Origin of the sequence: Robbsia andropogonis, from assembly GCF_034047095.1 — a bacterium.
GTDB classification, from domain to species: Bacteria; Pseudomonadota; Gammaproteobacteria; order Burkholderiales; family Burkholderiaceae; genus Robbsia; species Robbsia andropogonis.
In genome coordinates, this window is record NZ_CP139170.1 from 2,823,763 (window position 1) to 2,939,105 (window position 115,343).

Below are 115,343 nucleotides of genomic sequence, written 5' to 3' on the forward strand. Positions count from 1 at the left end.
CGCGGCTCTCGGTCGAGCATCGTACCGTAAGCGCCGATTCCGCGGCATCGGCCGATATCCTCGCTTCCGCGCTGGAACAGCATACGGTCAAGGCCATTCACCAGATCGATCAGATCACACGTTTCATTAAGTTCGAATACGAAAAAGACCCGGCGCATTTCAATCTGGATCTAGCATTCTCACAGGGTCTCGTACCGGCGGACGTACTGCTGCAGGTTTCCCTGGTTGGTGCCGACGGCAAGATGGTCGAAGCGGTGAGCACACGGCCTGGACAACGCGGTATCACCGTAACGTCTGGCGCGACGACCCCGGTGGATGTCTCTGACCGCCAACACTTCCGTTATCACACCGCGCATGACAGCGACGAGTTGTTTATCAGCAAGCCGGTGCTAGGGCGTGCATCAGGTCAATGGACGCTGCAATTCACACGGCGCCTGAACAGCCCCGGCGGCCAATTCGGCGGTATCGTCGTCGTGTCGGTCGCCCCCCGCTATTTCACTTCGGATTTCTATAACACCGCGGCACTCGGCGACAACGGCGTTATCGCGGTGATAAGCGACGACGGCACTGTGCTGTCGCGGCAGACCGGCAGCCACGACCCCGAGCATCGATTCACCGCAGGCGTACGCTATCCGGAACCGCAGCATCTTGCGGGGGAGATCGACGATCCGATCGATAACGTGACACGGCAGGTTGCGTATCGGCATATCGCCGATTATCCGCTGGGAGTCATGGCAGGGCTCGCCGTCAGCGACGAATTGGCCGCGTTCAATCACACGCGCAACGTCTACCTGATGATGACGACTTTCATGTCGGTCGCCATCATCCTCTTTCTGTTCTATGTCTGGCTGCTGATGCGCAAGCTCATGCAACGCGAACGGGAGATGCGTCTGCTCGCCGAGACGGACATCCTAACCGGTCTGCCCAACCGTTATCAAAGCTTGCGCATCCTGCGACGGGAAGTACTGCCATTGGAGAACGTGGGCCGCATCGCACTGCTGATGGTCGGGCTGGACAACTTCAAGACCATCAACGACTCCCTGGGTCACGCCGCCGGTGATCAGGTCCTCATCAAGACCGCGGCGCGGCTGGGTGAACTGGCGGCACGCTTGAGCAGCGAGGCGCTAATCCTGGCGCGCAGCGGCGGCGATGCGTTCCTGATTGCCATAAAGGGACCATCGGTACGCGAGGAATCGGCACTGCTCGCCGAGGCGATCGCGGAGGCACTGCAACCGCCGTTCACGGTCCGCGGCATTCCGCTGGTCTTGAACGCCAGCGTGGGTATCGCGCTCTACATGGAAAATGGCGAGAACGAGGCCGATCTGCTGAAAAAAGCGGATCTCGCGATGTACAGTGCGAAGGAGGCTGGCAAGGCCTGCTATCAGTTTTACTCGCCTCACCTGGCACGTCGCGCGGACCGTTTGATGAAGTGGGAGCAACAACTGCGCGTGGCGTTGTCCCAGAAGCAGTTCTTTGTCGAATACCAACCGATCTACAACTTGCAGGATCGCCGCATCCGCGGTTTCGAGACGTTGCTGCGCTGGCACCATCCGGATCAGGGGCTGATTCTCGCCGGTGACTTCATTCCGATCGCGGAATCCACCGGCTTGATCTTGCCACTTGGCGACTTCGCCCTGGATGCGGCCTGCGGTCAGTTGGCGCTTTGGCGCGCAGAAGGATTCAATGCATTGACCTTGGCGGTCAATGTCTCGTCAGTGCAATTCTGGCGTGGCGACCTTGTTGACACGGTACGGCGCGCGCTCGACAAACACCTTGTTCCGCCGGAACAACTGGAACTGGAAATCACCGAAACGGCGATGATCGAGTATCCGGAGCTGGTGTCCGACAAGATCACCGCATTGAAGGCGCTCGGCGTACGAATCGCATTGGATGATTTCGGGACAGGCTATTCGTCCCTATCGTATTTGCATCGCTTCCCGGTGGATACGCTGAAAATCGATCGCTCATTCGTTCACGCCATTCCGAACGATCGCAGCGTCTGCTCGATGATCTCCGCCATCGTTGGTCTGGCGATGTCCCTCGGTCTGACGGTTGTCGTCGAAGGCATCGAGAACGACGAACAGGCGGAATGGTTGTCGCGTCTTGGGAACCTGGATGCGCAGGGCTTCCTGTTCTCGCGCCCGCTGCGTGCCGAAGCGGCGCTCGAAGCGCTGCGGAACGTGGGCGTGTCTGGCGCCGAGGCGACACTGCCGCCGAAGGACGCCCTCAACCCATAGGGCGCGCCCTTCTGTCGATCGCGACAGGACGCGTACGCTCCGGAGACATTACATACGGTGAGTGCCCGTTACACCAGCCCCATCACACCGAGGGCGATGGTGATAACGCCAAGCACCAGGTTGATACTGACCATGGTTCGAATCGTGACCAATGCTTTTGCGCCATCCTGCCATTTCTCCGCCTGCACCGCGCGCTGCAGACGCGGGAACATCGCAAACCGGATATGGCCGAAAATCAGCATCATGACCACGCCGGTGCCAGTCATGGCGTGTACCGGCCAAGGCGCCTGACCACCGCCGAAGCGTCCCATCAAATAGCCACCGGAAATCAGCAACAGGCCGATGCTGATACTGACCCAGGTAAAGAAACGCCGCAGCACCCCTTCCCATAGCGGCAACCGCATTTGCGGCGCGATTTCGCTGACCGCCGGACGCAGGCAGATGTGCGCGAAAAACATCCCCCCTACCCAGATGACAACCGCGATCAAATGCAGAAACAGCGCCACTTCCACGACATGATTCATCTCGACAACATCCTTTCCAGATAGCGTCCGCCCGATACGCGCGGCGAACGCCGGGAGATCGACTTCAGCGGATTGCCGGGCGCAAGCCCGTCGGCTTCAACCGATTTGCCGGCACCTTGCCGCGTTTCGCACGCTTGCCGCGGTGTGGATCGAGCGCATCGTTGTTCAATACCGCTTCCACCGGCTTGCCGCCGCGCTCCCCCTGCAGCACCAGGCCAACCGGCGTGAAGGCAACGCTTTGCAACAGTGACTGGCCGTCTTCCAGCGACATCAGCGTAACGCCACGGCCACCGGCCATGGTCTTCATTTCATCGATACCGAAAACCAGTAACCGACCGTCGCTGGCAAGACAGGCGACTTCCGTCGCGCCATCAAGCACCGGCGTAGGCATCAGCGGTACGGGTTGCGTATCGCCCTCGCCTTCGATCGTCATGAACGACTTCCCGCTACGATTCCGGCTGACAAGGTCACCCAGCTTCGACAGGAAACCATATCCGGCACTGGTTGCCAGCAACAGCAGACGCTCCGGCGCGGCGGCGTAGTAGTGCAGCAATCGCGTACCCGACTCCAGGTCGACCAGCGACGTCACCGGTACGCCATCACCCCGGCCACCCGGTAGACCCGCGACGGCGGTTGAATACACCCGGCCGTTATTGCCCCAGGCAATCAGGTTGTCGGTTGTACGGCATTCGAAGGCACCGTAGAGGGAGTCACCCGCCTTGAACGTGAACATCGCACTATCAAGGCCGTGGCCCTTCTGCGTCCGTACCCAACCACGTGCCGAGACGATGACCGTCACCGGTTCGTCAACCACGCGCGCTTCCGCGCTCGCACGCTTTTCCTGCTGGATCAGCGTACGGCGATCGTCGCCATATTGCTTTGCATCGGCCTCGATCTCCCGGATCATCAGACGACGCATGGCCGAGTCACTGCCGAGCAACTCCTCGAGCTTCTTCTTCTCGTCGGACAGCTCGGACAACTCGCGTTCGATCTTCAGGCGTTCCAGTCGCGCCAATTGGCGCAGCCGGATTTCCAGAATGTCGTCGGCCTGCCGATCGGTCAGCTTGAAACGGTCGATCAGGGCCGGCTTCGGCTCATCCGATTCGCGGATGGTCTGGATCACTTCATCGATATTCAGGAAGACGATCAAGCGTCCTTCCAGGATATGAATGCGATCATTGACCTTGCCCAGGCGATGCCGCGTACGACGGGTCATCGTCGCCTGGCGGAACGCCACCCATTCACCCAGGATCTCCGGCAACGCTTTTTGCCGCGGCCGGCCGTCTCCGCCGATCATCACCAGGTTGATCGCCGCATTCGACTCCATGCTGGTATGCGCCAGCAAGGTGTTGATGAACTCGGTTTGATCGATACGGCTCGACTTCGGCTCGAATACGAGCCGCACCGCCGCGTCCTTGCCGGATTCGTCGCGCACCGCGTCGAGCAGTCCGAGAATCGTCTGCTTGCCTGCAAGCTGCTCCGGTGTCAGCGCCTTCTTGCCCAGCTTGATCTTCGGATTGGTCAGGTCCTCGATTTCCTCGAGCACTTTCTGACCCGATGTGTTCGGCGGCAGCTCGGTCACCACCAGATTCCATTGCCCACGCGCCAGTTCTTCGATCTTCCAGCGTGCACGCACTTTCAGGGAGCCGCGACCGGTCTCGTAGGCCGCGGCGATTTCCGCAGGGCTCGAGATAATCTGACCACCGCCCGGGAAGTCCGGTCCGGGCATCAACGCCAGCAACTCGTCGAGCGCCATCTTCGGGTTACGAATCAAGGCCACCGCTGCGGCGGCCGTCTCGCGCAAATTATGCGACGGAATTTCAGTGGCCATGCCTACCGCGATACCGGACGCCCCGTTCAGCAATACGAACGGCAACCTCGCCGGCAATAGCCTCGGCTCCTGAAAGGATCCATCATAGTTCGGCATGAAATCGACGGTCCCCATATCGATTTCATCGAGCAACAGCTTCGCAATGGGTGTCAGGCGCGCCTCGGTGTATCGCATCGCCGCGGCGCCATCCCCATCCCGCGAGCCGAAATTACCCTGGCCGTCGATCAGCGGATAGCGCATCGAGAAACCCTGCGCCAAGCGCACCAATGCGTCATACGCGGATTGGTCGCCGTGCGGGTGGTATTTACCCAATACGTCGCCGACCACACGTGCCGATTTCACCGGCTTCGCGTCGGACGCCAGGCCCATTTCGCTCATTGCGTAAAGGATGCGGCGTTGTACCGGCTTCTGCCCATCGCAGACGTCGGGCAACGCGCGCCCTTTCACAACCGAGACCGCGTAATCCAGATACGCCCGTTCCGCGTAGACGCCCAGCGTCAACGCATCGCCATCCGGCGGGGGCGTCTCGATAGTGTCGTATTCCATGACCATGTCCTGCTTGCCTTAAATGTCCGCTTCGACTTCGTTGCCCTTCTCTTCCAACCAACTGCGGCGCGCGGCGGCTTCGCCCTTGCCCATCAGCATCGTCATCATCGTGACCGTGGTGTCGAAGTCGAATTCACCCAACGTAACCGGTGACAGGCGTCGGGTATCGGGATTCATCGTCGTATCCCACAATTGTTCGGGGCTCATTTCGCCCAGGCCCTTGAAGCGGCTGATGCTCCACTGGGTCTCACGCACGCCGTCCTTGCGCAGCTTGTCGAGGATCGACTCCAACTCGGCCTCGTCCAGCGCATAGAGCTTCTGCGCGGGACGCTTGCCGCGCGCCGGTGCATCCACGCGGAACAGCGGCGGCCGTGCCACGTAGATATGCTGCCGCGCGACCAGTTGCGGGAAATGCTTGAAGAACAATGTCAGCAGCAGTACCTGGATGTGCGAGCCGTCGACATCCGCATCAGACAGAATGCAGATCTTGCCGTAGCGGAGGTTCGACAGGTCGACCGGGTCGTTTGGCCCGTGCGGATCGACGCCAATCGCGACCGAGATATCGTGTACTTCGTTATTGCCGAACAGCCGGTCGCGCTCGGTTTCCCAGGTGTTCAGGACCTTGCCGCGCAACGGCAGAATCGCCTGGAATTCCTTCTCCCGCCCCATCTTGGCCGACCCGCCCGCGGAGTCACCCTCGACCAGGAACAGCTCGTTGCGGCTCAGATCGGTGGATTCGCAATCGGTCAGCTTGCCGGGCAACACCGCCACGCCGGAACTCTTGCGTTTTTCGATTTTCTGGCCGGCGCGGGTCCGCGCCTGCGCCTGCTTGATCACCAGGTCCGCCAGCTTCTTGCCATGCTCGACGTGCTGGTTCAACCACAACTCCAGCGCCGGCCGGGTGAAGGACGACACGAGTTTGACCGCGTCGCGACTGTTCAGGCGCTCCTTGATCTGGCCCTGGAACTGCGGGTCCAGCACTTTCGCCGAAAGTACATACGAAACACGAGAAAACACATCGTCAGCGAGTAGCTTGACGCCCTTCGGCAACAGGCCTCGCAGTTCGATGAAACTCCGCACCGCCTGGAACAGGCCGTCGCGCAGTCCGGATTCATGCGTACCGTGCGCCGGAGTGGGGATCAGGTTCACATACGATTCACGCAGTAGCGCGCCCTCTTCGGTCCATGCCACCACCCACGCCGCGCCTTCGCCCGGCGCGAAATTTTCTTCGCCGTTGCGGGCCGGATCGGCAAAACGCTCGCCCTCGAACAGCGGCACAAGCGGCTCCGCGCCGTTCAGGCCCTCGCTCAGGTATCCGCGCAGGCCGTCCTGATACTGCCAAACCTGGCGCTCTCCGGTCTTCTCGATCGTCAATTCGACTTCGACACCGGCGAGCAGCACCGCTTTCGAGCGCAGCAGGCGTTGCAATTCGGCTAGCGGCAGGGCGGGCGAATCAAAGTACTTCCCATCGGGGATGACGGTGACACGGGTACCACTGCGCTTTTCGCCACGGTTGGCCGGACGGACGGTGAGCGCACGCGTGACCACTCCGTGCTCGAAACCGATATCGGCCACTTTGCCGTCCCGCCAGACGGTGACGTCGAGATGCGTGGACAGCGCATTGGTGACCGATACGCCCACGCCGTGCAGGCCTCCGGAAAACGAGTACGCGCCACCGGACGCCTTGTCGAACTTGCCGCCCGCGTGCAAGCGCGTGAAAACGATCTCGATGACGCTGACGCCTTCCTCGGGATGGATGCCATGCGGGATGCCACGGCCCTCATCCTCGACGCTGATGGCGCCATTGGCATGCAGCGTCACGGAAATGCGCTTGCCGTTGCCACCGAGCGCTTCATCAGACGCGTTATCGATGACTTCCTGGATGATGTGCAGCGGATTTTCCGTCCGCGTGTACATGCCCGGCCGCTGCTTGACGGGCTCGAGGCCCTTCAGCACCTTGATCGAGGCTTCGCTATAGGCAGGATTCGTCGGTTTCTTGGACATGTGGTTCGAAATTCAGCATCGGGCCGGGCGCGTCTGACGACAGCCGTCCGGCCACAAAAAATACAAATGACGATGTCGCGCCAGGTAGTCGGCACGGGCATTTCCCCGTCCGTCCGCCCGTCACGGCCGACACATCGGATACGGACGCCGGTCCACGGGCAACCCGCAACCGGTGTTCAGACGCGAAAACAGGGCAGAAACCGCGATGGCCGCGCGTATTTTACTGTGTAGGACGATCGAGTGTACCTTGCGCGCGTGTAATTGGCCGCTTGGGAGGTCCCGGTCGGTGATACGGTACCGCACACCCGGCTCTCATCCCGAGGCACCGCCGCAAGAACGGCGCCCACCGCGCGACAAGTCGGATGGCGGTTCGGCACACGCCGTTCCCTTCCGGTCAGCCTTCGCCGCGGGACTTCGCCTCCAGCGTTTCCCAGCGCTCCAGCGCGATCATCAGTTCGTCGTCGATTTCGGCGAATCGATCGGTCACCTTGGTGCCTTCGGCCGGATTGTCGACGAAAATCTTGCCGTCCTCGATCAGTGCCGACAGGTGTTTCTGCTCTGTTTCGAGATCGGAGATTGTCGCCGGAAGCGTCTCCAGTTCGCGTTGTTCCTTGAAAGACAACTTGACCGGCTTGCCCTTCGGCACCGTGGGGGTGGCCGTGGTGGAGCCGGCAGGCGCAGGCATGGAAGCAGCGGCGGGAGCATGGGCGCCGGACACGCTACTCGCGGACGCGTCCTGGCGCTTTGCGGCTTTGCCACCGGCGGACCAGGGGGTGGCCGGCAAGGCATCGCCACTGGTATGTTGCGCGCGCGCCGACTGCGTCCGCCAATCGGAGAATCCCCCCACATACTCGCGCCAGACGCCATTGCCTTCGAACGCAATGACCGACGTCACGACGTTATCCAGGAAGGTGCGGTCGTGGCTCACCAGCAGGACGGTGCCCGGGTAGTCCGCCAGCAGTTCCTCGAGCAGTTCCAGCGTGGGAATATCGAGGTCGTTGGTGGGTTCGTCGAGCACCAGCACATTCGATGGCCGCGCGAAAAGACGCGCCAGCAGCAGGCGATTGCGCTCACCGCCGGACAGCGACTTCACCGGGGAGCGGGCCCGCTCCGGGGAAAACAGGAAGTCCGCCAGATAGCTCATGACGTGCTTGCGGGCACCATTGATCTCGACCCAGTCCGAACCTGGGGCGATCGTGTCCGCGAGGCTCCGCTCCGGGTCCAGTTGCGCGCGCATCTGGTCAAAATAGGCCACCTGGATATTCGATCCGGTCCGCAGCGAGCCGCTATCCGGCGCAATCTCACCGAGCATCAGCTTGATCAACGTGGTCTTGCCCGCGCCATTCGGACCGATCAGGCCGATCTTGTCGCCCCGCATCACGGTGGCGGTGAGCTTGTTGATCAAGGTCCAGCCTTCATAGCCCTTGGAGACATCGATCATTTCGGTAACGATCTTGCCCGAACGATCGGCTTGGCTGACGTCCAGTTTGACATTGCCCTGGACGTTTCGCCGCTCCGAGCGCTCGCCACGCATGGCTTCCAAGCGGGCGATACGGCCGACGCTTCGAGTCCGCCGCGCTTCCACGCCCTTACGAATCCAGACTTCCTCTTGTGCCAGCAATTTATCGAATTTGGCGTTTTCAATGCGCTCGGTCTCGAGTTGCTGTTCCTTGCGAATCTGATACGCCGCGAAATTGCCGGGATAGGACAGCAAGCGCCCGCGGTCGAGCTCGACGATACGGGTGGCAACAGTATCCAGGAACCGGCGATCGTGGGTGATGAACAGCAGGCTGGTGCGCAACGAGATCACCAGCGATTCGAGCCACCGGATGGCATCGAAATCGAGGTGGTTGGTCGGTTCATCAAGGAGCAGCAGGTCGGGGGCGCTGACCAGCGCCCGCGCGATGGCGACCCGCTTGCGCATGCCGCCGGACAAGTCATCCACGCGCATCGTCTCATCGAGACCCAGTTGTTCGAGCGTCGTTTCCACGCGATTGCGCCAAGACCACGCATCGGTCGCGTCGAGCGCGCCTTGCAGTTCGGTGAGGCGCGCCATCAGCGCATCGGAATCGCTGCCTTCCGCGCCCAGTTGGGACGAGACCTCGTCGTATTCAGCGAGAAGGCGCATGGCATCGGCGAGACCGGAGGCGACGGCCTCGAAGATCGTCTCACCTTCGGTGAACTCGGGCTCCTGGGCGACGAAAATCGTTTTCAGATTGGATTGACGCGAGACGAGCCCATCGTCCGGACGGCTCAGGCCCGCGACAATTTTGAGCAGCGAGGACTTGCCGGCGCCGTTCCGGCCAATCAGGCCAACGCGTTCACCCTGCTCGATAGAGAAATCGGCGTGGTCCAACAAAGCCACGTGACCGAACGCCAGTTGAGCGCCGGTAATGGAATACATCGACATGAGAAGGCTGTCCAGCAGCGGTTAGGCAGGATCAAGCGATCCCGGCACCATGACCGCCGCAAAAGGGGAAATCGGTTGGGCGCTATTGTACCGGCTGTGCGTAACACGGCTCGCGAAGTGCGGAAATGAGGCTGATCGGGCGGTGAATACGACTGAAAAGTCAGGCCTTAGTCGTTTTTTGGGGAATGGGCGGGTGCAGTCAGGAACGTGCCACACGCGGGGAAGGAGCGGGACGGAGGCGGCGGAGCGGCGAGTGGGGGGATTGGGTGATGGGTTCGAGGACGGCCCACAGCGAAGCGATGTTGCCGTAGTGGCAAACCGTTTTTCGCGCGCTTAACAAGCTGGGCGTCCGGCAGGTATCACTGGCGCCAAGCGTGCTCTTCGGTCGCGAATCAACCAAGCCATGTCGGACAAATCAGGTGGATCAAACCTCGTTTTTGCGGGACATGACCGTAGATAATGTCCGTTTCAAACGCACGTTGCGCCACGTCTCATGAAACAGGGTGACCACCGCCAGGCCGAATACCGCCGCCCCACCCGCCAACCATTCAACGCCCATTTTCTTCCCCCGACCTTTGTCACGGAAAACATAGAACCCTATGACTACGTTAGCGCGAAAAAATTGAGGTTTGTATACAGCGGATATCAATTTTTCTCCACTACGGCCCCGGCGATGCGGCTGAACAACAGAGACCATGCTCACAGGATAGGGCAGAGGTGATTCTATGGGGGAAAAGAGGTTCGGCCGTTCGGCCGGTTCGCTCACATTCGCCTGCCAATACCCCCACCCGCCTGGAATGCCCCCTTCCCCTCTGCTATACTCTGCCTCCGCGTCTCCCCGTAGTTCAATGGATAGAACAAGTGCCTCCTAAGCGCTAGATACAGGTTCGATTCCTGTCGGGGGGACCATAGAACACTCTAGCGATTGCAAGCAACGCCAAGTTAGCCTCCTCCAGCCCCGTACTGCGGGGCTTTTTATTGCCCACCTTCATAAGGTTTGCCCATTGGCAGCCACGCAATTTGGGGGACTTTTTGGGGGTATAGGAAAATCAATGGCATTCGGTTAAGCGCTATGCTAGTTTTCTCAAAAAATCGAGCAAGGTTCCTCTTCCCGATGCCTCATGAAGAAATATCAGTGTTTTGGACAAAAGCCGGCGAACTGTTTGAGCAAACCTGTCAAGCCATGGATCCAATCTGGCGAAAACGTAAGCGCGTGATCGATACCCGGCTGCTGGTCGTATTCATCCTGAAGCTGGTTTTGAGTAGAAACCGGCAGGGCTATGGCAGCAGTCTGTGCGCACTCTGGGAGTCCTGTTCGGACAAAGGGATCACTCTGCCCCGTACCGATGCTGTTGCGGCTTCGTCGCTGTGTGAGGCCCGGCAAAAGCTTCCAGAAGCCATTTTTAAAACGCTCAACAACGAACTGATTTCACTGTGGCATGCTCACCGGGATACCCCGAACTGGAAAGGGCATCGCGTTTTCGCCATAGACGGCTCGAAAATCAATGCGCCCCGCGGCCTGCTGGAATACGGCTATAAAACTCCGCGGGAGACGACCCGGCATTACCCTTGCGGCATGGTGAGCGGCTTGTACAACCTGCAGGAACAACTGATCTACGATTTCGTACTGGTACCCCACAACGATGAACGCCGCTGTGTGCCTGACCATCTGGCAAAACTGGAGGAGGGAGATCTGGTCATTTTCGACCGGGGCTACTTCAGCTACCTGATGCTGCATCAGGTTCTGGCCAGCGGACAATACGCGGTGTTCCGCCTGCAGCAGGGGACCACCAATTCGCAAGTGGCCGCGTTCTGGGGGAGTGAGCGCAGGGACGCCATTATCGAGTACGTCCCGTCGCCCGCAGTGAAACATGGGCTCAAAAAACGCGGACACACCGTGGGTCCTCAGCCGCTTTCAGTCAGGCTGGTGAAGTGCCGTATCGAGGATGAAACCCACGTGTATGCCACGACCCTGATGGATCAGGCCGGTTATCCTGCAGACTGTTTTCCGGATCTGTATCACGGGCGCTGGGGCATCGAAGAGCTGTACAAGATTTCGAAAGAGATCATCGGCATGGAGGACTTTCATTCGCAAACGGAGCGCGGTGTAAAGCATGAGATCTATGGGCATTTCCTGCTGATCAACCTTGCCCGACTGTTTGAAATAGATACCCGCAACCGGCTACCTTCCAATGGCCGGCCAGAGGAATCCTGCCGCACGATCTCATGGCCTCAATCCGGCAAGACGTTGAAGATCAATTTCAAGCATTGCCTGTCTGTTGTCGGACGCCACCTGGAAAATCTTGTTCTGATGGCAGGGCGTACTGTTGCGGACTGGCTGGATAAGGCGATGGCGGCAGTGGCCCGAATCAGGCAACGCAATCGCCCGGGGCGGCGCTACCCGCGACGCTCCTTCAAGCCCCGCACGCGATGGAATTCGTTTGGTGCCGCGCCGAAGCCTTAACCGAATGCCATTGATAGGAAAATACCCCCAAATTTGTACCCCCAGGGCAGCGGGAACAGCACGTCAAACGGCGCTTTCCAGAGTTCGCCGGGGATTTCGTGTAGATACCCTAATCGCGGGGGTACAAAGCTATGGCGCTCACCGACACCGCAATCAAAAACACCAAGCCAGGCGATAAGCCAATCAAGCCATTCGACAGCGGCGGCCTATTCCTATTGATCGCGCCGACCGGCTATAGATACTGGCGAATGAAGTACCGCTTCGCTGGGAAAGAGAAGTTGCTGGCGATCGGAGTCTACCCAGAGCTTTGACTTGCGGCTGCGCGGAAGCGGCACGACCTACCGCGCGCGATCCTCGCTGCTGGCGGCGATCCAGGCGCGGATAAAAAGGAGCAAAAGCGATTGCGCGCCCTGGCTGCGGCAACGTCTTTCGAGGCATTATCCCGCGAGTGGTTTGAGCAGCAGGCCGGTGGATGGCCCAAGGTGTATGGGGAGAAGGTGATTGCCTCCCTGGAGATCGACGCCTTCCCAAAGATCGGGGATCGTCCAATTGCCGAGGTCGAGGCGCATCACCTTGTGGCCATGCTTCGCGAGATCGAGGCCCGCGGCGTGCGTGAAACTGCCAAGCGCGTCTTGCAGCGTGTTCGCGCGGTATTCCAGTCTTCACAACGTTCGCCCAGACATCGCAAGCAATGACACAAGCTAAAAGACTGCGCATAGGCCGGCCAGCCGAAAACGGGGTTCCCTTGCCCCGCTGGCGCATTCCCTCATTGAATAATGGGTGCTCTAATGGGGCGTTGATGGACAGCAATTTATTTGACCCCAAAAGCACGTCGATAAACGATTTCAGGATTTTTGATTTACCAGAGATCGCGCAGGGGCTCGCAAGAATATTGCGTTATCGAAGCGTTTAGTGCTCGAATGCTAAAGTCGTACCTAAAGATGTTACGGAATCTGTCGTAATGGCGTCTGCATACCTGCCATAGCTATCAATCCGCTGGACGGCAAACCGCGCGCCATCAAGCGCGGGGCTTCGAGTCAGACCATGAAAAAAATAATTACGCTTCTCGTTATTGCGCTGTTCGCCACCACCGCTGCTTACGCACGCGGCGGCCATTACGCTGGCGGCCACGGATCGTCGCATAAGGGCGGCACCTACAAGAACGCGCGTACCGGCGATCACTACGAGAAGCGGCACTGATGATCGCCCGCATCGCACCCAACAGGATTAGCCGCAATGTCAGATGAAATCGTGGTTCACCAGGCATCCGACCGCGAGCCACGTATTACCAAGGCCGTCGCGCACATCCGATCGATGATGGTTCCTGGTGAAACGCTTCAAGAGTTCGCCGTCCAACGCAGAATCTTTGCCATATTTCACCGTCGCTCGATTGTCAGCGCTACCTCCGGGCGTTTTATCGCGGTCTCGCGCAACCTAATCGCCGGATATAACCCCGTCGACATTCGGTGGCAGGACATTAAGCAAGCCAGGATCAAGGTCGGCATTTTCGGATCGACGCTGACCATTAGCGCCTTACGCAGCCCCGATCTCGCCATTATGGGATCTCGTGAAGACTTTCAATTCACGGGCCTGCGAAAGGTCCAAGCGCAAGCGGTATATCGCATTTGTCAGGCGCAGGAACAGGCATGGCGAGAAAAGCGACGGCTGCGTGAGATTGAGGAGCTTCGGGCAAAGGCTGGCGGGTTCCAAATGTCCAGCACGGCCACTGGCACGGACATAGACACCGCGTCTGGCTTGACCGCACGCTTGGCACAAGCAAAGGAAATGCTTGAACAAGGACTAATCAGCGATTCCGAATACGAGACCATCAAGGCTCGAATAATAAGCAGCATCTGAGCAACGGGGAGCATATGGGTTATCAGTAGAAGATGCTGCAGGTTCCGCCAAATATCGAAATGTCGAAAAAACAAAAGGGCGCGCAGCAGCTGCCTATCTGGAAACCATTGTGAATGAGCAGGCCCAAGCGGGGTGGGAGTTTTATCGGACGGATAGTTTCGGCGTTGACGTTCCTACCAGTTGCCTCGCGGCTCTGTTCGGCGCAAAGTCAACCACGACCCACTACTATGTCGTCACCTTCCGGTATCCTGATTGATCTAAGCGAGTGGTTCATTGGGCTTTATCGCAACGTCGCGCCCAACCGTCTTCGCAATAGCTGCCGCTTTGAGCCCTCTTGCTCCAAGTACGCGCTGATCGCTATTCGTCAGCATGGGGCAATCAAAGGATGGCGGCTGGCGCTCCGCCGAATTGGCCGTTGCCGGCATCCGCACGGCGGGATAGATTTCCCGCCATGAGGTAGGCTTCCCTGGTTTCCGGGTCGGCGGCATTCACTCCGGTATCCACTCTAAAGCACGCCCCGACGTGCAGTCGGACGGTCGGACATCTGGTGCGTACATCGCATTACGAAGTCGCGTTTGAAACGCGACCCTTTACCGCGTCTGAGTACCTTATAAAACCTAACGTCGACGGTGGCGCAACGCTAGACAAACAGGGGCGGCATCCACGATCCCGGCCCTTGCCAAGCCGATGGTTGTCACCCAGGTTCGCACGGAAAGCGCGCCCTTCGAGCGTCGCGGGACATCGGCAATTTCTTTACCGCATAAAACGCGCGGGCGGGCGTATAGGGAAAAGGGGGGGCGGCAAATCCTTTGTCAGCAGTACGCGCGTGCGCGCGCGTAACGGGCGCTGGAGCAGCGATCCTGTTGACGACGATGCGGCGGCGGGTAGTATACGAATCGGTACAACCCTTCCAGCACATATGGTGACCCGATACGTCATCCACGTTGGCGACAAGACCACCACGGATGGAACGGTGCTGACCACCGAGCAACAATTGCACGGGGCCTTCGGTAAAGGGACCGCTTTAATCGGAGATCCGGTCTACTGCCCAGCCTGCAAGACAACCGGCCAGATCATCGCGAACGGCCCTCGCTTGCCGATGACCATATCGGGACGACAGATCGCGCTAAGTGGTGACCTGTGCCTGTGCAAATGCGCCAAGCTTCCCAAACTGGTGGCGGTTCACCAGAAATTGGCCGTCAAGGTTGGCGACAGCGCCGAGACCACGCCAGCCCCCGCCCAGCAGCTTGCGGCCCGTGGAGTGAGCGAGCAACAAGAGGCCGAGTGCCATGCACAGTATGAGCGGTCAATGGAGGAGTGCGGCGTACTTAGCGCGATGCGCGGCCGCAACCCCGCCGTTTATCAAGCGTGTGCACGACGAGCCTTCGAACTTTATCAACAATGCCGAGGATACTGAAATGTCCGATGCTTCCAAGCCCCCCCGCTGCGTCGTAACCGCCTGGGATGATGAAAAGCGCGCCATAGTTCACTACACAATCGAGACGGAAAGGATGGAGAACATTCTTGCGAAAGCGTTTCCGCTTGAGGTGCCAACCGAAACCCATAATGACGTGATTGATGACGAAATCGCCCGTCAAATCGGGGGGACGGTGGTCAAACTGCTTGCTCTCAGCAACACTGCATTGAAGCCAATGGATCAAATAACCCCCCATCCGGACGCTGGGTAGGCAAAGCTCATGCGAAGATCGCCGTCGCCACATTGCGTCGTCATCACCTGGGACGCCGACAAAGCCGCGTTTGTCGTTAATACGCTTGAGGCGAGCAAGATCAGTGAACTGTCCGGACGAGCTATGAAAGTGCCGCTCGCCGTCAGCGAACTGGATAATGGTGTGGATGACGAATTCGCACGTCAGCTTGGAGCTTTGGCGGTTGGGTTATTGCAGCTTACCAATCCGGAAATCAAGCCAATCAATCGCATCACGCCGCATCCAGAAGCCTAGTTGGCACAACGAGGATGCACCATGCAAGTGAACCTAAACGACCTGGTGGCCGCCTACGCAGGCTTGGCGCGACCGACTGGCTATTACGCTACGGCGCTACGGCACTTGATCGGTGAACGGGAAGCGACGCTACGCACCGAGATAGCGCGGCTGGCGGTGGAAGCGGCTACCCGTCAGCATTGGACGCCAGAGCACCGGGACCGGATGCTGCACTTTGCGGAGCATGGCGCGGCGGGGGATCTTGAGGCGACGTGGCGGTATCTGGCGGGGTTAGCGCACTAACTGCGGCACGACACATTATCGTTTCGCTACAAAAGCTTTGGAGGTCAGGTGATAAATCAAACCCGTAGTGCTGAGGCGATGGCTACGATTGACGAAATGCTATTCGTCGCAAGACGATGCATCAATCGCAGGCGCACCTTTGGCTACCCCGCAACTCTGTTGTTGTTGAGCGTAATCGATGCAATCGCGAACGCCGTACTGCCACCTTTGTTGAACGAAAAAGGCAAGACGATAAATAAAAGCGTAAGGCTCGACGTGCTATTACAGCCGCAGTTCGAGTGCATCATCGAAAGCAAACAGGTTCTGTCGCTAGAAAAGACCGTTCGCAACGGCTTGTCACATTGCGGCTGTCTGCCTGCGCATGTGGCACTGGTGCCGCAGGCAGCGGGCGATCCGTTTCTTTTCGATGCAGATGATCACCTTCGGGAAGTACGAGTGCCGCAGCTTCTTGCGATGACGCAGAAAGCATGGGAAAAGTACCGGCTAGAATTTGAGCCGGCGCATATACGGTACACGCACCCGCCAATTAATCCTGACGATCCATACGCACCCATGTTCGACGAGATCTTCAATGGCGCGGGGCCACAGCCCGATGGATGGATTACCCCGGATGCCAGCGGCGTACAGCTGATGCAGCCATTGGTTTTTCCGGTGGACGGCATGATTGTGGGCGATGGTAGCGGCTCACTTACTTAGCCAAGCGACCGCGCCTGCGTCTCACCTCCGCAACACCGCTTGTGGCGGCGTCGAGATCTACGTGCAGTTTGTTCATCGTGCCGGTTTAAAAACGGCAAGCAAGTATCACCTGGGGGTACTTTTGGGGGTACATTTGAAATTACAACACCACACCATCCTTAATAATCAATGCCCTGCATCATTAATGTGATAGCTGTCGGGGACCATAGATCATTCCAGCGTGTTCCCAAGAAATACGCGAAACCCCCGACAGGCCTAGCTTCCGAGGGGTTTTCATTCCCGTACGTTCCGGGGGTACCTGGGGGGTATTTTCAGGGGTGGGTTAGAGGTCTTCAAAATACCAAACTCACTTATTGCGACAGAACCCAATCAACGCAGTCCCGCCCGAGGGAGCCGTTTTGATTTGAGAAACGGCGCGCGGTGAACGCCGCGCCGATACGCCGATACGCCGGTAAATCAGACGTTTTCTGTTTCGGTCGATGTCGAGGCGTGTGACGCGGCGGGGGTCTACACTGCAGGCCACACGTTCGGCGTCCGACTGTTCTGGACGATCTCCGCCTGCATCGAGCGCATATCCTCCGGCATGACCTCCGCTTCGTAGCGACGGCCATCTGCTTCCGCCTTGTCCAGAACCGTCTCGAAATTCCCGCTCAACACCTTCGTCAGGATCTTCGGCGGCAGGTAGTCGAACAACCCGAGCTTGCCAGCGGGATCCATGCCGCCGCCCGGCCGATTCGCATACAAGTTGTATGTCGCCGAGATGGATTCCGGGTTGCGCGTCACCAGGGCATCGCTACCCATGATGAAGCGGTCCGGGTGTTTGCGAATGACCGTGGCCAGTCGTTCGATACGCGCCTTGCGCGCTGCTTCGTCGGCCGGTTTGCCCGGGTGATTGTCGGGCAACCGCGAGTGGGGTGAATAGTTTTCCGCGACGACGTCCCACGAAATATCCACCTTGTAATGGGGATGCTTGGTCATCATTGCGTCGATCCATTCTTCGTGATCGTCGCCCGGCGGCCCGTATTTCCCGAGGCCACCCACGTGCGCGTGGATAAAGGAGGTATCGCCGTGGCGTTCGACCATCGCCTCGATTCCCGCGCGATGCTCGCCCTGACCCGGAATTCCTTCCTTGATACATCGCTCGGCGTCGCTGGAGTCGCAGTGCCATTCAAACGGCATGCCTGCCCGACCTAGGAAACGCAGTAAATCGTTCAACGGCGCTTCGGGACTGAAATCGATATGCTTGTAATTGACGTTCTGCTTGTCGACAAACTCCTTGTACGACGTGGCTTCCCCGACGATAAAAAAACGGTTGGGGAATTCTTTTTTGAGGCGCAACACATAGTGCACGGAGTTCGCGTCCGCGAGATTGACGCCGGTGATGGACGGATAAATCCGCTTCGCCGCTTCGGGATGCTCGCGGGCGAGTTCCTCGTGCGCCTTCCCTACCTGCCAATCCACGCTTGTGTTGTAGGCTTGTACGCCCGTCGACGTGATTCGGTCGAAGGCTTCGCCGGTCATCTCTTTCCCGCCGCGGTATTCCTCATTCATATAGTACGTGCTGGTGGCGATCTTTGGCTTGCCATCGGCGTGCGTCGCACCGTGAGGCTGCGGTGCCGTGCTGTCCGAACCGACGGCCGCCGTTGACGATGACCCTTCGCCTCCCGCGCCGTGGGCATGGTCATGCTCGTGATCATGGTTGCCACAAGGGTCGAGCAGCATGACCTTCCCGTGCACGATGACAGTGGGGATGGGGGCCCAGACGAATCGCTTGACGCCGGCCTTGTCGAAGTATTGCAGCTGCGAATAGGCGTTCTGCGCAAGCGTTTTCGTGAAATCCTCGATCTGTGTATGCGAATAGCCAGGGCCGATCGAATGATTGTGGATATCGTGGTGGGGGATGATGCCGGTCTGGACCTCGGCGCTGACGTAGCGCGGTTTCGGTGTCGCATCCGAGCCGCGCGCCTCGCCGCCGGCCTCGCTTTCTTCCCTGGCCTCGCGCGCTTCGGCTGCCGCGATCGAATGCTGTCGCTGGTGACGCACTCGAATCTGCTGCAATTGTTGCGCGCTGCGGTTCTGGCTGGATTGTGTCGCGCGCGCATAGCCGGGCAGGGCACTGGCGTCTCCGGTGCTGGCGCGGACGGATTGCCTGCGTTGCGTGCTCGTGCGATCCACGGACTGGCGTGCTGCGCTGTTGGTCGATGGCAGGCCTTGCAATGCTGCGGGCGGCGAGGGGCGTGCGTCGCGCGGCGCGGATTGGGTAACGCTGCCCGGTTCGGATGCGTTACCGCCCGGCAGCGGGTCGTGCCAGTCGGTCTGTACGCCTGTGTCTCTCACTTGCATGTCGTTTGATGGCATTTCGTTCGCCGACGTCGACAAGGGAACCACGGCGGTAGCGTACGCTTTGCGCGCTACCGCCAACCATGCCCGCGGCACGCGGTCAGCGTGCTCGGCGTGGAAGCGGTTCGTGATGCCGCGTCGTTCCTCCTTGAGATGTAGTCAATGTCCCCGCAGCGTAAGATGAACTTTGTGTTCGCTCTGTGACGAAACGAAGCCACTGCGTTTTTCGCGAAGCGGATTTGGCGGACGAGGTCCAGGTTCACGTCGTATTTAGGCGACTTTCGGATTAGACCAATCGTAAGCGCGAATTTCTCCCCACCTCGTATCTGATGTGATCGATTACGCGTCTCCCTGCCCCGCTGCAACTTTGCACGCTTTTTCCAGGACGGCTAACATGTTGTTCTCGCCCCTGAAAAATAAAAATCGAATGCCAAGCCTGATGCGTCTGACCTCTCGCACCGCCACCCTGCTGCTGTCCTGCGCCGCCCTGCTGCTCCCGATCGCTTCAGCACACGCCTTCGACCAACCGGCGCCGGTCGAAGGCGACTGGATCGCCGCCAGCTTCACCTTCCATGACGGTCAGACGCAAGACAAGCTGCGCCTGCACTACATCACCCTTGGCGAACCCAACAACCCGGCAGTGCTGGTCCTGCACGGCACCTATCAAACCGCGCAAGCCATGCTGTCCAAAGATTTCGGCGGCCAGCTGTTCGGACCCGGCCAGCCGCTGGACGCCAACAAATATTTCATCATCATTCCGGATGGCATCGGCGTAGGCAAATCCAGCAAGCCCTCGGATGGCCTGCGCGCCGCCTTCCCGCAATATGACTATGACGACATGGTAGTCGCGCAATACCGCATGCTCACCGAAGGCTTGGGCGTCAAACACCTGCGTCTGATCATCGGCAACTCGATGGGCGGCATGCAGACGTGGCTGTGGGGCGGCCACTATCCAGGCTTCGCCGACGGCCTGGTGCCGATGGCCTCGCAACCCACTGAAATGGCCAGCCGAAACTGGCTCATGCGCCGCATGCTGGTGGAATCGATCAAGCAGGACCCGGCCTGGAACAACGGCAACTACACCACGCAACCCCCATCGCTGCGCTTGGCCAACAACATGTTCATCTTCGCCACCACGGGCGGCACGCTGGGCTATCAGAAAATCGCGGGCACGCACGCCCAGGCCGACAAATTGGTGGACGAACGCTTGGCAGCGCCAGTGACGGCGGACGCCAACGACTTCATCTATCAATGGGGATCATCGGCAGACTACAACGCCATGCCGACGCTGACCAACATCAAGGTGCCGTTACTGGCGATCAACTCGGCCGACGACGAACGCAACCCGCCGCAAACGGGCGTACTGCAAGCCGCCATAAAGCATCTACCCAACGCGCGCGTGCTGCTGATCCCGGCCAGCGACAAGACGCGCGGCCACGGCACCACCGGCATGGCGAAGTTCTATGCACAGCAGTTGCAGCAATTCATCCAATCGCTGCCACGGCACTGACATGAAACCGCTTGCGATCTCCGGCAGCGCGCGACGACGCATTGGCGCCATGCCGACTAACCACAGCGTCGGTATCCACCGATAGCCGACCTGGCCAAAGTGGCAGCGATGAGCGAGAAAACGCTCCTGCGCAGGCTTCAGACAACGACAGGTAGGGTCACGAAATTTTCCGTTGAAGGTATCGATATACGCTTTCTCAACGGACTTGCCTGGTCGGATGAACGACAGCATAACGCCTGATTCGTAAGCGCAGGCGTCAAGCACTTGCCCGCACGTTCCGGCCCGGTGTTTACGTTTATAGACAAGGTCAATCAGCGGATCTCGCACAACTGCGATTCGTTTGCGCTTACGTCGGCGAGTGCCCAAGCCAGCAAGGCTGTACTGCCGCCATATCTTCTTATGATTTGCAACCCAGCGTTCGTGCAGCCATCGCATTTTCCTTACGTTTTGCCATTTTTTTCCAAACGCATGCTGTTGCCGACATCGATAATCGAAAGTACTACGTAATGTGACGTAGTAAAAAAGAAATCCGCATCCACCGAAATCTGCTTTCGATAAAATTTGATGTCGGTGGATGGCATTTCCGCATCCACGACATACGGCACGCCACGCATGCCATCAAACACGCCATCCGTAGCGATTTAGCATACCAATCACTTTATTAGGATCGGAAATCAAAACCGCGATCGCCCCCTTACCGAATGAAAGGTTGCTTCCGGCAAACGTCTTTTGCATCGCACTGCATGACGAGATCAGGCATTCCCACGTTTGCCAATCAACTTGTCCACGCGACAAAGTTTTTTTAGACGAACTCATTATCCTCACATTTTGTAGCAAATTCGTATGAAAGGTTGCACCGCCACTGTCATCCGCAGGCTTATTCTTCGCGTTAGTACGCTCAGCAGCGAACAAAAGGCGCGATTCCGGCCTTCCAAAAACGACAATATCGAGACTCTCGGAGCAGCCCGTCATGACGACATCCCTTCACCGCGTCCGTGCAATTGCCATCGCGGCGTCCGCTTTCCTTGCTTTAGCGCCTCTTTCCAGCGAGGCACAACAGGTACCGTCGCCGGGATCGCCTGCGGCATCGGCGGGTGATCCGCCCTCCCGTGTCGCGCGTCTGAACTACTTCGCCGGGACGGTGACGCTGGAACCAGCAGGCTTAACCGAATGGTCCTATGCCGTGTTGAATCGCCCACTCACCACGGGCGATCAGTTGTGGGCCGATGCCAACGCCCGCGCAGAATTGCATACAGGTTCGACGGCATTACGACTGGATCATCAGACGGCGCTCGACATTGTGAATCTGAATGACACTATTACCCAATTGAAAGTGACACAAGGCACGCTGTCTGCACACGTTCGCGCGCTGCCCGCGGGTCAGAGCTTCGAGATCGATACGCCGAACGTCGCACTCGTCGCGACAACACCGGGTCTGTTCCGCATCGATGTCGCCGCCGACGGCAGTTCGACCACGGTGACGCTGCGCGCAGGCAATGCCACGTTGTATGGCGACGGTGGTTCATTCCAGATGCGCGCCGGTCAGCAAATCCAATTTGTCGGCACGGGCCTACAGCAACAAGCAGGCGGTGCGGCGCCAGGACTCGATGCGTTCGACCAATGGGTCGCCAGTCGCGATCGCGCGGAAGACGACTCGATCTCCGCGCGCTATGTATCGCGTGAGATACCGGGGTACGAAGACCTCGACGCCAATGGTACGTGGCGCAGTGATCCAACCTATGGCGAAGTGTGGGTACCCACCGTGGCAGTGACGGCCGGTTGGGCACCCTATCACGAAGGACACTGGGCGTGGATTGCGCCCTGGGGATGGACGTGGGTGGACGATGCGCCCTGGGGCTTCGCACCCTTCCATTACGGTCGTTGGGCCTATGTCAGCCATGCGTGGGCCTGGGTACCGGGACCGATCGTCGCTCAGCCGCCTGTCTATGCCCCGGCCTTGGTGGCCTTCGTGGGCGGCGGTAACGGCGGACCACGTTGGGGTGTCGATCTTGCAATTGGCGCAACCGTCGGCGCGGGCGTCGCTTGGTTCGCACTCGGACCCGGGGAGGCATGGCATCCGGCCTACCACTACAGTCCCGCCTATTACAATCGCATCAACAACGTGAACATTACCAATGTTCACAATACGACGATCGTCAATAACGTCACCAACATCCATAACACCTACATCAACCAGAGCGCGCCTGGTGCCATCACGGCGGTGCCCGCCAATGCCTTCTTGCGAGGTCAACCCGTGGCACAGGCCGCGCGTCCTTTCAATGCGCAAATGCTGGCCCATGCACAGATTGGCGCCGGCGCCCCGGCCATCGCACCGGTTCAGCAGAGCTTTGCCGGCGCGCTGCGACCGGCAAACATCGGCGCACCAGCAGCGCTAGCACAGCGTCAGGTGGTAGCAACGCGCGCGCCGGTCGTCCCCGCAGCATTCCACGATACATTGGCGCAACGATTCGCGGCAAGCGGCGGCAAGGTGCCCGGAGCCGGTAATCCAGTAGTGCGTACGACTGCGCCAGCAGCGTTCGCCGCTCGCACGCCAGGCGCGGTGGCCACGCCTGCGGGATTTCGCGTCATCAATCGCGCACAAGTACACCCGGTGAGCGCACAGGGGGTGCCGGGCCACCATGTTGAAGCACCAGCAGCGCATTCCGCCGCGCCGGCTCAACCGCAGGTGCGCGCACCGGAACCACGAACCGTGCCGAATCCCGCAGCGCCTCGGCCGCAAAACGCCGAACCGCCGCACGCGATCCAGGCTCATGAAAACGGTGTACCCCATCCACGAGAAGCCGTCGAGCACGCGCAACCGGAGCAGCATGTAGTGGAGGCCCCGCACGCAGTGGAACAACACAGGCAAGTTGAACCGCACGCGCCAACACGCGTCGAAGCGCCGAATAATGAAAGAGCCGTTGAGAAGCCGCATCCGGAAAGAGCAGCCGAACCACGCGAGGAGCCGCGCCCCGCACAGCAGCCGGCACACCCGCATGCAGAGGCGCAACACGCTCGGCCGCAGCCTCATGAGGCAGAGCACAAGCCAGGGAACGAACATCGAGAGGAGCATCGGAACTAAGCACGCTGCGGCCATGCCGAGCATGGCCGCAATGCAGCCTCAACTTCTTGCCCTGCCACAGCGCATCATTTCCCTGTTCGCCATGATGCTGGAATCAAGCCTACGCCTGGTATTGTACGGGCGGAGGCTCGGCAAACGCGTTCACGCGTGCGTGTCAGCTTAAAAAATCGCGACAGTCGAGCACCCTTCCACGAAACGAAAATCCAAGTCGGGCCGCTCCCTCGCAGTCGCTCAACCGGCGTATCCTATTTTCCTGCAACGGTGGCAACTAGTCCGCCGTAAATCTTGGTCGTGCCTCGCGTTCGAGATACCCCAGACAGAGCGACTCAAGTTGCCCGCGAAACGCGCGAATCATTGAGGGCTGTGGCTTCCCTTCAAGCAGCAACCGTATGGGACCAACCAAGGCTCCCATGAACATGAAAATGGTCATGGAAAGGTCGTCGAAATGCACATCGGAAGCCGTATTCAGCATAGCCTCTAGCGCCGCGCGGTTGCGTGCCTCGATTTCGCGAACGTATTCGCGCGAGTCGATTTCAAAGGCAACCGCGTATAAGGCACGCGATTCCTCCAGGCTCTCCGTCTTCGCTTTCACGAATGCGGCAATAACCTCCTTCACCATCATCGACAAACAAGCGTTATGCGCTGACGCCGCGGCGTCCTCGATAGCTCGCACCACCCTTTCCAGGTGTCGCTGCAGCACGGCAAAAAGAAGGGCCTGTTTTTGAGGAAAGTACTGGTAAAGCGTTCCGATTGATACGCCAGCTCGCTCTGCCACCCGAATCGTGGTAAGTCGCTGCAACCCGTCAACCAGCAAAACCTGAATAGTTGCATCGAAAATCGCGTCCACTGTCGCCTGAGAACGCGCCTGTTGCGGCTGTTTGCGGGCGTTCAGTCCCCGGCCGTTCTCTGTGGGCATATGCGAATTCACAATATGAATAATTATTCGTATTCTATCCGAACATCTTGTGTCTATAGAAATAAACAGCCGAAAGAAGGAGTGGATAAATGACTGACGTTACGCGGGCGGGTACTTTTCAACTTGGCGACCTTTCTGTTACACGCATGGGCTATGGCGCGATGCAGCTAGCCGGTCCTCACGTTTTCGGACCACCCAAAGACAGGGCAGCAGCGATTTCCGTGCTACGTGCCGTGGTTGAAAGCGGAATCACGCATATCGACACGAGTGATTTTTATGGTCCTCACGTTACAAATCAGCTTATCCGCGAGGCGCTCCACCCCTATCCCGACGCGCTCACCATTGTCACGAAAGTAGGTGCTAGCAGGGGTAGCGATGCCTCGTGGAACGTCGCATCATCCGCGGCCGAATTGGAATCAGCCGTGTATGAGAACCTGCGCAATCTTGGTGTCGATGCACTTGATGTAGTGAATTTTCGCGTGATGTTCGACGTCGCGGCACCCACCGAGGGCGATATCGAAGCGCCTTTGACCGCACTTGCGGAGTTGCAGATGAAAGGCTTGATTCGTCATATCGGGCTAAGTAATGTGACTGCAAAACAGGTTGCCCAGGGACGCGCGATTACGCCCATTGTGTGCGTGCAGAACATGTACAACGTCGCCCATCGGAACGATGACGCGCTGATTGACAGCCTTGCAGAAGATGGCATCGCCTATGTCCCGTTTTTCCCGCTTGGCGGCTTCTCTCCTTTGCAATCCGATGCGCTGATCCACGCCGCAGAGCAATGCGGCGCAGCACCGATGCAAGTAGCGCTTGCATGGTTGTTACAACGCTCGCCAAACATTCTCCTGATACCGGGAACTTCCTCCACCGAGCATCTGAAGCAGAACATCAACAGCGTGAATCTTCATCTGCCAGAAAATGTCTTGTCATCACTCGACAAAATCGCTTCCAGAAAAACGAAAGACTAGATTGGTGATGTTCGCGACAGACCTATCACCGACGATGCGCACTCAAACGCCCCCACCTACACGCGACGCGCCCACCTTCAGCGCCTTCTCGACGACCTTTTCGTCGCGGGACAACTGCACGCGCATGCTCCGTAAAAACTGTTTAGCGTTTTCAGACAGCGGACTTCCCGCACGAAAAACGAGGACGCTTGTAAAAACCGTTTCGACCTCGATTGGCTTGATCGCCAGACCACGCGCCAGATAGTCGATCGCCACGATCGGATGCGCTATGCCTACGCCGACCCCGGCCAACGCCAGTTCGCAAACCGTATGTGAATAAGGCGTCTCCACGACCGGGCGCATCTTGATGTGCATCTCGTCGAGCCGCGCCTCGAGCCGGCGACGCATACTATCCTCCGGGTTCAGCGCGATAAACGACAAGCCATTCAAATCACTGGTTCTAACACCCGGCGACTTCGCCAACGGGTGCTGGGCATTCATCACCGCCACACCGGGCATGTTAATGAAAGGAGAGTGCTCCAGGCCCGAGAATGACATTTCATCGGACATCAGGCCAAAGTCAGCTTGCCCGGCGCTGACCCGCTCATGTACTTCGCGTGAACTCATGATTTGCAGGGATATCTGCACCTGCCGCGCTTCGGCACCGAAATGCGAAATCACTCGGGGGATGAATCCCGTTCCCAGCGCGGGCAAAGAGGCAATAGCCAATCTCCCCAGGCCATATGTCCCCAAGCTACGGATACGGTGTTCGATGACCTCGAAGCCAACGAAATAGCGATCGACGTCATTCATCAACGCCAGTGCTTCCTGGGTTGGCAAGAGACGACCACGAACGCGCTCGAACAACCGCAGCTTCGCGCTTTCCTCCAATTTGCGAATCGATTGGCTAACGGCCGGCTGGGAAATATTTAGCAGACCCGCCGCCTTGCTGGTGCTGCCCGACGTCATGACGGCCCGAAAAACCTCGATTTCCCGTATTCCCATGTCTCACGCCCCATAACTTCTGCTTATAGACCTAATTATTTCCGGTGTTTCAGAAATCATACCAGCCGATAGACTGCATCTCAGAAAAAGTGCTCTCAACGTCGTTTTCGTAGATTCGATCATGAAACCCATTCAATCCACGCCTCAACCTTTTCGCAGCCTGTCGCCAGCGGTGGTGCGCGCCTCGACGGTCGTCTTCGATTCCCTGGATGATTTTGCGCGCCGCAAGGACAGACAGCCTGACGGCTTCAGTTATGGCATCACGGGAACCCCCACCGCGCGGGAACTGGAACACCGTATCGCGGAGCTTGAAGGCGGCGGGTATTGCATCGTCGTGCCCTCGGGCGCCTCGGCATTGATAACGACGGTGATGGGCTTCATACGCGGCGGTGATCATCTCTTGATTTCAGCATCTTGCTACGGCTCCCTGAAGACGTTCGCCGCGAAGTGGCTGGCACACTTCGGCGTGGAGGTGGAGCAATTCGATCCAACAATCGGTGCCGAGATCGACGCCTTGATCAAGCCGAATACCAAAATGATCTGCCTTGAGGCGCCCGGCACCGTAACGATGGAAGTCGCCGATATACCCGCCATCGCCGCCGTTGCGCGCCAGAAACAGGTGTTGACGATGATCGACAATACCTGGGCCAGTCCCCTAGCCTTCAGGCCACTCGATCTCGGCATCGATTTTTGCATACAGGCCGCCACGAAATATTTCGGCGGCCATTCGGATCTGCTCGTTGGCGCAATCACGGTGCGCGATTTTGCGCATTATGAGACGCTCCGCGAAACGCAAAGCATTACCGGCCAACAGACCAGTCCAGACGACTGCTTCCTGGTGATGCGTGGGCTCGAAACGCTCAAAGTTCGTTTCGAAGCGCAGGCGAATTCCGCACTACGCGTAGCCGAATGGCTCAGCAAACACGATGCGGTCCAGGAAGTTCTGTTTCCCGCACTTCCGAGCAGCCGGGGGCACGCGCGGTGGAAACGTGACTTCTCTGGTCACGGCTGCTTGATGTCCGTCATCCTCCGTCCCGCGACAGACGCAGCTTATACCGCCTTCTTCGACACATTACGTTTGTTCGTGATAGGCGCAAGCTGGGGCGGCGTGCATAGCCTGGCCGCATTCTATCCGGCAGCGTTGCAACGTGACCGGGCATTCCCGCTAACTGATCAGCCCGTGGTCCGCATTTCCATCGGACTCGAAGACGCCGATGAACTGATCGCCGACCTGGATGCCGCATTGTCCGCATTCAACGCCGCGGTTTAACCGCATCCCGCATTTCCGCACACTGCCTCAGATGATGGAGTAGGAAGATGAATCGATCGTTTTTGTCGCCGGTTGCACCGACGTTTGCCCGTGCGGTGACTATTGGGGTCATGGCCGTCTCGGCGTGTCTCGCAAGCGCCGCGGCACACGCCGAGGACAGCCTCACGAAAATGCGTAACGCCGGCGTGATCCGCATTGCCAATACGCCGAGCACGCCCCCCTGGAGCATGCTCGGCGTGGACAACCGCCCCGAAGGATATGACGTCGCGGTGGCCCAAGAACTGGCAAAACGCCTCAAAATTGCCAAGGTAGTATTCGTGGCGGATTCTTTTAAAAACTTTGTCGAGGGTTTGAAGACGGGCAAATACGATCTCGTCATGAATGACCTGACGCCAACCGCTGAGCGTGAAAAGCAAATCGACTTCGCGGCACCATACGGCGTCGAACAATTCCGTATTTTCGTACGCAATGAGAGCCGCATCGCCTCTCGCGCCGACCTTGCAGGGAAAAGCGTTGGTGTTACGACCGGTTCCAGTAACGAAGCATGGGCGAAAGCGAACTTGAAAGACTCGACCATCAAGAGTTACGAGAATGGCGCACTCGTATTCAGCGACCTGGCAATTGGGCGAGTCGACTCGGTCATCATCTCCCATTTCGGCGGATTGAAGTATGCAAACGTCAACCATCTCCCTGTAAAGGAAGTGGGAGAGCCCTTGACGTATCAGCTATCCGCACCGGCACTGGCGAAAGGACAGCCTGAGCTGAAACAAGCGGTCACCTACGCAATCCAAAGCATGATCAACGATGGCACGCTCGCGAATATCTCGAAGCGCTGGGTCGGTGCAGACTACGACATGGTCAGCAGTATTGAGATCGCGAAGAAGGAACAGTAAATGTGGGCGTTACTCTCACGTGCTTGGCCGCTTCTTGAAACGGCTATTCCAACAACGTTGATGCTTGGGGCGAGTTCGTTCGTACTTGGCTCAATACTCGGCATCTTGATCGCACTCGCCCGAATTTCGTCCATTGCGGCGCTTCGCTGGTTGGGTTTTGCTTATGTCTCGATATTCCGTGGCACGCCGTTACTCGTGCAACTGTTATTGATCTACTTTGGCTTACCGAGTTTCGGTATCAACATGGACCCCATCCCGGCATCGATTACCGCACTGACGTTGTTCTCTGCCTCCTATCTCAGTGAAAACTTCAGAGCTGGTATCAACGCAGTCGATCCTGGGCAATGGGAAGCGGCACGATCGATGGGCATGGGGTACTGGCGCGCGATGTCGCGGATTATTTTGCCGCAGGGATTGCGGATCGCGGTACCGCCCGTCGGTAGTCGCCTGATCGCCTTGATGAAAGACACGTCCCTGGCGTCGACGATCACCGTGGTCGAAATAACCCGCGTCGCCGATCAGGTGGGAGCCGCCACATTTCGGTACATGGAGATGTTCCTGATCGTCGGGATCATTTACTGGATTATCAACCAAGTCCTGACGATCATCCAAGGTTTGGTAGAAATGCGTTTCTCGAGACACATGAAATGACGCCTATCCCATCGCAAGTCTCCGTCCGGGCAACCGGAATCGTAAAATCATTCGGTGCAAACCGGGTATTGCGTGGTATCGACTTCTTGGTGAACAAGGGCGAAGTGGTTGTCATCATGGGGCCGTCCGGCTCCGGAAAGACAACCTTGCTGCGGTCGTTGAACTTCCTCGATATGCCCGATAGCGGAACGGTCGAGATCTGCGGCATCCCTTTGACGATCAGGCCGGATGCGCGCCTTTCACGTCGCGATCACAAACAGATTCAGGCAATGCGTCAAAAAAGCGCGATGGTTTTTCAATCGTTCAATCTGTTTCCCCATATGACCGCATTGGCCAATGTGATGGAAGGGCCGCGGTTCGTCAAAGGCATATCCCATTCGCGCGCGCAGGCGCTGGCACGGCAACAGTTGTCACGGGTGCGCATGCTCGATAAATCAGACGCCTATCCAGCGAAATTGTCCGGAGGACAAAAGCAACGGGTCGCCATTGCGCGTGCACTGGCCATGGAGCCGGAAGTGATCCTTTTCGACGAGCCGACGTCCGCGCTGGACCCGGCCCTTCGAGATGATGTCTTGCAGACCATGCGAGAGCTCGCCTCCGACGGGATGACCATGCTGGTGGTGACCCACGAAGTGAAATTTGCCCGTGATGTCGCCGATCGCATCGTTTTCATGCGTGACGGCGTTGTCCTATCCGACACGCCGCCCGAAACCTTTTTCCGTGACGATGCACCCGAAGAGGTTCGGCGCTTTTTGAGTCGCATTGGCGGCTAGGATAATGCCGGAGGAGACGGGCGGTGTGATTTCATTCCATAGCGGCTAACCGCCCCCGGACACAACGCCAGGGTTTGCTTCCACGACTGCCTGTGCGACACCATCGCGCAGTGCACGGCACGAACGGAACCACCGCCGATAACTTTATACGAAAACCATATAAAACCGCATCGACTCCGACTCTATACTCGTCAGATCCTGTCGGAGATCGCTGGATGAGCGCAAACCCCATTACCCTGCCTGAGCGTCAACCTATTGGCCATCGGGACCCGGTTGGCACAGCCGTGCAGCTGGCCAAATCGTTTGCCTTGCGCGCGGAAGCCCACGACCGTTCGGGTGTTGTCAATTCAGAAAGTCTCGATGTACTACGCTCGCACGGGCTAACGTCGCTCACGGTCCCCACTCGCCTGGGTGGTCCAGATATTCCCTTGCCGCAAGTCGTCGATGTCATCGGTACGATCGCTCAGGCCGATCCTGCAACGGCGTTGATTCTATCGATGCAGCTGTATCACAGTCGCGCGGTGGCACACTCAAGCACCTGGCCGCAAGCTGTCAAGGATGAGGTATTGCGCAGCGTCTTGCACGATGGCGCATTGATCAACGCATTACGGGTCGAACCAGAGTTAGGTAGTCCATCTCGTGGCGGCGTGCCGGCAACCACCGCTCACCGCACGCGCGACGGGTGGCGTCTGAGTGGCCGGAAACGCTATTCCACTGGATCGAGCCAATTGCGTTGGGGCATCGTCTGGGCGGCAACGGCCGACAACGAAACACAACGGGTTGGAGAATTTCTCGTGCCGCTCAATGCGGACGGCGTAAGCGTGGAAGAAACGTGGGACCATCTGGGATTGCGCGCCAGCGATAGTCACGACGTTATTTTCAAAGACGTCGCGCTCCCCACGCAATACGCGGTAGATATCCGTCCAAACGATGCGTGGAAAGGCAAGGACGTACCACTCAATGCTTGGCTGCCGATTCTTCTGGCCGCGCTTTACGATGGCGTTGCACGCTCGGCAAATGCCTGGCTGCTGCGCTGGATCGCATCACGTACGCCTTCGAGCCTCGGCACCTCGCTATCCGCGGCACCACGTATCCGACAGGCCGTAGGCGAAATTGCGGGCCTTCTCGAAACCAACGCCTTGCTGCTCTGGCAGGCAAGGCATCAATACGACGTTCATTTATACGAAGACCGTGTCCGGCACGCCAATGACAATACATTTGGCCCGCCATCGGTGTCTTTCGGTCTGGTGAAATACACAGTGACACAAAATGTCATTGCCGCCATCAACAAGGCTGTGGAAATAAGCGGGAACCACGCGTTGTCACGGCATAACCCTCTCGAACGGCACTTTCGCGACGTGTTGTGCAGCCGCATACATCATCCCCAAAATGATCTCATTCTGGATGGTGCCGGTACGCACGCACTCGACGCGCAGAAAACGCAATCGTCGTGAGATAAAGATCTGGCTCGTTGTCAATGAACGTGTCGACGTCATGCCTGCCATGGAGAAAACATTCATGATTCGTCGCGCTGCCTTCCCTGTTCTGTTGTCGTGGTTCCTCGCGACAGCGCCGTTACAAGCGGCGGAAACAGGGCCTTCGTCAAGCGCCTCGGTCACGCCGCAACGCGGCGGCACCGTGACGTTCGCCACGGCGTCACAACCGACCGCACTCGTATCTTTCCTTGATACCAAGACCGACGATCGCGATATCAGCACAAAGATCACGGAAGGGCTGCTGCGCTATGACCCCCATTTTGTTGCGCAACCGCTGCTGGCGCAATCCTGGGAAATCAGTGCGGACGGCTTGCGCTACACCTTTCATCTGCGACCCAACGTCCGGTTCAGTGATGGTGAAGCGCTCACCTCGGAAGACGTCAAATTCTCCATCCTGCAGCAAAAGCAGCGCGGTCCGCGTGGCCGGATCACGTTCGCGAATGTGACGACGGTAGAAACACCGGATCCCTTGACGGCTGTTCTCGTATTAACAAAGCCGGCACCGTACCTGATCAAGGCGCTATCGTCGGCTGAAACACCCATCGTGCCGCGGCATCGCTATCCTAACCCCGATGATCCATTGTCGAGCCCGAATACAAACGCACCTATCGGCACCGGCCCATATATCCTCGTCAATTGGAAGCGTGGGGATTACATCGAGTTGCGCCGCAACCCGCATTACTGGCGTACAGGTCACCCGTACCTTGATCGGATCATCATCAAGATCATTCCCGATGCGAGTGCGATCGCGACGACGCTGGAATCGGGGGGCGCCGATATCGCTGAAAACGTGGCGCTGCCCGACCTGGATCGCCTCGGGAAAAATCCGGCATTGCGGGTGGATAGTACGACCGATGCATATCTCAATAATGCATCGTTTCTCGAGTTCAACGTTGAAAACCCCATTCTGGCGAAACCTGAAGTCCGCCACGCCATTGCTCAAGCCGTCAATCGCGACTTGATTGTGAAGGTCGTACTTTTTGGTCGTGCGCAGCGTATCGACTCGCCGGTACCGAAGGTACTGCAATCGTATTACGATGACAGCACTTTCCACTATCCGTTCGATATCGACGCCGCCAACCGTCTGCTGGATCAGGCCGGCTATCCGCGCAAGGCCAATGGCGAACGCTTCTCGCTACGGATCACCTATATCCCCGGTATCAACTTTGCCCATACCGCTGATTTTCTCCGATCGTCGTTGAAACGAATCGGCATTGCCGCGACGATCATTGGCGGCGATCTGCCCACTTATTTAAAGCACGTGTACACAACACGCGATTTCGATTTGAACATCAATGGTCTGGGACGACTGTACGACCCCAGCGTCGGCGTGCAACGCATCTACTGGTCTGATGGCGTCCCCCATCCCTTGATCTGGGTCAATGCCTCGCATTACCAGAATGACGAGGTCGATCGTCTGTTCAGCGAAGCCGCCGAGGCCGTCGATGACAACAAGCGTGCCGCCAATTTCCGCGAGATTCAACGAATTGTCGGCAGCGATTTGCCCGTACTACCACTGGCAAGTGTACCCACCTTGACCGTGAGCAGAACGTACTTGCACGACTGGGTCAATAGTGTGGATGTTTTGTCCGGCGATGCATCCGATGCATGGATCGACGCAAAGAAATAACGTCTTGTCCGCCCACGTGACTCGCTACCCAAAGGAGCGCCAGCAATGAACGACCGTCTTGAAATTGCGATCCCGCGTGACACTGGCAATGTGTCGGCGTTGGACGCAAGCACCAAAACACTACCGGTTTTTGCCGATGGCACGACCCGACCGCACGCACGTGATCCGCGCTTGATTTATGCCGGCGCGCACGAGCAAGCGCGCGCGTTGGCCGGTGGCGAAGTCAGCGCTGAAGCACTGCTAGAACAAATATTGGCGCGGATCGATCGACTCGATCCGACGCTGAATGCCGTGGTCTTTATCGATGAGGCCGGTGCTCGCGCGGCCGCCAAGGCGGCCGACACAGCATTGCAGCAAGGCGTGCGCTTACCCCTGCTGGGCGTCCCGGTCACGGTGAAGGAATCCTTCGATGTCGAGGGCTGGCCGACGACCGTCGGTGATGTGCGCTATCAGGATAATCTCGCTGTACAAGACGCGCCCGCTGTCGCTGCCCTGCGTGCGGCCGGTGCCATCTTGATCGGCAAGACCAATGTGCCGTTGGGGCTGGCCGACCTGCAAAGTTTCAATGAGATTTACGGCTTGACGCGCAATCCGTGGGACTTGTCTCGCACGCCTGGTGGCTCGTCGGGTGGCTCCGCCACCGCCCTCGCCGCGGGATTTTCCTCACTTGAACTCGGTACCGATATCGGTGGTTCAATTCGCATCCCGGCGCACTTCACCGGCGTGTTTGGCCACAAGCCGAGTCAGGGCCTGATCTCGCTACGCGGCACCGGCGTACCGCAAGGTCGTCACGCGACCCGTGATCTGGTTGTGGCGGGTCCGCTGGCACGCACCGCCGCCGATCTCGAATTGGCGCTCGATCTGCTAGTGAACCAGGACCCTGTCGAGAAGAAAGCATGGCGCGTGTCGTTACCGCCGGCACGTCATGCAAAGCTCGCCGATTTTCGCGGACTGCTATTGGCACAGTGGCCGGGCACGGACGCGAGTATCAGCGAACAGGAGGTGATAAAGCGTACGGCTCGAAATCTGCGGGCGCATCATGTTACGGTCTTCACGCCCGAGACTTTGGCGCGCGCCGCGCCAGATGCCGTGCTGCCTGATCTCGTTGCGGCGCATGCGCTTTATCGCGGGCTCCTGGGCGCATCGCTCGCAAGCCCGCCCCCTCTCGATGCAAGCGCGGCAGCACGCCTTGCGGCGCTGGCTGACAATGACGCCAGCGCCGACGCGACATGGTTACGTTCGTTTTCGATCAGCCACCGCGACTGGCTCTTGCAGCACGAAGCGCGTCTTGCCCTGCGCGCGCAGTGGGAAAAGCTATTTAACCATATCGACGTCGTTCTGACGCCGGTCGCCCCATTGCCCGCTTTCGCGCATAATGCGGCATCGGAAAAGGATGCGCGACGGTTTCCCGTTTCCTACGAAGACGGTGAACGGGAGCTGTATTTCCGCGAGCTATTTCACTGGGCTGGTCTGCCAGTCGTACCGGGGTTGCCTGCCACGAGTTTTCCAGTCGGGCTTGACGCCTCAGGTTTGCCAATTGGCGCGCAAGTCGTAGGTGCCTATCTAGAAGACCGCACGCCTCTCGCATTCGCTCGCCTTTATGAAGCGGCTTTCGGCGGCTTTATACCGCCTTCCGGCTATTAAAAACCCGCGCAAAGCCACCCCTTGGTCCGAGCCGCTTATACCTTGCACGCCGAAGCACGCGTCTTCGTAAAATGGCGCTCGGAGACGCGCGGTAGTGTCGTCCATGACCGACGCCATCAGTATCACGTCGACGCTCAATACACCTGCTTCATCCCCTCCGACGGCATCGCGTAGTTGTCCTTGAGCGCGGTCGCACAGGACACATAGCCGTAATTGGCAACGCGGTTATCCCGCGTTAGCACGACAAAAAATGGCGTTGTCGCCCCTTTGTCTGTCAACAGGGTGTAGTTCAGGCACACGCCTCCATTCTGCGGAACCTTCACTTCGCTATTCGGCTGCCCGCCCGCCGCAACGACCGATGCGCGCGTTGCGCCTGCGGTTAGAACGGCACGCACAACTGGAACCGAATCGTATTTGAAAATCTCGAATCCACTACAGCCCGACAAGGTTAAACATGTCGCTAGCAATATCGCGGTAATGCCTATGTTTTTATTTTCCATTTCTTAATGGTTCCTAAGATGACGAATGCTGGCAACACGGTTAGACACTGACAGCGGATATTTTCCGTATTCGCGACAGCTGAGAAGCTTAACTGTGACACACACGTCAATCTGGACCTACGGGATCAATCCCAGTTTTTCGGAATCTAGCGCGCTGCTTCGTCCACTGGAAAGCAGTACGAACTGTGCCGCCAAAGTCGGCATCGGAGAAGTCTCGCTCAACGCAGCGACCATCAAGTTCCGTAGTCTTAAATCGCGCAAAGTATTACGAATCCGCACACTAATCGAAAAGAACTTGCCTGTCATTGGTAAAAGGCGAGGTGCAGATTTCCGGTCGGGACGCATGCCCCGCCCCGCACCGCGGGTGATGCAAATACTTTGTTACGATATGCATAGTGCAAGCGAAAACAGATCAAACCGCCGCATAGTCACCGAACCCATCCGGCCATTGCGTCAGCACGCGATAGCCGTCATCGGTTACCGCGACCATATGCTCCCATTGCGCGGAGAGGCTGCGGTCGCGCGTGACCACGGTCCAACCATCGGCCAATTGCCGCACGGCCGCCTGTCCCGCGTTGATCATTGGTTCAATCGTGAAAATCATGCCGGGCTTCAGCGTCGCCCCTTCGCCGGGGCGGCCGTAATGCAATACTTGCGGCGCATCGTGGTAGACCTTGCCGATCCCGTGCCCACAATACTCCCGCACTACGCTGAATCCCGCGGCATGCGCCACGGATTGAATCGCGTACCCCACGTCACCTAACGTCGCGCCCGGCCGCACGGCGCGAATGCCGGCACACATGGCATCGTAAGTCGTGCGGACCAAGCGGATTGCCGCGGCGCTCGGTGTGCCGACGCAATACATCCGGCTCGTATCTCCGAACCATCCATCCTTGATCACCGCCACGTCGATGTTGATGATGTCGCCATCCCGCAGCGGCTTTGGTGACGGAATGCCGTGACACACTTCGTGATTAACGGCCACGCAGACCGTTTTTGGATAGCCGTGGTAGCCCACATTGGCAGGCACGACGCCCAACTCGTCAACGATGTATTCGTGGCAGAGCCTGTCCAGCTTGTCCGTGGTCACACCCGGCTGCACATGCGGCGCGATCATCCGCAAGACATCCGCCGCAAGTGCGCCCGCCGTTGCCGCCTGAGCAATCTCCGCCTCGGAGCGTAGCGTGATTTTCTTATTTTCTCTCATGCCGCGCTCTCCGTCGCTCTTTGCTGGCTATCAGTGTTTACGGCATTCAATACAACGCCGCCGCGCTGAGCGTGTTCACCTTCAAACTGCACCAACGCCGGTCCCGTGCCATCAGCATCCGCCTGGATCAATATCCTGCAAATCTCCCCGTAAGCCAGCGACGGATACAACTCCGATAGCATCCCAACCCGCATCCAATGCTCCGCCTGCGCGTTGATCGATCGACTCAATGCACCGCTCGTCGCGCGCAGGTTTGCGTGCATGACATCGGATATCTTGATAATTCCCATGATGTGCCGTGATATACGAAATGTAGTCACTTCATATACTACCAACAATGCACCCCGCCGTCACGTGTGAAGACAGGTTTGCCCTGCGCCACGCCGTTGCCGAACGCCGACAATCCATTTGCTTTTAGACACGCCCCCCCTTCCGGATCATCCATCGGCGCCCCATCCGACTAACAATTGCCCGCGCAGCCTGGGCTCACGCGTCCCGGCACGCACCGTGCTTTAGTGCGTTTCGTCCACCGATCGAAAGCGGCCTTGCGCCGCGCGATCATTGCCAGGATTTCTCCTAGAATGCATGTGATGGCCCGCTGGTCACGCGCCCAGCTTCCCTCTCTCCTTAAAAAGACATAAAAACATGCGGTTTCAGCACGGGTACCAGTGGCAGGCGGCAACGCCTGGATTGAAGAAATTGTCTGATCTGTATGGCCGCTTTTGCCTGTTGCTGGCGGCGGCCACGCTGTTGGCATTAGCGGGGTGTGCCACGACACGGCCCGCTGCGTCGAGCTTCGTGCGTCAGCCATCGCAGGCGTTACCCGCGAGCACGCCCACGCCGCTGTCGGCCTCGTTTGCCGCCGCGCGCGCGGCGCATCCGGGAGAGTCCGGTTTCCATTTGCTGGTGCAAGGCCGGGAAGCACTGGCGGTGCGTATTTCGCTGGCCCGGTCGGCCACCCGGACACTCGACATTCAGTACTACATCGCCAACGAGGACAACACCGGCAAGTTGCTGCTCGAAGCGGCAGTCCGGGCAGCGGAGCGCGGCGTCCGGGTGCGCATGCTCCTGGACGATATGAATTTCAAGGATATCGACTCGATCATGGCGGTGATGAATTCGACACCGAATATCGAGATCCGCGTCTTCAACCCATTCGCGACGGCGAACGAAGGTGCACTGACGCGAATGGGCAACGTCGTGACGCACCTGGATACGCTGACCCGCCGAATGCATAACAAAGCGATGATCGCCGACAATCAGGCAGCCATCACCGGCGGGCGCAATGTTGGCGACGAATACTTTGACGCCAGTCCGTCCATTACGTTCCGCGATATCGACATCCTGTCCGTCGGGCCCATCGTGCCGGACATCTCGCGCAGTTTCGATGTGTTCTGGAATAGCGAGGAAAGCTATCCGCTGAAAGCGTTGAACAGACAGCACTTCCGGGCCGCGAAAATCGTCAAGGTGCGTGCTGAACTCCGCCGGCATTGGGACGAGATGTCGGCCATGACCGACGGCGCCAATCTCGACGAGCCGCCGTTGGCACGGCAGATTCGCACCGGGCAGATACCGTTGGTCTGGGCCAAGGCAACGTTCTACGCGGACACGCCACGCAAGATCACTACCCCGACCGATGACTACGTCAGCCCGCCGATCAGTCGCATCGGACAACTGGCCGATCAGTCGAAAAAAAGTTTCCTCATTATCTCGCCCTATTTTGTCCCGCATAACGGCAGCATCGATAAGTTGGGCGATATGGTGGCGCGCGGTGTCCAAGTATCGGTCCTGACCAATTCCCTGGCGGCAACCGATGCACCGGCCGTACAGGCCGGCTATGCCCCGGCACGTGTGCCGCTGTTGAAGAGAGGCGTCGCCCTGTACGAATTCAAACCGATTGCCGGGGAGCGCAAGCCCGGGCTGATCGGCTCGCATTCGCGTGCCAGTCTGCACGCGAAAGCCTATGTGTTCGATGATCAGATTCTGTTTATCGGCTCACCGAATCTCGATCCCCGATCCGCCGGCTTGAACACGGAAATGGCGCTTGAAGTGGACAGTCCGGTACTGGCGGAACAGGTGACGGCATTGTTCCGCGAAGCAGCGTCGCCCGATGAGAGTTACCATGTCACGCTGGCCGATCGCGACGCCTTGGCGCAGACCGGTGCGTCCGGCTCGCCACCCTCGCCCCTGGTATGGACCACGCGCGAGCACGGTCAGGTAGTGACGTACAACTTCGATCCCGATGCCGGGCTATGGCGTAACGTACTGACCGGCATCTTTTTCATCTTGCCGTTGAAAAACCAGTTGTAAGAAGCGAACGACCGCGCGCGACACGGTTCTCGGGCTGGCAAATCCCCGATGCGCCCCCAGCCAAGAGGGATATGCCGATGACCTGCCCCCGCCGCGCGCCCTGACAAACGTCCCGAGGCGCCGCTCCCCACTGCGGCAGCCCGACGACCGGTCGCACGACGGCGCATTCTGGAGTTCACGATGACAGCAGACGCGCAGCATTCCTCGTCCCGCCCCACCGACCATCACGGTGCGGTCCGCATGGAACGCGACACCTTTGGCGAAATTGCCGTTCCATCCGCCAAACTGTGGGGAGCGCAAACGCAGCGTTCGCTACAGAATTTCAAGATATCGACCGAGAAACAATCGCCCGAGATGATTCATGCGCTGGCGATCGTCAAGCGCGCCGCCGCCGCGGTCAATCAACAGCTCGGTGTTCTGCCCGAGGATCGGGCACAGGCGATCATCGCCGCAGCCGATGAGGTGATCGACGGCAAGCATCCGGACGAATTTCCGCTTGCGGTCTGGCAGACCGGCTCCGGTACGCAGACAAATATGAACCTCAACGAGGTGCTGGCGAACCGGGCCAGCGAGTTGCTGGGCGGCGAGCGCGGTGAAGCGCGCAAAGTCCATCCGAACGATGACGTCAACCGCGGCCAGTCGTCCAATGACGTATTCCCCACCGCGATGCACATCGCTGCCGCCTACGCGATCCACCATACCTTGCTACCGGCGCTGGCCCTGCTCCGCGATACATTGCAAGCGAAATCGAAGGCGTTCGACGATATCGTCAAGATCGGCCGGACCCACTTGCAAGATGCCACACCGTTGACACTGGGCCAGGAATTTTCCGGCTACGTCGCGCAGTTGAACCAGGCAATCAAACACGCGCAAGCCGCGCAGCCGCATCTCTATGAACTCGCACTAGGCGGCACCGCCGTGGGCACCGGTTTGAACGCGCATCCGGAATTCGCGGTCAAGGTGGCGGCGGAAATCGCCCGGTTGACGAAACTGCCCTTCATCACCGCGCCGAACAAATTCGAAGTAATGGCGGCGGCGGATGCGTTGGTGCATGCGCATGGTGCGCTGAAGACCGTGGCGGCAGGCTTGATGAAAATCACCAACGATATCCGTTGGCTCGCCAGTGGTCCGCGCTGCGGACTCGGCGAACTGTCGATACCGGAAAACGAGCCGGGGAGCTCGATCATGCCGGGCAAGGTCAATCCGACACAATCGGAAGCCGTGACCATGCTGTGCTGCCAGGTATTCGGCAACGACGTCGCGGTCAATTTCGGCGGTGCCAGCGGCAACTTCGAATTGAATGTGTTCCGCCCGATGATCGCCCATAACGTGCTGCAATCGGTGCGCCTGCTGGCCGATGGCGCACGCAGCTTCAACGACAACTGTGCCGTTGGTATCGAACCGAACCGCGAACGCATCACCACCTTGATGAACGAATCACTGATGTTGGTGACGGCGCTGAATCCGCATATCGGCTATGACAAAGCGGCACAAATCGCAAAGAAAGCGCATAAGGATGGGTCGACGTTGAAAGCGGCCGCACTGGCACTCGGCCACGTGACTGACGCGCAATTCGACGAATGGGTCAAACCGGAAGAGATGGTGGGCAAGCGCTGAAACAGCGCTGCTTTCCCCGGCGAATGCCCGCTTGAAAAAACGGAACGGCCCTGATGGGCCGTTCTTTTTGCGGGCGTGGCAAAAGCAAACTGTCAGCGGCTACGGAACGAGACGCCCTGGTCGATCGTGCCGTACATCGAAATACCGTTTGCGCTTCCCGCACTCCCTCCGCTGCCTCCGGCGCAACCGCCGAGCACCAGACTCGCCGCACACACCATGGCAATCGGCATCCAGGCCAACAATGGCGCGCCACGCCGGCGCGGCGGTGCCGTCGTGGCCACGCAATCAGATGGCAATGGGCGCGGCGATATGCGGGTGCGGATCATAATCGGCGATCTCAAAATCTTCGAAGCGATAGTCGAACATCGACGCCGGCTTGCGGTGGATCTTCAATGCCGGTAACGCACGTGGTGCACGCGTCAATTGCAGCGCGGCCTGCTCGACATGATTCGAATAAAGATGGGCATCGCCAATTGAGTGGATGATCTCACCCGGCTCCAATCCCACCTGCTGCGCCAGCATATGCGTCAAGAACGCCACCGACGCGCAGTTATATGGCACGCCCAGGAACCAGTCGCCGGAACGCTGTGTCAGCATGCAGCTCAGGCGGCCATTGGTCACATTGAACTGATACATCACATGACACGGCGGCAGCGCCATCCGTCCCGCCGCCGCGTTCTCCACAGGGGAACGCGACTCGTCCGGCAGGAATGACACGTTCCACGCATTCAGGATATGGCGGCGGCTATTCGGTTTCTTGATCAAGGAATCGACAAGCGCTGAAATCTGGTCCGTTGACGTGCCGTCCGGATTGGGCCACTTGCGCCACTGCGCGCCATAGACCGGACCCAGCTCTCCTTCCGGCGTCGCCCATTCGTCCCAGATGGTGACCTTGTTCTCGTGCAAGTAGCGCAGATTGGTGTCGCCGCGCAGAAACCACAGCAATTCATGCAGGATCGACCGTATATGCAGTTTCTTCGTCGTCAGCAAGGGAAAACCGTCGGCAAGGTCATGCCGGTACATCACGCCGAAAATCGAGCGCGTGCCGGTGCCGGTGCGATCGCCCTTGACGTGCCCCTGTTCGAGGAGCTGCCGCAGAACGGCGAGATACTGCTGGTCCATGCGCGAACACTCGTAGAGAATTGACTGACCCGCGTATTTTACTCCGCCTTATCCAGACGAGACAGATTCCGGCAGATCCGGAAGATGCCGCGACAGCGACAGCGATACAATGTCGGGCCAACGACCTGACAGGTCGATGTATCGATCTGTCGACGTGCCCGCTTCCACCCGACGTCACCATGACCCAGCCGACCCCTGCAGCACAGCCGCTGTCCCAACCGCCATTGACGCTCATTGTCGCGCGCGCGCGCAACGGTGTGATCGGACGCGACAACCAGTTGCCGTGGCACCTGCCGGAAGACCTGGCGTATTTCAAGAAAACGACGATGGGCGCGCCGGTCGTCATGGGCCGCAAGACACACGAATCGATCAGACGACCGCTGCCGGGACGTCGAAATGTCGTGGTCACCCGCGACCCCGCACGCGAATTTGCCGGATGCGACGCGGTGAACAGCCTGGAAGCAGCGCTGCAAGCGTGTGCGTCGGACGGCGTGCCGGAGGTGTTCCTGATCGGCGGCGCGCAGTTGTACAGGGAAGGGATGAGTCTGGCGCAGCGGTTGCTGATTACCGAGGTGGATGCCGATGTCGAGGGCGATGCGTTCTTTGCCGCCCCCGATCCGACGATCTGGGTAGAAACTGCCCGGGAAAGCCATCCGCCGATGACACGCGAGAACGGCACGGCGCGCCTGGGTTATGCATTTGTCGAATACCGCCGCCGTTAAGCAGTGGCGGTTTCGACCAGCATGGACAACCGCATCGCCTGACGCCCCACCACGTCGCCAGACGCAATGATGCGAGTCACGCCACCATCATCACACCGCCCGCTCATGCCTTCCCGGCGATCGTCATCCGTTCAATGAGGATCGACCCACAGGTCTTATTGCCGCGAACCAATTCATCGGCACCCACGGCCACGACGTGGCGCAGCATCTCTCCGAGATTACCGGCAATCGTGATTTCCTCTACCGGATACCGGATCTTGCCGTTTTCCACCCAGAACCCCGATGCGCCGCGTGAATAATCGCCCGTGATCAGATTCACGCCTTGTCCCATCAGATCCGTCACGAACAAACCGGTATCGAGCTTGCGCAGCATCGCATCCAGGTCATCGCCCGGATCGGTCAGCTTGCTGACGATCTTCAAGTTGTGCGCGCCGCCAGCGTTACCAGTGGTGGGCATGCCGAGCTTACGCGCCGAGTACGTCGACAGAAAATACCCTCGCAGCACGCCTTCCTCGACGAACGCGCGCTTGCTCACGCGCACCCCCTCGTCGTCGAACGGTGCACTGCCCATCGCGCCAGGCACGAACGGGTCTTCGATAATGCTCATATGATCCGCCAACACCGGGCGATCGAGACTGTCGACCAGAAACGATGCTTTCCGGTACAACGCCCCGCCGCCAACGGCCTGCGTCAGAGACGCGATCAACCCCATCGCGATCGGCGCTTCGAACAGCACCGGCGCCTTGCATGTATCAATCGGCCGGGCGCCCAGGCGGGACAAGGCACGCTCGGCGGCATAGCGACCGATTTTCTCGGCCGAGCTCAACAGCTTGGCGTCGCGCTTGACCGAATGCCAGTCATCGCGCTGCATCTGCCCATTCAAGCCGGCAATTGGTGCGCACGAAACGAAATGCCGCGAGACCGGGTAGCCACCGATGAAACCACGGCTGGTGGCCAGGACGAATTGCGAATGTTGCGCCGCGACCGTCGCGCCGTCGGAATTCTCGATATGCGGATCGGTCTCGAACGCCGCCTGCTCGGCACGTTGGGCGATCTCCACGGCGGTTTCCGCATCGAGGTCCCACGGGTGGAATAGATCGAGGTCACGCGGAGACCGTTCGAGCAGCGCTTCCTCGGCCAAGCCGGCGCAGTCGTCTTCGGCGGTAAATCGCGCGATATTGTATGCCGCCGCCACCGCGTCACGCAGTGCCTTCGGCGTGAAATCCGAGGTACTCGCATTACCGCGTCGATTGCCGATGAACACGGTCACGCCGACGGACTTGTCGCGATTGTGCTCGATGGTCTCTACCTGATCGCGCCGTACGCTGACGGAGAGGCCATCGCTTTCCGAGATCTCGGTGGCGGCATCGGTGCCACCGATTTCCTTCGCGTACTTCAGGATATCGCTGGCGATCTCCTTCAACTGGTCCTGCGAATGGGGAAACAAACGCGAGGTCTTGGACGTATGAGCTGCGGGCATGGGTTGACGTATCTCCTCGGAAGCCTGGATAGAGGCCAGGCGGCCATCGCCCGATCATATCAAACCCTGCCAACACGCACAGCGGCCCGCTGGGTCTGTACAATTCGCGCATGACTCGCAAACGAAACGCCAGCCGCGCAGGGGAAGCCGGCCGGCCCAATGAACTCCCCGAAAGCCCGCTGGGACCTGATGGTGAACCGGTCTACGACCGGCCCAGTAAATCACAGCGCAAACGCGACACCGCAGCGCTCCAGGTGCTGGGCAAGGAACTAGCGGAACTGCCCAAGGAGGCCTTCCGCAAATTGCCGCTGCCTGAAGCCCTGTTTGACGCCCTCACCGAGACGCGCCGGATCACCGACCACGAAGGTCGTCGACGGCAGCTTCAGTTCGTCGGCAAGGTGATGCGCCGCCTGGACGACGCCGACGTGACCGCGTTGCGGCAAACGCTCGACAAGATCCGCGGCATCAGCCGTGCGGAAACGGTGAAACTGCACGCTATCGAGCGGTGGCGCGACGTACTGCTCGAATCCGATGACGCGCTGACTGATTTCCTGCAACGCTACCCGGAAGCGGACGTCCAGCAAGGCCGAACCCTGATTCGCAACGCTCGCCGGGAAAGCCAGCGTGAGGGGTCGCCGCGCTATTACCGCGAATTGTTCCAATGGGTAAAGGCGGCCAGCACCGTGGCCAGCGCCGAATCCGGAGACGAGGACGGTGGCGACGAAGAAGACGAGGACCACGATGACGACATCGATCACCCCGCCTGAAACGCCTGATGCACCCCGTGCGGCACACGCAGGCACCGGTGAATCGCCTACACGCACCGCACGGGGCCATCCCGATGAAGTCGTGATCGGGTTGGTCTCCATCAGCGATCGCGCGAGCGCCGGTACCTATCAGGACGCCGGCATACCGGCATTGGCACAGTGGCTCGAAACGGCACTGACCAGCCCGTTCCGGATCGAGACACGGTTGATCCCCGATGAAGCCGCCAATATTTCAGCAACGCTCGTCGAACTGGTCGACCACGTGGGGTGCGACCTCGTGCTGACCACTGGCGGCACGGGCCCATCACGCCGCGATGTCACACCTGAGGCCACACTTTCGGTGGGGACAAAGACGATGCCTGGATTTGGCGAGCAGATGCGACAAATCAGCCTGGCCTTTGTTCCCACCGCGATCCTGTCACGTCAAGTCGCGGTGATTCGAGAAACGCCGACGCATGCCGCGTTGATCATCAACCTGCCCGGTCAGCCCAAATCGATCAAGGAAACGCTGGAAGGCCTGCGGCAGGAGGATGGGACATTGCGCGTGCCAGGGATTTTTGCGGCCGTGCCCTATTGCGTGGATTTGATCGGCGGCCCCTACATCGAAACCGATCCCGCCATCGTCGATGCTTTCCGGCCCAAATCGGCGCGACGCCCGCAGCCTGGGGCATGAGGGTCGCGCGACGCTGACCGACGCACCGGCGGTACTGGCACGATCGGCCGATGCGGTGCGCGTGGACGCTTACGCTTTATCGGCGTCGGAACGGATGAAATGCTCGCGGTAATATTTCAATTCGTCAATCGATTCGACGATATCGGCGAGTGCCGTATGTTGCGCCCGCTTTTGGAAACCCTTCATCAGGTCAGGACGCCAACGGCGCATCAGCTCCTTCAGCGTACTGACGTCGAGGTTGCGATAATGGAAAAACGCTTCCAGTTCCGGCATCCAACGCGCCATGAAACGGCGATCCTGGCAGATCGAATTGCCGCACATCGGCGATTTGCCGGGGGGAACGTATTGTCCGAGGAAGGTGCGCAATTGCGCGACCGCGTCCGCCTCCGTCACCGTCGAGGCCTTAACCCGATCGATCAGACCCGAACGACCATGCGTATTCTTGTTCCAGTCATCCATGGCGTCCAAGGCAGCATCGGATTGATGGATGGCCAAGACAGGGCCTTCGACCATCACCTGCAGTTGAGGATCGGTGACCACCACGGCGACTTCGATGATGCGGTCGGTATCCGGCTGCAGGCCGGTCATTTCCATGTCCACCCAGACGAGGTTGAATTCACTGCGAGGGAGGACGGCAGGCGCGGACGGCGACGATACGACGGGCGTTTCAGACGAAGGAACGGACATGACGGCGACAGTAGCGAAGAAACGATAATTCCCGCATAGTGCCATACGGTCTCCGATATGCCCACCTCCGCCCTGTAAAACACGCGGCCGGCAGCCGCGATGGGGTGCTTCAGCGCACGATGCTGCGTACTTAGCCGGACGTCTTACCATGTTCTCGATTCTGTTCGCCATTGCACTGGCCGCGATGGTCGCCACCAAGCTGTGGCTCGGCATGCGCCAGATCCGCCATGTCGCCGCGCACCGCGCCAGCGTCCCGACGCGTTTCGCTGATACGATCCCGCTCCACGCACATCAACGTGCCGCCGACTACACCGTTGCCCTCGCGAAACTGAGCGCCGCGGAGGTGGTCACTGGCGCCGTGGTGCTGGCGTTGCTGACCCTGGGCGGCGGCACCGGTGCATTGGATAGGCTGCTGACCGCTTGGCTGGGAGACGGCATGCTGCAGCAGGTCCTGCTGATCGCCGTAGTGGTGGGGATAACCAGCCTAGTCGATCTGCCCTTCGACTACCTCCGACATTTCGTCGTGGAGGAGCGCTTTGGTTTCAACAAGATGACACCGGGCGTGTTTTTCGCCGATCTCGCGAAATCCACCGCTATTGGCGCGGTGCTCGGTCTGCCCCTGCTGCTTGTCGTGTTATGGCTGATGGCGCGCGCCGGCGCGCTGTGGTGGCTATACGCATGGGCCGTGTGGGTCGGATTCAACGTGCTCGTGCTGGTGCTCTATCCCACGTGGATCGCACCGCTCTTCAACAAATTCCAGCCACTCGACGACGACGGGCTCCGGACGCGGATCGAAGCATTGCTGCAACGTTGCGGCTTTGCGGCAAAGGGCCTGTTCGTCATGGACGGCAGTCGCCGATCGGCGCACGGCAATGCCTATTTCACCGGTTTTGGTGCGGCCAAGCGCATTGTCTTCTTCGACACGCTGATCTCGCGCCTGTCCGGCGACGAAATAGAGGCGGTGCTGGCGCACGAACTGGGACATTTCAAGCGTCGCCATGTGATCAAGCGGATGGTGGCAACGTTCGGCATCAGCCTGGCCCTGCTCGCCTTGCTCGGCTGGTTGATGCAACAAAGCTGGTTCTATACGGAAATGCAGGTGCACCCGGACGGTGCCGGCACGAACAACGCCGGCCTGGCGCTGCTGCTGTTCTTCCTGATCGCACCGGTTTTCCTGTTCTTCGCCGGGCCGATCAGTGCGCTGACGTCGCGCAAGCACGAATTCGAGGCCGATGCATTCGCCGCCGATCAGACGCGGGCGCAAGACCTCGTCAATGCGCTGGTGAAGCTGTACCAGGACAACGCGTCGACGTTGACACCTGATCCGGTATATTCGGCATTTTATTATTCTCACCCCCCCGCATCGCAGCGCATCGATCGCCTGCTGCAGTTGGAAGGTATTCGTGGCGCAACCTAAGCAAGCTCCTGCCCGCGCGGCAGACCCGGACATGTTCGAAGGGACGGTAATCGCCGCGCACGGCCGACACTACGTCGTGACACCGGATGACGGCAGCCCGCTGATGCAATGTTTTCCACGCGGCAAGAAAAGCGACGTCGCCGTCAACGATCGTGTCAGCGTGGCGCGGCAGTCCGCGGACCAGGGTGTCATCGATGCAGTGCTGCCGCGCCGCAACCTGCTGTACCGCTCCGACCAATACAAGTCGAAGCTGTTCGCGGCGAATCTCGACCAGATTGCGATCGTCGTCGCCACCGAACCGCATTTCAGCGAGGACCTGCTCGGCCGCGCCCTGGTGGCAGCTGATGCACACGGTCTTAGTGCCTGCATCATCCTCAACAAAGTGGATGTCACCGATGCGCTGGCCCACGCGCGCGGTCGACTGGCGCCGTATGCCGCGTTGGGCTACCCGGTTCATGCGTTGTCGGCCGGGGCCGATCCGCAGGGCGCGCGCGCCACGCTGGCGCCGGCGCTGAGCGGCCGTACGACGTTGCTGCTGGGTCAGTCGGGAATGGGGAAATCGACGCTGATCAATGTACTGGTACCAGGTGCCGAAGCGGCAACGCGCGAAATCTCCGCAGCATTGCATGCAGGCAAGCACACGACGACCTTCACACGTCGCTACGCCTTGCCATCAGTCGATGAAAACAGCGCGCCTGGCGCCATGCTTGACTCGCCCGGTTTTCAGGAGTTTGGCCTGCACCACTTGACGGAAGGCACGCTGGAGCGGGCCTTCCCCGACTTCCGGCCGCTGCTGGGCAAATGCCGATTCTATAATTGCCGTCACCTGCACGAACCGGGTTGCGCGATTCTCGAAGCGCTTGGCGACGGTCGAATCACACCGAACCGGCATGCGCTGTACGCCCAATTGGTACACGAGACCAATCAGGTCGTGCGCTGATTCCTTCCTCGTGCGCGCCGCACGACGACACCATCACGCCAGCCACACCGACAGCGTCACCATCAACAACAGAATCATCCACAGGATGACCGCACGCCAGACCAGCCCGACCGCCGAACGGAGCGTTCTCGGTGTGCAATCATCCCCTACCGGCAGCGGCGCGGGGCGGTTGTAAGGATCAAGCATCGTATCGAACGTGCCGAACGACTCCGTCGCCGTTTGCTCCGCTTGGGGCTCCACCAGGCGCGCGCCCAGCGCGCCGCTCCCCGCCGCCAGCAGCACCCCCTCGTTCGTATCCGCCCACACACCACCGTAATGGCGCCAGGCATAGACCGCGTCCTCGAAATTACCCACGATGGCAAAACCCAGCGCGGTCAGACGTGCCGGAATCCAGTCGATATAGAAGAATGCGCGGCGTGCGAAGTTGGCGAAGGCCGGACTGTGCTCGGCCGAAGGCTCAGTCCACGTTGCCGCCAGATGCGAGGCGATGCGATAGCACACTGCACCCGCCGGACCGATCGGAATCAGAAACCAGAAAAACACGCCGAACACATGCCGATGGGAAGCGATCACCGCATAGACGAGCGTGTTACGCACGATCTCACTGACCGGCATGTCTCGCGTTTCAATGCCGGTCCAGGTCTGCAACAACTCACGTGCGAGCGGCACATCGTCGTTATTGAGCGCAACCTGGATATCGGTGAAGTAATGGCTGAACTGCCTGAATCCAAGCGTCAGATACAGCACGGCCACGTTCCAGGCGAAAGCCAGCACAAAGCTGACATGCCACAGCAAATAATAGATGACGCCAACCCCTACCGTCCAAGGCAGGACGACGCCCAACCACGCCAACACGCCGTGCTTGCCGCGTCCACCATCCATGCCGCGGCCAGTGCGTTCGGCGTGTCGCCGCAGCAATCGCGAGACGACGTTGTTCGAGTCGAGCGCGCGAAGCTGCTCGAGGATCAAGGCGAGAAGTACAGAAAAGAAAGTCATGCGATCGGCTGCACAAAGCAAAAGACGGAACACACGGAACAGCATTGGCATACGGATACGGCAAGCACCGTTTACACCTCGCCATCCGAGGAACACGTTACCAATGTGCTTGTAACAATAACATCAAATGTAACGCTCGAAGACGTCAATTACATTGGGCCGAAAGGAAGTGGTAGAGGTTTCGCAACATGCCTGCCGTGGCGCCCCAGATGAAGTGCTCTCCATGCCCATCGACGCGTGGATAGGGCATGGAAAAGAAACGGCGCGCCGTAGGTGCTGCAACGTAGGCGCCTGCTGCCGCAAGCGGATCTGTCATTGTCCTGGGCAACGCGAAAGACGACGCTATCCCGTCTCGACGAGAAAACAATGGTGATGCTTCTTGCCGGCTCGTCGGTGGGGGGCTCTGCGGCTGGTAAAGGCGAATCTGGTGATGCAGAGGGTTCATCAAGAACGCCAATGGCACCTCGAAGCATTCGGCTACTTCCCGCTCGGCTGGCTTGACGTCGAATGGCGGATGCACTAGAGCAACAACCGGCGTCACGGCGTAGCCGGTGCCAGTTATGTATTCCGGCATGCAACCCAGCAGTTCGACATGGCGGGCCGCGAGCCCGATCTCTTCCCATGCTTCGCGCAACGCCGTGGCGACGACATCGCGGTCCTCAGGATCACACCGTCCGCCTGGAAACGAGATCTGTCCAGCGTGATCGGTCAGGTGCGCCGCGCGCTGTGTCAGTAATACGGTAAGCTCTTCCGGCCGCGTCACCAATGACACCAGCACAGCGGCCGGCCGCAACGATGCATGCAGGCTCGACTCGCGACCCTGCGGCTCCAACTGCTCCGGAACCCATTGCAATGTATCGGCAATGGCAAAACGTCGGCGCAATGCGTCGGCGGTCATCACCTCGGCGGGCAACGGCGCCAGGTCCACCGGGGGTGCCTCTATCGGTAGCACGGCGGGATCGAACAGCGGGCGGTCTGGCATCGGTGCGGATTCCTGTTGTTCTGTACGACCATATTGCGGTGCGAACACCAAAAGCACAAAGGCACCCGAAGGTGCCTTTGTCAACAACCGATACTGCATGCCGGCCCCGTGCAAGCATCGCGATCAAACGCGCCACCGCACGGAGCCCCCCGGGAATCGCATCCCAGGGTACCGTGGCTTACTCTGCCGCGGCTGCCGGCTGTTCCTTGCGGACCAGCTTTTCCTTGATACGCGCCTTCTTGCCGGACAGCGCGCGCAGGTAGTACAGCTTCGCACGACGCACGTCACCGCGACGCTTGACTTCGATGCTGGCCAACTGCGGCGAGTACGTCTGGAAGGTACGCTCGACGCCTTCACCCGACGAGATCTTACGAACGATGAACGACGAATTCAGACCACGGTTACGCTTGGCGATGACCACGCCTTCGTAAGCCTGAACACGCTTACGCGTACCTTCAACCACGTTCACGTTGACGACGACCGTGTCACCCGGCGCAAATTCCGGAATGGTCTTATCGCCCAAAGCGCGTGCGATTTCTTCTTTTTCGAGTTGTTCGATCAGATTCATGATTACTCCTGAAACCATCTTGCCGACGTTGTATACCGCGCTGATGCACGAGGCCTCGGCAGAGGATGGGGAAACCGGCAGGAAATCATTCCTGCCGCCGTAGTCCGGCCCTATCGCGCCCGTCGTGTCATTGGCTTGAAACCAATCGTTCACGCCGGGTCCGATGAAGCCGGATTGGCGAGCCAGGCCTCATCGGCCTTGCTCAACAATCCATCGCGACGGGCCGCATCGATAAGATCCGGGCGGCGTGCCCGGGTTTTCGATAAAGACCGCTGGCGACGCCACGCGACAATCTGCGCGTGGTGACCGCCCAACAACACATCCGGCACCCGCACCCCTTCGTATTCCTCAGGGCGCGTGTAGTGCGGACAATCCAGCAAACCATCGACAAAGCTATCCTGCACCGCCGATTGGGCATCCCCCAGCACACCGGGCAGCAGACGAATCACCGCATCCATCAATGCCATTGCAGGTAGTTCGCCGCCCGACAGCACGAAGTCACCAACACTGATTTCCTCGTCGACACATCGGTCCAACAACCGCTGGTCCACCGCTTCATACCGGCCGCACAGCAACACCAGACCCGACTCCGCCGCCAGCGACGTGACCCGCTTGTGGGTCAACGGCGCGCCTTGTGGCGAGAGCATCACCACGCGCGGCACGGGGCGCCCCTCCGCCTGCTGCGCGGCTTTCGCCGCCGTAATCGCGGCATCAAGCGGCCGGGCCAGCATTACCATGCCGGGGCCGCCGCCATAAGGCCGGTCATCCACGGTGCGATGCGAGTCGACCGTGAAATCGCGCGGATTCCACGTGTGCAACGCATAGCGCCCCTGCTTGACCGCCCGGGATGTCACGCCCCAATCGGTCAAGGCCCGAAACATCTCCGGGAACAGTGTCAGCACGTCGAACCGCATGCTCGTCTCCGCCGGTCGCCCCCGATCCCCTGACGAGGTTCCAGGCGTACCGTGCTGCCGGGTATCAATAATCGACATCCCAGTCGACGACAATCCGCTTGCCTGGCAGGTCGACTTCCCGCAGGTACGCATCGACGAACGGGATCAGCCGTTCGCGCTCGACCGTCTGGCCGTTGGCTTCCTGCGAGTCATACGCCACCCGCAAGACCGAATGCGCACCGTTGTCCATCAGGTCGCAAACCCGGCCCAACGCCGTCCCGGCCGGATTCACCACCGCCAGGCCGAGTAAGTCGACCCAGTAATACTCGCCGTCAGGCAGCGCCGGAAAGTCCGCGCGGCGTACCAGCACCGCGGTTCCCTTCAACGCCAATGCCGCATCGCGATCGTCGCAACCAGCGATCGAAACCGCGACCGCACCGCTGTGCACCTTGGCACCCCGCACCGCCGTACGTCGCGGCGCCGACTCGCGTGGACCGCGCAACCACCAATATTTGGCGTTCAACATCGCGGCGTCGCCATCAGCGGCGCCAGCGTGCGGGAAAACCTTGACCTGACCGCGTACCCCGTACGCCTGGCCAATCACCCCTACCTCGATGAGGTCGTTCGGGAGAACAACCGGCTCAACGGGCACCGCATCGGCCTGTGCGACAACCTCGACATCGGCCTCGCGATGCTCATCGGCGGCCTTTTCCGTCGCCCGCCCCTTTGGGGCGCGCGGGCGGAAAGCGCCGAAGCCCGGCGCATTCGATCCTGACGACGTCAAACCTGCTCGCCTTTAAGCTGCTGCCGGCGCTGCCGCGACGGTCGCCTTGGCGGCTTCCTTCGCCAGACGCGCGACTGCGGGCGACAACTGTGCGCCGGTACCAACCCAGTACGTCAGGCGATCTTGCGCGATACGCAAGGTTTCGCCCTTTTGCGCGACCGGATTGTAGAAACCGATACGCTCGATGAAACGGCCATCGCGGCGATTACGCGAATCGGTCGCAACGATGTTGTAAAACGGGCGCTTCTTCGCGCCACCGCGGGACAGGCGGATGATGACCATACTGAATTCCTAGAAATCTGGTGTGTGTGCAGCGTGAAACACGCGATTATAGCGGGAATTTCGCTAGCTACCAAACACTTAGTGTGATGTCGGCGCTGTCGGGCCAGGTCGCGACCGCCGCCGCCAGCCTGCATGGCACCGTACGATTGGCGTCGTCACAACGAAATGTTGCGGCGGTGACACATGTCTCATGGCGATTCCGGCGATCCGCGGCATCAGTCGCCGATCCCCACTGACCAGGCGGAACGCGCCGGCCGAACGACCGATGCCGTACCGAGGACTTGCGAAAAATACTGTATACCCATACAGTATTCAAAAGGCCGCGACATATTGCTGGCGCATTGTTTCATGCCTTTCAACACGGAAGCGCTGCGACCAGCCTGGGACATGCCGCCGACCACTGGTATCCCAGGGTGGCATCGCGTTATCACGTACCGGCGCCTTACCATCACCGATATATCAGACATGCCTCATCGCCCCGCGCATATGACGCCGCCCCGCTCAAATGCCATCCGGTACGACACCGAGGCGGGCCGGGAGACGGCCGAAGACGATATCGGTCGCGCCGTACCGACTGGGCGCGCGAATGCGGCTCACGCCATTGCGTCGCATCGCGGCACGGGGGGCACGCCTTTCCATCCAGACAGAGGCAACACGATAGCGCGTGGGCGAGGCGCCGTCAGTAACCCGGTGCCGCGATTTCAGGGTTGGTCACGCGAGGCGGATGCGCACTGTCGGCACGATGACGAGGGTCGTCCGTGGGACGCGGCCGAAGGCGGCATCGACGACGACGCTGCCCATGACACCCGGTTGGCGCACGTTTCGTCAACCGACCATCATGACCGCGGTGGTGCACCACAGGACGGTGACAATGACATCAAGCATGTTCGCGACACCGCAAATGCTTCTCGTGAAAAGCCGATGATCCGGTTGCACACGATGGTGACCACGGAAACGGCGCGCACCATCATCGCCCGCAACACCTCTCCCGACGTGCCATTCGATCGCTCACTGAATGCCTATCGTGGTTGCGAGCACGGCTGTGTCTACTGTTTCGCCCGCCCCACGCACGCCTACCTCGATTTGTCACCGGGCATCGACTTCGAAACCAAGCTCTACGTGAAAACGAACGCGGTCGAGAAACTACGCGAAGCCTTCGATAAGCCCGGCTATCGCGCCGATGTGCTGGCGCTCGGGGCCAACACCGACCCCTATCAACCGATCGAGCGCACCTACCGCATCACGCGCGAAGTACTGGCGCTGGCCGAGGCTTATCGGCATCCCATCGCGATCACGACGAAATCCGCATTGGTGGTTCGAGACGCCGACATTCTCGAGCGGATGGCGCGACAGGGACTGGTGCGGGTGTTTATGTCCGTAGGCACGCTTGACGCGGAGATTGCGCGGAAACTCGAACCACGCGCCAGCACGCCGTCACGTCGCATCGAGGCCATTCGCCAGTTGCACGCGCGTGGCATTCCCTGCGGTGTCGTGGTGGCGCCGGTGATTCCCGCGCTGACCGATTTCGATGTCGAACATGTCATCCAGGAGGCGGCGCGTGCCGGTGCGCAGCATGCCGGCTATGTCATGTTGCGGCTGCCACTGGAAGTGCGGGATCTGTTTATCGCCTGGCTTGAAACGCACTACCCGGATCGTCGTCGACACGTATTGAGTCTCATCGAGCAGATGCGCGACGGACGGCATAACGATGCGACCTTCGGTCAGCGAATGCGTGGTACCGGGTTGTTCGCCGAACTACTGGCCCAACGTTTCAATATGGCTTGCCGTCGCCATGGTGTGAATGTGTCGCGGCCACCGTTGCGCTGTGATCTGTTTGCCGGCAGTCCCGCACGACTCGACGCACTGGCACGGCAGGAAAAACACCAGCGCCCTATCCGAAAGCAAACGCAAGCAAACGCGACCGCGATCGCCCCGTTGGTCCATCCTCAGATGAACCTGTTTTGAAGACACCGTGCAGGCGATCCGGCGCTTACTCGGATCGCTCGGCGATGGGAATGACAAGCGTCTCCTTGACCTCTTCCATCACGACATAGCTCTTTGATTGCGTCGCGCCCGGCAGTTGCAGCAATACATTGCCGAGTATCTTCCGGTAATCGGCCATTTCGCCTATGCGCGCTTTGATCAGGTAGTCGAAATCGCCGGACACCAGGTGGCATTCGAGCACTTCCGGCACCTTCATCACCTCGCGCCGGAACTTCTCGAACATATTGCCGTTCTTGTGGTCCAACGTGATCTCGACGAACACCAGTAGCGACGCACCGAGTTGCGCCGGGTCCACGCGCGCGAAGTAACCAATGATCACGCCATCGCGCTCCATCCGCTTGACGCGTTCGATACACGGCGTGATCGACAGTCCGACCTGCTCCGCCAGGTCCTTCATAGCCATGCGCCCGTCTTCCTGCAGCAACGTCAGAATACGTCGATCGATCCGATCGAGTGTACGAACGGCTTTATGTTGGGTACGCATGGGCGGTGTCGGAATGCGAAGAGCGGGAATGCGCGAATAATTGCTGAAAACCGGCAACTATTCAATAACAAAATCCGTGAATCTAGAAATAGTATAGCGACAATTACTAATGAATCGCCATGCCCCTCGACGTCCGCAGGGCATGCGGAAGATCTCCAACGGATGCCGCGATGAAAATCATCGTTCTTGGCGCGGGTGTCATCGGGACAACCAGCGCGTACTACCTGGCCCGCGCCGGCCACGACGTCACGGTCATCGACCGTCAACCCGGCCCGGCGCTGGAAACCAGTTTCGCCAATGCCGGTCAGATTTCCCCAGGCTATGCGTCCCCTTGGGCGGCGCCCGGCGTGCCACTGAAGGCGATTAAATGGATGTTCGCCAAGCATCCGCCACTGACCATCCGCCCGGACGGTACCGCCGCCCAATTGCGCTGGATGTGGCACATGCTGACGCAGTGCACGGCCGATCGTTACGCCGTGAACAAAGGCCGCATGGTCCGCCTGGCGGAGTACAGCCGGGACTGCATCCGCGCATTGCGTGACGAGACGGGAATCCAGTACGAGGGTCGCCAGGGCGGCACGTTGCAGTTGTTCCGCACACAGGCGCAGTTCGACGGTGCGGCGAAAGACATTCAAGTCTTGCGCGACGCGGGTGTCCCTTTCGAATTGCTCGAAGGCACCGCACTGGCGCAAGCCGAACCTGCGTTAGCGGCGGCCATCGGCAAGTTGACGGGCGGCTTGCGTTTGCCAAAAGATGAAACAGGCGATTGCCAGTTATTCACGACCCGCCTTGCCAGCATGTGCGAAGCGCACGGCGTGACGTTTCGCTATGACACACCCATCGAGGCCCTGGCGCTCGCCGGCGATACGGCGATCGGCGTGCAATGCGGGAACGAACTGGTGCGTGCCGACAAGATCGTCGTGGCGCTGGGCGCGTTTTCCACCGGCTTCATGCGTGGTCTCGTCAACGTGCCGGTGTATCCGCTGAAAGGCTATTCGATCACCGTGCCGATCACCAACGCCGCGCACGCGCCGGTATCGACGGTGCTGGACGAAACCTACAAAATCGCCATCACCCGTTTCGACGACCGTATCCGGGTAGGTGGCATGGCGGAGATTGTCGGTTATGACCGCACGTTGCGGCCGGCACGGCGCGCCACGCTGGAGATGTGCGTGAACGACCTGTTCCCCGGCGCCGGCAATACCGCTGAAGCCAGTTTCTGGACAGGTTTGCGGCCCATGACGCCGGACGGTACCCCCATCGTCGGCGCGACACCGGTACGCAACCTCTTCCTGAACACCGGACACGGGACGCTCGGATGGACGATGTCGTGCGGCTCGGCACAATTGCTCGCCGACCTGATCAGCGGGAAAACGCCGGAAATCGCCTCCGACGACCTCTCGATCTTCCGTTACTTGCGCGAACCCGCCCCACCGCGTCCCCGGCCTGCTTTCGCCTGACGTCTTTCGCCGGCGGCCTGGGCAGCCCTTCGCGACGGACCGCGGCAGGACACGGGCTTCGATCCGGTTTTCGCCTGGTCGATCAAAGCCAGTCGTCCGGCAAAGCGTAGATACCTTGATCGCCTCGCGTACTGACGATGGCGATCCGCCACGCGGATGTCCGGGGCATGACCTGTTCGGCAAAGCAACGCGCCAGCGCGCGCTTCGTCTCGGCAAATGCCGGCCCCACGTCGAACGCCAGCGGCGCGTCCCGTCCTGTATCTGACTTCTCGGCACCGTCCATGAAGCCATCGTCGAGGCCCGCGGCAAGCAATGCGGCACGCGCCAATTGCCATCCCGACAATGTCACGCCCGCGAGTTGCAGATAAGCGACGCTTCCCGCATAGGCGGCGGCAGGATCCGTCTGCGCGGCATTGACGATGAATTCGACAACGGCGGCATAGGCGTCGCGTGCCTGCGACAACTGCGCGGCAATCGACGACCACGCCGCGGCGGCCGCACCGGCATCGCGGCCGCCGGCAGCATGCAGCGCCGTAATGCAAGCATCGATGCACGACAGCCAGTGCCCGGCCGCGGCGCCCTCGTCCCGTACGGTCTTCCGGCCAACGAGGTCGTTTGCCTGGATTGCGGTGGTTCCTTCATAAATCGGCAGAATGCGGGCATCTCGCAGATATTGCGCAGCGCCCGTCTCCTCGATAAAACCCATCCCACCGTGTACCTGGATACCAATATTGGCCACCTCCACGGCCATCTCGGTGGACCAGCCCTTGATGATCGGCACCAGATAATCGTATTGCACCTGCGCGGCCTGACGCACGCCCGCATCAGGATTATGCTCGGCGTGGTCGCCTCGGCTGGCGGCAAACACCGCCAATGCACGCGCCGCTTCGGTCATCGCGCGCATGGTCGCCACGCTGCGTCGCACATCCGGGTGCGCGATGATGGTCCGCTGCGTGGCGGCTGCGTGGCGCGTATCGGTCGCCGCGGCGCGCGAATCCGGCGCAGCCGCCTTCGACGCATCATCGGCGGGTGTCTCCACCGGCTGCCCCTGTACGCGCTGCATTGCATACGCGCGCGCCGCCTGTGTCGCGCGGTCAGCCAGGCCGATGCCCTGCACCCCTACGCCAAACCGGGCCGCGTTCATCATGATGAACATCGTCTGCAACCCGTGGTTCGGCTTGCCCAGCATTTCCCCCCATGCACCGCCGTGATCACCAAACTGCAGCACTGCCGTCGGGCTGCCGTGAATGCCGAGCTTATGCTCGATTGACACGCAACGCACATCGTTACGCACACCATCGCCGAGTGCCATGGCACTGGCCGGTTCCGCGTTGATCACCGCTTCGTCCGCGGTAAGCAGGAACTTGGGCACGAGAAAAAGCGATAAGCCTTTCACGCCGGGCGGAGCATCGGGAAGGCGCGCCAACACGAGATGGACGATGTTCTCGGCCATGTCATGGTCACCGTACGTGATAAAGATTTTCGTACCGAACAGTCGATAACTACCATCTTCCCGCGGCTCGGCACGGGTCCGCACTCGCGCCAGGTCGGAGCCGGCCTGCGGCTCGGTCAGGTTCATCGTACCCGCCCAGGTACCCGCCACCAGCGGCGGCAAATAGCGCGCCTGCTGATCTTCGCTGCCGGCCGCCAGCAACGCTTCGATTGCCCCGTCGGTCAACAGCGGACACAAGGCAAATGACAGGTTTGCGGCGTTCCACATCTCAAGGCAAGCGGTGGCAAGCACGCGCGGCATGCCTTGGCCACCAAATTTCTCCGGATGACGCAGGCCCTGCCAGCCGCTTTCCGAAAATTGCGTAAACGCCTCACTGAATCCAGGCGACACCTTGACGCGATCACCCTGAACAACGGGTGGTGTGCGATCACCGACGGTATTCAACGGCGCCAATACGCCATTGGCGAAACGCGCCGCCTCGTCCAACACCGCGGCGGCGGTATCCGGCGTAGCTTCCCCGAATCCCGGCAAGCGGGCAATGCGTTCCAGGCCGCCCACACGCGTCATCAGGAACAACATTTCTTCTACCGGCGCCTGATACTCCATGCTTCGTCTCCTTCAAAAATAAAAAAAGGGACCCATACGGGCCCCTTCGTCTTTTTATTGTTGTTGTCCGTGGTGACGGCCCAGCCACACCCGAACCACCATCGTCGACGTTACAGCGCCTTGACCAAGGCCGGTACCGCTTCGAACAAATCGGCGGTCAGACCGTAGTCGGCCACGCCAAAAATCGGCGCTTCCGGGTCTTTGTTGATCGCGACGATCACCTTCGAATCCTTCATCCCGGCCAAATGCTGGATCGCACCGGAGATGCCCACGGCAACATACAACTGCGGCGCGACGATCTTCCCGGTCTGGCCCACCTGCGAGTCGTTCGGTGCAAAACCCGAGTCCACCGCCGCACGCGATGCGCCCAGTGCCGCGCCCAACTTGTCGGCCAATGGTTCCAGCACGCTATGGTAGTTCTCGGCGCTGCCCATCCCCCGGCCACCCGACACGACGATCTGCGCCGATGTCAGTTCCGGGCGCTCAAGCTTCGTCAACTCACGGCCAACGAATTGCGACACGCCGGCATCACCGCCGGCGGCGATGTTTTCCACCGTGGCGGTACCACCGTCCGCTGCGGCCGCGTCGAAGCCAGTACCACGGACCGTAATGACCTTGACCGCATCAGCAACCTGCACCGTCGCGATAGCCGCGCCGGCGTAAATCGGGCGCTCGAACGTATCGGCGCTGACAACCGCCGTGATGTCAGACACCTGTGCCACGTCCAGCTTCGCGGCGATACGCGGCCCGATGTTCTTGCCATACGCCGTGGCCGGCAGCACGATATGCGAATACGCCCCGGCAATGCCCAGCACCGTCTTCTCGACGTTTTCGGCAAGGCCGTCCTTTAGCGAGGTATCGTCGGCCAACAGCACCTTCGCCACCCCGGCAATCTTCGCCGCCGCATCGGCCGCAGCGCGCGCATCGGCACCCGCCACCAGCAGATGGATATCGCCACCGCCGGCCTGTGCGATCTGCTGTGCCGCCGTCATGGCGTTCAGCGTCGCGCTTTTAATGTCACGATTGTCGTGTTCCGCGATCAACAGAATCGTCATGATTACAACACCTTCGCTTCGTTCTTCAGTTTATCGACCAACGCGGCGACGTCGGGTACCGTGACCCCGGCCTTGCGTTGCGGCGGCTCGGATACCTTCAGCGTCTTCAGGCGCGGCGCGACATCCACGCCCAGCGCATCCGGTGTCACCGTCTCGAGCGGCTTCTTCTTCGCCTTCATGATGTTGGGCAAGGTGACGTAGCGCGGCTCGTTCAAGCGCAGGTCCGTCGTCACCACCGCCGGCAGTGACAGCGACAGCGTTTCCGCGCCACCGTCCACTTCCCGCGCGACCGTCACGCGACCATCGGCCACGGTGACCTTCGACGCGAACGTCGCCTGCGGCAGGTTCGCCAGCGCCGCCAGCATCTGGCCGGTCTGGTTCGAATCGTCATCGATCGCCTGCTTGCCCAGAATCACCAACTGCGGCTGTTCCTTGTCGACCAGCGCCTTCAGGATCTTGGCGACAGCCAGCGGCTGCAATTCCTCGGTCGATTCCACCAGGATCGCGCGGTCCGCGCCGATCGCCAACGCGGTGCGCAGCGTTTCTTGCGACTGGGTCACACCACACGACACGGCGACGATCTCGGTAACCACGCCGGCTTCCTTCAATCGAACCGCTTCCTCGATGGCAATTTCGTCGAATGGATTCATCGACATCTTCACATTGGCAATGTCGACACCCGTGCCATCGGACTTCACACGCACCTTGACGTTGTAGTCGACCACGCGCTTGACGGGCACCAAGATTTTCATGCAGACGCTCCTCGGCTCAGAACAATCACGAACGATCGTTCTATTCTATATGGGAAAACTTCGAAAATTCTACCGCCGTCACTGATACTGCACTCTAGTGAGGGGATTTACTACGGAATAAGACTGCCGCACCCATCGGGCGATCACCGGTCACGGTCACACATCCCACGGCGGAAACCCACACCAGGCGGGCTTTCCAGTGCTATTCGCGACATTACCACGCGGTGATGACCGAGCCCTTGAACGTGGTTGTCACGAATTGTTTCACTTCCGGCGACCGGTAAGCCTTTACCAACTTCGCGACCCACGGCTTATCCTTGTCCTGCGCGCGCACGACTAGCACGTTCGCATACGGGCCGGTTGGCGGGTCCAGCTCGATCGCATCCCTTGCCGGCGACAAGCCTGCTTCCAGCGCGAAGTTTGTGTTGATCGCGGCAATATCCACGTCATCCAGCGAATGCGGGATCTGCGCGGCGTCCAATTCAACGAATTTCAGCTTTTTCGGATTCTCGGCGACATCGATCGATGTCGCGGACAGGCCCGCCCCCGCACGCAGCTTGATCAGTCCCGCCTTTTGCAGCAGCAGGTAGGCCCGACCACCGTTGGTCGGATCATTCGGCAAGGCGACGCGCGCGCCCGACTTCAACTCGGAGAGCGACTTGATCTTGCGCGAATAAATGCCCATCGGAAAATTAATCGTCTGCGCCACGCTGACCAGCTTGTAACCGCGGTCGCGTACTTGCGCGTCCAGGTACGGCTGGTGCTGATAGCTGTTTGCATCGATATCACCGGCCGCCAGCGCCGCGTTCGGCTGTACGTAATCGCTGAATTCGATGATCTTCAGATTCAAGCCTTCATGGGCGGCTACTTTCTTGACCTGCTCCATGATCTGCGCGTGTGGTCCCGCCGTGACACCAATTTTAATGGTCTCATCAGCTGCCATGGCGTGCAGTGCGGCGGTGGACAATGCCATCGCTGAAACAGTGGTCGCGATCAACTTGCAGAGAGAACGGCGTTGCATGGGCGGTTTGCCTCGTATGGGTAATGGATTACTTATGGCTCAAGCGGCGCACCAGCCAGTCACCGGCGGACTGCACCAGTTGCACGAAGACGATCAGAATCAGCACCACCGCCACCATCACGTCCGGCTGGAAGCGTTGATAGCCATAGCGGATACCCAGGTCACCGAGCCCTCCCCCCCCAATCGCGCCGGCCATCGCGGAATAGCCCACCAGGCTGACGAAGGTGATCGTCAGACCCGCGATCACGCCAGGCCAGGCCTCAGGTAACAGCACCTTTGTCACGATCTGCCAGTTGGATGCCCCCATCGACTGTGCCGCCTCGATCAGGCCCCGGTCGACTTCACGCAATGCCGTCTCCACCAGACGCGCGACAAAAGGCGCCGCCGCGATCGTCAACGGCACGATGGCCGCCGCGGTCCCGATCGATGTCCCGACGATCAGGCGCGTGAACGGGATCACCGCCACCAGCAGGATGATGAATGGCGTACTGCGAACGGCATTGACGATGACACCGAGCACGCCATTGACAGCGGCATTCGACAACACACCCTGGCGGTCGGTCAGATACAGCACAATGCCGATGGGCACGCCCACCGCGGCACCGATCACGCCGGAAATACCGACCATGAACAACGTTTCCCAGAACGACGAGAGGAACAGGTCATACATTTGGCTAAGCATGCGACAACTCCTCGACGATCACGCCGCGTGTCCGCAGCGACGCCATCGCTTCGGCCACGGTTCCCGGTGCACCGCTGGCCAGCACCGCCAGCGAACCGAATGCCTGGCCCTGGATCTCGGCGACCTGACCGTGCAGGATCGTGATATCGATCGCGAAGCGACGAATGTTTTCCGAAATCACAGGCTCACCCACGCCGTCGCCGGAAAAAGCCAGGCGGAACAGGTGATCGCGACCCGCCACCAGTTTTTCGCCGATACGTGCCTTCAGTCCCGGCGGCAGTTCTTGCGCAATCACGTCTCCGATCATCGCGCGTGTGACTTCGTGGTGCGGCTGCAGGAACACGTCGATGACCCGGCCGCTCTCCACGACGCGGCCCGCGTCGAGTACGGCGACGCGGTCGCAGATATGCCGGATCACTTCCATCTGGTGCGTGATCAGGACAATGGTCAGTCCCAGTTCCTTGTTGATCTTGCGCAGCAGGTCGAGAATCGAGCGCGTCGTCTCGGGATCGAGCGCAGACGTCGCCTCATCACAAAGCAGCACCTTCGGTTGACTCGCCAACGCGCGCGCAATGCCCACGCGCTGCTTCTGACCACCACTGATCCGTGAGGGATAGCGGTCGCGATGACCGTTCAGCCCGACCAGTTCGAGCAACGGCGTGACCGTCTTTTCGATTTGCGCTTTCGAGATGCCGGCCAATTCCAGCGGCAGTGCCACATTCCCGTAGACGGTTCGCGAGGACAGCAGGTTGAAATGCTGGAAGATCATGCCGATGTCGCGACGCGCGGCACGTAACGCATCCGGCGACAACGCAGTCAAGTCACGCCCGGCAACGACGACCCGTCCTTCGGTGGGCCGTGTCAGCAGGTTCATCGTCCGCACCAACGTGCTCTTGCCGGCACCGCTGCGGCCGATGATGCCGAACACTTCGCCGGCTGCAATCTTCAGGTTGATGGCGCGCAACGCCTCCACCGGGCCTTTTGAGCCGGGAAAGCGTTGCGTCAAGTCCGATATGTCGATCATGAAACGGTCTGTTGGCGACACCGGCAAGGCTTCACGCACCGCGTGCCACCCGGCGTGGCACCGGAGCGTATTGGTGCATGGGGTTGGTGTCATGCAGGATTGGCACAGGCGGCGGCAGGGACCGACGAAGTCCATGCCAGCCTGTAAAAGACCCGCATTCTACCTTGCGCAAACCTGACCGATCAGAAACGTTCGCCATCAGCATATAAGCAAAAACTATGAACCGAGACAATTTGACGCTGCAATCCGGACCTTATCGGCGGGCCATACCCCGGGAACCCGTCTATAGATTGGCCATTGCCCTGAGATGAGCGACCACGCTACGCCCCAACGCCGAAAAAGCATAGCCACCCTCGAGCACGCTCACGATGCGGCCGGCAGCATATTGCATGGCGATGTCGCGGACTTTTTCGGTCACCCAGGCGTAGTCGGCCTCCACCAGCGCCAGCCCGCCCATCTCATCCTCCCGATGGGCATCGAAACCGGCGGAGACAAACACCATTTCCGGTGCAAAAGCCTGCAGTCTGGGCAGCCAGTGCGTCTGCACGGCGTCACGGAACGCCGCCCCATCGGCGCCGGCGGACAACGGCGCGTTGACGATGTTCGAGGCCGGTCCGGGCACGCCGCAGTGAGGATAGAAAGGATGCCGGAAGGTACTGCACATCAACACGCGGTCGTCGCCGGCAAAGATCGACTCGGTGCCGTTGCCGTGGTGCACATCGAAATCGATGATGGCGACCCGTTGCAAACCTCGTTCCGCCAATGCGTGGAGTACGGCAACGGCCACGTTATTGATCAGACAAAACCCCATCGCCTGATTGCGGGTGGCGTGGTGTCCTGGTGGGCGGACGCTGCAAAAGGCGTTGTCGAACCGGCCATCGAGGACCGCATCGGTCGCGGCCACCGCCGCGCCCGCCGCCCGAAGCGCGGCCTGCCAGGAACCCGGACTGACGACGGTATCGCCATCCAGGTAGGCGAACGTCCCATCCATGGCGGACCGAGGTGACGTTTTCCGTGCGCCGTCCCCTGCTGCCGCCGATGATGGCCCCTGCGGCGTGGCCGACAGCGATGCCACGCACGCGGCAATCCGATCGAGATAGTCGGCGTCGTGGGCGCGCAGCAAGCTGGCGCGATCCGCAAGCGGTGCGCTTTGCGGCAGCCACCACGCGTCGAGCCGTGCCGCGATGACCTGGTCATCGATTGCATGCAGCCGTTCCGGACATTCGGGGTGTCCGGCATCCGTCTGGTGCCGGAGGCAGTCGCGATGCGAAAAGAAAGCGCTGGGCATTGCGGTCTCCAGGGGGCGCGGCCGGTCCATGGCCGGGCACACTCGATGTCGTACGTTATACTCCCAAACAACACCGCAACGATACATGACCATGATCTTGACGTTTCACCGCGGGTTGAGGACCTTCGCGCGCACAACTGCGCCCTGTTCCTCTGGCCGATTTTCCTTGACCGCGATGCGCCTGATGCTGACATGCGGCGTAGCGGCGCTGAGCTTTGCCGGCGCAGCCGCGCATGCGCAAGGCGCACCGGAGGCCACACCGGCGAATGGCCAGATGTTCGAAGAGGAAATCGTCCCGCAACGGTTTGAAAACGACCCGCAAGTCAACGCGTTCATCGACGACCTGGTCGCCCGCTACGATTTCGATCCGGCTGTGTTGCACCAGATCTTCAACCAGGTCAGCTATTCCGCCAGCGCCGTCAAGCTCGTCACGCCCTCGCCAAACCCATCGGCGAAGAACTGGAGCGTCTACCAGCGCCGATTCATCGAACCGATTCGCATCAACGGCGGTGTGAAGTTCTGGCAGGCAAACCGCCAGTGGCTCGACAAAGCGAGTGCACAGTACGGTGTGCCACCGGAAGTAATCGTCGCGATCATCGGCGTGGAAACGCTGTATGGCAAATACATGGGCAACTTTCGCGTACTCGATGCGCTGACGACCTTGGCATTCGACTATCCGAACACGCCGAATCGCAACGACCGGATGCAGATGTTCCGTAAGAATCTGGCGGACCTGCTGATCTGGACACGCGATCAAAATATCGATCCCGCGTCGGTCCAGGGATCGTACGCGGGCGCCATCGGTATTCCGCAATTCATGCCTTCCAGCATTTCGCAATATGCGGTGGACTTTGACAACTCGAACTCGATCGATCTGCGCAGCAGCGCCGCGGACGCGATCGGCAGCGTTGCGAATTACCTGAAGCAAAATGGGTGGGAAAGTGGTCAGCCGGTCATGTGGCGCATCGGCGCGGATGCAGGCAGTCAGGGCATCGCGCAAGCTGCTGCCGACGGGAAGCCGGAACCGCATTGGGCGCTGGGACAACTGACGAAAGCGGGCATGCTGCTCGATGAACCGGACGTTGACATCAACGCGATGCAAGGCACGCCGGTGACGGTCGTCGACCTTCCGACGCCAGGTCAGGCCACGCAATACGCGCTGGGCCTGAACAACTTCTATGTCATCACACGCTACAACCGCAGTTTCTTCTACGCGACGTCGGTCTACCAATTGGCGCAAGCGATCAAGGCGAAGATGCTGGCGAGCGGCGGTTGATCCTTGTGCCATCGCGCCGCCCGCGTATTGGCGGCAAGCGGTGGCGCGTGGATCAGGCAGGAAATACGCCGGTGGACAAGTAACGATCACCGCGGTCGCAGACGATGAACACGATGGTCGCATTGTCAAGCTCGCGCGCCAGCTTCAGCGCGATATGCGCGGTCCCGCCGCTCGAGATACCCGCGAATATGCCCTCGACCGATGCCATCTTGCGCGTCATCGTCTCGGCCTCCACCTGCGATACCGACTCAACCCGATCGACCCGCGCGCGGTCGAAAATCGTCGGCATATACGCTTCGGGCCATTTCCGGATGCCCGGAATACGCGATCCTTCCGCCGGCTGCGCGCCAACAATCTGGATACCATCGTTCTTTTCCTTCAAGAATCGTGATGTCCCCATGATGGTGCCGGTGGTACCCATCGACGACACGAAATGGGTGATGCGCCCTTCGGTGTCGCGCCAGATCTCGGGACCCGTGCCCTCGTAATGGGCGACCGGATTATCCGGATTACCGAATTGGTCCAGGATCACGCCCTTCCCTTCGCGCTGCATCTTCTCCGCTAGATCACGAGCGTATTCCATGCCCCCGCTGACAGGCGTCAACTGGATCTCCGCACCATACGCGGCCATGCTCTGGCGCCGTTCGATCGAAAGATCTTCCGGCATGATCAGGATCATCTTGTAGCCACGCAATGCCGCGGCCATCGCCAACGCGATACCGGTGTTGCCACTCGTCGCTTCGATCAACGTGTCGCCCGGCTTGATGGTGCCGCGCGCCTCCGCCTTCTTGATCATCGACAATGCCGGTCGGTCCTTCACCGATCCCGCCGGATTATTGCCTTCCAGCTTTGCCAACACGACATTGCCGCGCGCGCGTATCTCGTCGTCGACCAGCCGCACCAATTGCACCAGCGGCGTATTGCCGATCGTATCTTCAATCGTTTTGTAGGCCATCATCACGCTCAAATTAGTCCTTGCCACCGTGCGACGATTGTAGCCGATTGAGTCTCGGTCGACCGGCGGCGCGACGCGCCCATAAAAAAAGCGCGATCGGTTGGCTAGACCAATCACGCTTTTTTCCTATTCCTGACAGGCAATCCCCTGCCAGGAATAGGGAGATAGGGTGCTAAGACCCAAGTGGCGTCAACACGCCACCTGATTGTTTAGCCGTTCGGGATATCAATCGAATGTCGCGCCGGACTCCGCAATGCGGTTGACCATCTTATCGCCGATTCCACGTACACGCGTCATATCCTGGGCGTCGGCGAAGCGTTGCTTCTCCCGCTCTGAAATGATGGCCTGCGCCAATTTCGGGCCAATGCCGGTAACGTGCTTGGCAATATCCTCCGGACTGGCCGTATTCATATTCACGGCCCAGGCCATGGACGCGGTGGATGCAAACACTACGGCGGCGGCCAGCAGTTTTTTCAACATGGACTTTTCCTCGTGTAAAGAACGCAGATTTCAGCGCTGGATTAGCGATTAGTCTGCATTTCTAACTTTACAGAGCGTGGAGTGAGGCCTAAAGCTAACTAAAAAGCATAGGAATTGACAACACATGCATCGCAAAAAAGCATCGTCACCGCATGATGATCATGCGACAAGGAACCGTCGAAGAAACGCTGAAGGACCGCGCGTCTTTGGGGCTGCGCCGCGAAGGCGATACGCGAGGGGGGAGAATGAAGACATGTGTGACAATGCACACTAGACGATGTGCTGCTGAAAAAAGGCAGCGCATGGCATAACCGCGAGCATCGCGCGCGGGAGAAGCGCGCTTGTGCTGACAAGACAACGAAGTGCCTTACTTGACCGTGGCCGACAACCATTCTACATACCGGGAGACACCCTGCTCCACGGTCAGGAATGGCTGATCGTACCCCGAACCCCGCAATGCACCGATGTCAGCCTGCGTGAAGCATTGATATTTACCACGCAATGCGTCCGGGAAGGCGACATACTCAAGCAAGCCAGCGCTGACCAGCTCTTCGAGGCTCATCGGAGCATGGCCGTCCTTGGCGCGAAGCGTGTTCACGACCGTTCGCGCGATATCGTTGAACGGCTGAGCCGCGCCGGTGCCAAGGTTGAAAATCCCCGACTTCGACGGATTGTCGAAGAAGAACAGATTGACCTTGGCCACATCTTCCACCGACACGAAGTCGCGTGTCTGTTCGCCGGCTGCATAGCCGTTGTACTCACCGAACAGGCGAACCGAGCCATTTGCACGGAACTCGTTGTAATTGTGGAAGGCCACCGACGCCATGCGCCCCTTGTGCGACTCACGCGGCCCGTAGACATTGAAATAGCGGAAACCGGCAATCTGGCTTTGTGCCTGCGGCAGTTTCTGGCGCACGATCTGGTCGAACAGGAATTTCGAATAGCCATACACATTCAGCGGCTTCTCAAACTCGCGCGATTCGACGAAAGTCGTCGAGGCGCCATAGGTCGCGGCCGACGATGCATACAGAAAGGACACGCGCTGCGTCAGGCATGCGTCGAGCAGTGCACGCGAATAACGGAAATTGTTTTCCATCATGTAGCGACCGTCGGTTTCCATCGTATCCGAACAGGCACCTTCGTGGAAAATCGCGCGAACCTTGCCGAACTCGCCTTTCGCGAAGCGCGCCACGAAATCCTGCTTGTCAAGATAGTCGCTTATTTCGCAATCGACGAGATTATGAAATTTATCGCCACGGGTCAGGTTGTCCACCGCGATGATGTCGCGTTCACCGCGCGCATTCAGCGCCTTGACGATATTGGCGCCAACAAAACCGGCCGCACCGGTGACGATCAAAGTCATGGGAATTCGCGCTCAGAAAAGACAAAAATATCAGACTGGAAACAATTCGTCGTACTCGACGGTCGCCGTACCCAGCTTGCCGACGACGATGCCGCCCGCACGGTTCGCCATCCGTACCGCCTCGACCAATGGCAAGCCGGCACCCAGCATCACCGCGAGCGTGGCGATCACCGTGTCGCCGGCACCGGAAACATCATACACTTCGCGCGCTTGCGCCGGCACGGAGACCGGCGGCTGCGCGGTGAACAGCGTCATGCCATCTTCCGAGCGGGTGAGCAACAACGCGTCCAGCGCGAGGTCGGCACGCAACGCGTCGACCTTTGCGAGCAATTCCGCTTCGGACGACCAACCGCCCACCACCTGTTGCAGCTCGGCGCGATTTGGCGTCAGCAGCGTGGCACCGCGATAGCGCGCCCAGTCGCTTCCCTTCGGGTCGACCAGCACGGCCTTCCCCGCCCCGCGCGCGCGGCGGATCATTTCGCCGACGTGCGTGAGACCGCCCTTCGCATAATCGGACAGCACTACGACACCGGTATTCCCCAGCAATGCGTCGAAACGATCAAGGCACGCCAGCAGCACCTCATGCCCCGGACTGCTCTCGAAATCGACACGCAGCAACTGCTGCTGCCGGGCGAGAACACGCAGCTTAATGGTCGTCGGCAAGGCGGCATCACGTTCGATATGCGCGGTGACCTTGCTCTCGGCCAGTAATTCGATGATGCGCTGACCGGGCTCGTCATTGCCGATCACGCATAGCAGCCCGCCTTGGGCGCCGAGGGCCGCAACATTGCGCGCCACGTTTGCCGCGCCGCCGAGCCGTTCCTCGATGCGCTGCGCCAACACCACCGGAACCGGGGCTTCCGGGGAAATACGGTTGACGTCGCCAAACCAATAACGATCCAGCATGACATCGCCAACCACCAATACCGACGCGCGCGCCAGGGTCTCGCGGGTTGCCGAGACCGTGTCCGATGGCGCGGGCGCGTCGGACGACGTGACGGCGCTTTCGGTCAGGACCGCCGCCGCATTGGGCGAATCAAGGCGCACCGGGCGGTCGCCAGGCACGGACAACGAAGAAGACGTAGTAGAGGACATCGACAAACAATCCGATCAGGGATGGTCAGCGGCCAGCGCTTCAAGCGCTACCGGCAAGCGACTCGGAACGCCGCGGCACATAACTTTCCCAGTGACTGCACCCGGGGCATTGCCAATAAAACAGGCGCGCGCGGAAACCGCAATTGCCGCAAGTGTAACGCGGGAGATTGCGCGTACGTTGCTTGATCAGGTTTCGCATCAACGTCAGCTCTTTCGCGCGAGCCGGATCGCTGGTGACAATCTGCGCATCAAGCAGCAACAGCGTGGCGGCGGCGCTCGGTGACTGCTCCATCTGGCGCAGAGCCAGCGCATGCGCCTCTTCCACCCCACCGGTCGCCATGACATGTTTGTATGCGGTATCGAGCAAATCCACACTTGGATGCGCGTCCAGATACCCCACCAGACGACGCGCGCCTTCGGCGGCACGGTCAGCCGCGCCATAGGCCTTCATCATCGGCTCCGCGACCAGCGGCAGGTATACCGGGTCTTGTGCCTCCACGCGGCTGTAGCAGTCGATGGCGTCGTCGGTACGGCCCTCGGCGGCCGCCAGATCCCCTAGAAGAATGGTTGCCCGGACGTTCGCGGGATTCACATCGAGCGCCTGCCCCAAAGCCTCGCGCGCCGCGTCGCGCTGGCCACGTTGCAACGCCTCGAACGCAATCTCGCAATGGAACTGGGAAATTTCTCTTTTCAGTGACGGCACGCCCGACGCCTCGAGCGCGTGCGCGGCCGTGATCGACCGGCGCCAGTCCTTTTCGATCTGGAAAATCGTCAGCAGCGCCTTTTCCGCCTCCGTGCGGTAGAGACCGGCGTCGATCTGGCCGAAGGTCTGTTCCGCACGGTCCAGCAACCCTGCCTTCAGGAAGTCCTGCCCCAATTCATACAGCGCGTGGTCGCGCTCATTGACCGGGAGATCTTGGCGATTCAGCAGATTCTGATGCACGCGAATCGCGCGCTCCGTTTCGCCGCGCCGACGAAACAAGCTGCCCAACGCAAAGTGCAGTTCGGTGGTTTCCGGGTCCAGCTTGACGACCTCGATAAATGCATCGATCGCCTTGTCCGGTTGTTCGTTCAACAGGAAATTCAGGCCGCGGAAGTAAGATCGCGGCAAATTAGCTGCATCAGACAACAAATGCTTCAAATCGAAGCGGGCAGCGCCCCATCCCAGAAAGAACATCGCGGGGATGACCAGCAGCCACCAGAAATCAAGATCCATATCTCAGACTGTCATCAAATGATCGGCGGCATGGGCGGCACGTCGTGCGGTACCTGAACCGTACTGGTCTGCTGCTCGCGGAGCGTCTTTACCTCGCGACGTAGCCGCGACAGCTCGCGTCCTCGCCGCATCAGTCCCGGCAACGCGGCGAGCACACCAGCCAATGCCCCCACGACGAAGAACAGCAGGCCCACCACGATCATCGGCGCGTTCCAGACATAGCCCGCCAGCAGATTCAGTTGGACATCCTGCAGATTCCCGAGCGCTAGGACCAGGAACACCACGAAAATGATGAGTCGAATCAGCCAGACGATGAACTTCATATACCCGCGCCCTCGAAGGTGAGTCAGTGTGACGTCGTTATTGTAAAGGAAGCGGCCCGCGGAGGGCCTGGAATGATGGCCAGCCCTGCGCGCAAACGCATCGCTCCAAAACAAAGAGGCGCCCGAAGGCGCCTCTTTGGCTCGCTCCCACCAGCGTCAAGTGTTACCGGCGGAGACTCAGGAACAGCTATCGGCGGGTTCGCGTCAGATGCCGCACCGCAGTCCGGCCGTGTCGCGTATTACATCGCACCTGCTCAAGCAACATGCGGTAAAAACACAATCGAAGCAGTTAACTCAAACCTCGTCGTCGTCTTTCGACGCCTTCAAAGGCTGATCGGCACCCCTATCCACGCGCTCGCGCAACTCTTTACCAGGCTTGAAGTGGGGGACGAATTTCTCCGGCACCAGCACTTTCTCACCCGACTTCGGATTGCGACCTTCACGCGAGGGCCGGCGATTCAACGCAAAGCTGCCAAATCCGCGAATTTCGATACGATGTCCGCTCGCCAACGCGTCGGACATCGCATCAAGCATCGTCTTCACCGCGAAGTCCGCATCCTTGACGACAAGTTGCGGAAAACGCGACGCCAACTGGATCACCAACTCCGATCTCGTCATTCCCTACTTTACCCCGTTCGCTGAGTCGCTTGATGGCTATGGTGCTGCTTTACTGACCCTGGCCGTCCAGCTTGGCCTTGAGCAACGCACCCAGATTCGTCGTACCAGCAACCGAGCTGTCCGCTTGGAACTTCTGGACCGCTTCCTGTTGCTCGGCCGAATCCTTCGCCTTCACGGACAGGCTGATACCACGCGACTTGCGATCGACGTTGATGATGACCGCCGTCACTTCCTCGCCTTCCTTCAACACGTTGCGCGCATCTTCCACACGGTCTTGCGAGATTTCCGAAGCACGCAGGTAACCTTCAACTTCCGCCGACAACAGCACGACAGCACCCTTCGGGTCCACTGCCTTCACGGTGCCCTTGACCAGGGAACCCTTGTCGTTCATTGCCACGAAGTTGCTGAACGGGTCGCCTTCCATCTGCTTGATGCCCAGCGAGATCCGCTCCTTGTCCACGTCGATACCCAGCACGATCGCGTCCACTTCGTCGCCCTTCTTGTACTTGCGAACCGCTTCCTCGCCGCTCTCGTTCCAGGACAGGTCGGACAGGTGGACCAAGCCATCGATGCCGCCCGGCAGACCGATGAACACGCCGAAGTCGGTGATCGACTTGATCGCGCCATGCAGACGGTCGCCCTTCTTGTAGTTGCGGCTGAAGTCGTCCCACGGGTTCGGCTTGCATTGCTTCATGCCGAGGCTGATACGACGACGGTCTTCGTCGATCTCCAGCACCATGACTTCGACTTCGTCGCCCAACTGCACAACCTTGTTCGGCGCGACGTTCTTGTTGGTCCAGTCCATTTCGGACACGTGAACCAAGCCTTCGATACCCGTTTCGATCTCAACGAATGCACCGTATTCGGTGATGTTCGTAACCTTGCCGAACAGACGCGTGTTCGACGGGTAGCGACGGGAAATACCTTCCCACGGATCATCGCCCAGTTGCTTCATGCCCAGCGAAACACGGTTCTTCTCTTGGTCGAACTTCAGGACCTTGGCCGTGACGTCTTGACCGACCGACAGCACTTCGCTCGGGTGACGCACACGGCGCCACGCGATGTCGGTGATGTGCAGCAGGCCGTCGATACCGCCCAGATCCACGAATGCGCCGTAGTCGGTGATGTTCTTGACCACGCCGTTGACGATCGCGCCTTCCTTCAGCGTTTGCAGCAGCTTCGCGCGCTCTTCGCCTTGCGTCGCTTCCACGACGGCACGGCGCGACACCACGACGTTGTTACGCTTGCGATCCAGCTTGATGACGCGGAATTCCAGCGTCTTGCCTTCATAGGCCGTCGTGTCCTTGACCGGACGCGTGTCGACCAACGAACCCGGCAGGAACGCGCGGATGCCGTTGATCATCACCGTCATACCGCCCTTCACCTTGCCGGTGACCGTGCCGGCAACGATCTCGTCGTTGTCCAGCGCCTTTTCCAGGCCCAGCCACGATGCCAGGCGCTTCGCCTTGTCGCGCGACAGGATCGTGTCGCCATAGCCGTTTTCCAGCGCATCGATCGCTACCGAGACGAAATCGCCCAGCATCACTTCGACTTCGCCTGCGTCGTTATGGAACTCTTCGATCGGGATGTACGCTTCGGACTTCAGGCCGGCGTTCACCACAACAAAGTTGTGGTCAATACGGACGACTTCGGCCGAGATCACTTCGCCGGCGCGCATGTCCTGCTTGGTCAAGGACTCTTCGAACAGGGCGGCGAAGGATTCGGTGTTGGGGGTTGCGGTTTGGAGGTCGGACATAAAATGGTTTGACACCCCGGTTTTTGCCGCTACGTGCGGATCATGACGACCGGGATAAGGGCCATCCAATCCTGACACGGGCTTACAGCGACATCGTGACGCGGGGGGGTTAAAGGTTAAAAACAAGTGACCGGCCTATGCCGGTGTTTCCAGGTACGACTGACTGCACTTTTACCTCGGGTTCAGCCGGCGCAAGCCGCCTTGAACCAATTCAGCACCCGCTGGACCGCTTCATCGATACCCATTGACGAGGTATCCAGCAAATGCGCATCAGGCGCGGGCCTCAACGGCGCGACCATACGGTGCATGTCGCGCGCGTCGCGCTCCCGCAAATCCTTTAGCAGGTCATCTATGTTAACAGAAAAGCCTTTGTTGTTCAATTGTTTATATCGACGTTCGGCACGGGCCTCGACGCTGGCGGTCAAGAAGATCTTCACACCCGCCTCTGGAAAGATCACCGTGCCCATGTCGCGACCGTCGGCAACCAATCCCGGTGCGGTGCAAAACGCGCGTTGACGCGTTACCAACGCCTCGCGAACCGGGCCGTGAACGGCAATACTGGACGCCCGCACACCAATCGCTTCCGCGCGAAGCGCGTCGGCAACGTCGCTTCCATCCAACAGAATCTCACTATCGGTAAAACGGATAGGCAGATTTTCCGCGATCCGCACCAATGCGGCGACGTCGTCCACCGCCACGTTGCCGCGCACGCTTTGCAAGGCAACCAGCCGGTATAGCGCGCCGCTGTCGAGCAGATGGAAACCGAGCGCCGCGGCAACCCTGGCCGCCACGGTGCCCTTGCCGGACGCGGTAGGCCCGTCGATCGTGATCACCGGCACGCCCGCCGCATCGTCCGGTCCGCGTTGTGTTCCGTTCATGCGACCACCACCTTGGCAAATCGGTCAAAGTAGTCCGGGAAGGTCTTCGCGACGCAGTCCGGGTCGTTGATGGTAACGCTGACACCCAGCAGGCTTACGAGCGAGAAACACATGGCCATCCGGTGGTCGTCGTACGTATCGATGGCCGCCCCATCCAGCAAGCGTTCAGGCGGGATCACACGCAGCCAGTCCTGGCCTTCCTCCACCGCCGCGCCCACCTTGCGCAGTTCGCACGCCATCGCGGCGATGCGATCGGTTTCCTTCACGCGCCAACTGCCGATGTTGCGCAGCGTCGATGGCCCGCGCGCATGCAACGCCGCAACCGCCAACGTCATTGCGGCATCGGGAATCAAGTTGCAGTCCATGTCGATCGGTTCCAGCAGACCGTCATCGGACGATACACCGCGAACCTCGATCCAGGTGTCGCCCATCATGACGTTCGCGCCCATTTGCGTCAGCGCATCGGCAAAGCGGACATCGCCCTGAATGCTCTCGCGGCCCACGCCTTCCACTCGCACCGGCCCGCCACCGAGCGCACCGGCCGCCAGAAAATACGACGCCGACGACGCGTCCCCTTCCACGTCATAGATGCCGGGGGAGTGAAAACGGCTGGCCGCGCGCACGCCAAACCCGGACCAGCCGTCGCGCGTCACCGTCACACCGAATCGCGCCATCATCCCCGTGGTGATTTCCACGTACGGTTTCGAGATCAACTCACCGTCGACAAATACCCGGACGGTCTCGTCCGATGCCGCCTGTTCGGACAACCGCGGCAGCGACAACAGTAAGGCCGTCAGGAATTGGCTCGATACGTCACCTCGAACGCGAATCTCACGGGTCGTGCCGGCACCCGCAAGATCGCCCGGGCGGATATGCAGCGGCGGAAAGCCCGGAGTGCCGAGATAATCGATTGCCGCACCGACGCCGACCAGACCCTCGACAAGATCGCCGATGGGGCGTTCGTGCATCCGCTTGATGCCGCTGACGCGATAGTCGCCGCCGTTCAACGCCAACGCCGCGGTGAGCGGACGGACGGCAGTTCCGGCATTGCCGACGAAGATATCGGCGTCGCGAACAGGGAATCCGGCCGGATTGCCCTGAACGACAATCGCATCACCCTCGTGGCGCCAGACGATGCCAAGCACACGCAAGGCTTGGAGCATCACGCGGGTATCGTCCGAATCCAGCAGATTACGCAGGCGCGTCTCACCATCCGCCAACGCCGCCATCAGTAATGCGCGGTTAGAGATGCTCTTCGAGCCGGGCAAGACCACGCTGCCCCGCGCTGCCGATGCGGGGCCCAGTACTAGCTGCTTCATGTTCTCTCTACGATACTTGACGGGCAGGCAAGCCTGCCACGTGAGGGTTATGGGTTCTTGGCGGGCGTCTGATCCCCGCGCATCGTCCATGCCGCGCGGGCGTCCCGCGCCCGTTCGAACAACGCTTGGGTCTGCGCCGTCGCACCGGAATCGATCGCGGCGCGCAAGCGAGCCAATACGGACGAATAGGCATCGATCTCCGCGAGGATCGCGTCGCGATTTGCCACACAGATATCGCGCCACATATCGGGGCTTGATGCGGCAATCCGCGAAAAATCGCGAAAACCGGTGCCGGCGAGCGCGAAACGCTGCGCCGGGTCCGTGGTTTCCAGCATATGCGTGATGTAGGCAAAAGCAAGAAGATGCGGCAAATGACTGACACTGGCGAACACCGCGTCGTGGGTGGCCGCGGGCATCGTATGCACCCGTGCGCCAATTGCCCGCCACAAAGCGGTGACGACATCGGTTGGTCCGGCGTGCTGTCCGTCGATTGGACAGAGGATCACGTCACGCCCGACAAAAAGATCCGCCCTGCTTGCCTCGACACCACTGCTGGCCGCTCCGGCAATCGGATGTCCGGCGACGAACCGTCCGACCAGCGGACCGAGTGTCGCCGCCGCCGCCGCGCAGATATCCTGCTTGGTGCTCCCGACATCGGTCAGCACCGCGTCCGCACGCATCATGGCGGCGATGCATCGGAGTAATCCCACACTGGCCGCCACCGGCATGCACAAGACGATCACGTCCGCCTGCCCGACTTGCTTCGACAGCGACGTGCCCTCGGCCGCGGTGATCGCGGGCGGCGCGTTGTCAGCGGCCGCGCGGCCGCCTGTCGACGACGTGACGCCCGGCGCGGCCGCTGACGATGCGCCATCGAAGACAACGCCTTCATCGATGACGCCTAATGCACACGCACGGGCCAGCGCCGCCGGGTCGCGATCGACACCGACGATCCGTCCCGCGCCGCGAATCTGTCCCTGCCGGTGCGCGTCGCGCGCGGCGCGCGCCAAGGAACCGCCGATCAAACCGACGCCACACACAAGCAGCGTGTCGAAACGGGCGATATCGGTATCGTGCTGGTTACTCACTCCTGGCGCCTATTTCGACCGCGGATAGGAACCCACGATCCGCACGAATGCGGCCTGGTCCGTCAGCGCGTGCAACGCATCGGCAACCTTCGCGTCGTCGCGGTGTCCTTCGACATCGATATAGAAGTAATAGGCCCAACTGCCGCTTCGTGCCGGACGCGACTCGAATCGCGTCATCGACACGCCATAACGTGCAAATGGCTCCAGCATCCGATATACCGCACCTGCTTCGTTTTTCACCGATAGGATCAAGGACGTCTGGTCAGCGCCGGTCGGTGCCGGAGGCGTGCCGCCCAACACATAGAAGCGGGTGCGGTTGTGCGCATCATCCTGGATCATCGGCGCCGCGGTCTGCAGTTTGTAATGCGCGGCGGCACGCTCTCCGGCGATGGCGGCGATACGCGGGTCCTCGGCGGCCAGGCGCGCGCCCTCCGCGTTGCTGGACACCGGACGACGCTCCGCTTTCGGCAGATGCGTCGACAACCATTGCTGGCATTGCGCCAGCGCCTGAGGATGCGCACAGACCACGTCCACATCCGCCAGGGCACCGGAGCGCGATAGCAGTGAATGGTGAATCGGCAAGGCGATCTCACCGATGATGGGCAGTGTGGTGTGCAACAGGAGATCGAGCGTGCGCGACACTGCGCCCTCGGTCGAATTCTCGACCGGCACGACACCGAATTCCGACGCGCCCGTCTCCACCGACCGGAACACTTCGTCAATTGACGAACAGGGCAAGCCACTGGCCGAATTTCCGAAGTAATCGAGCGCCGCTGTCTCGCTATACGTGCCTGCCGGACCAAGGAAGGCGACCGTCGTCGGTTTTTCCAAGGCACGGCTCGCCGACATGATCTCAAGCCAGATGTGCGCGATATGCTCGTCGCGCAGCGGACCTTGGCTTATCCGCTGCAACCGGCTGATCACCTGTTGCTCGCGCTCAGGACGGTACACCGGCGCGTCAAACTGCTTCTTCACCTCACCCACGGCGTGCGCGACCGCGGCGCGCTCGTTCAGCAGGCCGATCAATTGCGCGTCGAGTTGGTCGATGCGCTCACGCAACGGCTGTAGTTGCGCCTCCAGTGAATCTGTCGCCGTGCTGGCGTCGTGTGCCGTCTGTCCTTCCATCTCCCGCTCCACCCTATGCATTCCGTTGAGACCTTTCACGGTATCCGCCGCTCTCCAAACGCCGGATACCGTGATCGTTTCGTTTCACCCCGCACCGCACCCCTGGGGCACGACATCGCTCCCATCCACCCCGTCAGGCGCGTTGCTCGAATTCACGCATATAGTCGACCAAGGCGCGCACACCTTCGATTGGCATCGCGTTGTAAATCGAGGCGCGCATACCGCCTACGCTCTTATGGCCCTTCAACTGAATCAGTCCCCGCGCCTTGGCACCCTCCAGGAAGGCGGTGTTCAGCGATTCGTCCGCCAGCGTAAACGGTACGTTCATTCGCGAACGCGCATCGGATTGAATCGTATTCCGATAGAAATCACTGTTGTCGATCGTCTCGTACAACAGGCGAGCTTTCTCAATATTCCGCGCTTCGATGGCCGCAAGGCCACCTTGTGCTTTCATCCATTGGAATACCAGACCCGCGATATAAATGGCATACGTCGGCGGCGTATTGAACATCGAATCGTTCGCGTCAACCGTCTTCCATTCGAACGCCGACGGGCAGATCGGCATCGCGCGATCCAGCAAATCCTCGCGCACGATGACCACCGTCAGCCCGGCAATGCCCACGTTCTTCTGCGCCCCGCCAAACAGCACGCCGTATTGCGCCACATTCATCGGTCGGGAAAGCATATGCGACGAGATGTCGGCGACCAGCGGCACGTGGGCGCCCAACCGTGCGCTAGCCGCACCGATATGGTCCGGATTGCACTCGATGCCGTTGATCGTTTCATTGGTGCAGATGTGGAGATAGGCCGGATTCGCCGACAGACGCCATTGCGCCGGCGCCGGGATACCGATAAAACCTTCGCCCTTGCCCGATGCGGCGATATGGGCAACGCCATACCGTTCAGCTTCCTTTTGTGATTTCGTCGACCATGATCCGGTCACGACGAAATTGGCTTCACGTCCCGCTGCGACCCCGCCAAGCAGATTCATCGGCACGATCGCGTTTTCACCGAGGCCGCCGCCTTGTAGAAACAACGTCCGATAGTTCTCTGGTATCCCGAGCAGTTCACGCAGATCGGCCAGCGCTCTTGCGTGAATCTCCATGTATTCCTTGCCGCGATGACTCATTTCCATCACGCTCATGCCGCTGCCACGCCAGTCCAGCATCTCATCGGCAGCTTGTCGCAACACGGATTCCGGCAGCGTGGCCGGGCCTGCGGAGAAATTGAATACGCGCATGGTGAACCTGCAAGCAAGGAAGGACAACGGGACTTGTGCGCGATCGACCACATTACGTCCCGGACCTAGCCCTTATGGAACATATGGGCGAAAACCGGTGCGAAACGCGGTAGCCGCAAAAACAAAATGGCCGTTTGCGCGATCGCGCAAACGGCCATTATCTCACCAACCTTTCTCCCGAAGGCGAAAATTGCCTTCGGTGATCACGTAGTGATCAACCCTCCGGGGTCACGGGCGCCGTCAGGCCGCGCCAAGGCATTACTTCGACTTCGTCGCCGAGCCGGTTGCTGGCTTCGTTGCGGCGACATCCGCATCAGCGGTCTGACGTGTTGCCTGGATCGACTGCGGCATGTACTTTTGCATCAGACCGTTGACGACATCACGACCGACTTGATCCTGCACTTCGATAAATTTCTTGCCGGTCGGGCTCGTATAGAACTTCGTCAAATCCTTGATTTCGGACGTCGTGTAGTAACGGTTATAGGCATCCTTCTGAGCCTGCACCGCTTCATTACGGAACTGCGACGTTGCGAAAACTTGGCCGGCGCTGTTCACCAGCTTCGGCACTTCGTTTTGTTGCAACTCGGGCACGGCGGCTTGCTTCTGTGCGTCCGTCAGCGTCTTGTTTTCCGATAGTGCATCGGACAGGATCGCCGGAACCAACTGCTTTGCTTGCATCTGAGCGCTGTTGCCAATTGCACCGGCCAGCTTGTCGGCATCGATCGCCTTCAACAGATCGGCTATCGCCGCGGCCTTTGCTGCGTCCGGCGGCGCAACAGGCGCCTGCTGCACAGGCGCTTGTTGCTGGCTTTGCAAAGCCTGCGACATTGCCAGCGGGGACACGAACAGGGCAGCCAACACCAGATGTGTAAAACGTTTTTGCATCATCGCTCCATTGTTATAACTGCTGAGACGCACGCCTTGCGGGCGGCGCACACCGGGCTCGTGAACGTAAAATGCCACGACGCTAGAATCATGCCCGCCCGGCGAATAGCTTTCACAAACCCGACAGCCCATATCGCACGGGATTTTACTCCTCGCCGCCAGACGTGCCACTACTTTCGCCAGAATCCTCGTTACTAGATGTGTCACCCGTCGCGCCGTCGGACTGCTCGTCGCCCAAGTCACCTTCATCCAAATCCACGTCGCCCAACGCCGCCGCGACCTCCGCCTCAACGACCTTCTGCAGACCCGACAAATAGGTCCCCTCGTCCAGGCTGATCAATGTCACGCCTTGCGTTGCGCGACCCATCTCGCGAATTTCCGAAACCCGCGTGCGGATTAGCACGCCGCTTGTCGTGATGAGCATCAACTCACTGCTCGGTTCAACCAGCGTCGCGGCCACGACCTTACCGTTCCGCTCCGACGTCTGGATCGCGATCATGCCCTTCGTACCCCGGCCATGACGGGTATATTCCTCGATCGGCGTCCGTTTGCCGAAGCCATTCGCAGTGGCGGTCAACACTGACTGCTGATCGTTTTCCGCCACCAGCATCGCGATCACGGATTGCCCATCCTCCAGCTGCATGCCGCGCACGCCACGCGCATCACGGCCCATCGCGCGTACATCGCCTTCGTCGAAACGCACCGCCTTTCCGGCATCCGAGAACAGCATCACATCATGCTTGCCATCGGTGATCGCCGCGCCGATCAGATAGTCCCCTTCGTCCAGGCTCACCGCGATGATGCCCTTGCGCAACGGCCGGCTGAATTGCTCCAGCGGCGTCTTCTTCACAGTACCCAACGCGGTCGCCATGAAGACATACCGGTCGTCCGAGAACTCCCGGACCGGCAGCACAACGTTGATCTTCTCGCCCGGTTGCAGCGGGAACATGTTGACGATCGGCCGCCCTCGCGAGTTACGCGAGCCTTGCGGTACCTCGTAGACCTTGACCCAATAGACACGGCCACGATTCGAGAAGCAGAGAATGTAATCGTGCGTGTTCGCGATGAACAGCGTCTCGATCCAGTCGTCTTCCTTCATTTGCGTGGCTTGCTTGCCGCGTCCGCCACGGCGCTGGGCAGCATATTCGGAAAGCGGTTGCGACTTCACATACCCGCCATGCGACATGGTCACGACCATATCCTGAGGCGTTATCAGGTCTTCGGTATTCAGTTCGGTCGCGTTCAACTCGACATGCGACCGGCGTGCATCACCGAATTCCTGCTTCACCGCGATCAGTTCGTCGGAAATAATCGCGGTAATGCGCTCCGGCTTCGCCAGAATATCCAGAAGATCGGCGATCTGCGCCATGATGTCCCGATATTCATTGGTGATCTTGTCCTGCTCGAGACCCGTCAACCGTTGCAAACGCATCTGCAGGATTTCCTGCGCTTGCGTATCGGACAGGCGATATAAACCGTCCTGACCCATGCCATACATCGGCAACAAATTGTCTGGGCGATAGGCTTCGCGCCCGCCCGGTGTCTCGGATTCAGCGCGCGACAACATATCGCGCACCAGACCCGCATCCCAGGCACGCGCCATCAACTCCTGCTTTGCAACCGGAGGCGTGGGTGCGGCCTTGATCAGCTCGATGAATTCATCGATGTTCGCCAACGCGACGGCCAGGCCTTCCAGCACATGGCCGCGCTCACGCGCACGGCGCAATTCGAAGACCGTCCGGCGCGTGACCACCTCACGCCGATGCGACAGGAAGCATTCCAGCAATTCACGCAGGTTCAGCAGCTTCGGCTGGCCATCTACCAGGGCCACCATGTTCATGCCAAACGTATCCTGCAACTGCGTCTGCTTGTACAGGTTGTTCAGCACGACTTCCGGTACTTCACCGCGCTTCAACTCGATCACTACGCGCATGCCGCTCTTGTCGGACTCGTCGCGCAGATCGGAAATGCCCTCGATCTTCTTTTCCTTGACCAGTTCGGCAATCCGTTCGAGCAGCGTGCGCTTGTTGACCTGGTAGGGCAACTCGTCGACGATGATCGCTTCCCGCTGGCCGCGATCGATATCCTCGAAATGCGTCTTTGCCCGCATCACCACGCGGCCGCGACCGGTGCGATAGCCTTCGCGCACGCCGGTTACGCCATAAATGATCCCGGCCGTGGGAAAGTCCGGCGCGGGAATAAACGTGATCAGGTCGTCGACCGTCGCATCCGGATGGGCCAGCAGATGCTGACACGCGTCCACCACCTCGTTGAGATTATGCGGCGGGATATTCGTCGCCATCCCAACCGCGATCCCGGACGAACCGTTGATCAGCAAATTCGGCACGCGCGCCGGCATCACCGCGGGCTCGCGCTCCGAACCGTCGTAGTTCGGCACAAAATCGACGGTTTCCTTGTCGAGATCGGCTAGCAGCTCATGACCGATCTTCGCCATGCGAATTTCGGTGTAACGCATTGCCGCCGCGCTATCGCCGTCGACCGAGCCGAAATTCCCCTGCCCATCCACCAGCATGTACCGCAGCGAGAACGTTTGCGCCATCCGGACGATCGTGTCGTACGCAGCGGTGTCCCCGTGCGGGTGGTACTTACCGATGACATCCCCGACAATACGCGCGGACTTCTTATAAGCACGGTTCCAATCGTTGTTCAGTTCGTGCATGGCATACAGCACGCGGCGGTGAACCGGCTTGAGTCCGTCGCGCACGTCTGGAAGGGCACGTCCCACAATCACGCTCATCGCGTAATCGAGGTAGGAACGACGCATTTCCTCCTCTAGGGAGATTGGAATAGTCTCTTTCGCGAATTGATCCATTATCCATGTCGTTGGCGAACGGCGGCCGTTTCGGCTATCGCGCAGGCCCGGCGCCGCATGCTCGCCTATTATTATGGATAGACCAACATTCGGACCCGCACCCCGCGTCCCCGGAACCACCGCACGCCCAGAAAGGCGTCCGGCAACCGCCCGTCGGTTGCGAATCACGCGATTTTACCATGCCGCGCACTGGTTTCTCGACCCGATTGCCGCGGTGCCACCTTATGGCCCGCAGACGCCGCCGTCTCAGACGGCCCTTACCCTCCCCTCCGGCGCGAACAAGAACCACAACTTCTTTCGCGCCGCAATTATTTGACTCGGATTCCGCGTAGAAAGCGAGTGGATGTTGTGGCAGGACAACAACATCCGCGACAGCAAAGTTTCCGGAAGGTTCAAAAAATTTATCGAATGGTTTTCCGCTCTGTGGCAGAATGGTTTTCAGAGGTCCGATCTGCATGGCGAGATTGCCGCTCTCCTCCGTTATGACTCACGTCTGGAACGGGCCGGGGCAGTGATATACTCCGCGCGGTCAAAGGACTTGTCTTCGTGATCAGGCTCGCAGGAAAGCTGCGGTAATCTCACAATCGAGAGGAGAAATATGAATAAGTTTTCGAAGATCGCCCTCGTCGCGGCGACCGCGCTGACCACAGCGTCGGCATTTGCACAATCGGTTCCGGCATCGCGTCAAGCAACGAACGATAACTGGGTCAACGGCTCGGGCGACTACGTGTGGATGAACGGCACGAACGAACTGTGCTGGCGCGACGCGTTCTGGACGCCGGCAACGGCTAACGCGAAGTGCGATGGCGCACTGGTTGCACAACAACCGGCTCCGGTCGCACCGCCCGCTCCGCCGGCACCGGTGATCTCCAGCCAGAAGGTCACGTACCAGGCTGACGCACTGTTCGACTTCGACAAGGCAGTACTGAAGCCGGCCGGTAAGCAACAACTGGACGACCTGGCATCGAAGCTGCAAGCGCTGAACCTGGAAGTCGTCGTGGCAACGGGCTACACGGACCGTATCGGTTCGGACAAGTACAACGACCGCCTGTCGATGCGCCGTGCGCAAGCAGTGAAGTCGTACCTGGTGACGAAGGGCGTGCCGGCTAACCGTATCTATACGGAAGGCAAGGGCAAGCGTAACCCGGTCGTGACGAATTGCAACCAGAAGAACCGCAAGGCGCTGATCAGCTGCCTGGCTCCGAACCGCCGCGTGGAAGTGGAAGTGGTTGGTACGCAGCAAGTCCAAACGCCGGCGCAGTAATGTCGCCGATGCGATCGGCCGGGAGACATTCCCCCGGTCGGTCGCATGATGGACGTGGACCCAAAGCCCCGCCTAGGCGGGGCTTTGCCGTTTCTGCACGCTGCGCCGGCCCCGCTGGCATCAATGGGCGACGGATGCGGTGGCGGCTTTCGAACGATATACTTGGCGACATTCAGTACGCTTCGCACACCATGAACGCAGATCCGCAGGAATTGCAGAAATTCAGTGACCTCGCCTCTCGCTGGTGGGACCCCAATGCCGAGTTCCGGCCGCTGCACGAGCTCAATCCCGTTCGTTTGGGGTGGATCGATTCTCTGGCCCAGTTGGCCGGCAAGCGCGTACTCGACATCGGCTGCGGTGGCGGGATTCTGTCGGAATCAATGGCCAAGCTGGGCGCATCGGTGAAGGGCATCGACTTGTCGCATGAAGCGCTGGGCGTGGCCGACCTGCATACGCTCGAAAGCGGTGTACCTGTCGAATACGAGGAAATCGCCGCCGAAGATCTCGCGGCGCGGGAACCCGGCACATACGACGTCGTGACGTGCATGGAAATGCTGGAGCATGTTCCCGACCCCGCGGCCATCGTCCGCGCCTGCGCGACGCTGGTCAAACCGGGGGGCTGGGTTTTCTTCTCCACGCTCAACCGAAACGTGAAGGCCTATCTGTTCGCGGTGATCGGTGCCGAGTACATTGCTCGTCTGTTGCCGCGCGGCACGCATGACTACGAGCGCTTTATCAAACCGTCGGAACTGGCCGCGTTCGCACGCACCGCCGGACTGCACGCGCACGGTTTCAAAGGCCTGACCTATAGGCCATTCAGCCAGCGTTTCGGGCTGTCCGATGACACCAGCATCAACTATATGCTTGCCTGCCGTCGGCCAACGTGATTCCGAACGCCGTGCGTCTTGCGTGGACTGCACGGCTGCGGTATGTCCTCGTGACGCCTCGCGTCGCGGACACCTTCCCCCTTGTGCGCTCGCCCCACGATGAATGACGCCCCCTCAGACGATATCGGCCTCCCTTTGCCCACGAACACGCCAATCGATACCCACGCGCTGACAGCGATCGATGCGGTTCTATTTGATCTGGACGGTACATTGGCGGATACGGCGCCGGATCTCGCCGCCGCCGCCAATGCGATGCGCCGCGATCGTGGCCTACCGTTGCTGCCGCTGGACCCGTTACGCCGTGTCGCATCGTCCGGTGCACGGGGCCTGTTGGGTGTCGCATTCGGCATCGGACCGGACCACGACGACTTCCCGGCCATGCGCGATGAGTTTCTCGCCAACTACGCACGCGACCTGTGCGTGGAGACCACGCTGTTTCCCGGTATTGCTGAACTGCTGGCAACGCTCGACACGCGTGGCATCCGCTGGGGCATTGTCACAAACAAGGTCGAACGGTTGACCATTCCTCTGGTGGCGCAACTGCCGTTGCATCCGACAAACGATTGCCTTGTGTGCGGAGACACCACCGCGCATCCGAAACCCCATCCCGCGCCGTTGTTGCACGCCGCAACCTTGCTCGACGTGTCGCCTGCGCGCATTGTCTATGTGGGCGACGATCTTCGTGACATCCAGGCCGGACGGGCGGCGGGCATGGCGACGGTTGCCGCAGCGTATGGCTATTGCGGCGATGCGTTGCCGGCCGCCGAATGGGGTGCGGACCGGTTGATCAACACCCCCGATGCGTTGTTGCCGTTGCTGGAACGCGCACGAGGCTGACACTTGCCCGTGCGCACGGCGAGGGGATGTGCATTGGGGCAGCCGACCATGCTACACTGCGCGCATAGTCGTACAAAGACCGCCACGTTGGGGCGCTCCGGACGGGGGTTCGATTCCCCCCGGCTCCACCAGATGCCGATGCCGAAAGACGAGGCGTCGTTATCTGATGGGGTCGACCTGGTTTCGACGGGGTGAGGATACCGAAGCGGACGGCTCGAAAGGTGACGCACGTTAAGCGCACAATCTTGTAAATGCAAACGATCGCAATTACGCTGTAGCGGCCTAATATCCGCTTACGGAGCCTTCCCGGCTTGGCAACAGAAGAGGGACGCGGCCCCTTCGGGGGCCGTTGTTGTTTGTACGTGCGATTTCGTATGATCAACCTTACGCACCATCAGACCGTCTTGAGCGTGATCCCGGAGCGTGAGAACAAAACGGCCGCCATCACGCTTCTGAGCTCCCGATCCTCTATCCCGATTTCCGATGTCCGACGCTCTCCTGGCTGCCGCTCTCGACGCACATCGGCGCGGGCAGTGTGATCTCGCCGCCGAGCATTATGACGCGCTGAGCACGAATTCGACCTTGCCCACACGGTTACGTGCCGACGCCTTTTACTGCCGTGGCGTACTGGCCTTGCAGCAAGCCGCCCCCGCGACGATGCACCGCGAACGGGATCGCGCGCCGTCCACCAAGCCGATCGATCTGCTCAATATCGCCTTGCGTGCATTCGATGCCGCGCTTGCATTGCACCCGGCCCATCCTGCCGCACACCTGAATCGTGGCCATGTGTATCGGCAACAGGCCAACCGCGATGCGGCATGCTCCGCCTACACCACGGCGATTGCCTTGTGCGGTATTCCCCTGAGCGGATTGAAAATAGCCAACCCGGCATGGAACAACGACGCGGCAAGGCATCACAAGACACGCGAGTCGGATGCGCCGAGTGCGAGCACGGCGCCAGATGCGACGACATCGGCGATCAATGCGGCCCCGCCCTTGCCTTCGGATGCCGACACACCCAGGAGTGCCGCACCGGATCGCAACGTTGCCGCTGCGGCCTTATCGGCACTGGGTTCATTGCAGATGGAGGACGCCGGCGAGGGTGTCGCCGACCGTTTCGGTACATTGCTCCATGCCTTATCGTGTTTCGATATGGCCTTGCAATGCACTACCGCCGCTGCGGCCACGCATGACCAGCGCGGTCTCGTGCTGGCTGCGCTGGGTCGATATGCGGATGCCGAAACCGCGCATCGCAATGCGCTGGCAAGACAGCCCGGACATCCCGGTTTCATCAATAACATCGGCGTCGCGTTGAAAGCGCAGGGACAACTCGATGCGGCCGCGGCGGCATTCCGCGATGCGCTGCGCATCACGCCGGCCTTCGTCCCCGCCCTGATCAACCTCGGCCAGACGGTTGCGCTGCAAGGTGAATATGATCAGGCGACGGCACCGCTGCTGCGGGCCGCGCAACTTGCGCCGGACCTGGACCTGGTGCACTGCGAGCTAGCCCAGGCCTTCCTGGCCCAGGGTGTGCATGACGCGGCGCTGCATCACGCGGAACGGGCTGTCGCCGTCGCGCCCCATGGTCCCATCGGATGGCAGAACCTCGGCGCGGCACGCTTTGAAAACGGCGATTCCACCGGCGCGGCGAAAGCATTCGATCGTGTCATTGCCTTGACGCCCCTTCCCGCACGCGTCGCGGCGGCGGTATCGCTACAGGGCCAGGCATCGGCCGATCTGCAACGCGCCGTGGCATACCACGATGGCACGGATCCGGCGGTCGCCCTTGCGCCCGTCTATGCACTTGCCCGATTCAGCCGCGCCTGTCTGTTGCTCAGCGACGGCGGCAGTCCGGCAGGGTGGCGGCACTTCGAGGCGCGATTGGCATTGCGTGCCGGCGATCGTCGCGTCGCCGCGCCGATGGGGGCGGATGGTCGGCCGCTACCGCGCTGGCTGGGTGAGCCCGTCAGCCAGCATCGAATGCCGGTACCGGCCCGTCGCGGGGCAAAGGGCACCGGACAAGTAAGCGACGCCCACTCGGCCACGCAGCCTCAGCCATCCGATCCGGACACGGAAGCGTGCTACATGCGTTTGCCCGGCAGGACGTTATTGGTGCTCGCCGAGCAGGGTTATGGCGACACCATGCAGTTCCTGCGCTTCATTGGTTGCCTGACCGCGCGCGGGGCGAATGTCGTACTGGCCTTGCAGCCGGCGCTGCGCCCCTTGCTCGCCCACAACGGGGCGGCCATCGATTCGATGCGTACCCGACGCCTGACCGTCATCACCCGAGATGTCGACACGCCGCCACCAAACGTGGACGCGTATTGCCATATCGGCAGCATCCCGGCATGCCTCCGGCTCGGCCGCTTGCCCCGCCCGGGCGATGCGGGCACGTGGACCACGCCCTATCTGTTCGCCGAGCGTGCCGCCCCCCAGGTCGACACCGCTACGCACGCCGCGTTGCCCGGTCGCGAGGCGGACACCGGGCCGTCGCGGGGGGCGCTGGCAAAGACCGTCCTGCTACGCGGGACAAAAGCAGGAGCGATGCAAACGGCACTCGTCCCCGCCCAACCGCGAAAAATCGGGTTCGCCTGGTCGGGACGTCGACCGAACAGCGCCGCTTCGCCGTCACGCGATGACGAGGACAATGCCCCGGTACGCTTCGACAAGCGCGCCATTCCGCTCGATGAGCTGGCACCGCTGTTATACCAGGCCAATACGGAATGGCATCCGCTGCAAACCGATATTCGTGATGATGAGTACGCCTTGCTCGACGCGTTATCCGCGCATGCACGGATTATCGTGCCGGAGCGGCCGGCCGAGGATTTCGCGATCACCGCGCAACGCATTGCCGCGCTGGACCACGTCGTCACGATCGATACCTCGATCGCGCATCTGGCCGGTGCGATGGGCAAGCCCACGACCTTATTGCTGTCATGTGTCGCGGATTGGCGGTGGTGCGGGAGCCGCACCCAGGAAAACAGGAGCGGTAGCGACGCCGGCACGACCGGCATCCCGGACACCAGCCTGTGGTATCCCTCGATCCGTATCGTCCGTCAGCCACGCAATGGCGATTGGCACACCGTTATCGAGCATGTCGCGGCACTGTTGGAACAGGACCGCCCTGAGGTATTGCGGGCATCATGAAAGCGAAATGGGCGGTGCGTCCGTCGAAGAATCGCACCGCCCGGGTGATCAAGCCAGCATCAGGCCAGCTTGTAACGTTCGCGTGCCTGCCGTTCACGGAACAGCACGAACGTGGCAACCAGACCGCAGATCGCCGCAAACGACATCCAGATTCCCGGTGCCGCACGGTTGCCGGTGTAGTGGATCAACCAGGTCGAGATGGCTGGCGTGAAGCCGCCAAACAGTGCGGTGGCCAGGCTATAGGCAAGCGAGAAACCCGCCGTCCGCACTTCCACCGGCATGACTTCAGTCAATGCGACCACCATCGCGCCGTTATAACTGGCGTAGATGAACGAGAGCCACAGTTCCACGCCGAGCAAGCGTGCGAAAGACGGTGCCTGCACCAGGTAGTTCATCGCGGGATAGGCGGTGAGCAACGCCAGCACCGTAAAGGTGACAAGTATCGGCATCCGTCCGATGCGATCCGATAACGCGCCCATTAGCGGCAACCAGATCAGGTTCGATATGCCGACGCAGACGGTCACCACGAGCACGTCGACTTGCGAGAGGTGCAATTCGTTACGACCAAACGTCGGCGTATAGGCGGTGATCAGATAGAACGACACTGTCGTCATCACCACCATCATCATGCCGGCGATGACGATTTTCCAATTCACGATCATCGATCGGTAGATTTCCGATACCGACGGACGGTTGTGTCGCTTTTGGAACTCCTCGGTCTCCTGCAACGAGCGTCGAATCACGAAGATGAAAGGCACGATCAGGCAGCCGATAATGAACGGAATGCGCCAGCCCCAGCTGGTCATCTGTTCGACCGGCAATATCGCATGCAGGATCACGCCGAGTAATGCGGCGAAGATCACGGCAACCTGCTGGCTGCCGGACTGCCATGAGCAGAAGAAACCGCGGCTTCGGGGACCCGCCATTTCGGCGAGGTAGACTGAAACGCCCCCCAGCTCAACACCTGCCGAAAACCCTTGCAGCAACCGCCCCACCAGCACCAGGCACGGAGCGAGCACGCCGATGGTTGCATAGCTGGGAACCGCAGCCACCAGCAAGGTGCCGGCCGCCATCAACATCAATGTGACGAGCAAGCCCTTGCGACGACCGTGATGGTCGATATACGCCCCAAGGAAAATTGCACCCAGCGGCCGCATCAAGAAACCCACGCCGAAAACCGACAACGACAACATCAACGACGCAAAGGCATTCTGGTTCGGGAAATAGGCCGCTGCAATCGCGTTGGCGTAATACCCATACACCATGAAGTCGTACATCTCGAGAAAGTTGCCGCTGGTGACGCGGAACACCGTGCGCGCCTTACTTTCGGCCTTGACGCCCGCCGTCCCTGACGGATGCGTTTCTGGTGATTGATTCATGGTCTACCTGTTATGGGGAAGCAATCCAGACCGCGCGCCACGATGGTGCGCGCGACCCCTACCTGTCGGGACCGTCACGAACAACCGGTCGCCGTGGTCGTCCGACGTCCGCGAATTAGTTAACTAGTCAACGACTGCGTAATGATAAGGCACGCCGCGTCGTTTTGCCGCATTTTGATAAAGGAGGTGCTTTACAAGGTATGAAGATGAGACGCCCGCACCCGCGAATGCGGGCACGGGAAAGTCAGAACCGAGTTTCGCGGGCGGCGCGGAGAAAGTGGTCCAGCAGAGGCGAGCAATCGAGCAACGCGTCGCTGTGCGGACGATGAAACTCGGGATGCCACTGGACGCCGACCACAAACGGTGCCTTTTGGTAGCGGATTGCCTCGACAATGCCGTCGTCGGCGGACACTGCCTCGACGACCAGGTCGCGGCCCAGGCGATCAACCGCCTGATGATGGATCGAATTGACCCGGGCCTCGCCTCGACCACCAAACATGCCGGAAAAGGACGCCCCTTCGGCAAAACGGATCGCATGCGTGAGCCGGTCATACTCGTCGTTGACGTGCGGCAAGGCCGTAGGTACGTCGGTGGCGATGTCTTGGTAAAGCGTGCCCCCGAAGGCGACATTGATCAGTTGGCAGCCGCGGCAGACACCAAGCACCGGCTTGCCGGACTCGATGAACTCATGCAGCAATTCAAGTTCATACATGTCGCGCACCCGGTCGCCGGGCCATTCCGGCCGCGTGGTCGGTTCGGCGAACGATTGCGGCGATACATCGGCACCACCCTGCAATACCAACGCGTCCAAGTGCTTCGCATAATCACGCAAGCGAATATTGCTGGCGTGCAGCATGCCTTGCTTGCCTACCGTAGGCACCATGAACACGAGTACGTCACGCGACATCACCCAGTGCGAGATCGATTCTTCCAGGTATTGCAGCGTTTTGCCGCGAAGCCCCTTGCCGTCAGGCTCCGGATGAAAAATCCGGGCGGACACGCCAATGCGTAGTGTCCGCTGCGCCACACGGTGGCCAGCACGATCGGCCCATGCACGCACCCGCGCCGCAATCACGCGCCCCAGGACCGACCAAGGCGGCTCCGAATGCTTCGTATTGTATTGCGGCATGTCACGCGGCGGCCGCTGCTCCTGGCCGGCGTCGCGCGCGGCGTGCGCTTCAGCCGCCGTGGATTCCGAGGCGGCGACAAAATCCGCGCGCGTGTCTGGCCCAGGCTGCGTCGCCGGCGCGGGCGAAGCACCCTGGATCACCGTTCCAGCCGACGATGATGATGCATGAAGGCCGCTCAGGTCTGGGGCCCCGGATGCCTGTGCCGGGGGGGCATCCATGGTGGGCGGCGCGGTCGCATGGGGCGCAGCCATGCCCGATGGGGCATCGGTAGCGGCTGCGTCCGTTGCGGCGCTTGCATCCTGGCCGGGCTTATCGTTCCGGGGATTCGTGTCGTCGTCCCGCGCTTGCGGCATCGTGGGCTTCCTCTGCGTGCTCGTCGCGGTTCTTGTCCAGCGTCTCGCGCAACGCGATCTGCAAATGCGCATGCACGCGGACGAACCAACGCCATGTGATGCCCAGCAGCACTGCCGCCGCCGCGAGCACCACGATCAGTAGATCGCGTGGTGGCAGGATACGACCGCTGAGCGCCACCATCAACAGGAAGATACCGAACATTCCGAAAATCGGTACGCATTCCGCAATCACGCGGCGCAGTCCCCCCGTGAATCGGCCCGCGTGACGGGGCGTCACGCTGACCTCTGCCAGCAGCAACGCCAAGGTCTTCAATTTGCGGTATACGGCCACCAGACAAGGCATAGAGGCAATCAGTGCTGCGCCCCAAAGCGCCGCATGGCGGAACTGTACCGGACCTATCCACCCACCAAGCCAACGGTCGAGCGAGGGCGAAAAATACGAACTCGCGAGAAAAATAGCCGCCACCAACGCCAGGTTCAGCGCGATTTGCAAGATGATGCGCCGAACCATCTGCAGCAAGACCGTCCGACCGCTTCCCGGGCTCAGGTTCTGCAACCATCGCGTGTATGTATTTCCCACCCGGGCAGCACCGCTGGGCATGCGTCGACCGAGGAACGAGGAGAGTGGCACGGCGCCGCGAATCAGATAAGGCGTGAACAGCGTCGTCAGCGCCGACACCGCCACGGCGATCGGGTACAGAAACTCGCTGGTGACATGCAGCGACAATCCGAGCGCGGCGATGATGAAAGAGAATTCACCAATCTGTGCCAGGCTCATTCCCACTTGCATCGAGGTCCGTCCATCGTTCCCGGTGACAAACGCCCCCAGGCCGCATCCGATGACCTTGCCCGCCACCACTGCGACCGTGATCACTGCGATCGCCCAGCCGTGCTGGCTCAGCACCGCCGGGTCCAGCATCAAGCCGATCGTGACGAAGAAGATCGCGCTGAAAAGATCCCGCACGGGCTGAATCAGCGCCTCGATCGCGTGGACCTGCCGCGACTCGGCAATGATCGCGCCAATCAGGAAGGCGCCCAGCGCAATGCTGTAGTCAAGCTTTACCACAATCAGGCAGAAGCCGAAACAGAGTCCCAGCGTCGTGATCAGCAGCACTTCGGTATTACGGAACCGGGCCACGTAATCGAGGAAACGCGGCACGAGCAGGAAACCGACCAGCAGCGAAACGGTCATGAACAGCACCAGCTTGCACAAGGTCACCGCCACTTCGTACGGATCGACGGAGCCACTTCCGGCCACGCCTGACAACAGCGCAATCATTGCAATGGCAAGAATATCCTCGACAATCAAGATGCCGAAGACCAGTTGCGCGAAGCGATCCCGCTTCAATTTCAGTTCGTCGAGCGCCTTGACGATGATCGTCGTCGATGAAATGGCCAACATTGCACCAAGGAACAGCGAATCCATCGCGCTCCAGCCAAAATATTGGCCGATCCCATAGCCGAGCCACAGCATCAGTGCAATTTCCGCGACGGCGGCCACCACGGCGGTCATGCCAACGCGAAACAGCTTCTTCATGCTGAATTCGAGACCCAGCGAGAACAGTAGAAAGACCACGCCGAGTTCGGCCAGTGTGGAAATCGTCTGCTCGTTGCTGATCAGCTTGAACGGCGGCGTGTGCGGTCCGATGATGACCCCGGCGAGGATGTAGCCGAGTACCACCGGTTGCCGAATGCGGTGAAACAGCAGCGTGATGATGCCCGCGATCGCCATGATCACGGCCAGATCCTGGATGAATCCCACCTCGTGATGCATGCGGTCCCCCGATGGAATTTGAAAGCTTAATGAAATATTCAACCATGATACAAGGGCATCGGCAAACAATGTATGTTTCGTTACGCTGGCGTCCGCTCGCCGGAATTTGCACCGGGCCCGCGCTGAATTGCCTGCCCGGACGGTACGGTCACGTCACAAATGGACCGGGCGCGCTACAATCCATGCGCAGGGAGCGCGGGGCCAGACCGCGAACGCACGGCACGCCGATGCGTGCGTCGGCACCTTCGCGACGGATCTCGTATGTGCCCCGGTTTTAATTCCCTGACCGATCCCAGCCATGCAGCGCGGCGTCACCTAACTCATAACCCATGATCTCGAACAGTTTTTCCGTCCAGGCTTCCCCAGTCGAACGCCGCTTGCTGATCCTGCTAGGCGTCATCTCGCTGGCCCTCGTGGGAGGGGCGCTCTACCTGCAGTACTTTCGCGGCGAGGACCCCTGCCCGCTGTGTATCCTGCAGCGCTATGCCTATCTGTTCATGGCCTTGTTCGCCTTCATCGCCGCGGCGGGGCGCCCGCGCGGTGCCGTGCGCACATTATTCATGTGGCTGACGTTAATTGCCGCGGTCGGCGGCATCGCCGCCGCGGCAAAGCACGTCTATGTGCTGTCCTCGTTGCAGAGTTGCGGCTTCGACGCCCTGCAACCGATCGTCGACAGCTTGCCGCCCGCAACCTGGCTGCCCGGCGTCTTCAAAACCCAAGGACTGTGCGAGACGCCGTACCCTCCTCTGCTCGGCCTGTCGCTGCCGGCATGGGCCTTGATCGGTTTCGCGTTGGCGTTTTTCGGCGTTGCGGGTACATTGCGTCGGCAACGCGCGCGTTTGCGCTGATAGGAGGTAACGGCGGATGCATGGTGCGCGCACTTGGCTGACCGACCTGCAGCAGGTCCTGACCCACGGCGATCCGGCCGTCCTGGTCACCGTGGCCCGCGCGGAAGGCGTCACCCCGCGCGGGCCCGGTGCACGGATGATAATCGTACGTGATCGCACCTTCGACACGATCGGCGGCGGAGCACTCGAACGCCACGCCATCGACACCGCGCGCCAGATGCTGCGCGACAGTACCGCCGCCGTCACGCGTCACCTTGAACGCATCGATATCGGCATCGGCACCATCGCGACGGTGCGTTGGCATGATGACCCGCGGACGGAACAGTCCACCACCACCGAAACGGCCCGCCACGATGGTGCCGTAACCCTCGCCTACGAGCGCCTGACGATTGCGGATCTCGGCTGGGTGTCCGTGCTGGCCAAACGGCTGCCTGCCGGGCTCGCAACGGTGCGCACGGTCAGCTTCGCCGACAACAGCCCCGTTGCCCTGTCGGACCCGCCCGACGGCAGTGGCGCACATCCTGATTGCTTGCTGTGGGATGCGGGTCCCTTGCTGACGGAAACGCTCTTGATCGCGCCCTTTCCCGTCGTGCTATTCGGCGCGGGACACGTGGGCGCCGCCATCGTGCGTCTGCTGGCGACATTACCCTGCCAGGCACTCTGGGTCGACGATCGCCCCGCACTGCTGGAAACCCATGCCAGCCAATGCGGCGATCCACCGAATGTGACCACGTTGCCGATTGCCGATCCGGTTGCCGCCGTCGCCCATGCGCCGGCGCAGGCGCATTACCTCGTGGTCACACACAGTGACGCGCTGGACCAGGCGATTGCGGAACATGTCCTGCGGCGCGGCGATGCGGTGTCCCTCGCGGTGATCGGATCGAAAGCCAAGCGGCGCGTACTCGCGCATTGGCTGGCCATGCGCGGCATCGATCCGGGACATATCGCGCGCATGCGCTGCCCGATGGGCCTCGACGGCCTGCGTGGCGATACCCCCGAATACATTGCGATGTCGGCGGTCGCGCAACTGCTGCTGGAACGCGAACAGGTCGTTCCTCCGCCGGCCGCGCAAGCCTGACGTTTTCTTAGGAGTAACGATGGACCCGATCCTGCTAGACACACTGCGTCGTTCGCCGAAGGCGGAGTTGCATATGCATATCGAGGGCTCACTCGAGCCCGAATTGATCTTTCAATTGGCACAGCGGCATGGCATCACGCTGCCCTATCCGTCGATCGACGCATTGCGCGCGGCGTATGCATTCACCGATCTGCAGTCCTTTCTCGATGTGTACTACGCCGGCGCCGGCGTATTGCGCGATGCCGAGGACTTCCATGCCATGACGGCGGCATATCTGTCGCGCGCGCAGGCCGACAACGTGATCCATACCGAGTTGTTCTTCGACCCGCAGACCCATCTCGAACGCGGTGTCCCGATGGCGGCGATGCTCGAAGGCATGGAGGCCGCGCTCGCCGAAGCCGAACGCACACAGGGCATCTCAAGCCGATTGATCTTGTGCTTTCTACGCCATTTGTCCGAGGAGTCGGCGCTCGAGACGCTGGCGCAGGCATTGCCGCTTCTGGACCGCTATCGACACCGGCTGGTGGGGGTCGGCCTGGATTCGTCCGAGCGCGGCAATCCACCGTCCAAATTCGAGCGCGTCTTCGCCGCCGCCCGTCAGGCAGGCCTGCGCGCCGTTGCACATGCGGGGGAGGAAGGCCCGGCCGATTACATCTGGCAGGCGCTGAAGCTGTTGCAGGTCGAGCGTATCGACCATGGTGTCCGCGCGGTGGAGGATGCCGACCTCGTCCGATATCTTGCCGACACACGCATCGCATTGACCGTCTGTCCGTTGTCGAACCTGAAGTTGTGCGTGTTCGACGACCTGAAGCGGCACACACTGAAGACGCTGCTGGACGCCGGCGTTGCCGTGACGGTCAATTCCGACGATCCGGCATACTTCGGTGGCTACGTTAATGCCAACTACATTGCCATCGCCGAGGCATTGCAGTTAAACCATACCGAATTGCATCGCATTGTCGCCAATGCATTCGAGGCGGCATTTATCGACGAAGACGCGCGCCGAACCATGCTGGGCACGGTCGATAGGCACTGGCGGCAATAGGCCGCCACGGATGACGGCGGAACGGCGTTCAGGCCCGGCGGCAAGGCGTTCGTTACAGTCCGGCGTTCGTGGCCGGATTGCGGCGATCCGCGGGCAGCTTCACAGTGCGCACCGTGCCATTTGGCATCGGGAAGTCGAACAGTGCGCTGCGTACCAGATACGGCATCACGATCGGCAACGGCGTGGGGTCCCCGACATGTTGCGCGGTGACCTTATAGACTTCCTTTCCATCAGGCAAGCTATTGATCCGGATCGTCAGTTGCGATAAGCCGGCCGCATAAGGCAGGTTGACGATCGTCGGCGGCGCGCCCCAGTAAGGTCCCGGCCCCCAGCCACGGCGGCCGCGCCAGATGGGGTCATACCCGAATGGACCGCCGGGATAAATCGCCTGCGGTGCATAACCCGTCGTTTCGCGCTGGCCGAATGCCAACGTCACCGCGTAATGCGCTTTATCCTTCGGCACCTGCGAGAACCCGTATGTCGACAAGGTCTCGTCGACCAATTTCTCGTAACTGCGCAGCTCCAGGTCGTCCTCGCGCGCCGCATCCCCCTGGAACGTATAGGTGCGCTGCGCATCACTGCCGTGCCAGTCCTGAAAGGCCGTGACATTGCTGGTCACGTAGCTGGCGCAGCCACCTAGCAATGCGACCGCGGTCGCCAGCCCCGCGGTCGCCACGCGTCGCCACACCGGGCGGCCATCATGACCGCCCCCTCGCACCGCCTCGTTCATCGCCGCCGTCGCCATTGCACGGTCCAGCCTGCCTTTTGCGCGCGACACCCGATGCCTCACGCCAATTCGGCCTTTGCTATTCTCCATCCCATCCATTTGCACCCACCCTTCCACGTCCGACGGACCGCACAACGTGCAATCCTACGCTTTATTATCGCTGTAAATCCCTCGTGCGCCTATGTAATGGCGATGGAAGTGCGGTCGATTTTGTACAATGAACGGAACAGCTGCATCGTCGCTCAGGCAACCATTTACATGGATGCCATGCGGGTGTTGCCGCATTGGCGGCGATACCATTCCTGCCCTCGGATTTTATCCTCGGATTCGCCATGACCGATATCTCTCCCGCAGCTTCCGTTCCCACGCACCAACCCGACGCCGGCAACGGCGCGCCTGTCATTCATCGTCGCGACTACGCGCCGCCGGCGTTCCTGATCGACACGGTGGACCTGGAATTCGATCTGGTACCTGACGACACCATCGTGACGAACCGGATGACCTTGCGACGTAATCCCGACGCAAAACCCGGTCAACCATTATCACTGACGGGCGAACAGTTAACGCTGCTTTCCGCCACGATCGACGGACAGGCCGTCACACCGCGCCAAGCGGGGTCCGAACTGATCTTCGACGCATTGCCCGACAGCGCCACACCGTTCACGCTGACGTTGGAAACCCGTTGCGCACCCGCGCGGAACACGTCGCTATCAGGCCTTTACGTGTCCAATGGCAACTTCTTCACGCAATGCGAAGCGGAAGGCTTTCGGCGCATAAGCTATTTCCTGAACAGGCCCGATGTCATGTCGGTCTATACGGTCACGCTCCGGGCCAACAAGACCGCCTACCCGGTGCTGCTGTCGAACGGGAACCTCCTGGAAGCCGGCGACCTCCCCGATGGACGCCATTTCGCACGCTGGGAAGACCCGTTCCGCAAGCCGAGTTATCTGTTTGCATTGGTGGCGGGCAAGCTCGAACGGATCGAGGAAACCATCACCGACGCCACTGGCAAGCCAAAATTGCTGCAAGTCTGGGTGGAGGCAGCGGATCTCGACAAGACGCGGCATGCGATGGACTCGCTGATCCATTCCATCCGCTGGGACGAACACCGCTTCGGCCTAAGCCTGGACCTCGATCGCTTCATGATCGTCGCGGTTGGCGACTTCAATATGGGCGCGATGGAAAACAAGGGCCTGAACATCTTCAATACGAAGTATGTCCTCGCCCGTCCCGAGACCGCGACCGACATCGACTACGCGAACATCGAAGCGGTGGTCGGCCATGAATATTTCCATAACTGGACCGGCAATCGTGTGACCTGCCGCGATTGGTTCCAGTTGAGCCTGAAGGAAGGCTTGACCGTTTTCCGCGACCAGGAATTCTCCGCCGACATGGCGGCCGGCGTGCTGGAAGGCAATGTCGACCCGGTGGCGGCGGCAAGCGCCTATGCCACCAAGCGCATCGAGGACGTACGCGTCCTGCGCCAAACCCAGTTCGCCGAGGACGCCGGTCCGATGGCGCACCCGGTGCGCCCGGAAAGCTATGCGGAAATCAACAACTTCTATACCGTCACGATCTACGAGAAAGGTGCAGAGGTCGTCCGGATGTACCAGACCCTGCTGGGCCGCGACGGTTTCCGCCGCGGCATGGACCTGTACTTCGCGCGACACGATGGCCAGGCGGTCACCTGCGACGATTTCCGCCATGCGATGGCCGACGCCAACGGGCGCGATCTTGCCCAGTTCGAACGGTGGTACAGCCAGGCCGGCACGCCGCTGTTGACCGTACGCGATCACTACGATGCGGGCAAACGCCGCTATTCGCTGACGATCACACAGTCCTATCCGGACAATCCCGCCATAACGACCGCGAAGGACCCGCTGCTGTTGCCGTTCGCGGTCGGCCTGGTCGGTGCCGATGGCAACGATCTGCCGCTGCGCGTACAAGGCGATGCTCCGCGTCATCGTCCGCAGGACGATACCGCCGGGATCACCGAAGTGTTCGAACTGACCGATCGCGAGACCACGCTCCATTTCGACGGGATCGACGCGGCGCCCGTCCCCTCGTTGCTGCGCGGCTTCTCCGCGCCGGTGGTGGTCGACTTCGCCTACTCCGATGCGCAGCTCGCCTATTTGCTGGCCAACGACAGCGATCCGTTCAACCGTTGGGATGCGGGCCAGCGACTGGCCACGCGCGCCCTGTTGACAGCCGCCACAAGCGCCGCGCGAGGCGAGACGCCAACGTACGACTCGGCGGTGGTCGACGCGTTCGGCCGCGTGCTGCGCGACACGGCGCTGGCACCGGCATTCCGTGAGCTGGCGTTGACGTTGCCATCGGAAGCCTATCTGATAGAACAGTTGGATCGCGCCGATCCCCGCGCCGTGCACGTCGCGCGGCAGGCACTGCGTCGCCAACTGGCCAACGCGCTGCACACCGAGTGGCGGGCCACTTATGACGCGAATCGGACGCCCGGCGAATACGACCCGTCGCCGGCGGCGTCAGGCAAGCGCGGGTTGAAGCAACTCGCGTTGGGCTATCTCGCCGAGAGCGATGATCCAAGCGACGCCGCGTCGTTGGCCCGGACGCAGTACGACCAGGCCAACAACATGACCGACCGCTTCGCGGCGCTTTCCACGCTGGTCCGCCTGGGTGGCGATACCGCCCGCACCGCCCTCGAAGATTTTTATCGGCATTTCGAGCGCGAAGCCCTGGTGATCGACAAATGGTTCGCGTTGCAGGCGATGCAACCGGCCCGCGCCGGTGCGCCGGCGACGATCGAGACAGTACGCGCCCTGCTGCGGCATCAGGCATTCAATCTGCGTAATCCGAATCGCGCCCGCTCATTGATCTTCAGCTTCTGCGCCGGCAACTTGTCGGAATTCCATGCACCCGATGGTAGCGGCTATGCGTTTTGGGCGGACCAGGTCATCGACCTGGACGCCCTTAACCCGCAAGTCGCCGCGCGCCTTGCCCGCACGCTGGAACGGTGGCGCAAGTTCACACCGGCGCTGCAGGAACAGATGAAGCTCGCGCTGGAGCGGGTTGCCGCAAAGGCCCGTTCGAAGGATGTGCGAGAGGTGATCGAAAAGGCCCTGGCCAACGGCTGACCGGGCCCCTTGGCGCGGCATGATGACGCGCCAAGGTAGAATCTAGGGAATTGAACCATCGCGGAGTCACGCCATGCAGCAACGTCGCACCACGCTCAGCCAGTATTTGATTGAGCAACAACGAAAGACGCAAAAGTTGCCCGCCGACCTGCGGCTCCTGATCGAAGTAGTGGCCCGGGCCTGCAAGTCAATCGGCTATAACGTCAGCAAGGGCGCCCTGGGTGGCGTGCTTGGTTCAGCCGGCAGCGAAAACGTGCAGGGTGAAGTGCAGAAAAAACTTGACGTCATCTCCAATGAGATCCTGTTGGAAGCGAACGAATGGGGTGGCAATCTCGCCGCGATGGCGTCGGAGGAACTCGAGGAAATCCATCCGATTCCCAGTGAATATCCGAAGGGCCGCTATTTGCTGTTGTTCGATCCGCTAGACGGCTCCTCGAATATCGACGTCAATGTGTCGATCGGGACAATCTTCTCCGTGCTGGAATCAGCGGACGGTGAAAACACGACCACCGGCTCGTTCCTGCAACCGGGCACCCGTCAGGTCGCCGCCGGCTATGCGGTATACGGCCCGCAGACCGTATTGGTGCTTACGACCGGCGACGGCGTCAACGGCTTCACGCTGGATCGCGAACTGGGTTCGTGGGTACTGACCCATCCGTCGATGCGGGTTCCGGTCGATACGCGCGAATATGCGATCAATGCGTCGAATGCACGCCATTGGTATCCTCCCGTCACACGCTATATCGACGAGCTGCAGGCGGGGAGTGCCGGCCCGCGCGGCGAGGATTTCAACATGCGCTGGATCGCATCGATGGTGGCCGACGTCCACCGTGTGCTGACGCGCGGCGGTATCTTCATGTATCCGGCCGACAAGCGCGACCCATCGAAGCCGGGCAAGCTGCGGCTGATGTACGAAGCCAACCCGATGGCTTTCCTGGTCGAGCAAGCAGGCGGCGTGGCCACGGACGGCAAGCGTCGCATCATGGACATCATCCCAAGCAAGCTGCATGAACGTGTTGCCGTATTCCTGGGGTCGAAGCATGAAGTCGAACGGGTGACCCAGTACCACCTCGATAGCTGACGCTGGCGACCAACGGAAGGACCACCTTGGTCTTAAAAAATAGTTCTTGCATAATTGAAAGAGCACGCTATAATTTTGGTTCTTCGCGACTGGTAGCACTTTCAGTGAATCCGGCCGACGAAACGTGTTTTGGTGTTTTTTAGGTTTCGCCGCTTTAGCTCAGTTGGTAGAGCAGTTCATTCGTAATGAAAAGGTCGCCAGTTCGAATCCGGCATGCGGCACCAAAAAAGTGAAAAAGGCAGCCCCCGCGGGCTGCCTTTTTTGCGTCCGGCAAAAAGCGTCGGCGTCGCCAACAGACCAAGCCACCGAGGCGCTAAAAGAGCCTCGTCATAGCGCGTCTTCGCACCCTCAAGATGACATCATCGTGCCACACACGCATGCGGCATCTTGTCGCATATGTACGACGACCGTTTAATACTTGCGCATGATTATGGAAAATCGTAACACCTAGGCAGATAATACGATTACACCATCCGCTTGCCATCGAGGACCGCCATGAAAGCTCGCCCGATCGCCCCTCCTCCTGCCCAGGTCAACAAGGCTGATCCCGACCCTGTCGCGGTCGAGTTTCTCGATACCGTGCTTCCGCTTCATGTACAGGCTTTTCTCGCGGAACAGCAATCGCAGAAGGCGGCCCAAGTGCCCACGCGAGGCAAGCAGGCGTCATAACGACAGTCGCATCGGCTGAGGTATGCTAACGCTCATGGTCCCGCCGGGGCGTTTCAAGCAAGGTCTTCATGTCGCTTCCGTCTTCAACGCCGACTGTCCCACGACAAGTCGGTGTCGCCGCCTATGCTTCCAGAGGCGTATTGCCGTCATCCATCGCACAATTTCGGTCACCGCGTTCGCGCCAAGGTGCGGCACTCGCCGCATTGCTGCTCGTGATGAGTGCGTTAGTGCTGCCCATCGCGCCAGCCAGGGCTCAGGCACCAGAACTCAAAGAAACGATGCCACGGGGAGATCGGGACAATACCGCCCAGGCGGCGTTTCTCAATATCGTCTCAGTCGTGTCGTCGCGACTGGCACTCTCGCAGACATTCGCCGCATGGGCATGGCAGCAGCAACATGCGGGGAAATCACCGGGAGATGTTCAACGCGACGATGAAACCGAACAAGGCCTGATGAAAATGGCGCCGCATTACGGATTGGCGCCGGATTTTGCGGACCCGATCATTCGGGATCAGACCATTGCGAGTGAACAATTGCAACGCACCTTGTTTGCCCAATGGCAACAAGGCGGCGGAGTACCACACGTCGATGCCCCTGCTTATCAAATTGCGCGCGGAGATCTGTATCGCGTATCTCAATCGCTGATGGGCGCGCTGACCCAAGTGCAACCCTTCCGGGATCGAGATGACTGCCCGATGCTGTTGTCGAAAGCAATCACACGATGGACCACTGACATGGCGTCGGTATCGGCGGATCAACGTAAGGTCTTGCCTGCCGCGTTGGCGCATGTATGCCACGGCGGAATCGGCGCCACGGCTTGACGCGTGGGCATCATTTGTCCGGATGCGCAGTCCCTTTGTCGTTTCAGGGAGGAGGTGACGCGCGGCGCATCCGCAGGTACTTTACCGATACCGGCGCGCGACGGCCCCGGTCATCAACCACAACGGCACAAGCGCCCCCATTAGCAGCGATAGCACAATAACCGGCCACCACCCCTTCAGCGGGTGCTCGCGGAGGTCTCTCGCTCGCTGCGCGGCGGCGTGGATCAAATAAGTGGTTGGCCGATTTACTTCAAGCGGCGTACCCGCATTCGCAACCTCACCTATCGCGCCGACGGCGGCATCCTGTGCCAAACCGAGCGCGGAAAAAGAATTGGACGGCGTGCGGGGCACGGGAGCGTTACCTGCAGCTTCCGCGACCGCGCGCCGTGCGCCTGACTGTGCGTAATTCGCCAGATCCGATCCGGCGTTCGCCCGGGAGGCACCATCCACCCCGGTTACGATCGCCGTGCGTGCAACCGCAGTTGCATATTGCCGATCGGGATTGGCATCCCGCATATTGATACCGAACGTCACGGATGCTATGACGGCCGCACAAGCCGCCGCCAAGTGTCGACTACGAACGGCGCTGGCCCAGCGCCGCCCTGCCCCGTGAAGCCCAGTGCCTGCCATCAGGCGACGCGAGCCGAAACGTCCGACTTCGCGTCCACGCCTTCCATCACATCATCGTCCTCAAGCTCTAGATCCGTACCCGCGCGGACGATTGCAAAACTGACGAACGCCAACACCAGTTGAAGCGCGACAATCGCAAGTAAATATTTCCACACGGCGGTACTCGAGGAAGAGTGAAAGAAGGACGACACCGTCCAGTTGCGTTTATACATGAATCCGTCACAGGACTTCAAGCACCGACTTCAGAAAAAATGAGATAATTTTTACCGAATCAAAATACTCTTTTATAAACAATAATTTATATCAATAATGGTGGATCTTTTGGTGCGACGCAATATCTTAATGACGTTGCTAAAAAACACTTTTACCGATGCAAAAGTCCCTATCACACTACCGAGTAAATATTTCCTGAAAGTCTTTGCTGTAACACTGAATAACAAACGGGAAACGGCTCGGGGTTTCCACGGCTTGTAACAAGGTGTTAGCAGCCTATACTTGGGATAAAGCAGCGAAGTCGGTGCGCGCTTTGCCTATGGGTTCATGACGCATCCTGCACCGCCTCCGCCGCCTTTATCAGGAGTAAATGATGACGATGATCAACGGACTGAATAAAGCGCTTTCACATCTGGCTGACGCATTTCGAGGCCGCCCTTCGGATGACGCGGCGTACGACGGCGCGGTATTGGCCAATGTCAACGAAGCCGCGTTAAGTTGGCACGGTGATCATTGGCAAAACCTGCTGTCCTCGCCGATGGACGCGCGTCGTTACATCCTGGAAGACTGGAATGACACCGTCGAAACCGTCGCTGATGTCGACGACGATGTACGCATTGATTCCTTCTCCGGCCGCAAGGTGCGTTCGTTCAGTTAATACCTGCCTTATTTGAATCTTTTCGGGCTGTCGTCTAACCCTATCAATGGCTGCGGACGCCAGCCCCACGACCGTCCTTCTGTGTCAAGCCTATTAGCTATATAGACAGTCTCGGATTCTGCCTCGTCTTACCGCCGCAGTGCGCACTTCGCCGTTTGCCTCCCGCTTATCCAGCACCATTACGAATGTGGGACGCTCTAGCGGACACCTGCAATCAAACCACGCCCGCACAATATCCCCCTTGCGTCCTATCGAATCGTCATCACGCGGTGACATATCGTCCGTACCACAAACGTGACGGATAGATGTGCCCCGAAGTGGTCGCCGCCGATGATCGATATCACTGGGTATTTCAGTTGTATTACTTCTCCATCGAATCAAAGAGCAAAAATTCGTGCTTTCAGGCTTTTTTTTGAGATTGTCTTGACCACGTAATTGCTTCATGTCGTAGGAAAAGTCCTACAAATGACCACCTCATCTCGATATTTCAATTTGAAAGCACTCAGAAAAAGTGGTGTCAAGGCAACGTTCGCGGCTGATACTGAATGTTACACTTTCGAAACACACATGTAACCGCATGTTTTTTAAGATTTTTAAATATTCAAAAGTTTATTCCACAAACAGCAACATATTGTTGCGCCACAATGAATGGGCCGTTCGGGATCGAATCCCTACACTCTCCCTGTCTGGAAACAACCCCGGCCGAATGCCATTGGCGCCTCGCCAGGCGACCGATAGGCCGCTCGGCAACACTTGGTGCGGCGATATGTCGCAGCGAAAGCCTACTGTCAGGCGTTGCCGTTGAAGCACGGGGGCAGCCAAACGTTCCTCAATGGAGTGAGAACCCGATTATGAAAAAGACTCTTATCGTCGCAGCACTCGCCGGCGTATCCGGTATGCTCGCAACCGCAGCACATGCTCAAAGCAGCGTTACGCTGTATGGCTTGATCGATGCCAGCGTGGCTTACACGAACAACACCGGTTCGGGCGCGAAGTACGCGCTCAACAGCGGCTCGATCAATGGCAGCCGTTGGGGCCTGCGTGGCGCTGAAGACCTGGGCGGCGGCTTGAAGGCGATCTTCGTGTTGGAGGACGGTTTCAGCATTGCTAACGGCACCATGCTGCAACAAAGCCGCGAATTCGGTCGTCAGGCGTTTGTCGGTCTGTCGAGCAACCAGTTCGGTACGGTCACATTGGGCCGTCAGTACGAATCCGTGGTCGACTACCTGGCACCGCTGGCCCTGACCGGTGGCGGCTACGGCGGCACGCTGGCTGCACACCCGTACGACAATGACAATCTGAATTCGTCGATCCGTGTGAACAACACGATCAAGTACACGAGCGTCAACTACAACGGTCTGAAGTTCGGTGGCGAGTACGGTTTCAGCAATGCCGCGGGCGGCTTCTCGAACAACCGCGCTTACAGCGGCGGTGTGTCGTACCAGTACGCTGGTTTCAATTTCGCAGGCGCGTACACGCAACTGAACAACACAAGCTCGAACACGACCTCTGGCGCGATCGGCTCGGCGCCGATCACGGCTGCTCGCACCCGCATCTGGGGTGCTGGCCTGAACTACGCGTTCGGCCCGGCAGTGGTCGGCTTTGTGTTCACGCAAAGCAAGTACGACAATGCGTCGTCGGACAGCTACAACGTGACACAGGCAATCGCCCTGCCCGTGGGTTCGTACATCCGCTTCAACAACTTCGAAGTCAACGGCCGTTACAGCCTGACGCCGGCTTGGAACGTGTCGGCTTCGTACACGTACACGCAAGGTCGCGAATCGGGCTTCGCAGCCGGTTCGGCGTCGCCGAAGTTCCACACCGGTACGCTGATGACGTCGTACTCGCTGTCGAAGCGCACGGACGTCTACGCGGAAGCCGTGTACCAACAGTTCACGGGCACGAACTTCCTGGGTGGCGCAGTGATCAACACGACGGGCTCAGCAAGCTCGTCGAACCGCCAAGTTGCTGCTGCTGTCGGCGTGCGTCATCGCTTCTAAACAAGCATAAGACAAAGCTGACCGCTCTCGTGGCGGTCAGTAACGGCAGGTAGCTTCGGCAGCCTGCCAATCTCAAAACGCCCTTCGGGGCGTTTTTTTTCGTTCAAGATGGGCGGGCCACTGCATACTGACGCGCGCTGGACTGGCACCGGAATCGCACCACATCATCGGCGCGGGTCTCGCACTCGCTGTCACTGACCTATCTTCGCCACCCGTGCCACGATGCGTCGATACGCCTTTGCTCACTATTGGCGCGCAACACTTTTGATATCACCTATTTCACCATCGGGCGTAGCAGGCGTGCCACTACCATCCGATGTTCCGTAATGGGGTAGGCCGGCACGCGCGAGCGTCAGTAGACGAATCAGCTCAAGGACGTCGTCGGGGGTAGCTTCGTCGGGATGCGCGGTCAATCGTTCCAGATCCAGCATGCAGTCTCTCCTCATCGTAGTCAGCGTCTCGCATGGACCATGCGAGACACCGTACGACGCATATTGCATACCCGATGCCTGCCCGTTGCAATTCGGGGGAAATGCGTCCCCGCAGCACGCTGAAACAGGAAGTCAGCACGGCATGCCGGCGAAGGCATACGAAAAAAAACCTGGATACGATAACGTATCCAGGTTTCTTCATATTGGTGGTGCGGCTGGCAGGATTCGAACCCACGACCCCTTGGTTCGTAGCCAAGTACTCTATCCAACTGAGCTACAGCCGCACGCTGGGCGCTACATTTGCAACATACAACAATCAGGCCAATCCGTTTCAGGACGGGTCGGACGCTTTCGCTTCCAGACCGCCGGCGATCAACAATTCGGATAGCACGGCGGTCATCCCGCCTTCGTGCGCCATCGCACGTTGCTGCAACTGCTTGATCAGGTTGCCATCCAGCTTGCACGCGAATGGTAACAAGCCATTTTGCTGATCGAGCCGCCGCTGCTCACGACGATCGGGCACCGCTGCCGCGCCTTGCCCGAACCGACTGGACGTCGCAGCTTGCTTCAACGAATTATTGAGCTTCAGCCCCTTGTTCTTTTCGATGTCGAACTTGTTCACTTGAACCTCGTTGCAGCGAAAGAACAAAGGCCAGGGTGAACAACACCCAGGCCTTTGTGGACTGCGGTATTACTGGTGCGGCTGGCAGGATTCGAACCCACGACCCCTTGGTTCGTAGCCAAGTACTCTATCCAACTGAGCTACAGCCGCACGACTAAGAGACGTAATTATAGCGATGTCGTTAAAAAAGGAAAGCAATTTCTGCCGTTTTGCGGCATTACGGCCATCAATCAACGTCGCTTTCGTGTAATCTGGTAAAAATGTCGCGGCCGCGCCACGCGTGTGTCGCCCTACCCGGTGTCGGCAGAACCCATCATGAACAAAGCATTTGTAAAAGAAACATCGAACGACGATAACGACGATCTGGAAACCGGCGCCACGCCGATTCCGGCCGGTGCAAAAAACTACATGACGCCGGCCGGACATCAGGCAATGCGCAGTGAGCTGTTGCATCTGCTAGACGTGGATCGCCCTGACGTCGTGAAGCTGGTCTCGTGGGCGGCCTCGAACGGCGATCGTTCCGAGAACGGGGACTATATCTATGGCAAGCGCCGACTGCGCGAAATCGACCGGCGAATCCGGTTTTTGACGAAGCGCCTGGATCTTGCGGAAGTCGTCGATGCCAGCAAGCAAGAGAATATCGATCAGGTCTTCTTTGGCGCGACCGTGGCATATGCAAACCAAAGCGGCGATGAAACCACGGTCACGATTGTCGGCGTGGATGAGGTCGACCTCGATCGCGGGCACATCAGTTGGATTTCGCCGGTCGCCCGCGCGCTGATCAAGGCAAAGGTCGGCGATACGGTGACACTCCACACACCCGCGGGCATCGAACATCTGGACATCCTGGACGTTCGCTATCCGCCCCCGGCATGATCGTCATGTGCCGGACGCATCCCGCCTTCCCTAATACGCTTGCGCATCGCGATTGACGCGTAGACCCAAGGCATCAAACCGTCCGCTCTGCTGCTCACTCGGCTTTTCGCGCGCTATCCGCATGACGTCGGGATTGGTACGAACCCGGCGCATGATGTTTGCCAGATGCAGGCGATCATTGACCTGAATCAGGAAGCGCAAGGTCGTGGATTCCTGATCGGTGTTTTCGTCCATTGCCACGTGAACGATATTCGCCGCCGTCGAAATATCGGCGGCCACCCGGGCAAACACGCCCTTCGTGTTTTTCACCAACACGCGAATGCCGACATCGAACAGACGGCCGGGTTGCGGTGCCCATGCGACGTCGATCCAGCGGCTGGGGTCGCGATGATGGATACGTCGCGCGTTCCGACAGTCCGTGGTATGGATCGCCATGCCCAGGCCAATACCGATATAGCCCATGATGTCATCGCCGGGAATCGGACGACAACACGCGGACAACTGCACCGCCATGCCTTCCGTACCGGTGATGACAACCGGTGGGCCACCCGCCGGCCCCAGCACCGGTGATGCTTCCCCGTCGCTCGATGCCGTTTCCGGCGCACGGCTTGCATCTTCGTCGCCATCACGCCCACTCATCAGCAACTCGATGCGCTTTGCCATGACCGCCGCAAATCGCCGGCCGAGACCGATATCCGCGTAGATTTCCTGACGGGTAGTGTTACCGGTCCACTGGCCCAGCTTCTCCCAGACCTCGGGCGTAACGGCGGCTAGCGTCAAGCCATACGGCTTCAAGGACTGGTCCACCAGACGCTCGCCCAACTGTACCGACTCGTTGAAACGCATCGTCTTCAAATAATGCCGAATCGCCGAACGGGCCTTGCCGCTGCGAACAAAGCCCAGCCATGCCGGATTCGGCTTCGAGTACGGTGCCGTGATGACTTCGACGATGTCACCGCTCTTGAGCTCGGTGCGCAATGGCAACAACTCGTTGTTGATCTTTACCGCCACGCACTGGTTGCCAAGCTCGCTATGCACGGAGTAAGCAAAATCCAATGCGGTGGCGCCACGCGGCAATGCCATGATCTTCGACTTCGGTGTAAAGACATACACCGCGTCAGGAAACAGGTCGATCTTGACGTGTTCGAGGAACTCCGCGGAATCCCCTGCCTCGGACTGCAGATCCAGCAACGATTTCAACCACTGATGCGCGCGTGCCTGAACGTCGTTGAGATCGGCACTGCCATTCTTGTACAACCAGTGCGCCGCCACGCCCGATTCAGCGATTTCGTGCATCGACCGGGTGCGAATCTGAAACTCCACCGGCGTGCCGAACGGCCCGACCAGCGTCGTGTGCAACGACTGATAGCCATTGACCTTGGGAATCGCGATGTAGTCCTTGAACTTACCCGGCACAGGCTTGTACAAGGCATGCAACGCACCGATGCACATGTAGCACTCGAGCGGATCGTTGACGACCACACGGAAACCGTAAACGTCCAGCACCTGCGAGAACGACAGTTGTTTCTCGCGCATCTTGTGATAAATGCTGTAGATCGTCTTTTCGCGGCCGGTTACCTCGGCGAGGATCTTCGAGTCGGTCAGCGCCAGTTGCACCGATTCCAGTATCTTGCCCACCACCTCGCGCCGATTCCCCCGCGCCGCCTTCACCGCCTTGAACAACGTGGCGTATCGGACCGGATTGTAGTTCGCGAAGCTCAGATCCTGCAGCTCGCGATAGGTATTGTTCAAGCCCAGCCGATGCGCGATTGGCGCATAGATATCGTTGGTCTCGCGGGCGACACGCCGGCGCTTCTCGGGTGGCACGGCGCCCAGCGTGCGCATGTTGTGCAACCGGTCCGCCAGCTTGACGATGATGACGCGCACGTCGCGCGCCATGGCCAGCAGCATCTTGCGGAAATTTTCCGCCTGCGCCTCTTCCCGGTTCCGGAATTCCATCTTGTCGAGTTTCGACAAGCCATCGACCAATTCCGCGACTTTCGGACCGAAGCGCTCGGCCAGCTCCATCTTCGCAACGCCGGTGTCCTCGATCACGTCATGCAGCAAGGCTGCCATGATCGATTGCGCATCGAGCTTCCAACCCGCGCAGATCTCAGCTACCGCCACAGGGTGCGTGATATAAGGCTCACCACTTTGCCGATATTGGCCGAGATGGGATTCGTCACTGAAATGGAACGCCGCCTTGACCTCTCGGATCTCCGCTTCGCTCAGGTATTCCGACAGCCGCTCAGTCAGGCGCGCGATCGAGACAATCTCGTGTTTGCGCGGCTGTTCCGGCGTGGCGGTCGGACCGAACAAGTGCCGGAACGACTGCTCCAGCACGGCATCGATATAGGTACGGGCCCGACTCGACGGCATATCGCCGTTCGCGGCATCGCTGGGCGTCTCGTGGGAGACGGATCCGGGGGAGGCGGTCGTTGGGGTATTGCTCATTTCGCCTCCTGGTGAGTACCGCGATGAAATCCTGACGTTGTGCCGGTCTGCCCTGTCCTGCGACGGGGCGCCGGGTGTCCGATACGGGCTGTGTCAACGGCGGCGCGAGCATGTCACTTCGCGAACGGCCACCATAACCTGACAGGGTGCCAAAACGGGAAAGGACGCGCAAGGCATTGCCTCCGCGTCCAATGGTCTCCCGCACCTGCGACAGCCGGTCGCCGGTCCTTCTCGTTACAACGGTTTCGATACCCGTCAGAAGGAAGGCGGCGAGCCTGGCAGCGCTGCGCGGAGCATGCCAAGCATCTGGTATTTAGACCGGCACCTTCTTCAACAACTCTTCCGCCGTGAAATAGCCGGCCGCGATCTCGCGCAACGCGACGACCGTCGGCTTGTCGCGGCTATCAATCTTCGGCGTGTGGCCTTGTGCCAGCTGGCGCGCGCGGTACGTAGCAGCCAGCGCGAGTTCGAAACGGTTCGGGACGCGCTTGATGCAATCGTCAACAGTGATACGTGCCATGGTCGAAAATCCTTCGTGATGTCGATGTATTTTACAACAACCTGGGTGTAGTCCAGTCAGTCGATATTCGGCAAGTGAATGCCAAGCTCGATAAACAACGTTGTGTGGCGAGAATACTGCGAAGCAAAGCGCAGGCGCGTGGCGCCCACCACCTGCCGCAATGCCTGTAAGGCGGTTTCAAAAACATCGTTGATCACGACGTATTCCGCTTCCGGTGCGTGAGCCATTTCGCCGCCAGCGGCCAGCAGACGGCGCGTGATGACGTTTGCTTCATCCTGTCCACGCTTCTTCAAGCGCTCCTCCAGCGCTTGCAGCGACGGCGGCAGGATGAAAATACTGACAGCATTGTGAAAGCGCCGTCGGACCTGTTGCGCGCCCTGCCAATCGATCTCGAGCAACACATCGTTGCCGGTACGCATCTGGTCCTCGATCCATACGCGCGACGTGCCGTAATAATTGCCGTGCACTTCGGCGCATTCCAGGAACTCCCCGGCAGCGCGCCGCGCCAGGAAATCTTCCTTCGAGACGAAATGATAATGGACCCCGTCCTCTTCGCCAGGACGCGGCGCGCGCGTCGTGTAGGAGATGGACAACGTGATGCCACGATCGTCTTTCAGCAGCGCATTGACCAACGACGACTTCCCGGCGCCGGATGGTGCCACCACAATGAACAGGTTGCCCGGAAAAAGTTGGTCGAATCCCTGCGGATTCACTTGGTGCGGCCACGGGACCGATGCGTTCGTATGGTTTTGCATGATGGGGGATTACTCCAGATTCTGCACTTGTTCGCGCATCTGCTCGATCAATAATTTCAGTGCCATGGCCGCATCGGCGAGTTCCTTGGCGGCCGCCTTCGAGCCAATCGTATTTGCTTCCCGATTCAGCTCCTGCATCATGAAATCGAGACGTTTGCCTACCTTGCCCCCCTTGTCGAGCACGTGACGGGTCTCCGCAAGATGCGCCTCAAGCCGCGCCAGCTCTTCGGCGATATCGATCCGAACGCCATAGACGGTGACCTCCTGACGTATGCGCTCCTCTACTTCTTCTCGGCTCAGCGACGAAGTGGAGGAAACCGCGCCGACCGCATTTCCATTCGATGCGGACTTCGACGCCGTTGCATACGGGCCGGAAGGATCGGGTTCTGATTGCGCGACTGCAGGCGCGATGGCGGCGTTGTCCGTCAGAACGACGCCAAGCGCCTCACCAAGCCGCTCGACAATTTTCTGTTGCTGCCGCTTGACGAGTTCCGGCACCAACGGGGTGATCCGCGTCAGGATGGCCCCCATCTCCACCGTCTTTTCCAGCAAGACCGTTCGCAGCGCGGCGCCTTCACGGGCACGAACCTCAACCAGCTCCGTGACCGCTTCGCGTGCGGCCGCAACGATCCCGTCGCGCAACGTTTCCGGGTCCACCGACGCATCACCGAGCATGCCGGGCCAGCGTAAAATCTCGCCAACGTTGAGCGACGCCGCATGAGGAAAATGTGCCTGCACCTCGGCCTGCAGCGCGGCCAGCTGCGCCAGAACAGTCGCTTGCAGGCCGCTGCCAGGCGCAGCCGTCGCGACGCCGGCCAGGTCTGGGCGCTGGATCACCACGCGTACCTCCGCCTTTCCGCGCGACAGCGACGTCATCAGCATTTCGCGAATCGCCGGCTCACTGCCGCGCGCTTCGTCCGGCATCTTGAAATGGATGTCCAGAAAACGTGAATTGACGGTACGCACTTCCACTTGGATATGCGTGGGCGCGGCATGCCGCGCGACCTCGGCTACGCCACTGGCCGGTGTCACGTCGCCCGGGCCGGACTGGGCGGGCGTGGGCCACACGGCACGGTTCGCGGTGGCGAAGCCGGTCATGCTATAAATCATTGGGAGTCTCTGTATCGCCGGGCAAAGGCGGGCCAACGCAAAAAACGTATTATCGCACCCCGGACGTCGCGACGACGAAAATAGCAGGCCATGGCAATGCTGACGTAGTCCGCCACGGACATTACGGTGCCACGACGAGCGCGGTACACTTGCGCATCGTCGGGATGCACGCTGCCCGTCCGTTTTTTTGTATCAACAGGGTATCGTTCGATCGCCGTTTCACTTCGTTTCGACCTGTTTCGCTTTTTTGGACCCGCCATGACCACTTCCTCCGCCTCTTCCGCTTCCTCCTCGTCTGCCTCGGGTGCATCGGACTCACCGATTCAACGCGCGCATGGCCGGCCGGCGGACGCATTACGTCCCGTACATATCACGCGGCAGTTCACGAAGCACGCGGAAGGTTCGGTATTGGTCGAATTCGGCGACACCAAAGTCATCTGCACCGCCAGCGTCGCGGAAAGCGTCCCGGCGTTCCTGAGAGACCGTGGCGAAGGCTGGCTGACCGCCGAATATGGGATGTTGCCGCGCGCGACGCACACACGCAGTGACCGCGAAGCAGCGCGCGGCAAGCAAACCGGGCGAACGCAGGAAATCCAGCGCTTGATCGGCCGGGCATTGCGCGCCGTCTTCGATCTGGAAAAGCTGGGCGCCCGCACGCTGCACATCGACTGCGATGTGATTCAGGCGGATGGCGGCACGCGCACGGCCAGCATCACCGGCGCATTCGTCGCCGCACATGATGCCGTGCGCAAGCTGCTCGACAGCGGCAAGATCACGGAAACGCCTATTCGCGACTTCGTTGCCGCCGTTTCGGTCGGCGTGTACGAAGACGACGTGCTGCTCGATCTCGACTACAGCGAAGATTCGCAGTGCGACACCGACATGAACGTGGTGATGACCGGCAACGGCCGTTTTGTCGAAGTGCAAGGCACCGCCGAAGGTGAGCCGTTTTCGCGTGACGACATGAATCGACTGATGGATCTGGCGCAATCCGGCATTGCCCAACTGATCGCAGCGCAACGCGCGGCGCTGGAACGCACGCCCGGTTGATCTCTTTTCCGCCCTCCCCTGCAGACAATCCCATCATGACGAATCGCGATGTACTTCCCGCTGACGCCCCCGGCGACCACACCGCCGACGCATCGGCGCGCCGGCGTGTCGTCCTGGCATCGAACAACAAAGGAAAGTTGCGCGAATTCGCCGCGCTGCTCGGCGCAGCGGGCCTCGATTTGATTCCACAAGGCGAGTTGGGTGTCAGCGAAGCGGAAGAACCGTTTGGCACGTTTGTCGAGAACGCCTTGGAGAAAGCGCGTCACGCGGCACGCGCGACAGGTCTTCCTGCCATCGCCGACGATTCCGGCCTCTGCGTTACCGCGCTCGGCGGCGCGCCCGGCGTGTACTCCGCGCGATACGCGCAGATGAATGGCGGGGAGAAATCCGATGCCGCCAACAATGCGCGGTTGTTGGCCGACATGGCGCCTTATCAAGGCGACACCGCGCGACATGCGTATTTCTACTGCGTATTGGTCATGGTCAGACATGCCGACGACCCGCAACCGGTGATCGCCGATGGGCGCTGGGATGGGGTGTTGCTGAATGGCGCACGTGGCGCGAACGGCTTCGGCTATGACCCGCTGCTGTTGATCCCGTCGATGCAACGCAGCGCGGCCGAAATCTCGCCCGAGGAAAAAAATCAGGTCAGCCATCGCGCGCAAGCGTTGCGGGCCTT

The 115,343-nt window shown here is 60.1% G+C and carries 106 protein-coding genes, 4 tRNA genes and 1 other RNA gene (2 of these 111 only partly in view); 51 read left to right on the forward strand and 60 right to left on the reverse strand.

Annotated features, from left to right (window positions below; translation table 11 throughout):
* Positions 1-2,237, forward strand: partial view of a bifunctional diguanylate cyclase/phosphodiesterase gene (locus SJQ66_RS25770; RefSeq protein WP_320534707.1) — the 3' portion only. Its footprint begins 145 nt before the window's first position; 2,237 of the gene's 2,382 nt are visible here — the last part of the coding sequence; its start codon lies beyond the left edge, outside the window; its stop codon occupies positions 2,235-2,237.
* A gap of 68 nt (positions 2,238-2,305) precedes the next feature.
* On the opposite strand, the gene SJQ66_RS25775 is transcribed toward SJQ66_RS25770, so the two are convergent.
* The 5 genes from SJQ66_RS25775 to SJQ66_RS25795 form a co-directional block, all read right to left on the reverse strand.
* Positions 2,306-2,761: a CopD family protein gene (locus SJQ66_RS25775; protein WP_024901547.1), complete on the reverse strand. Its 456-nt coding sequence runs from the start codon at positions 2,759-2,761 to the stop codon at positions 2,306-2,308.
* Between the two features lie 64 nt (positions 2,762-2,825).
* A complete protein-coding gene (gene parC, locus SJQ66_RS25780; RefSeq protein ID WP_320534708.1) occupies positions 2,826-5,138 on the reverse strand; it encodes a DNA topoisomerase IV subunit A in 2,313 nt (770 codons plus the stop codon).
* An 18-nt stretch (positions 5,139-5,156) separates the two neighbouring features.
* Complete coding sequence (locus SJQ66_RS25785; RefSeq protein ID WP_024901550.1) at positions 5,157-7,142, reverse strand: DNA topoisomerase IV subunit B; 1,986 nt, start codon at positions 7,140-7,142, stop codon at positions 5,157-5,159.
* A gap of 394 nt (positions 7,143-7,536) precedes the next feature.
* Positions 7,537-9,552 (reverse strand): ATP-binding cassette domain-containing protein, encoded by a 2,016-nt coding sequence (locus SJQ66_RS25790; protein WP_320534709.1) that lies wholly within the window; start codon positions 9,550-9,552, stop codon positions 7,537-7,539.
* A gap of 424 nt (positions 9,553-9,976) precedes the next feature.
* The gene (locus SJQ66_RS25795) at positions 9,977-10,318 is read right to left on the reverse strand and encodes a hypothetical protein (RefSeq protein WP_320534710.1); all 342 of its coding nucleotides are present in this window, start codon (positions 10,316-10,318) and stop codon (positions 9,977-9,979) included.
* A 68-nt stretch (positions 10,319-10,386) separates the two neighbouring features.
* On the opposite strand from SJQ66_RS25795, the gene SJQ66_RS25800 reads away from it, so the two are divergent.
* The 12 genes from SJQ66_RS25800 (at position 10,387) to SJQ66_RS25855 (ending at position 16,812) form a co-directional block, all read left to right on the forward strand.
* Positions 10,387-10,461 (forward strand) — tRNA-Arg (locus tag SJQ66_RS25800).
* Between the two features lie 88 nt (positions 10,462-10,549).
* Positions 10,550-12,016, forward strand: coding sequence for an IS4 family transposase (locus tag SJQ66_RS25805; protein WP_320534711.1), 1,467 nt, complete (start codon positions 10,550-10,552; stop codon positions 12,014-12,016).
* A gap of 131 nt (positions 12,017-12,147) precedes the next feature.
* Entirely contained in the window at positions 12,148-12,327 is a 180-nt protein-coding gene (locus SJQ66_RS25810; protein WP_253465086.1) for an Arm DNA-binding domain-containing protein, read from the forward strand.
* A gap of 90 nt (positions 12,328-12,417) precedes the next feature.
* Positions 12,418-12,711 (forward strand): phage integrase central domain-containing protein, encoded by a 294-nt coding sequence (locus tag SJQ66_RS25815; protein WP_253465089.1) that lies wholly within the window; start codon positions 12,418-12,420, stop codon positions 12,709-12,711.
* A 349-nt stretch (positions 12,712-13,060) separates the two neighbouring features.
* Entirely contained in the window at positions 13,061-13,216 is a 156-nt protein-coding gene (locus tag SJQ66_RS25820) for a hypothetical protein (protein WP_253465091.1), read from the forward strand.
* A gap of 36 nt (positions 13,217-13,252) precedes the next feature.
* A complete protein-coding gene (locus SJQ66_RS25825) occupies positions 13,253-13,873 on the forward strand; it encodes an SHOCT domain-containing protein (RefSeq protein WP_320534712.1) in 621 nt (206 codons plus the stop codon).
* A 227-nt stretch (positions 13,874-14,100) separates the two neighbouring features.
* A complete protein-coding gene (gene yidD, locus SJQ66_RS25830) occupies positions 14,101-14,328 on the forward strand; it encodes a membrane protein insertion efficiency factor YidD (RefSeq protein WP_301291083.1) in 228 nt (75 codons plus the stop codon).
* Positions 14,329-14,699: 371 nt separating this feature from the next.
* Entirely contained in the window at positions 14,700-15,290 is a 591-nt protein-coding gene (locus tag SJQ66_RS25835; RefSeq protein WP_320534713.1) for a PAAR domain-containing protein, read from the forward strand.
* Position 15,291: 1 nt separating this feature from the next.
* Positions 15,292-15,561 carry a hypothetical protein gene (locus tag SJQ66_RS25840; RefSeq protein ID WP_253465102.1) on the forward strand — a complete coding sequence of 90 codons (270 nt, stop codon included), beginning with the start codon at positions 15,292-15,294 and terminating at the stop codon, positions 15,559-15,561.
* Positions 15,562-15,570: 9 nt separating this feature from the next.
* The gene (locus SJQ66_RS25845) at positions 15,571-15,834 is read left to right on the forward strand and encodes a hypothetical protein (protein ID WP_253465105.1); all 264 of its coding nucleotides are present in this window, start codon (positions 15,571-15,573) and stop codon (positions 15,832-15,834) included.
* Positions 15,835-15,855: 21 nt separating this feature from the next.
* Complete coding sequence (locus tag SJQ66_RS25850) at positions 15,856-16,116, forward strand: hypothetical protein (RefSeq protein ID WP_253465107.1); 261 nt, start codon at positions 15,856-15,858, stop codon at positions 16,114-16,116.
* 210 nt (positions 16,117-16,326) lie between these two features.
* Entirely contained in the window at positions 16,327-16,812 is a 486-nt protein-coding gene (locus SJQ66_RS25855) for a hypothetical protein (RefSeq protein WP_253465110.1), read from the forward strand.
* 507 nt (positions 16,813-17,319) lie between these two features.
* Here SJQ66_RS25855 and SJQ66_RS25860 read toward each other — a convergent pair.
* Entirely contained in the window at positions 17,320-19,170 is a 1,851-nt protein-coding gene (locus SJQ66_RS25860; protein WP_157684899.1) for an amidohydrolase family protein, read from the reverse strand.
* Between the two features lie 421 nt (positions 19,171-19,591).
* On the opposite strand from SJQ66_RS25860, the gene SJQ66_RS25865 reads away from it, so the two are divergent.
* Positions 19,592-20,662 carry an alpha/beta fold hydrolase gene (locus SJQ66_RS25865; RefSeq protein WP_036006939.1) on the forward strand — a complete coding sequence of 357 codons (1,071 nt, stop codon included), beginning with the start codon at positions 19,592-19,594 and terminating at the stop codon, positions 20,660-20,662.
* 440 nt (positions 20,663-21,102) lie between these two features.
* On the opposite strand, the gene SJQ66_RS25870 is transcribed toward SJQ66_RS25865, so the two are convergent.
* Together SJQ66_RS25870 and SJQ66_RS25875 are read right to left on the reverse strand one after the other, a co-directional pair.
* Positions 21,103-21,288: a hypothetical protein gene (locus SJQ66_RS25870; protein WP_024901577.1), complete on the reverse strand. Its 186-nt coding sequence runs from the start codon at positions 21,286-21,288 to the stop codon at positions 21,103-21,105.
* Complete coding sequence (locus SJQ66_RS25875) at positions 21,281-21,634, reverse strand: hypothetical protein (protein ID WP_024901578.1); 354 nt, start codon at positions 21,632-21,634, stop codon at positions 21,281-21,283. Before SJQ66_RS25875 ends, SJQ66_RS25870 begins: the two co-directional genes overlap by 8 nt.
* Here SJQ66_RS25875 and SJQ66_RS25880 point away from each other — a divergent pair.
* Positions 21,633-23,744, forward strand: coding sequence for a DUF6600 domain-containing protein (locus tag SJQ66_RS25880; protein ID WP_253465113.1), 2,112 nt, complete (start codon positions 21,633-21,635; stop codon positions 23,742-23,744). The two genes, SJQ66_RS25875 and SJQ66_RS25880, sit on opposite strands and share 2 nt — an antisense overlap.
* A 268-nt stretch (positions 23,745-24,012) precedes the next feature.
* Here the strand turns inward: SJQ66_RS25880 and SJQ66_RS25885 are convergent, their stop codons facing one another.
* The gene (locus SJQ66_RS25885; protein WP_024901580.1) at positions 24,013-24,660 is read right to left on the reverse strand and encodes a TetR/AcrR family transcriptional regulator; all 648 of its coding nucleotides are present in this window, start codon (positions 24,658-24,660) and stop codon (positions 24,013-24,015) included.
* Positions 24,661-24,749: 89 nt separating this feature from the next.
* Here SJQ66_RS25885 and SJQ66_RS25890 point away from each other — a divergent pair, with 89 nt between their 5' ends.
* Positions 24,750-25,631, forward strand: a complete 882-nt coding sequence (locus SJQ66_RS25890) for an aldo/keto reductase family oxidoreductase (protein WP_253465116.1) — start codon at positions 24,750-24,752, stop codon at positions 25,629-25,631.
* A gap of 42 nt (positions 25,632-25,673) precedes the next feature.
* Here the strand turns inward: SJQ66_RS25890 and SJQ66_RS25895 are convergent, their stop codons facing one another.
* Positions 25,674-26,615 carry a LysR substrate-binding domain-containing protein gene (locus tag SJQ66_RS25895; RefSeq protein WP_253465120.1) on the reverse strand — a complete coding sequence of 314 codons (942 nt, stop codon included), beginning with the start codon at positions 26,613-26,615 and terminating at the stop codon, positions 25,674-25,676.
* A gap of 121 nt (positions 26,616-26,736) precedes the next feature.
* Between SJQ66_RS25895 and metC the strand changes: the two genes are divergently transcribed.
* The 7 genes from metC (at position 26,737) to SJQ66_RS25930 (ending at position 34,972) form a co-directional block, all read left to right on the forward strand.
* Positions 26,737-27,885: a cystathionine beta-lyase gene (metC, locus tag SJQ66_RS25900; RefSeq protein WP_320534714.1), complete on the forward strand. Its 1,149-nt coding sequence runs from the start codon at positions 26,737-26,739 to the stop codon at positions 27,883-27,885.
* 47 nt (positions 27,886-27,932) lie between these two features.
* On the forward strand, positions 27,933-28,778 hold the full coding sequence (locus SJQ66_RS25905; RefSeq protein ID WP_320534715.1) for a transporter substrate-binding domain-containing protein: 846 nt from the start codon (positions 27,933-27,935) through the stop codon (positions 28,776-28,778).
* Positions 28,779-29,429 carry an amino acid ABC transporter permease gene (locus SJQ66_RS25910; RefSeq protein ID WP_024901585.1) on the forward strand — a complete coding sequence of 217 codons (651 nt, stop codon included), beginning with the start codon at positions 28,779-28,781 and terminating at the stop codon, positions 29,427-29,429. It abuts the gene before it with no gap.
* On the forward strand, positions 29,426-30,202 hold the full coding sequence (locus tag SJQ66_RS25915) for an amino acid ABC transporter ATP-binding protein (protein WP_024901586.1): 777 nt from the start codon (positions 29,426-29,428) through the stop codon (positions 30,200-30,202). Before SJQ66_RS25910 ends, SJQ66_RS25915 begins: the two co-directional genes overlap by 4 nt.
* Before the next feature lie 215 nt (positions 30,203-30,417).
* The gene (locus SJQ66_RS25920; protein ID WP_320534716.1) at positions 30,418-31,656 is read left to right on the forward strand and encodes an acyl-CoA dehydrogenase family protein; all 1,239 of its coding nucleotides are present in this window, start codon (positions 30,418-30,420) and stop codon (positions 31,654-31,656) included.
* A 64-nt stretch (positions 31,657-31,720) separates the two neighbouring features.
* Entirely contained in the window at positions 31,721-33,328 is a 1,608-nt protein-coding gene (locus SJQ66_RS25925) for an ABC transporter substrate-binding protein (protein WP_036006950.1), read from the forward strand.
* A 45-nt stretch (positions 33,329-33,373) separates the two neighbouring features.
* The gene (locus tag SJQ66_RS25930; protein WP_320534717.1) at positions 33,374-34,972 is read left to right on the forward strand and encodes an amidase; all 1,599 of its coding nucleotides are present in this window, start codon (positions 33,374-33,376) and stop codon (positions 34,970-34,972) included.
* A gap of 134 nt (positions 34,973-35,106) precedes the next feature.
* Here the strand turns inward: SJQ66_RS25930 and SJQ66_RS25935 are convergent, their stop codons facing one another.
* The 3 genes from SJQ66_RS25935 to SJQ66_RS25945 form a co-directional block, all read right to left on the reverse strand.
* Positions 35,107-35,472 (reverse strand): hypothetical protein, encoded by a 366-nt coding sequence (locus SJQ66_RS25935; RefSeq protein WP_024901591.1) that lies wholly within the window; start codon positions 35,470-35,472, stop codon positions 35,107-35,109.
* 412 nt (positions 35,473-35,884) lie between these two features.
* Positions 35,885-36,679 (reverse strand): type I methionyl aminopeptidase, encoded by a 795-nt coding sequence (gene map, locus SJQ66_RS25940; RefSeq protein WP_320534718.1) that lies wholly within the window; start codon positions 36,677-36,679, stop codon positions 35,885-35,887.
* Positions 36,676-36,969, reverse strand: a complete 294-nt coding sequence (locus SJQ66_RS25945; RefSeq protein WP_024901593.1) for a ParD-like family protein — start codon at positions 36,967-36,969, stop codon at positions 36,676-36,678. Before SJQ66_RS25945 ends, map begins: the two co-directional genes overlap by 4 nt.
* Before the next feature lie 355 nt (positions 36,970-37,324).
* Here SJQ66_RS25945 and SJQ66_RS25950 point away from each other — a divergent pair, with 355 nt between their 5' ends.
* Together SJQ66_RS25950 and fumC are read left to right on the forward strand one after the other, a co-directional pair.
* On the forward strand, positions 37,325-38,989 hold the full coding sequence (locus SJQ66_RS25950; RefSeq protein WP_320534719.1) for a phospholipase D family protein: 1,665 nt from the start codon (positions 37,325-37,327) through the stop codon (positions 38,987-38,989).
* 180 nt (positions 38,990-39,169) lie between these two features.
* Positions 39,170-40,606, forward strand: coding sequence for a class II fumarate hydratase (gene fumC / locus SJQ66_RS25955; RefSeq protein ID WP_320534720.1), 1,437 nt, complete (start codon positions 39,170-39,172; stop codon positions 40,604-40,606).
* Between the two features lie 92 nt (positions 40,607-40,698).
* Here the strand turns inward: fumC and SJQ66_RS25960 are convergent, their stop codons facing one another.
* Together SJQ66_RS25960 and SJQ66_RS25965 are read right to left on the reverse strand one after the other, a co-directional pair.
* A complete protein-coding gene (locus SJQ66_RS25960) occupies positions 40,699-40,932 on the reverse strand; it encodes a hypothetical protein (RefSeq protein ID WP_046153514.1) in 234 nt (77 codons plus the stop codon).
* On the reverse strand, positions 40,892-41,728 hold the full coding sequence (locus tag SJQ66_RS25965; protein ID WP_024901596.1) for a thymidylate synthase: 837 nt from the start codon (positions 41,726-41,728) through the stop codon (positions 40,892-40,894). Before SJQ66_RS25965 ends, SJQ66_RS25960 begins: the two co-directional genes overlap by 41 nt.
* A gap of 179 nt (positions 41,729-41,907) precedes the next feature.
* Between SJQ66_RS25965 and SJQ66_RS25970 the strand changes: the two genes are divergently transcribed.
* Positions 41,908-42,450, forward strand: a complete 543-nt coding sequence (locus tag SJQ66_RS25970) for a dihydrofolate reductase (protein ID WP_024901597.1) — start codon at positions 41,908-41,910, stop codon at positions 42,448-42,450.
* A 103-nt stretch (positions 42,451-42,553) separates the two neighbouring features.
* Here SJQ66_RS25970 and pmbA read toward each other — a convergent pair whose 3' ends face one another.
* Complete coding sequence (pmbA, locus tag SJQ66_RS25975; RefSeq protein ID WP_320534721.1) at positions 42,554-43,930, reverse strand: metalloprotease PmbA; 1,377 nt, start codon at positions 43,928-43,930, stop codon at positions 42,554-42,556.
* Positions 43,931-44,040: 110 nt separating this feature from the next.
* On the opposite strand from pmbA, the gene yjgA reads away from it, so the two are divergent.
* Both yjgA and mog read left to right on the forward strand, forming a co-directional pair.
* Positions 44,041-44,697 carry a ribosome biogenesis factor YjgA gene (gene yjgA, locus SJQ66_RS25980; RefSeq protein ID WP_024901599.1) on the forward strand — a complete coding sequence of 219 codons (657 nt, stop codon included), beginning with the start codon at positions 44,041-44,043 and terminating at the stop codon, positions 44,695-44,697.
* Complete coding sequence (gene mog, locus SJQ66_RS25985; protein ID WP_082102902.1) at positions 44,672-45,370, forward strand: molybdopterin adenylyltransferase; 699 nt, start codon at positions 44,672-44,674, stop codon at positions 45,368-45,370. Before yjgA ends, mog begins: the two co-directional genes overlap by 26 nt.
* 69 nt (positions 45,371-45,439) lie before the next feature.
* On the opposite strand, the gene orn is transcribed toward mog, so the two are convergent.
* The gene (gene orn / locus SJQ66_RS25990) at positions 45,440-46,057 is read right to left on the reverse strand and encodes an oligoribonuclease (protein ID WP_036006997.1); all 618 of its coding nucleotides are present in this window, start codon (positions 46,055-46,057) and stop codon (positions 45,440-45,442) included.
* Positions 46,058-46,205: 148 nt separating this feature from the next.
* On the opposite strand from orn, the gene SJQ66_RS25995 reads away from it, so the two are divergent.
* Entirely contained in the window at positions 46,206-47,474 is a 1,269-nt protein-coding gene (locus SJQ66_RS25995) for a M48 family metallopeptidase (RefSeq protein ID WP_046153517.1), read from the forward strand.
* A 31-nt stretch (positions 47,475-47,505) separates the two neighbouring features.
* On the forward strand, positions 47,506-48,414 hold the full coding sequence (gene rsgA, locus SJQ66_RS26000) for a ribosome small subunit-dependent GTPase A (RefSeq protein ID WP_320535378.1): 909 nt from the start codon (positions 47,506-47,508) through the stop codon (positions 48,412-48,414).
* Positions 48,415-48,447: 33 nt separating this feature from the next.
* Here the strand turns inward: rsgA and SJQ66_RS26005 are convergent, their stop codons facing one another.
* The 6 genes from SJQ66_RS26005 to rpsP all read right to left on the reverse strand — a co-directional run bounded on the left by SJQ66_RS26005 (position 48,448) and on the right by rpsP (position 52,919).
* Positions 48,448-49,410, reverse strand: a complete 963-nt coding sequence (locus tag SJQ66_RS26005; RefSeq protein ID WP_046153539.1) for a CobD/CbiB family protein — start codon at positions 49,408-49,410, stop codon at positions 48,448-48,450.
* 145 nt (positions 49,411-49,555) lie between these two features.
* The gene (locus SJQ66_RS26010) at positions 49,556-50,392 is read right to left on the reverse strand and encodes an NUDIX hydrolase (protein ID WP_024901604.1); all 837 of its coding nucleotides are present in this window, start codon (positions 50,390-50,392) and stop codon (positions 49,556-49,558) included.
* A 178-nt stretch (positions 50,393-50,570) separates the two neighbouring features.
* Positions 50,571-50,960, reverse strand: coding sequence for a 50S ribosomal protein L19 (gene rplS / locus SJQ66_RS26015; RefSeq protein ID WP_024901605.1), 390 nt, complete (start codon positions 50,958-50,960; stop codon positions 50,571-50,573).
* Positions 50,961-51,109: 149 nt separating this feature from the next.
* Positions 51,110-51,874 carry a tRNA (guanosine(37)-N1)-methyltransferase TrmD gene (trmD, locus tag SJQ66_RS26020; RefSeq protein WP_024901606.1) on the reverse strand — a complete coding sequence of 255 codons (765 nt, stop codon included), beginning with the start codon at positions 51,872-51,874 and terminating at the stop codon, positions 51,110-51,112.
* A 64-nt stretch (positions 51,875-51,938) separates the two neighbouring features.
* Entirely contained in the window at positions 51,939-52,637 is a 699-nt protein-coding gene (rimM, locus tag SJQ66_RS26025; RefSeq protein WP_320534722.1) for a ribosome maturation factor RimM, read from the reverse strand.
* A 12-nt stretch (positions 52,638-52,649) separates the two neighbouring features.
* Positions 52,650-52,919 (reverse strand): 30S ribosomal protein S16, encoded by a 270-nt coding sequence (rpsP, locus tag SJQ66_RS26030; protein ID WP_024901608.1) that lies wholly within the window; start codon positions 52,917-52,919, stop codon positions 52,650-52,652.
* Between the two features lie 348 nt (positions 52,920-53,267).
* On the opposite strand from rpsP, the gene SJQ66_RS26035 reads away from it, so the two are divergent.
* The gene (locus SJQ66_RS26035) at positions 53,268-54,884 is read left to right on the forward strand and encodes a PA0069 family radical SAM protein (protein ID WP_320534723.1); all 1,617 of its coding nucleotides are present in this window, start codon (positions 53,268-53,270) and stop codon (positions 54,882-54,884) included.
* 25 nt (positions 54,885-54,909) lie between these two features.
* On the opposite strand, the gene SJQ66_RS26040 is transcribed toward SJQ66_RS26035, so the two are convergent.
* Positions 54,910-55,407: an Lrp/AsnC ligand binding domain-containing protein gene (locus SJQ66_RS26040; RefSeq protein ID WP_024901610.1), complete on the reverse strand. Its 498-nt coding sequence runs from the start codon at positions 55,405-55,407 to the stop codon at positions 54,910-54,912.
* Between the two features lie 170 nt (positions 55,408-55,577).
* Here SJQ66_RS26040 and SJQ66_RS26045 point away from each other — a divergent pair, with 170 nt between their 5' ends.
* Positions 55,578-56,867 carry a D-amino acid dehydrogenase gene (locus SJQ66_RS26045; protein WP_046153519.1) on the forward strand — a complete coding sequence of 430 codons (1,290 nt, stop codon included), beginning with the start codon at positions 55,578-55,580 and terminating at the stop codon, positions 56,865-56,867.
* Between the two features lie 82 nt (positions 56,868-56,949).
* On the opposite strand, the gene SJQ66_RS26050 is transcribed toward SJQ66_RS26045, so the two are convergent.
* From SJQ66_RS26050 to SJQ66_RS26080, 7 genes are all read right to left on the reverse strand, one after another.
* On the reverse strand, positions 56,950-58,926 hold the full coding sequence (locus tag SJQ66_RS26050; protein ID WP_024901612.1) for an acyl-CoA dehydrogenase: 1,977 nt from the start codon (positions 58,924-58,926) through the stop codon (positions 56,950-56,952).
* A gap of 110 nt (positions 58,927-59,036) precedes the next feature.
* On the reverse strand, positions 59,037-59,981 hold the full coding sequence (locus SJQ66_RS26055) for an electron transfer flavoprotein subunit alpha/FixB family protein (RefSeq protein ID WP_320534724.1): 945 nt from the start codon (positions 59,979-59,981) through the stop codon (positions 59,037-59,039).
* A 2-nt stretch (positions 59,982-59,983) separates the two neighbouring features.
* Positions 59,984-60,733, reverse strand: a complete 750-nt coding sequence (locus SJQ66_RS26060) for an electron transfer flavoprotein subunit beta/FixA family protein (RefSeq protein ID WP_024901614.1) — start codon at positions 60,731-60,733, stop codon at positions 59,984-59,986.
* Between the two features lie 214 nt (positions 60,734-60,947).
* The gene (locus SJQ66_RS26065) at positions 60,948-61,754 is read right to left on the reverse strand and encodes a MetQ/NlpA family ABC transporter substrate-binding protein (protein WP_024901615.1); all 807 of its coding nucleotides are present in this window, start codon (positions 61,752-61,754) and stop codon (positions 60,948-60,950) included.
* Between the two features lie 28 nt (positions 61,755-61,782).
* On the reverse strand, positions 61,783-62,436 hold the full coding sequence (locus SJQ66_RS26070; RefSeq protein ID WP_024901616.1) for a methionine ABC transporter permease: 654 nt from the start codon (positions 62,434-62,436) through the stop codon (positions 61,783-61,785).
* Complete coding sequence (locus SJQ66_RS26075) at positions 62,429-63,460, reverse strand: methionine ABC transporter ATP-binding protein (protein WP_320535379.1); 1,032 nt, start codon at positions 63,458-63,460, stop codon at positions 62,429-62,431. The genes SJQ66_RS26070 and SJQ66_RS26075 overlap by 8 nt, the downstream gene beginning before the upstream one ends.
* Positions 63,461-63,743: 283 nt before the next feature.
* The gene (locus tag SJQ66_RS26080; protein WP_320534725.1) at positions 63,744-64,748 is read right to left on the reverse strand and encodes a histone deacetylase family protein; all 1,005 of its coding nucleotides are present in this window, start codon (positions 64,746-64,748) and stop codon (positions 63,744-63,746) included.
* A 175-nt stretch (positions 64,749-64,923) separates the two neighbouring features.
* On the opposite strand from SJQ66_RS26080, the gene mltB reads away from it, so the two are divergent.
* Positions 64,924-66,024 (forward strand): lytic murein transglycosylase B, encoded by a 1,101-nt coding sequence (mltB, locus tag SJQ66_RS26085; RefSeq protein ID WP_046153522.1) that lies wholly within the window; start codon positions 64,924-64,926, stop codon positions 66,022-66,024.
* Between the two features lie 52 nt (positions 66,025-66,076).
* On the opposite strand, the gene cysM is transcribed toward mltB, so the two are convergent.
* The 15 genes from cysM to gyrA all read right to left on the reverse strand — a co-directional run bounded on the left by cysM (position 66,077) and on the right by gyrA (position 83,198).
* The gene (gene cysM / locus SJQ66_RS26090; protein WP_024901619.1) at positions 66,077-66,979 is read right to left on the reverse strand and encodes a cysteine synthase CysM; all 903 of its coding nucleotides are present in this window, start codon (positions 66,977-66,979) and stop codon (positions 66,077-66,079) included.
* A gap of 225 nt (positions 66,980-67,204) precedes the next feature.
* Entirely contained in the window at positions 67,205-67,459 is a 255-nt protein-coding gene (locus tag SJQ66_RS26095; RefSeq protein WP_024901620.1) for a ComEA family DNA-binding protein, read from the reverse strand.
* Positions 67,460-67,826: 367 nt separating this feature from the next.
* Positions 67,827-68,822: an ADP-glyceromanno-heptose 6-epimerase gene (gene rfaD / locus SJQ66_RS26100; RefSeq protein ID WP_320534726.1), complete on the reverse strand. Its 996-nt coding sequence runs from the start codon at positions 68,820-68,822 to the stop codon at positions 67,827-67,829.
* 30 nt (positions 68,823-68,852) lie between these two features.
* Complete coding sequence (gene rfaE1, locus SJQ66_RS26105; protein ID WP_320534727.1) at positions 68,853-69,917, reverse strand: D-glycero-beta-D-manno-heptose-7-phosphate kinase; 1,065 nt, start codon at positions 69,915-69,917, stop codon at positions 68,853-68,855.
* A gap of 40 nt (positions 69,918-69,957) precedes the next feature.
* On the reverse strand, positions 69,958-71,133 hold the full coding sequence (gene lapB / locus SJQ66_RS26110) for a lipopolysaccharide assembly protein LapB (protein WP_320534728.1): 1,176 nt from the start codon (positions 71,131-71,133) through the stop codon (positions 69,958-69,960).
* Between the two features lie 14 nt (positions 71,134-71,147).
* A complete protein-coding gene (locus SJQ66_RS26115) occupies positions 71,148-71,456 on the reverse strand; it encodes a LapA family protein (RefSeq protein WP_024901624.1) in 309 nt (102 codons plus the stop codon).
* A gap of 294 nt (positions 71,457-71,750) precedes the next feature.
* Positions 71,751-72,074: an integration host factor subunit beta gene (locus tag SJQ66_RS26120; RefSeq protein WP_024901625.1), complete on the reverse strand. Its 324-nt coding sequence runs from the start codon at positions 72,072-72,074 to the stop codon at positions 71,751-71,753.
* Between the two features lie 49 nt (positions 72,075-72,123).
* Positions 72,124-73,830 (reverse strand): 30S ribosomal protein S1, encoded by a 1,707-nt coding sequence (gene rpsA, locus SJQ66_RS26125; protein ID WP_024901626.1) that lies wholly within the window; start codon positions 73,828-73,830, stop codon positions 72,124-72,126.
* Between the two features lie 182 nt (positions 73,831-74,012).
* Positions 74,013-74,708 (reverse strand): (d)CMP kinase, encoded by a 696-nt coding sequence (gene cmk / locus SJQ66_RS26130; protein WP_320534729.1) that lies wholly within the window; start codon positions 74,706-74,708, stop codon positions 74,013-74,015.
* Positions 74,705-76,027, reverse strand: coding sequence for a 3-phosphoshikimate 1-carboxyvinyltransferase (gene aroA / locus SJQ66_RS26135; RefSeq protein WP_024901628.1), 1,323 nt, complete (start codon positions 76,025-76,027; stop codon positions 74,705-74,707). The genes cmk and aroA overlap by 4 nt, the downstream gene beginning before the upstream one ends.
* A 47-nt stretch (positions 76,028-76,074) precedes the next feature.
* A complete protein-coding gene (locus tag SJQ66_RS26140) occupies positions 76,075-77,115 on the reverse strand; it encodes a prephenate dehydrogenase (RefSeq protein ID WP_046153525.1) in 1,041 nt (346 codons plus the stop codon).
* 9 nt (positions 77,116-77,124) lie between these two features.
* On the reverse strand, positions 77,125-78,240 hold the full coding sequence (gene pheA, locus SJQ66_RS26145) for a prephenate dehydratase (RefSeq protein WP_024901630.1): 1,116 nt from the start codon (positions 78,238-78,240) through the stop codon (positions 77,125-77,127).
* Positions 78,241-78,373: 133 nt separating this feature from the next.
* A complete protein-coding gene (serC, locus tag SJQ66_RS26150; protein ID WP_024901631.1) occupies positions 78,374-79,480 on the reverse strand; it encodes a 3-phosphoserine/phosphohydroxythreonine transaminase in 1,107 nt (368 codons plus the stop codon).
* Positions 79,481-79,738: 258 nt separating this feature from the next.
* Positions 79,739-80,365, reverse strand: coding sequence for a DUF2059 domain-containing protein (locus SJQ66_RS26155; RefSeq protein WP_024901632.1), 627 nt, complete (start codon positions 80,363-80,365; stop codon positions 79,739-79,741).
* 145 nt (positions 80,366-80,510) lie between these two features.
* Entirely contained in the window at positions 80,511-83,198 is a 2,688-nt protein-coding gene (gyrA, locus tag SJQ66_RS26160; RefSeq protein WP_024901633.1) for a DNA gyrase subunit A, read from the reverse strand.
* Positions 83,199-83,796: 598 nt separating this feature from the next.
* Here gyrA and ompA point away from each other — a divergent pair.
* The 5 genes from ompA (at position 83,797) to SJQ66_RS26185 (ending at position 89,333) form a co-directional block, all read left to right on the forward strand.
* Positions 83,797-84,462, forward strand: coding sequence for an outer membrane protein OmpA (gene ompA, locus SJQ66_RS26165; protein ID WP_024901635.1), 666 nt, complete (start codon positions 83,797-83,799; stop codon positions 84,460-84,462).
* 191 nt (positions 84,463-84,653) lie between these two features.
* Positions 84,654-85,349 carry a bifunctional 2-polyprenyl-6-hydroxyphenol methylase/3-demethylubiquinol 3-O-methyltransferase UbiG gene (gene ubiG / locus SJQ66_RS26170; protein ID WP_036007044.1) on the forward strand — a complete coding sequence of 232 codons (696 nt, stop codon included), beginning with the start codon at positions 84,654-84,656 and terminating at the stop codon, positions 85,347-85,349.
* Positions 85,350-85,448: 99 nt separating this feature from the next.
* Positions 85,449-86,186 carry an HAD-IA family hydrolase gene (locus SJQ66_RS26175; protein WP_024901637.1) on the forward strand — a complete coding sequence of 246 codons (738 nt, stop codon included), beginning with the start codon at positions 85,449-85,451 and terminating at the stop codon, positions 86,184-86,186.
* Positions 86,187-86,205: 19 nt separating this feature from the next.
* Positions 86,206-86,541, forward strand: a transfer-messenger RNA (tmRNA) gene (ssrA, locus tag SJQ66_RS26180).
* Between the two features lie 128 nt (positions 86,542-86,669).
* Positions 86,670-89,333 (forward strand): tetratricopeptide repeat protein, encoded by a 2,664-nt coding sequence (locus SJQ66_RS26185; protein ID WP_320534730.1) that lies wholly within the window; start codon positions 86,670-86,672, stop codon positions 89,331-89,333.
* 59 nt (positions 89,334-89,392) lie between these two features.
* Here the strand turns inward: SJQ66_RS26185 and tcuC are convergent, their stop codons facing one another.
* From tcuC to SJQ66_RS26200, 3 genes are all read right to left on the reverse strand, one after another.
* Positions 89,393-90,712 (reverse strand): MFS transporter, encoded by a 1,320-nt coding sequence (gene tcuC / locus SJQ66_RS26190; RefSeq protein WP_046154011.1) that lies wholly within the window; start codon positions 90,710-90,712, stop codon positions 89,393-89,395.
* A gap of 244 nt (positions 90,713-90,956) precedes the next feature.
* Entirely contained in the window at positions 90,957-92,195 is a 1,239-nt protein-coding gene (locus SJQ66_RS26195) for a gamma-glutamyl-gamma-aminobutyrate hydrolase family protein (RefSeq protein WP_096349215.1), read from the reverse strand.
* Entirely contained in the window at positions 92,152-93,969 is a 1,818-nt protein-coding gene (locus SJQ66_RS26200) for a cation:proton antiporter (protein ID WP_024901641.1), read from the reverse strand. Before SJQ66_RS26200 ends, SJQ66_RS26195 begins: the two co-directional genes overlap by 44 nt.
* A 329-nt stretch (positions 93,970-94,298) precedes the next feature.
* On the opposite strand from SJQ66_RS26200, the gene SJQ66_RS26205 reads away from it, so the two are divergent.
* Genes SJQ66_RS26205 through SJQ66_RS26215 form a run of 3 tightly spaced genes read left to right on the forward strand, consistent with a single transcriptional unit; the run spans position 94,299 to position 96,940 of the window.
* Positions 94,299-94,817, forward strand: coding sequence for a disulfide bond formation protein B (locus SJQ66_RS26205; RefSeq protein WP_036007039.1), 519 nt, complete (start codon positions 94,299-94,301; stop codon positions 94,815-94,817).
* Between the two features lie 16 nt (positions 94,818-94,833).
* Positions 94,834-95,895: a xanthine dehydrogenase accessory protein XdhC gene (xdhC, locus tag SJQ66_RS26210; RefSeq protein ID WP_320534731.1), complete on the forward strand. Its 1,062-nt coding sequence runs from the start codon at positions 94,834-94,836 to the stop codon at positions 95,893-95,895.
* 19 nt (positions 95,896-95,914) lie between these two features.
* Positions 95,915-96,940 (forward strand): adenosine deaminase, encoded by a 1,026-nt coding sequence (locus SJQ66_RS26215; RefSeq protein ID WP_320534732.1) that lies wholly within the window; start codon positions 95,915-95,917, stop codon positions 96,938-96,940.
* A gap of 52 nt (positions 96,941-96,992) precedes the next feature.
* On the opposite strand, the gene SJQ66_RS26220 is transcribed toward SJQ66_RS26215, so the two are convergent.
* On the reverse strand, positions 96,993-97,757 hold the full coding sequence (locus SJQ66_RS26220) for a DUF4136 domain-containing protein (RefSeq protein WP_320534733.1): 765 nt from the start codon (positions 97,755-97,757) through the stop codon (positions 96,993-96,995).
* 242 nt (positions 97,758-97,999) lie between these two features.
* Here SJQ66_RS26220 and pepN point away from each other — a divergent pair, with 242 nt between their 5' ends.
* The 5 genes from pepN (at position 98,000) to SJQ66_RS26245 (ending at position 103,345) form a co-directional block, all read left to right on the forward strand.
* The gene (pepN, locus tag SJQ66_RS26225; protein ID WP_320534734.1) at positions 98,000-100,774 is read left to right on the forward strand and encodes an aminopeptidase N; all 2,775 of its coding nucleotides are present in this window, start codon (positions 98,000-98,002) and stop codon (positions 100,772-100,774) included.
* A 73-nt stretch (positions 100,775-100,847) separates the two neighbouring features.
* On the forward strand, positions 100,848-101,855 hold the full coding sequence (locus SJQ66_RS26230) for a class 1 fructose-bisphosphatase (protein ID WP_024901647.1): 1,008 nt from the start codon (positions 100,848-100,850) through the stop codon (positions 101,853-101,855).
* Positions 101,856-102,003: 148 nt separating this feature from the next.
* Positions 102,004-102,079 (forward strand) — tRNA-Thr (locus SJQ66_RS26235).
* Positions 102,080-102,350: 271 nt separating this feature from the next.
* Positions 102,351-102,524 carry a hypothetical protein gene (locus tag SJQ66_RS26240; RefSeq protein WP_164468530.1) on the forward strand — a complete coding sequence of 58 codons (174 nt, stop codon included), beginning with the start codon at positions 102,351-102,353 and terminating at the stop codon, positions 102,522-102,524.
* A gap of 68 nt (positions 102,525-102,592) precedes the next feature.
* Positions 102,593-103,345: a chorismate mutase family protein gene (locus SJQ66_RS26245; RefSeq protein ID WP_024901648.1), complete on the forward strand. Its 753-nt coding sequence runs from the start codon at positions 102,593-102,595 to the stop codon at positions 103,343-103,345.
* 81 nt (positions 103,346-103,426) lie between these two features.
* On the opposite strand, the gene SJQ66_RS26250 is transcribed toward SJQ66_RS26245, so the two are convergent.
* Together SJQ66_RS26250 and SJQ66_RS26255 are read right to left on the reverse strand one after the other, a co-directional pair.
* A complete protein-coding gene (locus SJQ66_RS26250) occupies positions 103,427-103,975 on the reverse strand; it encodes a hypothetical protein (RefSeq protein WP_320534735.1) in 549 nt (182 codons plus the stop codon).
* On the reverse strand, positions 103,975-104,130 hold the full coding sequence (locus SJQ66_RS26255; RefSeq protein WP_320534736.1) for a hypothetical protein: 156 nt from the start codon (positions 104,128-104,130) through the stop codon (positions 103,975-103,977). The genes SJQ66_RS26250 and SJQ66_RS26255 overlap by 1 nt, the downstream gene beginning before the upstream one ends.
* Before the next feature lie 428 nt (positions 104,131-104,558).
* Between SJQ66_RS26255 and SJQ66_RS26260 the strand changes: the two genes are divergently transcribed.
* The gene (locus SJQ66_RS26260) at positions 104,559-104,846 is read left to right on the forward strand and encodes a hypothetical protein (protein WP_051504136.1); all 288 of its coding nucleotides are present in this window, start codon (positions 104,559-104,561) and stop codon (positions 104,844-104,846) included.
* A gap of 851 nt (positions 104,847-105,697) precedes the next feature.
* Entirely contained in the window at positions 105,698-106,846 is a 1,149-nt protein-coding gene (locus SJQ66_RS26265; RefSeq protein WP_320534737.1) for a porin, read from the forward strand.
* A 245-nt stretch (positions 106,847-107,091) separates the two neighbouring features.
* On the opposite strand, the gene SJQ66_RS26270 is transcribed toward SJQ66_RS26265, so the two are convergent.
* From SJQ66_RS26270 to SJQ66_RS26285, 4 genes are all read right to left on the reverse strand, one after another.
* Positions 107,092-107,277, reverse strand: a complete 186-nt coding sequence (locus SJQ66_RS26270; RefSeq protein ID WP_024901653.1) for a hypothetical protein — start codon at positions 107,275-107,277, stop codon at positions 107,092-107,094.
* Between the two features lie 207 nt (positions 107,278-107,484).
* Positions 107,485-107,561 (reverse strand) — tRNA-Arg (locus SJQ66_RS26275).
* A 47-nt stretch (positions 107,562-107,608) separates the two neighbouring features.
* A complete protein-coding gene (locus SJQ66_RS26280; RefSeq protein ID WP_024901654.1) occupies positions 107,609-107,899 on the reverse strand; it encodes a hypothetical protein in 291 nt (96 codons plus the stop codon).
* 73 nt (positions 107,900-107,972) lie between these two features.
* Positions 107,973-108,049: transfer RNA gene (locus SJQ66_RS26285), tRNA-Arg, on the reverse strand.
* A 165-nt stretch (positions 108,050-108,214) separates the two neighbouring features.
* Here SJQ66_RS26285 and greB point away from each other — a divergent pair.
* The gene (greB, locus tag SJQ66_RS26290; protein ID WP_046154005.1) at positions 108,215-108,775 is read left to right on the forward strand and encodes a transcription elongation factor GreB; all 561 of its coding nucleotides are present in this window, start codon (positions 108,215-108,217) and stop codon (positions 108,773-108,775) included.
* Between the two features lie 30 nt (positions 108,776-108,805).
* Here greB and SJQ66_RS26295 read toward each other — a convergent pair whose 3' ends face one another.
* The 4 genes from SJQ66_RS26295 to SJQ66_RS26310 all read right to left on the reverse strand — a co-directional run bounded on the left by SJQ66_RS26295 (position 108,806) and on the right by SJQ66_RS26310 (position 113,614).
* Positions 108,806-111,229: a RelA/SpoT family protein gene (locus tag SJQ66_RS26295; protein WP_046154004.1), complete on the reverse strand. Its 2,424-nt coding sequence runs from the start codon at positions 111,227-111,229 to the stop codon at positions 108,806-108,808.
* 313 nt (positions 111,230-111,542) lie between these two features.
* A complete protein-coding gene (gene rpoZ / locus SJQ66_RS26300; RefSeq protein WP_024901657.1) occupies positions 111,543-111,749 on the reverse strand; it encodes a DNA-directed RNA polymerase subunit omega in 207 nt (68 codons plus the stop codon).
* 56 nt (positions 111,750-111,805) lie between these two features.
* Positions 111,806-112,504 carry a guanylate kinase gene (gmk, locus tag SJQ66_RS26305; protein ID WP_024901658.1) on the reverse strand — a complete coding sequence of 233 codons (699 nt, stop codon included), beginning with the start codon at positions 112,502-112,504 and terminating at the stop codon, positions 111,806-111,808.
* Between the two features lie 9 nt (positions 112,505-112,513).
* Positions 112,514-113,614, reverse strand: a complete 1,101-nt coding sequence (locus SJQ66_RS26310; RefSeq protein WP_320534738.1) for a YicC family protein — start codon at positions 113,612-113,614, stop codon at positions 112,514-112,516.
* 258 nt (positions 113,615-113,872) lie between these two features.
* On the opposite strand from SJQ66_RS26310, the gene rph reads away from it, so the two are divergent.
* On the forward strand, positions 113,873-114,664 hold the full coding sequence (gene rph / locus SJQ66_RS26315) for a ribonuclease PH (RefSeq protein WP_024901660.1): 792 nt from the start codon (positions 113,873-113,875) through the stop codon (positions 114,662-114,664).
* Positions 114,665-114,699: 35 nt separating this feature from the next.
* A protein-coding gene (gene rdgB / locus SJQ66_RS26320; protein WP_024901661.1) for an RdgB/HAM1 family non-canonical purine NTP pyrophosphatase crosses the window boundary here: on the forward strand, positions 114,700-115,343 show its 5' portion. Its footprint extends 19 nt past the window's final position; the window shows 644 of its 663 coding nt (coding positions 1-644); it begins with the start codon at positions 114,700-114,702; its stop codon lies off the right edge, out of view.

What these genes read in the sequence shown, in the direction of transcription:
- SJQ66_RS25775 (WP_024901547.1), bottom strand. Translation starts at nt 2,761, where the DNA reads ATGAATCATGTCGTGGAAGTGGCGCTGTTTCTGCATTTGATCGCGGTT.
- parC (WP_320534708.1), bottom strand. Translation starts at nt 5,138, where the DNA reads ATGGAATACGACACTATCGAGACGCCCCCGCCGGATGGCGATGCGTTG.
- SJQ66_RS25785 (WP_024901550.1), bottom strand. Translation starts at nt 7,142, where the DNA reads ATGTCCAAGAAACCGACGAATCCTGCCTATAGCGAAGCCTCGATCAAG.
- SJQ66_RS25790 (WP_320534709.1), bottom strand. Translation starts at nt 9,552, where the DNA reads ATGTCGATGTATTCCATTACCGGCGCTCAACTGGCGTTCGGTCACGTG.
- SJQ66_RS25810 (WP_253465086.1), top strand. Translation starts at nt 12,148, where the DNA reads ATGGCGCTCACCGACACCGCAATCAAAAACACCAAGCCAGGCGATAAG.
- SJQ66_RS25820 (WP_253465091.1), top strand. Translation starts at nt 13,061, where the DNA reads ATGAAAAAAATAATTACGCTTCTCGTTATTGCGCTGTTCGCCACCACC.
- SJQ66_RS25825 (WP_320534712.1), top strand. Translation starts at nt 13,253, where the DNA reads ATGTCAGATGAAATCGTGGTTCACCAGGCATCCGACCGCGAGCCACGT.
- yidD (WP_301291083.1), top strand. Translation starts at nt 14,101, where the DNA reads ATGTCGTCACCTTCCGGTATCCTGATTGATCTAAGCGAGTGGTTCATT.
- SJQ66_RS25840 (WP_253465102.1), top strand. Translation starts at nt 15,292, where the DNA reads ATGTCCGATGCTTCCAAGCCCCCCCGCTGCGTCGTAACCGCCTGGGAT.
- SJQ66_RS25845 (WP_253465105.1), top strand. Translation starts at nt 15,571, where the DNA reads ATGCGAAGATCGCCGTCGCCACATTGCGTCGTCATCACCTGGGACGCC.
- SJQ66_RS25850 (WP_253465107.1), top strand. Translation starts at nt 15,856, where the DNA reads ATGCAAGTGAACCTAAACGACCTGGTGGCCGCCTACGCAGGCTTGGCG.
- SJQ66_RS25860 (WP_157684899.1), bottom strand. Translation starts at nt 19,170, where the DNA reads ATGCCATCAAACGACATGCAAGTGAGAGACACAGGCGTACAGACCGAC.
- SJQ66_RS25865 (WP_036006939.1), top strand. Translation starts at nt 19,592, where the DNA reads ATGCGTCTGACCTCTCGCACCGCCACCCTGCTGCTGTCCTGCGCCGCC.
- SJQ66_RS25880 (WP_253465113.1), top strand. Translation starts at nt 21,633, where the DNA reads ATGACGACATCCCTTCACCGCGTCCGTGCAATTGCCATCGCGGCGTCC.
- SJQ66_RS25875 (WP_024901578.1), bottom strand. Translation starts at nt 21,634, where the DNA reads ATGACGGGCTGCTCCGAGAGTCTCGATATTGTCGTTTTTGGAAGGCCG.
- SJQ66_RS25885 (WP_024901580.1), bottom strand. Translation starts at nt 24,660, where the DNA reads ATGCCCACAGAGAACGGCCGGGGACTGAACGCCCGCAAACAGCCGCAA.
- SJQ66_RS25890 (WP_253465116.1), top strand. Translation starts at nt 24,750, where the DNA reads ATGACTGACGTTACGCGGGCGGGTACTTTTCAACTTGGCGACCTTTCT.
- SJQ66_RS25895 (WP_253465120.1), bottom strand. Translation starts at nt 26,615, where the DNA reads ATGGGAATACGGGAAATCGAGGTTTTTCGGGCCGTCATGACGTCGGGC.
- metC (WP_320534714.1), top strand. Translation starts at nt 26,737, where the DNA reads ATGAAACCCATTCAATCCACGCCTCAACCTTTTCGCAGCCTGTCGCCA.
- SJQ66_RS25905 (WP_320534715.1), top strand. Translation starts at nt 27,933, where the DNA reads ATGAATCGATCGTTTTTGTCGCCGGTTGCACCGACGTTTGCCCGTGCG.
- SJQ66_RS25910 (WP_024901585.1), top strand. Translation starts at nt 28,779, where the DNA reads ATGTGGGCGTTACTCTCACGTGCTTGGCCGCTTCTTGAAACGGCTATT.
- SJQ66_RS25915 (WP_024901586.1), top strand. Translation starts at nt 29,426, where the DNA reads ATGACGCCTATCCCATCGCAAGTCTCCGTCCGGGCAACCGGAATCGTA.
- SJQ66_RS25920 (WP_320534716.1), top strand. Translation starts at nt 30,418, where the DNA reads ATGAGCGCAAACCCCATTACCCTGCCTGAGCGTCAACCTATTGGCCAT.
- SJQ66_RS25925 (WP_036006950.1), top strand. Translation starts at nt 31,721, where the DNA reads ATGATTCGTCGCGCTGCCTTCCCTGTTCTGTTGTCGTGGTTCCTCGCG.
- SJQ66_RS25930 (WP_320534717.1), top strand. Translation starts at nt 33,374, where the DNA reads ATGAACGACCGTCTTGAAATTGCGATCCCGCGTGACACTGGCAATGTG.
- SJQ66_RS25935 (WP_024901591.1), bottom strand. Translation starts at nt 35,472, where the DNA reads ATGGAAAATAAAAACATAGGCATTACCGCGATATTGCTAGCGACATGT.
- map (WP_320534718.1), bottom strand. Translation starts at nt 36,679, where the DNA reads ATGAGAGAAAATAAGAAAATCACGCTACGCTCCGAGGCGGAGATTGCT.
- SJQ66_RS25945 (WP_024901593.1), bottom strand. Translation starts at nt 36,969, where the DNA reads ATGGGAATTATCAAGATATCCGATGTCATGCACGCAAACCTGCGCGCG.
- SJQ66_RS25950 (WP_320534719.1), top strand. Translation starts at nt 37,325, where the DNA reads ATGCGGTTTCAGCACGGGTACCAGTGGCAGGCGGCAACGCCTGGATTG.
- fumC (WP_320534720.1), top strand. Translation starts at nt 39,170, where the DNA reads ATGACAGCAGACGCGCAGCATTCCTCGTCCCGCCCCACCGACCATCAC.
- SJQ66_RS25960 (WP_046153514.1), bottom strand. Translation starts at nt 40,932, where the DNA reads ATGATCCGCACCCGCATATCGCCGCGCCCATTGCCATCTGATTGCGTG.
- SJQ66_RS25965 (WP_024901596.1), bottom strand. Translation starts at nt 41,728, where the DNA reads ATGGACCAGCAGTATCTCGCCGTTCTGCGGCAGCTCCTCGAACAGGGG.
- SJQ66_RS25970 (WP_024901597.1), top strand. Translation starts at nt 41,908, where the DNA reads ATGACCCAGCCGACCCCTGCAGCACAGCCGCTGTCCCAACCGCCATTG.
- pmbA (WP_320534721.1), bottom strand. Translation starts at nt 43,930, where the DNA reads ATGCCCGCAGCTCATACGTCCAAGACCTCGCGTTTGTTTCCCCATTCG.
- yjgA (WP_024901599.1), top strand. Translation starts at nt 44,041, where the DNA reads ATGACTCGCAAACGAAACGCCAGCCGCGCAGGGGAAGCCGGCCGGCCC.
- mog (WP_082102902.1), top strand. Translation starts at nt 44,672, where the DNA reads ATGACGACATCGATCACCCCGCCTGAAACGCCTGATGCACCCCGTGCG.
- orn (WP_036006997.1), bottom strand. Translation starts at nt 46,057, where the DNA reads ATGTCCGTTCCTTCGTCTGAAACGCCCGTCGTATCGTCGCCGTCCGCG.
- SJQ66_RS25995 (WP_046153517.1), top strand. Translation starts at nt 46,206, where the DNA reads ATGTTCTCGATTCTGTTCGCCATTGCACTGGCCGCGATGGTCGCCACC.
- rsgA (WP_320535378.1), top strand. Translation starts at nt 47,506, where the DNA reads ATGTTCGAAGGGACGGTAATCGCCGCGCACGGCCGACACTACGTCGTG.
- SJQ66_RS26005 (WP_046153539.1), bottom strand. Translation starts at nt 49,410, where the DNA reads ATGACTTTCTTTTCTGTACTTCTCGCCTTGATCCTCGAGCAGCTTCGC.
- SJQ66_RS26010 (WP_024901604.1), bottom strand. Translation starts at nt 50,392, where the DNA reads ATGCCAGACCGCCCGCTGTTCGATCCCGCCGTGCTACCGATAGAGGCA.
- rplS (WP_024901605.1), bottom strand. Translation starts at nt 50,960, where the DNA reads ATGAATCTGATCGAACAACTCGAAAAAGAAGAAATCGCACGCGCTTTG.
- trmD (WP_024901606.1), bottom strand. Translation starts at nt 51,874, where the DNA reads ATGCGGTTCGACGTGCTGACACTGTTCCCGGAGATGTTTCGGGCCTTG.
- rpsP (WP_024901608.1), bottom strand. Translation starts at nt 52,919, where the DNA reads ATGGTCATCATCCGCCTGTCCCGCGGTGGCGCGAAGAAGCGCCCGTTT.
- SJQ66_RS26035 (WP_320534723.1), top strand. Translation starts at nt 53,268, where the DNA reads ATGCCTTTCAACACGGAAGCGCTGCGACCAGCCTGGGACATGCCGCCG.
- SJQ66_RS26040 (WP_024901610.1), bottom strand. Translation starts at nt 55,407, where the DNA reads ATGCGTACCCAACATAAAGCCGTTCGTACACTCGATCGGATCGATCGA.
- SJQ66_RS26045 (WP_046153519.1), top strand. Translation starts at nt 55,578, where the DNA reads ATGAAAATCATCGTTCTTGGCGCGGGTGTCATCGGGACAACCAGCGCG.
- SJQ66_RS26050 (WP_024901612.1), bottom strand. Translation starts at nt 58,926, where the DNA reads ATGGAGTATCAGGCGCCGGTAGAAGAAATGTTGTTCCTGATGACGCGT.
- SJQ66_RS26055 (WP_320534724.1), bottom strand. Translation starts at nt 59,981, where the DNA reads ATGACGATTCTGTTGATCGCGGAACACGACAATCGTGACATTAAAAGC.
- SJQ66_RS26060 (WP_024901614.1), bottom strand. Translation starts at nt 60,733, where the DNA reads ATGAAAATCTTGGTGCCCGTCAAGCGCGTGGTCGACTACAACGTCAAG.
- SJQ66_RS26065 (WP_024901615.1), bottom strand. Translation starts at nt 61,754, where the DNA reads ATGCAACGCCGTTCTCTCTGCAAGTTGATCGCGACCACTGTTTCAGCG.
- SJQ66_RS26070 (WP_024901616.1), bottom strand. Translation starts at nt 62,436, where the DNA reads ATGCTTAGCCAAATGTATGACCTGTTCCTCTCGTCGTTCTGGGAAACG.
- SJQ66_RS26075 (WP_320535379.1), bottom strand. Translation starts at nt 63,460, where the DNA reads ATGATCGACATATCGGACTTGACGCAACGCTTTCCCGGCTCAAAAGGC.
- SJQ66_RS26080 (WP_320534725.1), bottom strand. Translation starts at nt 64,748, where the DNA reads ATGCCCAGCGCTTTCTTTTCGCATCGCGACTGCCTCCGGCACCAGACG.
- mltB (WP_046153522.1), top strand. Translation starts at nt 64,924, where the DNA reads ATGCGCCTGATGCTGACATGCGGCGTAGCGGCGCTGAGCTTTGCCGGC.
- cysM (WP_024901619.1), bottom strand. Translation starts at nt 66,979, where the DNA reads ATGGCCTACAAAACGATTGAAGATACGATCGGCAATACGCCGCTGGTG.
- SJQ66_RS26095 (WP_024901620.1), bottom strand. Translation starts at nt 67,459, where the DNA reads ATGTTGAAAAAACTGCTGGCCGCCGCCGTAGTGTTTGCATCCACCGCG.
- rfaD (WP_320534726.1), bottom strand. Translation starts at nt 68,822, where the DNA reads ATGACTTTGATCGTCACCGGTGCGGCCGGTTTTGTTGGCGCCAATATC.
- rfaE1 (WP_320534727.1), bottom strand. Translation starts at nt 69,917, where the DNA reads ATGTCCTCTACTACGTCTTCTTCGTTGTCCGTGCCTGGCGACCGCCCG.
- lapB (WP_320534728.1), bottom strand. Translation starts at nt 71,133, where the DNA reads ATGGATCTTGATTTCTGGTGGCTGCTGGTCATCCCCGCGATGTTCTTT.
- SJQ66_RS26115 (WP_024901624.1), bottom strand. Translation starts at nt 71,456, where the DNA reads ATGAAGTTCATCGTCTGGCTGATTCGACTCATCATTTTCGTGGTGTTC.
- SJQ66_RS26120 (WP_024901625.1), bottom strand. Translation starts at nt 72,074, where the DNA reads ATGACGAGATCGGAGTTGGTGATCCAGTTGGCGTCGCGTTTTCCGCAA.
- rpsA (WP_024901626.1), bottom strand. Translation starts at nt 73,830, where the DNA reads ATGTCCGACCTCCAAACCGCAACCCCCAACACCGAATCCTTCGCCGCC.
- cmk (WP_320534729.1), bottom strand. Translation starts at nt 74,708, where the DNA reads ATGAACGGAACACAACGCGGACCGGACGATGCGGCGGGCGTGCCGGTG.
- aroA (WP_024901628.1), bottom strand. Translation starts at nt 76,027, where the DNA reads ATGAAGCAGCTAGTACTGGGCCCCGCATCGGCAGCGCGGGGCAGCGTG.
- pheA (WP_024901630.1), bottom strand. Translation starts at nt 78,240, where the DNA reads ATGGAAGGACAGACGGCACACGACGCCAGCACGGCGACAGATTCACTG.
- serC (WP_024901631.1), bottom strand. Translation starts at nt 79,480, where the DNA reads ATGCGCGTATTCAATTTCTCCGCAGGCCCGGCCACGCTGCCGGAATCC.
- SJQ66_RS26155 (WP_024901632.1), bottom strand. Translation starts at nt 80,365, where the DNA reads ATGCAAAAACGTTTTACACATCTGGTGTTGGCTGCCCTGTTCGTGTCC.
- gyrA (WP_024901633.1), bottom strand. Translation starts at nt 83,198, where the DNA reads ATGGATCAATTCGCGAAAGAGACTATTCCAATCTCCCTAGAGGAGGAA.
- ompA (WP_024901635.1), top strand. Translation starts at nt 83,797, where the DNA reads ATGAATAAGTTTTCGAAGATCGCCCTCGTCGCGGCGACCGCGCTGACC.
- ubiG (WP_036007044.1), top strand. Translation starts at nt 84,654, where the DNA reads ATGAACGCAGATCCGCAGGAATTGCAGAAATTCAGTGACCTCGCCTCT.
- SJQ66_RS26175 (WP_024901637.1), top strand. Translation starts at nt 85,449, where the DNA reads ATGAATGACGCCCCCTCAGACGATATCGGCCTCCCTTTGCCCACGAAC.
- SJQ66_RS26185 (WP_320534730.1), top strand. Translation starts at nt 86,670, where the DNA reads ATGTCCGACGCTCTCCTGGCTGCCGCTCTCGACGCACATCGGCGCGGG.
- tcuC (WP_046154011.1), bottom strand. Translation starts at nt 90,712, where the DNA reads ATGAATCAATCACCAGAAACGCATCCGTCAGGGACGGCGGGCGTCAAG.
- SJQ66_RS26195 (WP_096349215.1), bottom strand. Translation starts at nt 92,195, where the DNA reads ATGCCGCAAGCGCGGGACGACGACACGAATCCCCGGAACGATAAGCCC.
- SJQ66_RS26200 (WP_024901641.1), bottom strand. Translation starts at nt 93,969, where the DNA reads ATGCATCACGAGGTGGGATTCATCCAGGATCTGGCCGTGATCATGGCG.
- SJQ66_RS26205 (WP_036007039.1), top strand. Translation starts at nt 94,299, where the DNA reads ATGATCTCGAACAGTTTTTCCGTCCAGGCTTCCCCAGTCGAACGCCGC.
- xdhC (WP_320534731.1), top strand. Translation starts at nt 94,834, where the DNA reads ATGCATGGTGCGCGCACTTGGCTGACCGACCTGCAGCAGGTCCTGACC.
- SJQ66_RS26215 (WP_320534732.1), top strand. Translation starts at nt 95,915, where the DNA reads ATGGACCCGATCCTGCTAGACACACTGCGTCGTTCGCCGAAGGCGGAG.
- SJQ66_RS26220 (WP_320534733.1), bottom strand. Translation starts at nt 97,757, where the DNA reads ATGGAGAATAGCAAAGGCCGAATTGGCGTGAGGCATCGGGTGTCGCGC.
- pepN (WP_320534734.1), top strand. Translation starts at nt 98,000, where the DNA reads ATGACCGATATCTCTCCCGCAGCTTCCGTTCCCACGCACCAACCCGAC.
- SJQ66_RS26230 (WP_024901647.1), top strand. Translation starts at nt 100,848, where the DNA reads ATGCAGCAACGTCGCACCACGCTCAGCCAGTATTTGATTGAGCAACAA.
- SJQ66_RS26240 (WP_164468530.1), top strand. Translation starts at nt 102,351, where the DNA reads ATGAAAGCTCGCCCGATCGCCCCTCCTCCTGCCCAGGTCAACAAGGCT.
- SJQ66_RS26245 (WP_024901648.1), top strand. Translation starts at nt 102,593, where the DNA reads ATGTCGCTTCCGTCTTCAACGCCGACTGTCCCACGACAAGTCGGTGTC.
- SJQ66_RS26250 (WP_320534735.1), bottom strand. Translation starts at nt 103,975, where the DNA reads ATGGCAGGCACTGGGCTTCACGGGGCAGGGCGGCGCTGGGCCAGCGCC.
- SJQ66_RS26260 (WP_051504136.1), top strand. Translation starts at nt 104,559, where the DNA reads ATGATGACGATGATCAACGGACTGAATAAAGCGCTTTCACATCTGGCT.
- SJQ66_RS26265 (WP_320534737.1), top strand. Translation starts at nt 105,698, where the DNA reads ATGAAAAAGACTCTTATCGTCGCAGCACTCGCCGGCGTATCCGGTATG.
- SJQ66_RS26270 (WP_024901653.1), bottom strand. Translation starts at nt 107,277, where the DNA reads ATGCTGGATCTGGAACGATTGACCGCGCATCCCGACGAAGCTACCCCC.
- greB (WP_046154005.1), top strand. Translation starts at nt 108,215, where the DNA reads ATGAACAAAGCATTTGTAAAAGAAACATCGAACGACGATAACGACGAT.
- SJQ66_RS26295 (WP_046154004.1), bottom strand. Translation starts at nt 111,229, where the DNA reads ATGAGCAATACCCCAACGACCGCCTCCCCCGGATCCGTCTCCCACGAG.
- rpoZ (WP_024901657.1), bottom strand. Translation starts at nt 111,749, where the DNA reads ATGGCACGTATCACTGTTGACGATTGCATCAAGCGCGTCCCGAACCGT.
- gmk (WP_024901658.1), bottom strand. Translation starts at nt 112,504, where the DNA reads ATGCAAAACCATACGAACGCATCGGTCCCGTGGCCGCACCAAGTGAAT.
- SJQ66_RS26310 (WP_320534738.1), bottom strand. Translation starts at nt 113,614, where the DNA reads ATGATTTATAGCATGACCGGCTTCGCCACCGCGAACCGTGCCGTGTGG.
- rph (WP_024901660.1), top strand. Translation starts at nt 113,873, where the DNA reads ATGACCACTTCCTCCGCCTCTTCCGCTTCCTCCTCGTCTGCCTCGGGT.